Source organism: Streptomyces sp. APSN-46.1 (assembly GCF_022815725.1).
Classification (GTDB): domain Bacteria; phylum Actinomycetota; class Actinomycetes; order Streptomycetales; family Streptomycetaceae; genus Streptomyces.
The window spans coordinates 170,914-284,465 of the sequence record NZ_JALGRF010000002.1 but is presented as its reverse complement, the minus strand read 5'-3'; the positions used below and the strand labels follow the sequence as shown (position 1 = coordinate 284,465).

The following is a 113,552-nucleotide window of genomic DNA, read 5'->3' as shown; positions in this document are numbered from 1 at the left end:
CCGGCGGGGGCCGTATGCGTCAAGCAGGCTCCCCCGTATGTGCGGGCGGCCGGACCGAGCTGGCCGCTGACGCCGCAACGGGTCATGTTCGAGCATCGCGCGCTGGTCGAGCACCGGCGCCACGCCGCCCCGTACCTGCCGGAGCCGCTGCACGTCGACGCCGCCGAACATCTCCTCACCGTGGAGTACTTGGAAGGGCACACGGTCATGCGGACCGGGCTGACGGCCGGTGCCTGTTACCCGCACTTCGCCGAGCATGCCGCCCGCTACCTGGCCCACACGCTCTTCTTCACATCGGACCTCGCCCTGCCGGCCGGGCGCAAGCGGGAGTTGACGTCGTACTTCGAGGCCAACACAGCCATGTGCCAGATCATGGAAGACATGGTCTTCACCGAGATCCTCCTGCCGCATCCTCGCAACCGGTGGACCAGCCCGGAGCTCGATGCGGACGTGAGGGAACTCCAGCAGGACATCGAGCTGAAACTCGCCGTGTCCCGGCTGAAGTCGCGCTACCTCACCTCCCGCGAGGCACTCCTGCACGGAGACCTGCACACTGGTTCGATCATGGTGTCCGAGTCCGGGACCGAGCCGTCCATCGGCGTGATCGACCAGGAGTTCGCCTGTTACGGGCCCATGGGCTTCGACATCGGCACTCTCCTGGCCCACCTCCTCATCGGGTACTTCGCAGCCGGCGCGCACGAACCCAACCGGTCGGAGCAACGAAACTGGCTGCTGTCCAGCGTGGAACAGCTCTGGGACGGGTTCCGAACACACTTCACCCGGCTGTGGCGCGACCACGCAGACGGGGACGCCTATCCTCCCGCCCTCTTCGCCGGGGAAGCGGCAACAGCACTGGAGGCCGAACGGCAGCGCTACCTCGGCGAGTTGTTCACGGAGACGCTGGGCTTCTGCGGCGCGGAGATCATCCGGCGGATCGTCGGCTTCGCCCGCCCCGCCGACTTCACCACCATCACCGACGCCACCGTTCGCGCCGAAGCGGAACGTCGAGCCCTGGCACTGGCCCGTTCCCTGGTGACAGCCCCGACCGGTTACCGCACCGCCGCTGACCTCACGGCGGCTGCCCGGAACGGTTGACGTGCAGCGCCGTGTCCGGCGCTGCACGCGCTCGCCGGAATCCGCGGGCGGCCGGACACGGCGAGCCGCCAGTGCCGTCGGCGGCGCGCATGCCGTAGCGGCGGCGTAAGCCCCTGCCCGGCCTTGGCGGGCGGGACTCCGATTCAGCCAAGGCTCTGCGCCTTCGTCCGGCTCGGCGCCCCGGATACATCAGCTGATTAGATGATTCTCGGTAGTTATTTCCGGTTTGCTCCCTGCGTATGACATCGGAAACGATCAGCATGGCGACTCGCCACGCGCCCGGTTCTTGCGGCTGGGCGCTCTTCCTCTGTCCCTGGATGTCCGCCCATGGCCACGTTATGCCGACCCGCTGTAGCCGTGCCCGAGCACGTGATCAGCCTTGAGCAGACCCTCGATCTCGTGCGCACCGTCCATCCGGACCACCCCCAGCTGCCGCTGGCGCTCCGGCTGATCACCAACACCGGCGTCAGGAAGCGACACCTGGTCCAGCCGCTCGAGGAGACTCTGCGGCATCCGGGCTTCGAGGCCCGCAACCGCGTCTACGAGGCTGAGGCCAAGGCCCGGGTGCCGGACGTCGTCCAACGGGCCCTGCACAACGCCCGGCTGGCCGCGAGTGAGATCGACCTGATCGTCTACGTCTCCTGCACCGGCTTCATGATGCCCTCGCTGACGGCCTGGATGATCAACAAGCTGGGGTTCCGGTCCGACACCCGGCAACTCCCCATCGCCCAGCTCGGCTGCGCCGCCGGCGGCAGCGCGATCAACCGGGCGCACGACTTCTGCACCGCCTACCCGGAGGCCAACGCGCTCGTCGTCGCCTGCGAGTTCTGCTCGCTGAGCTATCAGCCCGACGATCTCGGCGTGGGCACTCTGCTCTCCAACGGACTCTTCGGTGACGCCGTGGCCGCCGCGGTCGTGCGCGGCTCCGGCGGAACCGGAGTCCTGATCGAGCGCAACGGCTCGCACCTGATCCCGGACACCGAGGACTGGATCGCGTACAGCGTCCGTTCCACCGGCTTCCACTTCCTGCTGGACCGGCGGGTTCCGGGCACGATGGAACCGCTCGCGCCCGTCCTCGCCGACCTGGCCGGACAGCACGGGTGGGACGCGTCCGCGCTCGACTTCTACATCGTCCACGCGGGCGGCCCGCGCATCCTGGACGATCTCTCCACCCACCTCAAGGTCCCCTCGGAAGCCTTCCGTTTCAGCCGGGCCACGCTCACCGAGTACGGGAACATCGCCAGCGCCGTCGTCCTGGACGCCCTCCGCCGCCTGTTCGACGAGGGCGGAGTCGCCGATCAGGCCCGTGGGCTGATCGCCGGTTTCGGCCCCGGGATCAGCGCGGAGATCGCCCTCGGGCGGTGGACCACCACCGGCAGGATCGGCCGCCAGCGCGCCTCCGGTGCGAGCAGCACGGCGCTGTCGGCCGACCGCCCTCTCAGCCACGCGGGCCGCTGACGCCCGCGGCGTCGGCGCGCCAGCGCCGGCGCCGGCGCTCCCCCGCCTCCCGCCCCTCCTCTCGATCTAGGATTCGCCGCCCGTGACTGTCGCGCCCCACGCCCCGGTCCACTTCTGGGCCCCGCCGGACCTCCCCGGCCTCGACTACGACCCCATGCTGGCCCGCCTGCTCCACGAGGAGCCCGTCGCGCGCATCCGACTGCCCCACGGGGAGGGGCACGCCTGGGTGGTGACCCGGTACGAGGACGTCAAGTTCGTCTCGGTCGACCCCAGGTTCAGTCGGCGTGCGGTCCCGGGGCGGCCCCTCACCCGGCTCGTCCCGCACTTCATCCCGCTGGCCGGCGCCGTCGGGTTCGCCGACCCGCCGGAGCACACCAGGATCAGGCGGGTGGTCGCCGCCGCGTTCACCGCCCGCAGCATGCGCCGCCTGCGCGACCGTGCCCAGGCGGTCATGGACGGCCTCCTGGCCGAGATGGAGCGGCACGGTCCGCCACTCGATCTGGTGGCCCACCTCAACCGCCCGTTCCCGCTGGCCGTGGTCTCCGAACTGGTCGGCGTACCGGCAGCGGACCGCGACCGGATGGGGCACTGGTCGGACACCATCATTTCCGCCGCGGCCGGCCGTGAGGCCAGCGAAGCGGCCAAGACCGAGCTGGGCGACTACTTCTCCGCCCTGCTGACCCGCCGCCGGGGCCCGGGCGGCGAGGGGCTCGCCGCAGTCCTGGCCGACGCCGTCGGAAGCGGTGCCCTCGATGAGGCGGAGGCCGTCAGTCTCGCGGCCCTGGTCCAGATCAGCGGCGCTCACGCGGTACGCAACAACAGCGCCAACATGGTCTTCGCCCTGCTCACCCGGCCCGCACACCTGGCCCGGCTGCGCGCCGAGCCCGAGCTGATCCCGCAGGCCGTCGACGAACTGCTGCGCTACATCCCCCACCGCAACGCCGTGGGCCTGGCGCGGATCACCCTGGAGGACGTCGAGGTCGGCGGCGTGCCGATCCCGGCCGGCGAAGCCGTGTACGTGTCCTACCTGAGCGCCAACCGCGACCCGTCGGTCTTCGCCGACCCGGAGCGGCTCGACTTCGACCGCGTCGCCAACCCGCACCTGGCCTTCGGCCACGGCCCGCACTACTGCCCCGGGGCGGCGATGGCCCGCATGGAGTCCGAGATCATCCTCGGGTCCCTCTGGGACCGGTTCCCGCGGCTCCGCCTGGCCGTCCCCGAGGGGGAGCTGCACTGGCGGCGGGGCGCGCTGATCCGCGGCCCCGAAACGCTCCCCGTCCTGTGGTGACGGAGCACCGGCGCGCGGGCGGCGAGAACCCACCCGCGGAAGCCCTGAAAACGCGAGAGAGAGGAGCGAAGGACGTGCCCCAGTCCCATCCGTCCGACGGCCTGGTGGTCCCCCCGGGCGGCGGACGCACCATCAGCACCGCCGCCCAGCAGGTGACGTTCAAGGTGACCGGCGCGTCCTCACGGACCGCTTCCACCTTCGAGGTGGTGGTGCCGCCCGGCTTCGATGTCGGGGCGCACACCCACGACCGGAGCGAGGAGCTGTTCTACGTGATCGAAGGCGAGCTGGAGGTGATGGCCTTCGAGCCGAGGGTCCGCACCCGCGACGACTGGCGCGGGTGGGAGTCGCTCTCCGGCCAACGGCCCGTCCGGGCGACCGCCGGCACGCTGATCCTCGTACCGCCCGGCTGCCCGCACGCCTTCACCAACCCGACCGGAGCGCCGGCCAGGATGCTGTTCCAGGCGTCTCCGCCGCCGGACCACGAGCGCTACTTCGAGGAACTCTTGGAACTGCTGAACTCCGACGCCGGTCCCGACGCCGGTCCCGACGCCGCGGCCGTCGAGGAGCTGCGGCGACGCTACGACATCGAACAGCTCACACCTCTGCGACACGCCCCCCTGCCGTCCGGCACCCGGGCCGGAGCGGGCCGATGACCGAGACCTGCCCCGCGCACGCCACAGTGCACCACTGGGCGGTGGAACCCCTGGACGCTCTCCGCTTCGACCCGCTGCTGCACCGGCTGCTGCGCGAGGAGCCGATCGCCCGTGTGCGGATGCGCTTCGGTGAGGGCGACGCCTGGCTCGCGACCCGGTACGAGGACGTCAAAACCATCACGTCCGACCAGCGCTTCAGCCGCGCGCTGACCGTCGGCCGACCGGTGACGAGCATGACGCCGCACACCGTCGCGCCGGTGGGCGGCATCGGGCGTACCGACCATCCCGACCACACCCGGCTGCGCCGCCTCGTGGCCCACGCCTTCAACCGCCGGCGGGCCTGCGCCCTGCGGATCCTGGCCCAGGAGGCCACCGACCGGATGGTGGCGGCGATGGCCGCCCAAGGCCCGCCCGCCGAGTTGACGGAGGCGCTGACTGGGCCGCTGCCGGAACAGGTGATCGGCCACCTCCTGGGCGTCCCGGCGGGCGACTTCGGCCGCCTGCAGGGCTGGCGTGCCGTCATCCTCTCCAGTGACGCCTCACCGGCGCGGAGCAGCGCCGTCAAGGCCGAGATCGCCGGCTACTTCCGGAACCTGGCGGACCACCGGGCCCTCGATCCGGGCGACGACCTGTTCAGTGAGCTGGTCAGCGCCCAGCGGGAGGGCGCGCTCAGCCGTCCCGAACTGATCTCCCTGTCGGTGATGACCGTGCTGAACGCCCTCGACCAGGTACGCAATCAGACCTCGACCATGGTGTACGCGCTGCTCACCCATCCCGAGCAGCTGGCCCTGCTGCGGGCCGAGCCCGCCCTGCTGCCGCGAGCCGTCGAGGAACTGCTGCGCTTCATCCCCCAACGCAACGGCGTCGGCCTTCCCCGGATCGCCACCGAGGACGTCGTGATCGGCGACACGCTGATCCGGGCCGGCGAGGCTGTCTACGTGTCGTATCTCGCCGCCAACCGCGACCCGGACGTGTTCACCGATCCCGACCGGCTGGACCTGACCCGCGACGAGGCACCCCACCTCGCCTTCGGCCACGGCGCGCACTACTGCCTGGGCGCCGCGCTCACGCGGATGCAGTCGGAAGTGGTCCTCTCCACGCTGCTGCGGGAACTTCCGGAACTCCGTCTGGCCGTCGGACCGGACCAGGTTCGCTGGCGCCGCCACACCGTCAACCGGGGCCCGGAGACCCTGCCGGTCGCCTGGTGACGGGCAGATCGGCGGCCCGGTGACGGTCCGGTGGCGTGCGACGGGGCGGCGGCGGACGGCAGGGGTGGGTCAGGCGGCGGTGGGGGTGTCTTGCGCCGAGACGCCGAGCGCCCTTACGGCCTGGTAGTAGGTCCACGCCGTGCCGGTGCAGGACGTCTTCTTCGCGCCGGAGTACTGCGCGCAGACCCGCTTGAGGTCGGCGTAGAAGGCGTCGTCCAGGCGGGACTTGTTGGCGGAGAAGGAGCCGGCCGCCTTGTAGTTGCGGTATCCGAAGTCGTGGCGGGCACAGGACATCTGGAAGGGGAAGCCGAACGGGTTGTCCGGGGAGGTGGTGCAGTAGTCGGTCGACCAGTCGAAGCCGTACGCGGACCACTGGCCCTGGTTCCCGCGCGCCGCGGCCCACGCGTTGTAGCTCGCCGCGCTGGTCTGCGTCCAGCCGCCGAGGACCTGGGGCTTGTCGGCAGGGGCGGCGGACGCCGGGGTGGCCAGGACCAGGACGGCAGCCAGGGCGGTGGCGGTAGCGGCAGCTCTGGCGCTAGCGGCGGCGGCGGATAAGGCGGCGGGCACGAGACGACGGCTCACGGGAGTCCTCCGGGAGTTGACGGTCCGCCGCCCGGACTTCCGGGCGGCGGCTGGGGATCGCTCTCGGAGAAGGCATACCGGCGGCCCCTATGGCCGGGCTATTTTTCTCGGGTTCACCGCCGGAACGGAGTACGTCCGCGAGGCCGCGGCCGCTGCGGGCGGGATGGATTCGCCCTCTGACGGAAGGCGGACCCACTCGCCCGCCCCGGACTCAGGTATGGGGACGCGGCCCGGCCCGGGACTCAGGTATGACGGTGTGTGCTACTTCCGGCAGGGATTCGGTTCGTCCTACGGAGGGACGCGCGGAGTGGGGTCCGTGGCGAACACTTGTTTCCATGAACCGCCGTCGCCCGCTCGTCTTCGCAGCAGCCGCCGTGGGAGCCCTCGCCGCCGCGGCCTTCGCGCTGCCCAACCTCCCGCCCAATCCACTCACCGATGCCGTCAACGACCGCATTTTCCAGGAGCGGCAGAAGCGGTTCGCGACGGCCGCCGAGGCTCCGACGCGCGGGGAGCCGGCGTTCGTGCTGCCGTCCTGGATACCGAAGGACGCCACCGATGTACGGATACGGGCGCGTGCCGGCGGCGAGGCCCGGCTGATCCGGTTCACGCTCGGCTCCGCCCCGCTGGACGGCCCGCAGTGCGGCGCCGGGAAGCCGAAGCGGCTGGCCGGGCCCGGGCTCGGGGCGAAGGCGAAGTGGTGGCCGCGTGACACCCGGGCCGAGGAGCGGCCCGAATGCCGGGACGTCCACCAGTACCAGGTCGCGGTGCGCGGCAAGCATGTCTACGCCTGGACCGACGGAACACCCTCCCCGGGCGCCCGAATACACGACCAGGCCCAGGCCCCGGCCGACGCCGCGCGGCGTTAGCTCCGCTCGTCGCGGGCGAGGGCGGTCGCCGTGGCGCGGGCGAAGGCCTCGGGGTTGTCCAGCATGATGTTGTGCCCGCAGTCCGGGACGGGGACGACGGCCACTCCGGCCGCCTCCAGCGCCTCGGCCCCGGCGAGCGGCCCGTCCGCCTCCGGGAGGAGGTAGCTGCGCGGGATCTTCAGCTCCAGCAGGAGCTCCCGCATGGTGGGCGTGGTGCCGGCGGCGAGGTGGACCGCGGTGCGGTACAGGGCCGTGCGGCCGGCCAGTCGCATGGTGGACCACCAGTGCGCGCCGACCCGGTCGCGGACCTCGGCCCAGCCGCCGGCCAGGAACTCCTCCTCGGTGTAGGAGGCGATCCCGCTGCCGCCGGTGGTGGGGACGGGGGGTGCGGGGTCCAGGTTGGCGTCCACCAGCACCAGGCGGGAGACCAGCCGGGGATGCCGGTGGGCCAGCACGATGGCCACCGCTCCGCCCATGCTGTGCGCGATGACCTCGGCGCCGTCGACTCCGGCCGTGTCGAGCGCGGCTGCCAGGGCGTCGGCGTGCGCCTCCAAGGTGTAGGAGAACTCTTCGGGGCGGTCGCTGTGCCCGTGCCCCAGCAGGTCGACCAGCAGCGAGCGCCGCCCGGCCAGCAGCGGATGTACCGCGCTCGCCGCGAAGTAGGCGGGCGCGGTCGAGCCCAGCCCGTGCAGGTACACGCGGGCGGGCTCGGCTCCGGGCAGTTCGACCCAGCGGATGCGGTCGCCTTTCGGTGTCACGACGGCACTGTGCACGGTGTGGTTCCCCCTGGGCTGCTGTGGTGGCCTGGAACGAGTGGAAGGATCAGAAGATCTGAGCGTAACCAGAGCGCCGACCGCCTCGTCTACCCTCATCGGGTGAGCGAGTACGTGAACCAACTCAGCGGCGGCGCACCCCTGATAGGCGCGCTGCCCCCGGGCAGTGCGACCGCGGCGGTGTGGTCCCTGGACACCACGCTGGACGCGGTCGGCGGGTTCCGGATCGACGATGCGCTGCCGCTCCTGGACGCGGCCGAACGGGACCGGGCCGGGCGGCTGTTGCGGGACGGCGACCGCCAGCGGTACCTCGCCTCGCACGTGGGGCTGCGGGTGCTGCTCGGCGGGTACCTGGGGCTGGCCCCGGAGAAGGTCTCGCTGATGCGGGAGGACTGCCTGTGCTGCGGCGCCCCGCACGGCCGCCCGGCGGTGGCGGACGGCGGGTTGCACTTCTCGCTGTCGCACAGCGGGGACCTGGCGTACTTCGCGTTCGCGGCGGTGCCGGTGGGGATCGACGTGGAGGGGATCCCGGACGCGGCGGCGGTGGCGGACGTACTGACCGCCCTGCATCCGGCGGAAGCGGCCGAGGTGACCGCCCTGCCCGAGGCGGACCGGCGGGTGGCGCTGGCGCGGGTGTGGTCCCGCAAGGAGGCCTACCTCAAAGGGACGGGCGCCGGCCTGTCCCTCGGTCTGGCCGACCCGTACATCGGGGCGGCACCGGCCCCGGCCGAGGTACCGGGCTGGACCCTGACGGACCTTCCGGCCCCGCTGGAGTACGCCGCCGCCCTCGCCCTCCGGGCCTGACGAGGACCCCGCCGAGCCGTCCCAACCCCACCCGGGCCGCACCCTGCGCCTCCGCCCCGGCCCCTCTCCGACTGCCGATCCGCCGCCCTTACCCTCCGGGCCTGACGAGGACCCCGCCGAGCCGTCCCAACCCCACCCGGGCCGCACCCTGCCCCTGCGCCTCCGCCCCGGCCCCTCTCCGACTGCCGGTCCACCGCCCTTACCCTCCGGGCCGTCGCGGCCACGACCCGGGACACGCCCCTGCCCCTGGCCTCCGCCGGCCGCCGCACCCCGCCGCCTCTTACCGGCCTGGGCCAGCGGGGTGCCCCTCAGCAGCCCGCAGCCCCGGCCCCTTACCCTCCCGACCCCGGCCCCGGCCCCGGCCCCGGCCGTGGCCCCCTCACCCTCCCGGCCCTAGCCCCGGCCCTGGCCCCGGTCCCAGCCCTGGCCTCAGCCCCGGCCCGGTCCCGCCCGCGGCGCGCCCGGCGGGCTGGCCTTGGCGCCTCGTTGCGGCCCGGGTAGGGCACCGCCCCGGCCGCGTCCGTCAGGGCCGCCCCACCGTCAGGCCCCCGCGGCCGGCGCCTCGTAGGCCGGCACGAGAGCCCTGCGTAGCGCCTCGGGCGCCGCCCGCCACGCCGTGGCGAAATCAGGGTCTTCGCTCGTCACCCGCCCATTATCGTGACCGCCATGGACATCCGCCCCGCCCGTACCGTCGCCGAATTCCAGGCCGCGGAGGGGCTCTTCGACGGCCCCGCCCGCCTGGACTGGTCCGAGCGCTTCCTCTCCGCGCAGGGACACCTGATGCTCATCGCCTACGTCGACGGCATCCCCGCCGGCATGGTCTCCGGCGTCGAGATGACCCACCCCGACAAGGGCACCGAGATGTGCCTGTACGAGATCTCCGTGGACGAGGGCTACCGCCGCCGCGGCATCGGCCGCGCCCTGACCCTGGCCCTCGCCGACGAGGCCCGGGCGCGCGGCTGTTACGGCATGTGGGTGGGGGTGGACACCGACAACGAGGCCGCCCTCGCCACCTACGACTCCGCCGGCGCCCGGGACGAGGGCCTTTTCGCGATGCGCGGCTGGGCCGTCTCGCCGGAACCCGGGCCACGGCCGAACCCGAGGTAGGGAGTGTTTCCCGGATCTCCGCGGCGCCGCGGAGATCCGAGAAACACCCCCTACCTCCCCCGGCGGCGTGTCGTGCGCCCACTCGGCGCACCCTCCGCGCGCCCGCGCCGCGCCTCGCCGAGCATCAGCCGCATGACCGCATTCACCGCGCTGCTCCCGGCCGCCACCCTGCTGGCGGCGGCCACCGTCCTGCCGCCACCCGCCGCCGCCCAAGCCGACTCCGACGCCCCCCAAGGCCCCGTCGCCCCCTACGTCGTGGTCCTCAGGGACACCACCACCCACCGGGCACCGCTGCGCGCCCTCGCCGCCGAGGCGGCGGAGTCGGGCGACGAGGTCGGGGCCGTCTACGACACGGCCGTCACCGGATTCGCCGTCCGCACCACGGCCGCCCGCGCCGCGGCCCTCGCCGCGGACCCCAGGGTGGCCTCCGTGGAGCCGGACGCGGAGTTCCGTACGAGCGACACGCAGACACCGGCGCCCTGGTCGCTGGACCGGATCGACCAGCGTGAGCTGCCGCTCGACGGCTCGTACGCGTACGGGACGAAGGCGCGGGGTGTCACCGCCTACATCGTGGACACCGGGATCAACACCCGCCACCAGGAGTTCGGCGGCCGCGCCCGGCGCGGCCACAACGCCGTCTTCCTCGAAACCTCCTCCGACTGCAACGGCCACGGCACGCACGTCGCGGGGACCGTCGGCGGGGCGACGTACGGGGTCGCGAAGGGGGTCTCCCTCGTCGCGGTGAAGGTGGCCGACTGCCGGGGCGCCGGGCGCCTGTCGGACATCCTGAGCGGCCTCAATTGGATGGTGAAGGACGCCGCCAAGTCGCCCGGCACCCCGGCCGTCGCGAACATGAGCATGGGCGGGACCCCCAGCTTCGCCCTGGACGCGGCGGTGAAGCGGGCGGTGCTCGCCGGGATCACCTTCACCGTGGCCGCCGGGAACGAGAACGCGAACGCCTGCGCCGGGTCGCCGGCCCGTGTCCGCGAGGCCATCACCGTCGGCGCGACCGACGCCGAGGACCGGCGGGCCCCCTTCTCCAACCACGGCCCCTGTGTGGACGTCTCGGCGCCCGGCGTGGCCGTGACCTCGGCCTGGAAAGGCTCGACCACCGCCCTCGCCCGGGCCACCGGGACCTCCATGGCGGCCCCGCACGTGACGGGCGTCGCCGCGCTGATCCTCGCGGCCGGCACGGCGAAGACCCCGGCGCAGGTGTCCGAGGCCCTCCTGCGCGGCGCCCTGCCGGACCACATCACCGCCCTCCCGACGGGCACCCCGAACCTGCTGCTGCACAGCCCGGCCGGCCGCTGAGCGGTCCCCGGGACCCTTCAGGACCCGATGTGCCATCAGACCGGTTCTGATGGCACATCAATTTCTGTGTCCTTCCACGCCCTCCACCCGAAGGGAAGTCATTGACTTCTCATCACCGCGACGCGTCAATGTCGGCCACCGCACCGGCTCGGCCTCCTCCACACAGCGGGTGGGGGGAGGGTTCGTCTGACGAAGGAGTCGCGACCCAGTGAGTACAACGTTCCGACGAAGAGTTCTGGCCGGGGCGGGCGCGTTGTCCCTGGCCCTGACGGGTGGCGTCGTGGGTCTGACGGGGACGGCGCAGGCCGCGACCAAGACCACAGCGGTGTTCGTGGAGTGCGACGCCCCGGCGCCGCAGGCCGACGGTTCCGGCAACCAGAACTTCACGGTCACCGTGCCGGACGGTGCCAAGGCCGGGGATGTCGTCCCGATCTCGATCGACCCGGGCGCCAGCCCGCTGATCCCCCAGTTCGCGGTGACCACCAAGAACACGACCAAGGTCGCGCTGCTCGTGAACGGCGCCCCGCAGACGGTCACCGGCCAGCCCGAGACGGTCACCGTCACCCCGGGCGTGCCCCTGGACCCGGGCCCGGTCACGGGCACCATCAAGATCCCGGACGGCACCGAGGGCATGACGATCGACGTCAAGCTCGACCAGATGGTCACCGACGCCGACCTCGGCGGCACGGTCTTCACCACCGTCTGCACCCCGAAGCCGCGCCCCAGCGCCGCGATCGGCTCGATCGCGGTCGAGGCCCTGCCCAAGGACCCGGTCACCACGAAGCTGACGCCCAACAGCGGCAAGGCGGGCACCGCCGTCGTCGCCTCCGGCGCCAACTTCCCGGCCGGGGCGGTGACCTGCTCCGCCCTGCTCGCCGGTGCGGCCACCGGTGACACGGGCACCGGCTCGGCGGACGCGTCCGGCATCGCCACCTGCACCGTCACCGTCACCAAGAAGGCCGACGCCATCAAGATCGACGGCTCGGTCACCCCGTACAAGTCGTTCGTGTTCCTGGAGGACCAGGCGGGTGTGAAGAACCCGGTCGACGTCGAGGTGCTGCCCGGGCCGCTGGCCCTCGGCCCGAAGGACGGCCAGCCGGCCGTCAGCTTCGGCTCGGTCACCATCAACGGCAAGGCCCAGTCGGTGGTCGGCGTCTTCAACGCCGCGACCGTCCAGGACTTCCGCGGCGGCTCGCTCGGCTGGGATGTGACGGCGACCCGTACGCCGTTCCTGAACCAGACCACCGGCCACTCGATGGCGAAGGCGCAGATCGGCATCCAGCCCTCCTGCACCGTGACCAACCCGGACAGCCCGAGCACCTGCACCGCGGGCACGCCCGGGGCGATCTCCGACACCCCGATGAAGGTGGCCTCCCAGGCCGCCGGCGGGGAGGAGCTGACCGGCGGTGAGTTCGCCGTCGGCGGCGCCGGGATGATCCAGCTCCCGCCGTTCATGTTCGCGGACACCTACCAGACGGTCGTGACCTTCTCGATCGCCTGACCGGCACAGCTCGGCTCCAGGGTGGTGCGGCGCTCCGGCCCCGCACCACCTTTCCCGCATCCCGTGCGCCACCCCCTCTGGAGACCCGCCCATGCGCACCCGCACCTCCCTGTACGGTCTGCTCCTCGGCCTGCTCCTCCTGGGCTCGGGGCTGCTCCCCGCCGCCACCGCGACGGCCGCGGACAACGGCACCTGGGGGGTCTTCCCGACGCCCCCGGCCGGAGCGGCGATGACGGACCGCGCGTACTTCTTCCACCAGGGCGCCGCCGGGACCACCGTCACCGACAGCGCGACGATCCTGAACTCCTCCGACACGGAGCTGACGTTCCAGGTCTTCGCGACCGACGCCGTCAACACCCGGGCGGGCGGCGCCTTCGCGCTGCTCCCCGTCGAGACGAAGCCCAAGGACGCCGGCGCGTGGATCACGCTGGTCCCGGAGGCCGCGGAGGCCGCGGAGGCCGCGAGCACCGTCACCGTGCCGCCCAAGGGCCGCAAGGACATCTCCTTCACGGTGAAGGTCCCCGAGGACGCGACCCCGGGCGACCACGTCGGCGGCATCGTCGCGCTCAACACCGTCGTGGAGGGCGTCCAGAAGGACGGCAAGGTCCAGGTCGGGGTCAAGCGCCAGGTCGGCGCCCGGCTGTACTTCCGGGTGCCGGGGCCGCTGACCCCCGGGCTGAGCGTGGAGGACGTGAAGGTCAGCCGGAGCGCACCGCTGGTGCCCTGGGTCAAGGACGCCCACGCCACCATCTCGTACACCCTGGTCAACCGGGGCAACGTGGTCGTCGACCCGAAAGTGGCGGTGTCCGCCGAGGGACTGTTCGGGCGGGAGGTGCTGGACCGGCCGGCGCGCGAACTGAAGCTGACGCTGCTGCCCGGGCAGCGGATCGAGCTGACCGAGCCGTGGCCGGACGCACCGCAGTTGGACCGGGTGACCGTCAACGTGGCGGCGGGCTCGGCCACGTACCCGGACCTGGCCTCGGAATCGGAGGCAGCCTTCATCGCCGTACCCTGGCCGGCCGCGGGCGCCGCACTCCTGCTGACCGGCGCCGGGATCGCCGTCCGGGTGCTGCGGCGCCGACGCCACTCGCCCCCCGCATGAGGGCGCGAGGGGCGAGTGGTGCGGCGGGCCGGCCGCCGGAATACCGGGGCCGGTCCGTCAGTGGTTGCGCGGGAACCCGAGGTCCACGCCCGCCGGGGCGTCCGAGGGGTCCGGCCAGCGGGTCGTGACGACCTTGCCGCGGGTGTAGAAGTGGATGCCGTCGTTCCCGTAGATGTGGAGGTCGCCGAAGAGCGAGTCCTTCCAGCCACCGAAGGAGTGGTAGCCCACCGGCACCGGGATCGGCACGTTGACGCCGACCATGCCCGCCTGGATCTCCAGCTGGAAGCGGCGGGCCGCGCCGCCGTCGCGGGTGAAGATCGCGGTGCCGTTGCCGAACGGCGAGGCGTTGATGAGCGCCACGCCCTCCTCGTAGGTCTCGGTGCGCAGTACGCACAGCACCGGGCCGAAGATCTCGTCGCGGTAGGCGTCGGAGTCGGTCTTCACGTTGTCCAGCAGCGACAGGCCGATCCAGTGGCCGTTCTCGAAGCCGTCGACCGTGTAACCCGTACCGTCCAGGACGACGTCCGCGCCCTGGTCGGCCGCGCCCTTCACGTACGAGGCGACCTTGTCGCGGTGGGCGGCGGTGATCAGCGGGCCCATCTCGGAGGTCGGGTCGTTGCCGGGGCCGATCTTGATCTTCTCGGCGCGCTCGCGGATCTTCTCCACCAGCGTGTCGGCGATGGAGCCGACGGCCACGACGGCGGAGATCGCCATGCAGCGCTCACCGGCCGAGCCGTAGGCGGCCGAGACCGCCGCGTCGGCGGCCGCGTCCAGGTCGGCGTCCGGCAGCACCAGCATGTGGTTCTTGGCGCCGCCCAGCGCCTGGACGCGCTTGCCGTTGGCGGAGGCGGTGGTGTGGATGTGGCGGGCGATCGGGGTGGAGCCGACGAACGACACGGCGGCGATGTCGGGGTGCGCGAGCAGCGCGTCCACGGCCACCTTGTCGCCGTGGACGACGTTCAGCACGCCCGCCGGCAGACCGGCCTCGCTCGCCAGCTCGGCGAGCTTGACGGAGGCCGACGGGTCCTTCTCGCTCGGCTTGAGGATGAAGGTGTTTCCGCAGGCCACGGCCAGCGGGAACATCCACATCGGGACCATCGCCGGGAAGTTGAACGGGGTGATGCCCGCGACCACGCCGATGGGCTGGCGGATGGCGGCGACGTCCACGCGGCTGGACACGGACGTGGACAGCTCGCCCTTGAGCTGCGCGGTGATGCCGCAGGCCAGCTCGACGATCTCCAGCCCGCGCGCGACCTCGCCCAGCGCGTCCGAGTGCACCTTGCCGTGCTCGGCGGTGATCAGTTCGGCGATGGCGTCGCGGTTGGCGTCCAGCAGGGCGCGGTAGGCGAACAGCACCTTGGTGCGGGCGGCCAGCGAGGACTGGCCCCAGCTCTCGAACGCCTCCTTCGCGACCTGTACCGCCGCGTCGACCTCCTCGGCCGAGGCGAGGGCGACCTGCGTGGTGACCTCACCGGTCGCCGGGTCGGTGACCGGGCCGTAGTTGCCCGACGCGCCCTCGACGGTCTTGCCACCGATCCAGTGGTTGACGGTCTTCATTTGCCTTGCTCCTTCACAGATGGCGACGTCGCTGCGCGGCTTGCCGGTCGTACTCTTCGCGGGCCTTGACCGCCGCCGCACGGGTCGCGGTCTCGGCCACGGGAACATCCCACCACGCCTGTGCCGGAGGCGGGCCCGACACAGTGTCGGGTGTTCGGGTCTGTGCGTAGACACATGTGGGACGGTCCGCCGCCCGCGCTTCCGCGAGGGCTTTCCGCAGGTCACCGATGGTGCGGGTACGCATCACGGCCATCCCGAGGGAGGCGGCGTTGGCCGCGAGGTCCAAGGGCAGCGGGTCGCCGCTGTACAGGCCGTCCACCCCCCGGAAGCGGTACGCCGTCCCGAATCCCTCGCCGCCCACCGCCCCGGAGAGTCCGCCGATCGAGGCGTAGCCGTGGTTGTCGAGGATGACCACGTTGACGGGGATGCCCTCCTGCACGGCGGTGACGATCTCGGTCGGGTTCATCAGGTACGTCCCGTCGCCGACCAGCGCCCACACCGGGCGGCCGGGCGCGGCGAGGGCCGTACCGATGGCGGCCGGAATCTCGTAGCCCATGCAGGAGTACCCGTACTCCACGTGGTACTGGTCGGCGGACCGGGCCCGCCAGAGCTTGTGCAGGTCGCCGGGGAGCGATCCGGCCGCGTTGATCAGGATGTCGTCGCCGTCCACGAGCGCGTCGAGCAGCCCGAGCACCTGGGCCTGGGTGGGGACGCCGTCCTCGTCGGGAGCGGCGTAGGCCCGGTCGACGCGCTGTTCCCAGAGCCGTTTCCTTTCTTTGTACGCCGACTCGTACCCGGAATCCACGCGGTGGCCGGCGACCGCCCGCCGGAGCCCCTCCAGTCCTTCGCGGGCGTCGCTCACGAGGGGCCGGGCGGCGAGCTTGTGGGCGTCGTACGGGTCGAGGTTGAGGCCGATGAACCGGACGGCGGGATGGTGGAACAGGGTCGCGGAGGCGGTGGTGAAATCCGTCAGCCGGGTCCCGGCGGCGATCACCAGATCGGCCTCCCGGGCCAGTTCGTCGGCGGTCCCGGTCCCCGTGTGCCCGACCCCGCCCACCTCGGCGGGATGGTCGTGGGGGAGGGCGCCCTTGCCGGCCTGGGTGCTGGCCACGGGGATCCCGGTGGCCTCGGCGAACTCCGCCAGGGCGGCCTGGGCCGCGCTGTGCCGGATCCCGCCGCCGGCGATGAGCAGCGGGCGCGCGGAGCCCCGTACGAGCTCGGCGGCCCCGGCGAGCTCCGCCCGGTCGGGGCGGGGCCGCCGCACGCCCCACACCCGTTCGCGGAAGAACGCGTCGGGCCAGTCCCAGGCCTCGGCCTGGACGTCCTGCGGCAGGGCGAGGGTGACGGCCCCGGTCGTTACCGGGTCGGTGAGCACCCGCATGGCCTGGAGGGCGGCCGGGATCAGGGCCTCGGGGCGGGTGACGCGGTCGAAGTAGCGGGAGACGGGCCGCAGCGTGTCGTTGACGGAGATGTCGCCGGCGGAGGGGACTTCGAGCTGCTGGAGCACCGGATCGGCGGGCCGGGTGGCGAAGCTGTCGCCGGGCAGCAGGAGCACCGGGATCCGGTTGATGGTGGCGAGGGCCGCACCGGTCACGAGGTTCGTCGCCCCGGGGCCGATGGAGGTGGTGACGGCGTGCGCGGAGAGCCGGCCGGACTGGCGGGCGTACCCGACGGCGGCGTGCACCATGGCCTGCTCGTTGCGGCCCTGGAGGAACGGCATGTCCTGCCGACCGGTCTCCAGGAGCGCCTGGCCGATGCCGGCGACGTTGCCGTGGCCGAAGATCCCCCAGGTGGCGGCGATGAGCCGGTGGCGGCGGCCGTCGCGCTCGGTGTACTGGCGGGCCAGGAACCGTACGAGGGCCTGTGCCACGGTCAGCCTCGTCATGCGCCGTCCTCCGCTCGGTCTCGGTCGTGTTCTCGGTCTCGTTCTTGGTCTCGGTCTCGTTCTTGGTCGCGTTCTCGTTCCCGCGGCGAACCGGAGAACGGCAGTCTGGGGTCGATGTCCTGGTCGGCCCAGGTCCCGCGGATCCAGCCGTGGTCGGGGTGGTCGCAGATCAGCCACTCCCGCGTCGATCCGGGCCCGGCCATCACGTTGAGGTAGTACATGTCGTGCCCGGGCACGGCGATGGACGGCCCGTGCCAGCCGTCCGGAATCAGTACCGCGTCCCCGCTCCTCACCTCGGCGAGGATGTCGGTCTTCCCTGCCGGGGAGGGGGTGACACGCTGATACCCGAGCCCGGGTGTGTCCCCGTGCGGGGCGATCTCGAAGTAGTAGATCTCCTCCAGCCGGGACTCCTCCCCCGGCCGGTACTCGTCGTGCTTGTGCGGCGGGTACGAGGACCAGTTGCCGCCGGGGGTGAGCACCTCGACGGCGATGAGCCGGTCGCACGCGAAGGTGTCGGCGGCGGCGAAGTTGTTGACCTGGCGGGAACACCGCCCGGCCCCGCGCAGCTCGACCGGTACCCCGGCCGCAGGACCGTACCGGGCGGGCAGCACGTTCTCGCACCGCGCCCCGACCAGCGCGAACCGCCCTCCGGCGGCCGACACGATCTCCGCGTGCGCGTCCCGGGGCACGTACGCGAAGTCGGTGGGGCCGTGGAACACCCCTTCTCGCCCGCGCAGTTCGAAGACCTGCGGTCCGCTGCCGGGGCTCCGCCCCAGACCCCGCGCCTCAAACGCCGGCGAGGCTGGACTCGGCAGGCAGCGGACCTCGCACCCGCCCGAGAGCGGGAGCACGATCCACTCGCACTCCCCCGACTCGAACCCGTACGCCTCCCCCGGCTCAAGGTCCAGCACCCGCAGCCGCGTCCATTCCATCCCCGTCTCAGACAGCACCGGCACGGCCCAGCACCTCCTCCACCTCGGCCGGAAACGGCATCGCCGTCGAGCACGCCAGCCGCGAGGCCACGATCGCCCCGGCCGCGTTCGCGTAGCGCATCACCCGCTCCAGGTCCCACCCGGCGAGCAGCCCGTGACACAGGGCGCCGCCGAACGCGTCGCCCGCCCCGAGCCCGTTCACGACCTGGACCGGGACCGGCGGGACCTCGACCGCGGTGCCGTCGCGGTGCACCGCGAGGACGCCCTTGGGCCCCTGTTTGACCACCGCCAGTTCCACGCCGGCCGCCAGCAGCGCACGGGCCGCCGCGCGGGGGTCCTTCTCTCCCGTCGCGATCGCGCACTCCTCGGCGTTGCCGACCGCGACCGTCGCCAGGCCCAGCGCCCGCTCGTACCAGGGCCCCGCCTCCCCCGACCACAGCATCGGCCGCCAGTCCAGGTCGAAGACGGTGATCCCGGACTTCGCCCGGGCCTCCAGCGCGGCCAGGGTCGCGGCGCGGCTCGGCTCGGCGCTCAGGCCCGTGCCCGTCATCCAGAACACCTTCGCGGCCCGCACCGCCTCCGTGTCCACCTCTCCCGGCTCGATCTCCAGGTCCGGCGCCTTCGGCAAGCGGTAGAAGTAGAGCGGGAAATGGTCCGGCGGGAAGATCTCGCAGAACGTCAGCGGTGTCGGGTACCCGGGCACCTCCGCCACCCACCGGTCATCGACGCCGAACCCCCGCAGCTCCGCCCGCAGGTACGCGCCGAAGGGATCCGCGCCGGTCCGGGTGATCACCGCGACCCGCCGCCCCAGCCGGGCCGCCGCGACGGCGACGTTCGTCGGTGATCCGCCGAGGAACTTCCCGAAGGTGTCGGCCTCCGCGAGCGGTACGCCCGTTCTCAGCGGGTAGAGATCCACCCCGATCCGCCCCATCGTGATCAGGTCGATCGCGTCGCTCGCGTCGCTCACGTCGATCGCGTTACCGTCCGCGGTGGTCACAGGCAGTCCTCCCACTCGTCCCGCACCCTAAGGTGGCCGTCATGACGTCCTCCCCACCCCCGTTGACCCGTATCCGCGTCGGTTCGGCTCCGGACTCGTGGGGTGTCTGGTTTCCGGACGATCCCCGGCAGACCCCGTGGGAGCGCTTCCTCGACGAGGTGGCCGACGCGGGGTACGAGTGGATCGAACTCGGCCCGTACGGCTACCTCCCCACCGATCCCGCCCGCCTCACCGACGAGACCGCCGGACGCGGGCTGCGCGTATCGGCCGGAACCGTCTTCACGGGACTCCATCACGGGCCCGCCGTATGGGAGGAGACCTGGGAGCACGTGTCGCGGATCGCGGCGCTCACCCAGGCCATGGGCGCCGCCCATCTCGTGGTCATCCCGTCGTTCTGGCGGGACGACAAGACCGGCAAGGTGCTGGAGGACCGCACCCTCACCCCCGGTCAGTGGCGCGAACTGACCACCCGGACGGAGCGGCTGGGCCGGGAGGTCCAGGACCGCTACGGGCTGCGGATCGTCGTCCACCCGCACGCCGACACCCATATCGACACCCCGGAGAACGTGGCCCGTTTCCTGGACGCCACCGACCCGGAGCTGGTCTCCCTCTGCCTGGACACCGGGCACTACGCCTACTGCGGCGGCGACAGCGTCCAGGCCATCGAGGCCTTCGGAGAGCGGATCGGCTACCTCCACCTCAAGCAGGTGGACCCCGCGATCCTCGCCGAAGTGGTGTCGGGCCAGGTGCCGTTCGGGCCGGCCGTGGCCCGCGGGGTGATGTGCGAACCGCCGTCGGGGGTGCCCGCGCTGGAGCCCGTCCTGGCCGCCGCGCAGCGGCTCGGCGTGGACCTCTTCGCCATCGTGGAGCAGGACATGTACCCCTGCCCGCCCGAGAAGCCGCTGCCGATCGCCCGTCGTACCCGCTCCTACCTGCGCTCCTGCGGCGCACGCTGACCCTCGCATCGGGAAGGACCCTGACCATGAGCAGCACGCTCGGCATCGCCGTCATCGGCACCGGGAAGATGGGCGCCGACCATGTCCGCCGGATCGGCCGGACGGTCGGCAGGGCCCGGGTGGTGGCCGTGGCCGACCCGGACGGGGACCGGGTCAAGGAGGTCGCCCGTGACCTGGAGGGCGCGAGCGCCCACATCGACCCGGCGGCCGCCATAGCCGCGCCCGGGGTGCGGGCCGTACTGATCGCCTCCCCCGGGCCCGCCCATGAGGAAGCGATCCTGCACGCCCTGGAGCGGGAGCTGCCGGTGCTGTGCGAGAAGCCGCTGACCCCGGAGCCGGCGGGGGCCCTGCGGATCATGGAGGCGGAGCAGCGGCTGGGCCGCAGGCTCGTCCAGGTGGGCTTCATGCGGCGCTACGACACCGAGTACGAGCGGCTGAAGCAGCTGCTGGACGCGGGCGGGATCGGGCGGCCGCTCTTCCTGCACTGCCGACACCGCAACGCCGCCTCGCCCTCCTTCTTCACCAGCGACATGCTGATCAGCGACTCGGTGGTGCACGAGGTGGACGCCGCCCGCTGGCTGCTGGGCCAGGAGATCACCGCCGTGTCGGTGCTCTCGCCCACGCCCTCCTCGGCGGCCCCCGAAGGGCTGCGCGACCCCCGGCTGGTCCTGCTGGAGACCTCGGGCGGGGCGATCGTGGACGTGGAGATCTTCGTCAACTGCGGCTTCGGCTACCAGGTGCGGTGCGAGGCGGTCGGCGAGACGGGCAGCGCCCGGATCGGCGACGGCCACGCGATGGTGGTCCAGTCCGCCGGCCGGTGGGGCGGGGAGATCGCCCAGGACTTCACCGTGCGCTTCGCCGACGCCTACGACCGCCAGTTGCGGGGCTGGGTGGCCCAGGCCGCCCGGGGGCGGGTCGAGGGCCCCACGGCCTGGGACGGCTACGCCGCGGCCGCCGTCTCCGAGGCGGGTCTCACCGCCGCGCGCACCGGCGTACGGACCGTGGTGGAGCTGGCGGACCGGCCACCCCTCTACGGCTGACCGCCGCCCCCGGGCCCCTCCTCCCGGCTTCGCCCCGGGTTACCCCAAGTGCCGTATCTGTCACAGGTGTCGCCCTTGTGTCACACATATCCGCATCACGCGGGTCTTCCGTCACAGGCGATCAACAGCCGCTCCCCAGCCTTCACCCTGTGTCGTTGTCCGGGCAGAACCCGAGTGATCGTCACTGTCCACGTGCCGGCTCCCCCGACGGCCTCCCGGCCGGCCCCGCGGCGTGGACAAGGAGGTGTCGTTGATGAGCGACCGACAGCTGTGGTCGTACAAGGAGATCGCCGCCCACATCCGGGTCCAGCCGGACACCGTGCGCTCCTACCGCAAGCACGGGCTGCTCCCTTCACCTGACCACGTGGAGGGCGGCAAGCCCTACTGGTACGCCGACACCATCCGGGTCTGGGTGGCCCGCCGCCCCGGCAACCGGAGCCGCCGCGAGGACTGACCCGACCGGCCGGGGCCCGGATCCAGGACCGGGCCGGAAAGAACCCGGGAGGATGCTCGCTTCATACCCCCTAGGGGTATAGTCTCGAAGTGTCGGGAGGACGGTGGAGAGATACGCCGTACCTTCCGGCGACCGGACACGCACGCCCCCGAAGAGGAGAACGACATGACCGCCGAGACGGAAACCCAGCAGTCGGCCGGTTCCTGCTGCTCCACCACCGGCTCTTGTGGCGACACCGCGGCCGACGTCCAGATCGGCTCCGTCACCACGGTCTACCGGGTGACGGGCATGACCTGCGGCCACTGCGAAGGCGCCGTGACCGCCGAGCTCAGCGCCCTGCCCGGCGTCAGCTCGGTCAAGGCCGTCGCCGCGACCGGCGAGGTCACGGTGGTCTCCGCCGCCCCGCTCGCCGAGGACGACGTACGCGCCGCCGTGGACGAGGCCGGGTACGAGTTCGCGGGCCTCGGCGGCACCTCCCGACCGTAGCCGGGGAGCCTTCTCCGCACCGCCGCACCGCCGCACGCGCAGCGCACAGCAGACGCACCACACGCAGCACCGCGCCGGGCCGTACCGGCCAGCTCATACTGGTCCCGTACGGCCCGGCCCTCCCCCTGGAGCCGGACATGAGCAGCAGCACAGTGCACGACGGACCCATAGCGCAGGCCGACACGGCCGAGGTCGAGCTGACCATCGGCGGGATGACCTGCGCCTCCTGCGCCGCCCGCATCGAGAAGAAGCTGAACCGGATGGACGGGGTCACCGCCACGGTGAACTACGCCACCGAGAAGGCCCGGGTCTCGTACGCCGGTGACGTAGGCGTCGCCGACCTGATCGCGACCGTCGTGAAGACCGGGTACACCGCCGAGGAACCCCCGCCACCGGCACCGGAACCCGCAGCGGAACCCACGGCGGAGGCGGGAGCCGCGGCGACAGCGGCCGCGCCGGAGGTACGCGATCCCGAGCTGGCCGCGCTGCGCCAACGGCTGCTGGTTTCCGCGGTGCTCGCCCTCCCCGTCGTGCTGCTCTCCATGATCCCGGCCCTCCAGTTCGACAACTGGCAGTGGCTCTCGCTCACCCTCGCCGCCCCCGTGGTCGTCTGGGGCGCCCTCCCCTTCCACAAGGCCGCCTGGACCAACGCCCGGCACGGCGCCGCGACCATGGACACCCTGGTCTCGGTCGGCACGCTCGCCGCCTTCGCCTGGTCCCTGTGGGCCCTGTTCTTCGGCCACGCCGGAATGCCCGGCATGCGGCACGGCTTCGCCCTCACCATCGCGCGCACCGACGGTTCCTCCGCCATCTACCTGGAGGTCGCGGCCGGCGTCGTCGGCTTCATCCTGCTCGGCCGCTACCTGGAGGCCCGCTCCAAGCGGAAGGCTGGCGCCGCGCTCAGGGCCATGCTGGAGCTGGGCGCCAAGGACGTCGTCGTCCTGCGCGCGGGCACGGAGGTACGGATCCCGGTGGCGCGGCTCGCGGTCGGGGACCGGTTCGTCGTCCGCCCGGGCGAGAAGATCGCCACCGACGGCACGGTCGTCGAGGGCAGCTCCGCCGTGGACGCCTCCATGCTGACCGGCGAGTCCGTCCCGGTCGAGGTCGCGGTCGGCGACTCCGTCACCGGCGCCACCGTCAACGCCTCCGGCCGGCTCGTCGTCGAGGCCACCCGGGTCGGCGCGGACACCCAGCTCGCCCGGATGGCCAAGCTGGTCGAGGACGCACAGAGCGGCAAGGCCGAGGTGCAGCGCCTCGCCGACCGGATCTCCGGCGTCTTCGTGCCGGTCGTGCTGCTGCTCGCGCTCGGCACCTGGGTGACCTGGCTGCTGATCACCGGCGACCCGACCGCCGCCTTCACCGCCGCCGTGGCCGTCCTGATCATCGCCTGCCCCTGCGCCCTCGGGCTGGCCACCCCGACCGCGCTGATGGTCGGCACCGGCCGGGGAGCGCAGCTCGGCATCCTGATCAAGGGCCCCGAGGTGCTGGAGTCCACGCGCCGCGTGGACACCGTCGTCCTGGACAAGACCGGAACCGTGACCACCGGACGGATGACCCTGGTCGGCGTCCACCCCGCCGAAGGCGTCGACGAGAAGCAGCTGCTCCGTCTCGCGGGCGCCCTGGAGCACGCCTCGGAGCACCCGATCGCCCGGGCCATCGCCGCCGGCGCGGCCGCGAGGGCGGGGGCCCTGCCCCACGCGGGCTTCGAGAGCTTCGAGGCCCCGTCTCCCTCCAAGGCCCCGTCTCCCTTCGACGCCCCTTCGTCCTTCGACAACGTGCCCGGCCTCGGCGTCCAGGGCGTGGTGGACGGGCACGCCGTCCTGGTCGGCCGGGAGAAGCTGCTGGCCGACTGGTCGATCACCCTGCCGGCCGGGCTCGCCGAGGCCAAGGCGGCCGCCGAGGCGGCGGGCGCCACCGCGGTCCTGGTGGCCTGGGACGGGGCGGCCCGCGGCGTCCTGACCGTGGCCGACGCGGTCAAGGAGACCAGCGCGGAGGCGGTGTCCCGGCTGCGGGCGCTGGGCCTCACCCCGGTCCTGCTGACCGGCGACAACAAGGCCGTGGCCGAGACGGTGGCCCGCGAGGTGGGCATCGACGAGGTGATCGCCGAGGTGCTCCCGCAGGACAAGGTGGATGTCGTACGACGCCTCCAGGCGCAGGGCCGTACGGTCGCGATGGTGGGCGACGGGGTGAATGACGCCGCCGCCCTCGCCCAGGCCGATCTGGGCCTGGCCATGGGCACCGGAACCGACGCCGCGATCGAGGCGGGCGACCTGACCCTCGTACGGGGCGATCTGCGGGTCGCGGCGGACGCGATCCGGCTCTCCCGCCGAACCCTCGCCACCATCAAGGGCAACCTGTTTTGGGCCTTCGGCTACAACGTGGCGGCGCTTCCGCTCGCGGCCGCCGGACTGCTCAACCCGATGATTGCAGGGGCCGCGATGGCGTTCTCCTCCGTTTTCGTGGTGAGCAACAGCCTCCGGTTGCGATCCTTCCGATAGTGACCCACCTCCTTCACTCGGACACCGTTTCTTCACAAGAGACGCAAATCACAGTGATGAGAGCGTAACCATCCGGGGATCGGGTGGGTCTAATGGGGCGATGCCAAGAACGTCTTGGGGGACGTTCATGGGGGTCTTGGGGGACGTCCAGGGCATCAGCCGGCCGGGACGCGTGCTCACCGGAGAGCTTTGAGCGGCCCTCCCGACTCGTGCGGGTCCCGGCAAAAACCCATGGGAGCGCGCCTTGTGCGCGCTCCTCTCCGACGCCCCGGCTCGGGTCCCGTGGGGGGAATCCGTTCCGGGGAAAGGAAAGCGCCCCGATCCGTCGACCCGTGGGGGGATCGACGGCGGGGCGCTTTTCGCTGCCTTGGCGGGCCTTCAGCCCTTTACGGGCCTCAGGGCCTGAGCGGTCTCAGCGGGCCTCGACCGGGACGAAGTCACGCAGGACCTCGCCGGTGTAGATCTGGCGCGGGCGGCCGATGCGGGAGCCCGGCTCCTTGATCATCTCGTGCCACTGGGCGATCCAGCCGGGAAGGCGGCCGAGCGCGAAGAGCACGGTGAACATCTCGGTCGGGAAGCCCATGGCCCGGTAGATCAGGCCGGTGTAGAAGTCCACGTTCGGGTAGAGGTTGCGCTCGACGAAGTACTCGTCGGCCAGCGCGTGCTCTTCCAGCTTGAGCGCGATGTCGAGCAGCTCGTCGTCCTTGCCGAGCGACGAGAGGACATCGTGCGCCGCCGCCTTGATGATCTTCGCCCGGGGGTCGAAGCTCTTGTAGACGCGGTGCCCGAAGCCCATGAGGCGGACGCCGTCTTCCTTGTTCTTCACCTTGCGGATGAAGGCGTCGACGTCGCCGCCGTCGGCCTTGATGCCTTCCAGCATCTCCAGCACCGACTGGTTGGCGCCACCGTGCAGCGGGCCCCACAGGGCCGAGATGCCGGCCGAGATCGAGGCGAACATGTTCGCCTGCGAGGAGCCGACCAGACGCACGGTGGAGGTCGAGCAGTTCTGCTCGTGGTCCGCGTGCAGGATCAGCAGCTTGTCGAGCGCCGCGACCACGACCGGGTCCAGGTCGTACTCCTGGGCCGGCACGGAGAACGTCATGCGCAGGAAGTTCTCGACGTAGCCGAGGTCGTTGCGCGGGTAGACCACCGGGTGGCCGACCGACTTCTTGTACGCGTAGGCCGCGATCGTCGGAAGCTTGGCCAGCAGCCGGATCGTCGAGAGGTTCCGCTGCTTCTCGTCGAACGGGTTGTGGCTGTCCTGGTAGAAGGTGGACAGCGCGCTGACGACGGACGACAGCATCGCCATCGGGTGCGCGTCACGCGGGAAGCCGTCGTAGAAGCGCTTGACGTCCTCGTGCAGCAGCGTGTGCTGGGTGATTTCGTTGCGGAACGACGCGAGCTGGTCGACGGTCGGCAGCTCACCGTTGATCAGCAGGTACGCGACCTCGATGAAGGTCGAACGCTCGGCCAGCTGCTCGATCGGGTAACCGCGGTAACGCAGGATTCCCTGCTCACCGTCGAGGTAGGTAATCGCGGACTTGTAGGCGGCCGTGTTTCCGTAGCCACTGTCCAGAGTGACGAGCCCGGTCTGGGCCCGCAGCTTCGAGATGTCGAAGCCCTGGTCACCGACGGTGCTCTCGACCACCGGGTAGGTGTATTCACCGTCCGCGTACCGGAGTACTACAGAGTTGTCGCTCACGTCATCCCTCACCGACGTAGTGCCTCTTCTTCGAGGTGCCCTGACTGCCTCTACCTTCCCCCATTTGGCGCAGGTGAGTGCACTCGGGGTCGGCCTTTGGTTCTTTTGACGGCACTGAGTGCCTTCAACCTGCTCATCCTGCCCCCTCGGTACCAGTGCTGTAACCCCAAATGATCGATCATCTAGGTGATGTTTCCCACCGGTACGCGACCGGACAGCCTCGGAGCGACCGCGGTGTACCTCCTGCCTGCGGAAACGGTACGCACCGCCTGAGCCAGGGCTTTGCGGGACCCGACGAGGACGACCAATTTCTTCGCTCTGGTCACGGCCGTATAGAGCAGATTGCGCTGGAGCATCATCCAAGCCCCGGTGGTGACCGGGATCACCACCGCTGGATATTCACTCCCCTGGGAGCGGTGGATGGTGACGGCGTACGCGTGGGCCAGTTCATCGAGTTCGGAGAACTCGTACGCGACCTCCTCGTCCTCCTCCGTCCGGATGGTCAGGCGCTGTTCGTCCAGGTCGAGGCCGGTGACCACGCCGACCGTGCCGTTGAACACGCCGTTGGCCCCCTTCTCGTAGTTGTTCCGGATCTGGGTGACCTTGTCGCCCACCCGGAAGACCCGGCCGCCGAACCGCTTCTCGGGCAGGTCCGGCCGGGCGGGGGTGACCGCCTGCTGGAGCAGTCCGTTGAGGTTGCCCGCGCCGGCCGGGCCCCGGTGCATGGGCGCCAGCACCTGGATGTCGCGGCGCGGGTCGAGGCCGAATCTGGCCGGAATCCGCCGGGCGGCCACGTCCACGGTGAGCCGGCCGGCCTCCTCGGTGTCCTCCTCGGGGAAGAGGAAGAAGTCCGGGAGCCCGTCGGTGATCGGCGGCAATCCGGTGTTGATCCGGTGGGCGTTGGTGACCACGCCCGACTGCTGGGCCTGCCGGAAGATCCGGGTCAGCCGCACCGCCGGCACCGGGCCGCCCTCGGCCAGCAGGTCCCGCAGCACCTCCCCCGCGCCGACCGACGGCAACTGGTCCACATCCCCCACCAGCAGCAGATGGGCACCCGGTGCCACGGCCTTGACCAGCTTGTTCGCGAGCAGCAGATCCAGCATCGAGGCCTCGTCGACCACGACCAGGTCCGCGTCCAGCGGCCGTTCCCGGTTGTACGCCGCGTCCCCGCCGGGCTTGAGCTCCAGCAGCCGGTGCACGGTGGAGGCGTCGGCCCCGGTGAGCTCCGAGAGCCGTTTCGCGGCCCGGCCGGTGGGCGCGGCGAGCACCACCTTGGCCTTCTTGGCCCGGGCCAGCTCCACGATCGAGCGGACAGTGAAGGACTTTCCGCACCCCGGGCCGCCGGTGAGGACGGCGACCCGGCGGGTGAGCGCCAGCCGCACCGCCTCCCGCTGCTCGGCAGCCAGCTTGGCCCCCGTACGCCCCGCCAGCCAGTCCAGGGCCTTGGCCCAGTCCACGTCCTGGAAGCCCGGCATCCGGTCCTCCTCGGCGTTCAGGAGCCGTCGTACCTGCCCGACCAGCGACAGCTCGGCCCGGTGGAAGGGCACCAGGTACACGGCGGTCAGCGGGTCCGGCCCGCCCTGCGGATCCGGCACGCGTTCCCGTACGACACCCTCCGGGTCGGCGGCGAGCTCGGCCAGGCAGTCGATGACCAGCCCGGTGTCCACCTGGAGCAGCTTCACCCCGTCGGCGATCAGCCGCTCCTCGGGCAGGAAGCAGTGCCCTTGGTCGGTGGATTGGGACAGGGCGTACTGGAGCCCGGCCTTGACCCGCTCCGGGCTGTCGTGCGGGATGCCGACGGCCTGGGCGATGCGGTCGGCGGTGAGGAAGCCGATGCCCCACACGTCGGCGGCGAGCCGGTAGGGCTGGTTCTTCACGACCGAGATGGAGGCGTCGCCGTACTTCTTGTAGATCCGGACCGCGATGGAGGTGGAGACTCCGACGCCCTGGAGGAAGACCATGACCTCCTTGATGGCCTTCTGTTCCTCCCAGGCGGCGCCGATCAGCTTGGTCCGCTTGGGGCCGAGGCCGGGGACCTCGATCAGCCGCTTCGGCTCGCCCTCGATGACGTCCAGGGTGTCGAGGCCGAAGTGCTCCACGATCCGGTCGGCGATCTTCGGGCCGATGCCCTTGATCAGCCCGGAGCCCAGGTAGCGGCGGATGCCCTGGATGGTCGCGGGGAGGAGGGTGGAGTAGTTCTCGACCGTGAACTGGCGGCCGTACTGCGGATGGGAGCCCCAGCGGCCCTCCATGCGCAGCGATTCGCCCGGCTGGGCCCCGAGGAGGGAGCCGACGACGGTGAGCAGGTCTCCGGCGCCGCGGCCGGTGTCGACCCGCGCGACCGTGTACCCGCTCTCCTCGTTGGCGTAGGTGATGCGCTCCAGCACCCCCTCGACCACCGCCTGCCGCACCACCCCGTCGGTTGTCATGACACGAAACTACCGCCAGGCGCCGACAGCCCGCCCGGCCTGTGGACAACTCGGGGAACGGGGAGGCCGGAGAACCGAGAAGGGGGTCCGGCCTCGCGGCCGGACCCCCTCACGGTTACCCCTCCCCGTCGGACTTCCCGATCCCCCCAGATCCCCTCCCGGAAGTACCGACGCACCATATGACCCTCGATCCGCCCGGACGGTTGCACGCGGAGCCGAAGATTTATATTTGGCTCCATGGAGCACCCTGGTGACACCTCCGCCACACCGGTCCGGCTGCGGGATCCGCAGGCCGGCGAACTCGGCTGGATCGTCCAGCGGCACGGCGCGCTCTACGCCGCCGAGTACGGCTGGAACCAGGAGTTCGAGGGCCTGGTGGCCCGGATCGTCGCGGACTTCGCCGAGGACCACGACCCCCACCTGGAGCGCGTCTGGATCACCGAGCTGGACGGAGTGCCGGTCGGCTCGGTGATGTGCGTACGGGAGGACGGCGCGCCCGGGACCGCCCGGCTGCGGCTGCTCCTGGTGGAGCCGGCCGGCCGCGGCCACGGCATCGGCACCCTGCTGGTCGACACCGTCGTCGCGTTCGCCCGTTCGGCCGGCTACCGCGAACTGGTGCTCTGGACCAACGACGTACTGCGCGAGGCCCGTTCCCTGTACGAGCGCGCCGGCTTCACCCTGGTCGCCGAGCGCCCGCACCGCTCGTACGGCGTCACCCTCACGGGGCAGGACTGGCGGCTGCCGCTGCGGGAGAACTCCCCGCGCTGACCCCGGCGGTACGGACAGCGGGGGTACGGACAGCGGGGGTACGGACAACCGCCCGGGCCGGGGCCAGCGAGGTGAGCGCCACCCCGCCGACCAGCAGCACCGCCGCCACCCAGCGCGGCCCCGAGATCCCCTCCCCCAGGACCAGCGCGGCCGAGGACATCCCGAACACCGGCACCAGTAGCGAGAACGGCGCGACCGAGGAGGCCGGGTAGCGGCGCATCAGGTAGCTCCAGGCGCCGAAGCCGAACACGGTGGACACCCACGCCACGTACCCGATGACGGCCGCTCCGGACCAGTCCAGGCCGCGCAGCGCGGCCAGGTCCCGCTCGGGCCCCTCCAGCAGCAGCGAGAGCGCGAGCAGCGGCAGCACCGGGACCGTGCAGACCCACACCATGAAGTTCATCGCGTCGGGCGGCGACGCCTTGCGGGTCAGTACGTTGGACACGCCCCAGCAGGCGGCGGCCGCGACGACCAGCGTGAAGCCGAGCACCGGCCCGGAGGTCCCGCCGTCCCAGGCGGCGACGGCGATCCCGGCGAGCGCCACGCCCATGCCGAGCAGCCGCACCCGACCGGGCCGTTCGCGCAGCACGACGGAGGCGAGGACTGCGGTGAAGACGGCCTGGATCTGGAGCACGAGCGAGGACAGCCCGGCCGGCATCCCCGCGTCCATCCCGGTGAAGAGCAGGCCGAACTTGGCGATGCCGAGGGCCGCTCCGACCCCGAGGATCCACTTCCAGGCCACCGTGGGCCGCCCGACGAAGAACACGGCGGGCACGGCGGCGACGAGGAAGCGCAGGGCGGACAGCAGCAGCGGCGGGAAGTGGCCGAGGCCGATCTCGATGACGACGAAGTTGAACCCCCAGACAGCGGCGATAAGTACGGCGAGTGCGGTGTGTACGGGACGCATGCTCCGAGCATCGGCGCCCGGACCATGTAGCACCAGCACAGATCTCTTCCGGAATGGATGAAGCATCACTTACGGGTGCCGGGTGCGGCGGAGCTGCCTACGATGGGCCGCATGCTCGACCTCTCCCGGCTGCGCGCCCTGCACGCCGTCTCCGTCCACGGTTCGGTCGCGGGCGCGGCGGCCGCCCTCGGCTACACCCCCTCGGCCGTCTCCCAGCAGATCGCCAAGCTGGAGCGGGAGACCCGGACCACGCTGCTGGAGCGGCGCGGGCGCGGGGTCGCGCTCACCGAGGAGGCCCGCCATCTGGCCGACACGGCACAGGAGTTGCTGGCGATCGTAGAGCGGGCCGAAACCACCCTGGAGGAGCGGCGCGGACAGCCGAGCGGGCTGCTGAGGGTGGCCGCCTTCGCCTCGGCCGCGCGCGGGCTGCTGCCGGGGGTGCTGGCGGACCTGGCCCGTCGGCATCCCGCGCTGGACGTACGCCTCACGGAGGTGGACCCCCACCTCTCGGTGGACCTGGTGGCCCGGGGCGTCACCGATCTGGCGGTGGCGCACGACTGGGACATCGCCCCGCTGCCGGCCCCCGAGGGCGTCGAGCAGGCGGTGATCGGGGACGACCGCTGCGAGCTCGTCGTACCCGGGAGCCACCCGTTCACCACCCGCCGGGTGATCCGCCGGGCGGACCTCGGCGGCCAGCGATGGGTGTGCCAGCCGCCCGGCCGCGTCTGCCACGACTGGCTGATGCGCACCCTGCGCACCGCCGGGTTCGAGCCCGACATCGCGCATGTCGCCGAGGAGAACCACACCATCGTGGCGCTGGTCGCGGCCGGGCTCGGGGTGGCCGTCGTACCGCGGCTCGGCACCGGGCCGCTGCCGCCCGGGGCGGTGGCCGTACCGCTCGAACCGGCCCCCGTACGCAGGTTGTACGCCCTGTGGCGGGCCGGGGCCGCGCGGCGGCCGGCGATCACGGAGGCCGTCCGGACGCTTCGGGAGCACTGGCCGTCCGTAAGCGGTCTCGGGGAGGTGGGGCACGCCTCCCCGCCGCCCGGCACGGCACCTCGCCGAGACCGCCTAGCCCATGAGGCCCCACTTCCGGGCGATCCGGCGAGTGTCCCCCGCCCCGCGGGCCCGGCGCCGCAGTAGGGTCCGGCGCGTGCCCTCTCACGCCTCCCGCCGGACCCTGATCACCGCCGCCGCCATCGCCGCCGTCACCGCCGGCGGGGCCGCCGTCGCCCTGGGCTCCCGGGCGGCGCCCGACGACGGGCGCCCCGGGGACCGCGCGCGCGACCGGACCCCGGCCCGGCTGCTGGGCCGGATGAGCCTGGAGGAGAAGGTCGGGCAGCTCTTCGTATCCCGGGCGTACGGGCATTCGGCGACCGATCCCGATCCGGAGGACGCCGAGAAGAACCTGGCCCAGTTCGGGGTCCGCACGGCCGCCGAGGTGGTCTCCCGCTACCGCCTCGGCGGGGTCATCTACTTCGGCTGGGCCCACAACACCCGCACCCCGCACCAGATCGCCGAGCTGTCGAACGGGCTCCAGCGGGCGGCCGCCGACACCGGCTCCGGCATCCCGCTGCTGCTCTCCACCGACCAGGAGCACGGAATCATCGCCCGGATCGGGAAGCCGGCGACCCTGCTTCCGGGCGCGATGGCGCTGGGTGCGCGGGGTTCCACCGACGACGCCCGCCGGGCCGCGCGCATCGCGGGCGGCGAGCTGGCCGCGATGGGCATCCGGCAGGACTACGCGCCGGTGGCCGACGTGAACGTGAACCCGGCCAATCCGGTGATCGGCGTACGGTCCTTCGGCTCCGACCCGCGCGCGGTGGCGGGGCTGGTCGCCGCCCAGGTCGGCGGCTACCAGGGCGCCGGGGTGGCCGCCACCGCCAAACACTTCCCCGGCCACGGGGACACCGAGACCGACAGCCATGTGGGGCTGCCGGTGATGCGGCACAGCCGCGAGCGGTGGGAGGAGCTGGACGAACCGCCGTTCCGCGCGGCCGTCGAGGCGGGCGTGGACGCGGTGATGACGGCGCACATCGTCTTCCCCGCGCTCGACCCGTCGGGGGACCCGGCGACCCTCTCGCGGCCGATCGTGACCGGGATCCTGCGCGAACGCCTCGGCTTCCGGGGGGTGGTGGTCACCGACGCGCTCGACATGGCCGGGGTACGCCAGAAGTACGGGGACGACCGGGTCCCGGTGCTGGCCCTGAAGGCCGGCTGCGACCAGCTGCTGAACGCGCCGGACCTGGCGCTGGCGCAGCGCGCCGTGCTGGCCGCCGTCGAGGCGGGCGAGCTGTCGGAGGCCCGGATCGACGAGTCGGTGCTGCGCATCCTGGAACTCAAGGCCCGCCGGGGCCTGTTCCTCGACCCGTACACGACGGCGGAGCGGGTGGACGCGACGGCGGGCACGGCCGCCCATCTGGCGGCCGCCGACGAGATCGCGGCCGGTACGACGACCCTGCTGGCCAATCCGGCGCGGCTGCTGCCGCTGGATCCGAAGGCCGCGCCCAAGCTGCTGGTCACCGGGACCGACCCGGCGTCCCCCAGCGGTACGACGGGACCCCCTACGGCGGTACTGGCGCGGGAGCTGACCGCCCTGGGCTGCCGGGCGACGGCCGTACCGCCCGCGCGGGCGGTGGCGGCGGCTCCCGGCAACGCGGCGGTGCTGGTGTGCACGTACAACGTCCCGGAGGGGGACAGTCCGCAGCGCACTCTGGTCGCGGAGCTGCTGGCCACCGGGGTGCCGGTGGTCGCGGTGGCGATCCGCAACCCGTACGACTGCGCCCGGCTGCCGCGGTGCGCGGCGGAGCTGGCGACGTACTCGTGGACGGATGTGGAGATGCGGGCGGCGGCCCGGGTCCTCACGGGGGCGGCCCGGCCGGCCGGCCACCTCCCGGTCCCGGTGCCGGGCCGCTACCCGCTGGGCCACGGGCTGGCGTACGACTGACGGGGCGGTACCCCGCGTACGACAACCCGTGGGCCCTGGCCTGCGCCTGACCTACGTGCTACGGCCGCAGCTGCGGCTCGCGCTCCAGGTCGCGCTGGTCGAGCTGGGCGTCCGGCGTGGCCAGCGGCGCCGCCGCCTTGGCCTCGCCGGTGAGCGCGGCGGCCGGGGCCACTCCCGCCCACTGGAGGATCTTGGCGGTGGCCAGCTCGCGCTCGCCGTCCAGCAGCTTGGCGACGTTGGCCCCGTGGTTGGCGCCGGGGGCGGTCATCACGTAGCTGTCGCGCGTCCCGTAGCCGAGGTGGAACGGTTCGGCACCCCACGGGTCGTTCTGCCCGTACACGAACAGCATCTGGTTGGCGTTGTCGCGGACCCAGTTGTCCACGCTCGCCATGACCTTCGGCTGGAAGGTCATCGGGATGTCGCGGGGCACGAAGTTGCGCGGCGGCTGGTAGCCGTAGCGGCTCAGATTGCCCAGGTGCGGCATCTTGATGTCGGGCGAGCCGAGCTGCGTGCCCGCCTGGTAGTAGTACGGCGTGTACGTCTCAAGGCCCTGGTCGGCGTAGGCGGAGAAGCCGGAGATCGCGTCGATCGAGTCCCAGATCTCCTGGTCGCTCGCGGTGGCGGCCGTCGGGACGGCGGCGCAGTCGGCGAGCAGGCTGTACTGCCAGAAGGCCCACACGTAGTCGAGGACGACGGCCTCGTAGGCCTTGTCGAGGTTGCCGACCGTGGTGAAGGTCCAGCCGTTCTCGGCGGCGGCGGCCGCGTACTTGACCTCCAGCGCGTCGCGGCGCACGAGCGCCTCGCGCTGCACGGCGTTCAGCTTGTCGCGGCACTCCTTGGTGCCGACCTTGGTGAAGAACCGGTCGTAGGCCGAGTCCTCGTTGTTGACGACGTCGTTGGGCGCGACGTACGCGACGACACCGTCCATGTCACGCGGGTAGAAGCGCTCGAAGTAGGTGGCCGTCATGCCGCCCTTGCTGCCGCCCGTGGCGAGCCAGTTCTTGGTGTAGATCTTCTTCAGGGCGGTGAAGATGCGGTGCTGGTCACTGGCGGCCTGCCAGATGTCCAGGTTCGCCCAGTTGGCCGGATCGGGCCGGGAGGGCGTGAAGAATCGATACTCCATCGACACCTGGTTGCCGTCGACGATGGTCGTCGGCTCACTGCGGCGCGGGTTGGTGTTGACGTTGTAGCCGGACGTGAAGAACACCGTGGGGCGGGACGTGTCCTTGTGCAGCAGCGTCAGGCGCTGCTTGAAGGTGCCCTTCCAGGGGTTCTTGTGGTCCACGGGCTGTACGTAGTTCAGGACGAAGAAGCGGTACCCCGGGTACGGCTTCTCCTCGACCAGACTCATCCCCGGAACGGCGAGAATCTGATCCTTGATGTCCGCGCCGGCCTCAGGCCCGGCGGCGGTGGCCGCCTGAGCCGTGAATCCGGCCGCACCCATGGTGCCGATGAGCACCACGAGCGACAGCAGCCATCCGAGCGACTTGCGCATTGACCCTCCCCTTCAGTTCACTGCGGTGCGCGTGAACCTAGCGGGATCAACACATAAATGGCCAGACCCAGTTGGGCCGCCGGGACCTGCCTTTCAGGCCAGACGGGACAGACGGGGCAGACTGGATCGGGATCGGGATCGGCCGGAAGGACGGGCCGCACTCAGCACAGGATCCAGCCGGAATCGACCGATCCGGCGCCCACGCTCCCCTTGACGTACACGCAGCGGTTGATGGCACCGACGGCGACAGGTCCGGCATACCGGGTGAATTGCCCGGAATCGCGGACGGGCACTCCGCCCCGGGGCTGGATGCTCACCGACATGTGGCGGCGCTGGCCGGGCCGGTTGGCGACGGTCATGGCGCAGGCCTGCGTGCGGCTCTTGTAGACGCGCACCTCACCTGTGGAGAACGGCAGCGAGCTCACCAGCCGCCCCGGGCAGGCCCCGCTCGCGGCCTGCGCGGGAGACGCCATCACCAGCCCGCCGACGCAGAACCACAGAGCCGACCCGAACACGCCCAGAACTACGGCCCGTCGGCCGATCCTCTTGCCTCCGTACAGCACCCTGCCCCCCGATCAGTCGCACGCGATACGGGCGTACGTACGCCCGTACGACGCGTGGACCCCCCGGATGGTTGCACGCGGCAAACGTCGGCTGGTTGATACCGAGGGCCCGCGCGGCCCGCGCCCGGGGGAAGGCGCGGGCCCGGGGCTCAGGCGGCGGCCCGCTCGTCCTCCCCGATGAAGGTTCGCCACAATTCGGCGTACCGGCCGCCGCGGGCCAGGAGTTCGGCGTGCGAGCCGTCCTCCACGACCAGGCCGCGGTCCATCACCACGACCCGGTCGGCGCGGGCGGCGGTGGTCAGCCGGTGTGCCACGACCAGGGTGGTGCGCTTGCCCGCGAGCCGGTCGGTGGCCTGGTTGACCTGGGCCTCGGTGGCCAGGTCGAGCGCGGCGGTGGCCTCGTCGAGCAGCAGCACGTCCGGGTCCACGAGTTCGGCGCGGGCCAGCGCGATCAGCTGCCGCTGGCCGGCCGAGAGGTTGCGGCCGCGCTCGGCGACGGAGTGCAGGTAGCCGCCGTCCAGGGTCGCGATCATGTCGTGGGCGCCGACCGCGCGGGCCGCCGCCTCCACCTCGGCGTCGCTCGCCTCGTGCCGCCCGTAGGCGATGGCGTCGCGGACCGTCCCCGGGAAGAGGTACGGCTCCTGCGGGACGACTCCGAGCCGGTGGCGGTACGCCGTCAGGTCCAGCTCCCGCAGATCGGCGCCATCGGCGGTGACCCGGCCGGAGGTCGGGTCGTAGAACCGGGCCACGAGCTTGACCAGCGTGGACTTGCCCGCGCCGGTCTCGCCGACGAAGGCGACGGTCTGGCCGGCGGGTATCCGCAGGCTGATTCCGGCCAGTGCCTCGCCCTTCTCGCCCCGCTCCTCGGCGGTGCCGTAGGCGAAGCGGACGTTCTCGAAGGCGATCTCGCCGCTCAGCTCCCCCACCTCGCGCGGCTCGGCCGGCCGGGGGGTGGTGGTGGGCTCGCGCAGCAGGTCCTGGATGCGGCCGAGGGAGACGGTGGCCTGCTGGTAGCCGTCGAAGACCTGGGAGAGCTGTTGGACGGGGGCGAAGAACAGGTCGATGTAGAGCAGGTACGCCACCAGCGCGCCGGTGGTGAGGGTGCCGGCCTCCACCCGCCCGGCGCCGACGATCAGCACGACGGCAGCGGCGCCCGAGGACAGCAGCTGGACGAACGGGAAGTAGACGGATATCAGCCACTGCCCGCGCACCCGGGCCTCGCGGTACGAGTCGCTGCGCTCGGCGAACCGGGCGGCACCGGAGCCCTGCCGGCGGAAGGCCTGGACGATGCGCAGCCCGGAGACGGACTCCTGGAGGTCGGCGTTGACATGGCTGACCCGGTCGCGGGCGAGCTCGTACGCGGCGACCGACTTGCGGCGGAACACGATCGTGCCGATGACCAGCACGGGGAGGGTGGCGAAGACGATCAGCGCGAGCTCGACGTCGAGGACGAGCAGGGCGATCAGGATCCCGAAGAAGGTGAAGACGGAGACCACGGCGGTGACGAGCCCGGTCTGGAGGAAGGTGGAGAGGGCGTCCACGTCGGTGGTCATCCGGGTCATGATCTTGCCGGTCAGCTCGCGCTCGTAGTAGTCGAGGCCGAGGCGCTGGAGCTGGGCGAAGATCTTGACGCGGAGCGCGTACAGCACGCGCTCGCCGGTACGGCCGGTCATCCGGGTTTCGGCGAACTGCGCGGCCCACTGCCCCACGACGACGGCGAGGGCGAGCCCGGCGGCCACCCAGACGGCGCCGAGGGCGGCCTGCTCGACGCCCTGGTCGATGCCGTGCCGGATCAGGATGGGCAGGAGCAGCCCGGCGCCCGCGTCCACGGCGACGAGGCCGAGGCTGATGGCGAGCGGCGCCCAGAAGCCGCGGAGCAGGCGGCGCAGGCCGTAGCTCTCCTCGGCGGCCGCGGCGCGGGTCTCGTCCACGTCCGGGGCGTCCTCGGCGGGCGGCAGCGCGGCCACCTGCGCGAGCAGCTCGGGCGTCGCCGGCATTCCGGCGACGGCGCCGGCCATGGAATGCCCTGCTCCGGGGGCTACGGGGGCTCCGGCTACGGGGGCTCCTGGGGCTCCGGCTCCTGGGGCTCCGGTCGCGGCTGCTCCGGGGGCTCCCGTCGCGGCCGCTCCGGTCGTCCCGGCGGCGGTGGGGGCGCCGGCGCCGTCGCGCTCCTCCTGGCGGCGCCAGAGCTCGGGGGTCACCCCGTCGGCGACGCGGCGCTTCGCGTTCACCGGCTCGGAGTCGATCTCGGCCTCAAGCTCGATGTCCCGCTCCAGGTCGCGCTCGAACTCCGCCATCGCCGGGGCCTCGGGGGTCCGCGGCGAGCCGGCACCGAGCGCTTCGGGATCGGTCAGCAGCCTGCGGTACAGGGGCGAGCGGCGCTCCAGCTCCTCGTGCGTGCCGATGTCGGAGAGCCGCCCGCGGTCGAGTACGGCGATCCGGTCGGCCAGCGCGAGCGTGGAGCGGCGGTGGGCGATCAGCAGGGTGGTGCGGCCGGCCATGACGGCGCGCAGTGCCTGGTGGATCTCGTGCTCGACGCGGGCGTCCACGGCGGAGGTGGCGTCGTCGAGGAGCAGCAGCCGGGGGTCGGTGAGGATGGCCCGGGCGAGGGCGATGCGCTGGCGCTGGCCGCCGGAGAGGGTGAGCCCCTGCTCGCCGACCTTGGTGTCGTACCCGGCGGGCAGGGCCTGGATGAAGCCCTCCGCCTGGGCGGCGCGGGCGGCGGCCTCGATCTGCTCGTCGGTGGCGCCGGGGTGCCCGTAGGCGATGTTGGCGCGGAGGGTGTCGGAGAAGAGGAACGAATCCTCGGGGACCAGTCCTATCGCGCCGCGCAGCGAGTCGTAGGTCAGTTCGCGCACGTCGCGGCCGCCGACGCGGACGGTGCCGCGGTCGGCGTCGTAGAAGCGCGGCAGGAGGAGCGAGACGGTGGACTTGCCGGAGCCGGAGGAGCCGACGAGGGCGACGGTCTCCCCCTCCCGGATCGACAGGGAGAACCCGTCGAGGACGGGCCGCCCGGCGTCGTAACCGAAGCGGACGTCCTCGAACTCCACGGTGGCGGGCGCGTCGGCGGGCAGCTCGTGCGCGCCCTCCTGGATGACGGGTTCGGTGTCGATGAGCTCGAAGACGCGCTCGACGCCGGCGCGGGCCTGCTGGCCGACGGTGAGCACCATGGCGAGCATGCGGACGGGGCCGACGAGCTGGGCGAGGTAGGTGGAGAAGGCGACGAAGGTACCGAGGGTCACCTGGCCCCTGGTGGCCATCCAGCCGCCGAGGGCCAGCATGGCGACCTGCCCGAGGGCGGGCACGGCCTGGAGGGCGGGGGTGTAGCGCGAGTTCAGGCGGATGGTCCGCATCCGCCCGGCGAACAGCCGGCGCCCGGCCTGGCGGAGCTTGCCGGTCTCCTGCTCCTCCTGCCCGAAGCCCTTGACGACGCGGACGCCGGTCACGGCACCGTCGACGACGGTGGCGACGGCGGCGGCCTGGCCCTGGGCCCACCAGGTGGCGGGGAAGAGCTTCTTGCGGCTGCGCTTGGCGATAAACCAGAGGGCGGGGGCCATGAGCAGCGCGACGAGCGTCAGCAGCGGCGACAGCGACAGCATGATGCCGAGGGATATGCCGAAGAGCAGGAAGTTCCCGATGGTCATCGGGAGCATGAACAGCAGGCCCTGGATCAGCTGGAGGTCGCTGGTGGCCCGCCCGACGACCTGACCGGTGGACAGCTCGTCCTGCCGCCGCCCGTCGAGGCGGGCGATGGTGTCGTACATGTCGGTGCGCAGGTCGTGCTGGACGTCCAGGGCGAGGCGCCCGCCGTAGTACCGGCGTATGTAGGTGAGCACGTACACGAGCAGGGCGGCGCCTATGAGCATTGCCGCCCAGGGCCCCATGGGCTTGCTCTGATCCCCGATGACGTCGTCGATGATCACCTTGGTGACCAGCGGAACGAGCGCCATGACGGCCATCCCGGCCAGCGAGGACCCGAGCGCGAGCAGCACGTTGAGCTTGTACCGCCAGGTGTAGGCCGCCAGCCTCCTGCCCCAGCCCTGTTTCTCCCCCGCCGCCGTCTCTGCCGCCGTCACGTGTGGCCTCCCCGTTGGTCCTGTCCTGCCGGAAGCGCCAACGCCCCGACCGGCGGATTTCATCCCGCCGCCACAATCGAACGGGGTTACGGAGCCGGGTGCGAGCCCGCCGAGGCCGTCCGGATGACGGCGCCGACGGGACTCGCCCCCGCTACGCGGCGCCCGGCGGCGCCACCCACTTCGTGAGCTGACCTGTCACGCGGGCGATGGTCTCGAAGTCGGCGTCGTAGTGGAGCAGAGTCAGCCCCGAGAGCTCGGCCGTCGCCGCGAGGAGAAGATCGACCGGGCCCGCGCTGCGATGCTCGCCCCGGTCCGTGAGCAGCCGCTGCACGGCGCGGGCCCTGGTGTAGACGCCGTCCGGTGTGGGGGCCCACTTCAAGAGCTCTCCCACCAGCGCCTCCTTTTCCAGGCGGTCGGCAAGCGAGCGGGCCGAGAAGAGGAACTCCAGCTCCGTGATGTCGCAGATGCCGAGCACGCCTTCGGTCAGATGGTCGCTCCAGGCCTTCCGGACCTCTGCATTCGTCAGGACGCGCGTCAGGGCAGAGGTGTCGATGAGGTGCGTGATGGGGCTCATCGGCGGTAGTTGGCCTTGTCCTGGAGAATGTCGAAGTCGCCGCGCTCGCCCATCTCGACGAGCCGCTCCAGGGCCTTCAGCCGCTTGTGGCGCCGCGCGACTTCCTGAAGCGCGGCGTTGACGGTGTCCTTTTTCGACTTGGTGCCCAGTATCGAAGCCGCGTCCGCAAGCGCCTCGTCATCGACTTCCACATAGAGGTTCGACATCACATATACCTCATAGGTCGGCTACATATGAAGCATATCGCCGTGTGTGGAGGCATGCGGTGCTACGGCACGTCGAACTCGTACTCCAGGACGTAGGCGGAGGCGTCGAGCACCATCTCGTTGACCTCCACCACGCGGCCGTCGGCGGCGAAGGCGGTACGGACGACCAGCACGACCGGCGTCCCGGCGGCCAGCCCGAGCCGCGCGGCCTCATCGGGGCTCGGCATCCGCGAGCGGATCTCCTCCCGGAACCGGGCGGGCCCGACGCCGAGCTCGGCGAGGCGGGCGTAGATACCGCCGGGGCCGGTGTCGGGCTCGGTGATGGGCGTCCCGGCCACGAGGACGGCATCGAGGTACGAGGTGGCGACCATGACGGGCTTCCCGTCCAGCAGGAACCTCCGGCGGCGAACGCAGGCGGTTGCGCCGGCCGCCAGTCCGAGCACGGCACCGACGGCATCGGGGAGCGTTTCCTCGCTGACGCCGATGAACTCGACCTCGGGGTCCCGGTCCTCGGTGTCCGCAGCCCAGATGGAACGTCCCTCGCCCCACACCTCAGCCGCGAGCCGCTGAACGCCACGACGCCGGATGAGCCGGAACTCCCGGACGAAGACCCCGGCGCCCTTGCGCGCTTCGGTCAATCCCTCGGCCTGGAGCACACCGAGTGCCTGCCGTGCGGTCATCCGGGCGACGCCATAGGTGGCCATGAGGTCGTTCTCGCCGGGCAACCGGTCGCCGGGGCCGTACTCGCCTGCCTCGATGGCGGCCTTCAGTGCGGCAGCGATGCGCTGGTACTTGGGCTGCCGTGCGGCGCCGTTCCTCGGCATGCGGTCCTCCCTGATCATCTCTAGTCATCCTAGGCACCCCATCGCGCCGAAGCGGTAGCACGCACGTCCAGTAGGCGACAGCAGGCGCTATCTCTAGAGAACCTCTTGACCGCACACCGAGCCGGGCGCTTCACTTGGGGGACTATCTCTAGAGAGGTACCTCTTCATGGTGATGCCCCAGAGCGACGAGATCTACTGGCTCATTCCGCGCAGCCGCCGAGCCCCCGGACGGGCCCGCACCCTCGTGCGCGAGCAGCTGACCTCCTGGGAGGTGAACGAAGACCAGGCCGACACCGCCGAGCTGCTGCTCTCCGAGCTGGTCACCAACGCCGTACGGCACGCCCGCGCCCCGCAGGGGCGGGATATCGGGGTCCGGCTCGCGCGGTACGACGGGGTGCTGCGGGTGGAGGTGGCGGACGCCGGCCCCGCCGTCAAGCTCACGCCCCAGGTCGTGGCGGACTGGGACGAGCGGGGGCGCGGGCTCGCGATCGTGGCGGCCCTGGCCGAGCGGTGGGGCTGCTGTCCCCGCCGCCACGGCATCGGGAAGGCCGTATGGGCCGAGGTGTCACAGGACGGAGCGTCGTAATGGACAGCCACGCACGGTGGAAGCCCACCCGTGACAAGAGCCCGGAGACCGCCAGGTGCCGGGAGGAGATCCGGTTCGCGTTCCAGCTCGGGCAGGCCGTGTACGACCGGCGGACCGAGCTCGGGATTTCGCAGACCGAGCTCGCGCGGCGGGCCGGGATGACGCAGCCGCAGGTGTCCAAGCTGGAGCTCGGGGGGACCGTGCCGACGGTGCCGCTGCTGGCGCGGCTGGCGCGGGCCATGGAGTCCGAGCTGAACCTCAAGCTCGTCGGCGAGACGTCCGTCGTCGTCTTTACCGCGCAGGAGCACGAGGCGGCCTGACCACGCCACAGGCCATTGGCGGGTCGGGCCGGCCGGCTCGCCTCACGGGCTGGGCAGGGGCTTCACCACGGGGGCCTGCTCCAGCGGCTTGTTCTCGCAGCCGAGGGCCTCGGTGATACGACGGGCCATGAGGTAGGTGAGGGTCATACGCTGGTCTCTGGTCGCCTGGTTCACGTCCGGCCGGGACGGGCTGAACCTGTACGTGGTGTCCGCTGTGAGCCACACCTTCTGCGACTGCGCCCCGAGCTCACCAGGCAGGTCGCACGGGACGAGCAGCGTCGAGCTGCCGCTTCGCGCTACACCGCGCGCACCGTTCAATTCGTAGGACACGTCGTTGGGGAAAGAGGGCAGTTCGGAGGTCCGAAGAAACCACCCGGCCAGGAAGGTCACACCGGAGTCACCCTGTTCTCCACCCACGCTGTATCCACATGCGTTCGTGTAGAACATGTCCCTCTTGGGCATCTTCGGCAGCGCGCGCTCCATCTTGTCCACCAAGACGCTCGTGCTGCCGTAGGCCTTCGTCGCGAAGTCCTCTTTCCCAAGGACCTCGCGCACCAGCGATTCCTCCTCCGAGGACGGGCTGATCCCGCAGGGGTCCGCGGACTTCGACGCGGAATCGTCCGAGGTGCACGATGCCAGGGTCACTACGCAGAGGAGCGCGAGCGCCGACCCTGCAAAAGCCTTCCGCATGTCAGGGCCGGAGGTGCGCACGGGCAGCCTCCCGCCCGCTCGTGTAGGCCTCGCCCGCTTCGTTCTGAGCGTGTTTGGCCTCCGGGTCCTTACCGTCCATCTGCCGCTGGTCCCTCCATGCGTCGAACAGCTTGTTGGTCCCGTCCATGCCCGCCGAGTAGTTGTCGCTGGACTCCTTCTTGCTCAGTTCCTCGGCTGCGTCCTTGACACCCTCGACCCAGTCGTACTTGGCCGCGTCCATCAGCGAGCCACCAATCGTGCCCACCACCGGGATCTCGCCGATGAGCCCGTTCACGCTCGCGGCCGTGTACTCGGCCGTACCCTCGGCCCACTTGACCTTGTCTTCTTCCTTGTCCTTGTAGACGTCGGCCCCGATGCCGTTGAGGGCCCCGGACGCCGCGCCGATGTCGTGCGCACGGTTGTCCCAGTCGATACTGGCCTCGTGCGGAGATCCGGCCTTGAACGGCACGGCAGTCGCGAGCTGTTCCGCCGAATAGGCCCGCTCCGCCTGGACCATCAGGCCGTAGGACGGGCCGTCGTCCGCGATGCCGCGCATCACACGGATCAGACTGCCCTGTCCGACCGCGATCTGGGCCTTGTCACCCGAACCATAGATGGAGTCGCTACCCGCGTGACCGCCCAGATCGGTGTTCTTACCCCCGAGGATCTCGTGGGTGTCGGCCACGTAGTCCACTAGCGCCCTCGCCATCGGCTCGCGCAGGCCCTCCAGGTCCTCCTTGAACTCGTCGCCCTTCATCTCGCCGTCGAGCAGCCGGATCGCGTTGTGCATCACCCGCGCCTGGCCCTCGGTGTGCGGTCCGGGCGGGCCGAGCTTCTCGCCGTCCGTGTGGCCGGTCGCCGCCGCTTGGATGGCCGCGCCCAGGCCGGCCGTCTTGTCGCCGTGCATCTCCATCGGGGGACCGACGCCGGTCGAGATCCAGGGGTCCGGCATGTCGCGGTCGTCGAGCAGGTATTTCAGGTGCTCGTTCTTGTTGCCGGGCGCTTCGGGGTCGAGGAAGTACGTCGCCGAGTCCGGGTCCTTGGCCATGATGCCGAGCAGGCCGTCCAGCGGGTCGGAGACCAGGTTCGGGCGCTGGGAGTCGTAGGCGTGGGAGTACATGTGCGGCTTCGACTTCTCGGCCTCGATCATGCCGTCGCCGATGTCGTTGAGGAACTGCTTCCCGTAGCCGTCGCCGTTCGACATGAGGGTGACCAGCGCCTGGTAGCCGTACGTCGGCCGCAGGCCCTTGGCGACCAGCTCGGGGCCCTGCTCCTTGAGCCCGTTGACGAAGGGCTTGTAGGCGTAGCTGTCCGGGTCCTTGGTGCCGGAGGCGATCGTCCCCGCGAGGCCGGAATTGATCGACTCGTAGAGCTTCTTGTCGGCCGCCGACGCACCGCGGTCGTTGGACGCCAGGTTCATCTGGTCGGCCAGCAGCAGGGTGTCCTTCGCGCCCAGCGAGTGCAGGTACGCCTCGCTGAAGTGCTTGTCCCCGGAGTTCTGCTTGAGGAGGTCGTTGTAATGCTTCAGCTCCTCCGGCGAGGCGTCGCCGGAACGGATCTTCGACGTGAGCGCGAGCGCCTCCACGGCCTCCACGTCGTTGACGGCCTTGGAGTTGAAGCCGAACATCGAGGTGCCGTCCGCCCCCGACGCGTTCAGCAGGGCCGTTTTGACGTCCTCGTCGAATTCCGTGACCGCCTTGACCGTGTCCGCGATCCGGCGGGTCCAGGAGCGCTCGATCTCCGGGAGGTCGGGATCGTGGCGAATCGCCTTCGCGGAGGCCGGGTCGGCCTTGCTGAAGTCGTAGCTCGCGATGCCGGCGTCCGAGACCTTCATGCCGGCGTGGACGGCGTCCGCGACGGCGGACGTTACCCGGCCCTTGAGGTCCGTGAACCGGGCGAACGCGTCACGGAGCAGCGACTCCATGGCCAGCGCCTCCGTCTGCGCCGCGTCGAACTCGTTGCGGGTCATGGAGGAGTTGGTGCTCGCCGTCTGCGCACTGCTGCCCATCCAGCCGTTTCCCGCGGAAACGCTCTGGACTTCCTGCTCGTACACGTCCTCAAGCGTCTTGAACTGCTTCGCCATGGACTTCCAGCCGTCGGCGGCCGTGGTGAGCGCGGAAAGGTCCGTCTGCATGATCTCGTGATAGCTCGGCATGTCTTCCCCCGGAGTCCCTAGAGTCCCGCAACCTTGGACTGCGGCGGCTGGATCGGCTGGATCGACCGGAAGCCATTCCCCGTCAGCTGGTCGTTTCCGGTGAACAGGTTCGACGCCCCGCGCAGTGCCGTCTTCTCCGAGTTCAGCCGCCCCATCAGGCGCTTGACCTGGTCATCCCAGTGAGTATGTGCCTTTGTCAGGCCCACCGCCGTCTCCCAGCCGCTGAAGGCCTTGATCGCACCGTTCGTCGGTGCGTCGGCGGCGTCCGCGGCCTTCGTCGTGCCGGGCTGCAGGACGGTCTCGATGGTGTTGGCCGCCTTCTTCTTCGCCGGAGGGGCCGTCGCCAGAACTCCCGACCCGCCGCCCTGGTCGGCGGGGAGCTGGTTCAGTCGCATCTGCGGCGACGGATCCGCGGCCGTGGCCTGCTTCTGCTGGGCCCACTCCTGCTCGAACGACACTGCTCCCCCTCGGACTCCGCCCCGGATGACCTGATCGGCGCCAACCCTAGCGAGCAGCGTTCATGTCCCTATACGTGGGTCGGGGTGAACATCCGGAGGTTGGCCGGAAGCACCAGCACCGAGGGGCCGGACTCGGCCAGGGACTTGGCGAGGTCCTCGCGGAGGGTCGCCGGGGTGGTGAGGGCCGCCGGGACGCCGAAGGATTCCGCCAGGGCTACGAAGTCCGGTCGGACGAGGTCCGTACCGGTTTGGCAGCCGTACTCGCGCAGGATGCCGTAGCCGCCGTCGTCCACGATCAGCCAGGTGACGTCGAGGTCGTGCTGCTTCGCGGTGGCCAAGTCCGCGAGGGAGTACATCGCGCCGCCGTCGCCGGAGACGGCCAGGACCGGGGTGCCCGGTTCCGCGACGCAGGCGCCGAGGGCCGCCGGGAATGCGTAGCCGAGGCCGCCCGCGCCCTGGGCCGAGTGCATGGTGTTGGGGTGCTTCGCGTCGAAGGCCGACCAGGCCCAGTAGGACAGGATCGTCATGTCCCAGAACGACGGGGAGCGGGCCGGGAGGGCCGCGCGGACGGAGGTCAGGAGGTCCCGTTCCAGGGTGACGTCCTGGGTGGACAGGCGGGCCTCGATGGCGGAGAGGAGCAGGCGGACCCGGTCGGGGGCCGTGGGGTCCTCGCGTGCGGGGACGGTTTCCAGGAGGGCCTGGAGGGCGAGGCGGGCGTCCGCGTGGATCCCGAGGCCCGCGTGGTTGGACTCCAGCTTGCCGAGGTCCGCCTCGATCTGGATGACCCGGCCCGTGGGGAAGAACGTGTGGTAGTTCGAGGAGAGTTCCCCGAGGCCCGACCCGACGACCAGCAGGACGTCCGCGTCCTCCAGGAAGTCCGTCATGTGGCGGTCCTCCAGCCAGGACTGGAGGGAGAGCGGGTGGTTCCACGGGAAGGCGCCCTTGCCGCCGAAGGTGGTGACCACCGGGGCGTTGACGCGCTCCGCGAGCTGCTTGAGCTTGCCCGCGGCGTCCGCGCGGACGACCCCGCCGCCCGCGATGATCACCGGGCGGGAGGCCCGCGACAGCCAGTGGGCCGCCACCGCGGTCAGCTCCGGGCGCGGCGCCAGCTCGTGCGGGGTCGCGTCCACGCCCGTGACCTGCGGAACGAGGGTCTCGGCGCGCAGTACGTCCTCGGGGATCTCGACCCACACCGGGCCGGGCGGAGCCGTCAGCGCCGATTCCCAGGCCTGCGCGATCACCGACGGGATCTGCGAGGGGGCCCGGGCCACGTGGACCGACTTCACCACGTCCCGGAACGACGCCGACTGGTCCCGCAGCTCGTGCAGGTACCCGCGCCGGCCGCCGCCCAGGCCCGCGGTCGGGACCTGCGAGGAGATGGCCAGGACCGGCGCCGACGCGGCCGCCGCCTCCGCCAGGGCGGGCAGCGCCATCAGCGCGCCCGGGCCCGTGGACAGCAGCAGCGGCACCGCCTCGCCGGTGATCCGGGCGTACGCGTCGGCGGCGAAGCCCGCGTTGTTCTCCGTCCGCAGCCCGATCAGCCGCAGGTCGGAGCGGCCGACCGCGTCGAACAGGGCGAGCGCGTGCTGCCCGGGCAGCCCGAACACGGTGGTGGCGCCGAGGGAGCGCAGCGTTTCCACGACCAGGTCCCCGCCCGTCCGCCCCGGCGGCGGCGCGAGCGCGGCCGCCGTCTGGGCTTCGGTGGGACGGAGTACCAGGTCGTGGTCGTGCGTCACGGTGCTTACTCGCCCTTCGGGTTCGCCTTCGCCGCAGCGATCTGTCGGCTCATGATCGTGGTGAGCTCGTACGCGGTGTGCGAGGCCGCGACCGAGGTGATCTCCGCGTGATCGTACGCCGGGGCGACCTCGACGACGTCCGCCGAGACCAGGTTGCAGGAGGAGAGGCCGCGGATGATCTCCAGCAGCTCGCGGGAGGTCATGCCGCCCGCCTCGGGCGTGCCGGTGCCGGGCGCGTGCGCCGGGTCCAGCACGTCGATGTCGATGGAGATGTACAGCGGACGGTCGCCGATGCGCTGGCGCAGCTGGTCGGCGATCTCGTCGGCGCCGCGCCGGTAGACGTCGGCCGAGGTGACGATGCCGAAGCCCATCTTGGCGTCGTCGTCCAAGTCCTGCTTGCCGTACAGCGGGCCGCGGGTGCCGACGTGCGACAGCGCCTCGGTGTCGAGGATGCCCTCCTCGACGGCGCGGCGGAACGGCGTGCCGTGCGTGTACTCGGCGCCGAAGTAGGTGTCCCAGGTGTCCAGGTGCGCGTCGAAGTGGAGCAGGGCGACCGGGCCGTGCTTCTTCGCCACCGAGCGCAGCAGGGGCAGGGCGATGGTGTGGTCGCCGCCGAGGGTCATCAGGCGGGAGCCGGAGGAGAGCAGCTCGTCGGCGGCGGCCTCGACCGTCTCGACGGCCTCGTTGATGTTGAACGGGTTCACGGCGATGTCGCCGGCGTCCGCGACCTGCGCGAGCGCGAACGGGGAGGCGTCCTGGGCCGGGTTGTACGGGCGCAGCAGGCGCGAGGCCTCGCGGATGGCGTTGCCGCCGAAGCGGGCGCCGGGGCGGTAGGAGACGCCCGAGTCGAAGGGCACGCCGACGACGGCGACGTCCGCGGTGCCGACCTCGTCCAGTCGGGGCAGCCGGGCGAAGGTCGCGGGGCCCGCGTAGCGCGGGATGCGGGAGGAGTCGACGGGGCCGCGCGGCTGCGTGCTCATGGGGGGTGCCCTTCTGGAGTCCAACGGGTGGTGCGGTCCTTCGAGCGTAAGGGGCCACCGGGAGGGCGCGAAGTGTACGTTTTATCCATCGGCCTTCCCCGTTGTGTACGGAGCATCCATGACTGCCGCCTCCCCCGCCGCCGACGGCCCGGCGGCGCCGCCCGTACCCCCCGTGCCGCCCGTACCCCCCGTACCGCTGGCCGCGCTGCTCGGCGACCGGGAGCTCGGCCTGCGTCACCTCGCCGGACCCGCCGAGGCCGGGGTGCACGGGGTGCACGCCTCCGAGATGCCGGACCCCTCCCCCTACCTGCTCGGCGGCGAGCTCCTGCTCACCGCCGGGGCCGGACCGGGCTCCGACCCCGACCGGTACGTGGCCCGGCTCGCCGCCGCCGGAGCCGCCGCCCTCGGCTTCGGCGTGGCCCCCGTCCACGAGGAGGTCCCGCCCGCCCTGGCGGCCGCCTGCGCCCGGCACGGGCTGCCGCTGCTGGAGGTCCCGCCGCGCACCCCGTTCACGGCGGTCGCGCGCGCCGTGTGGCGGCTGATGGCGGAGGCCCGGACCCGCGAGCTGCGCCGGGTCACCGAGGTCCAGCAGGCCCTCGCGGCGGCCGCCGCCCGCCCCGATCCGGTCCCGGCGGTGCTGTCGCGCCTGGCGGCCGGCCTCGGGGGCCATGTCACGCTCTGGCCCGACGGCCGGTCCGCCGGGAGCCCGCCGCCGCCGGAGGCCGCCGCGGCGCTACGGGCGCTGCTGGCCCGGGTGGGCCGGGCCGGCGGCCCCTCGACGGCGACGGACCAGGCCGCCGGCCGGCACCTGGCCGCCTACGCCCTCGGCCGCGCCGCCCCGGGGGCTGGGCCGTCGGGGGCGGGGTCACCGGCGGCGGGTTCGTCGGCGGCGGGGTCGTCGGGCGCGGGGTCACCGGCGGCGGGGTCGTCGGGCGCGGTCGCCGCGCTGGGGACCGCGACTCCCGACCGGGCACCCGGGGACCACACCCTCGCCTCGGTCGCCGCAGTCCTGCTGGCCCTGCTCACCGCCGAGCGGCCCGCCGGGACCGAGGCCGCCGCGCTGGCCCGGCTGCTGCTCGGCGGCTCCCCCGGCGAGGCGCTGGGCCCCGGGCCCTGGTACGCCGTCCACGCCCGGGGCGCCGGTGACCCGCGGGCCCTCGCCGCCGCGCTGGGCACCGTACTGCTGGACCCGCGCGGGCCGGCCGTACGGCTGCTCACCGACCGGGAGCCCGCAGCGCAGCCCGGCTGGCGGCTGGGGGTGAGCGCCCCGGCCGCGCCCGAGGCGCTGCCCACCGCCGACGCGCAGGCCGGGCGGGCCCTGGAGCGGGCGGAGGCGGCTCGCACCCCGCTGGCCCGGCACGCCGACCCCGGCTTCGCGGGCCTGGTCGGCGAAGCCGAGGCCCGCGCCCACGCGGAGGCCCTGCTCGGCCCCCTCTCCCCCGACCTGCGCGACACCCTGCGCGCCTGGCTGGCCCACCACGGCAGCTGGGACCGCAGCGCCGCCGCCCTGGGCGTCCACCGCAACACGGTCCGCCAGCGCATCGCCCGCTGCACGACCCTGCTCGGCCGCGACCTGGACGACGCGGACACCCGCATGGAGCTGTGGTTCGCCCTGCGCCGGCAGGTCACGCCCCCGTAGGAGGGCCCACTGCCGGTCAGCCGCCCGTCAGCCGGCCGCGCGGCGTCGGCGCACGCCGAGTGGCGTACGGCACTCCTCTGGACACGCAGGACAACTCGTCGGTAACTTAATCTGAGCAAGCGCTTAGACCTCAGCCATCAGGTGAGGAACCACGACGGCGCGCAACCACCTCCGCGAGAGCGGCGGAGGTTGAGCCGCAAAGAGGGGAGTCCGGCCGTGCGCCGTACCGTTTTCAACGAGGACCACGAGGCGTTCCGCGAGACCATCCGCGCCTTCATCGAGGCCGAGGTCGTTCCGGTCTACGACGAGTGGTTCGCCGCCGGTCAGGCGCCGCGCGAGTTCTACTACAAGCTCGGCGAGCTGGGCATCTTCGGGATCAACGTCCCCGAGGAGTTCGGCGGCGCGGGCCTGGACACCCACAAGTTCGAGGCCGTCCTCTACGAGGAGACCTCGCGCGCGGGCGTGAACTTCGGCGGCTCCGGCGTGCACGTGCTGCTCGCCCTGCCCTACATCAAGATGCTCGCCGACGACGAGCAGAAGAAGCGCTTCCTGCCGAAGTTCGTCTCCGGCGAGGAGATGTGGGCGCTGGCGATGACCGAGCCGGGCACCGGCTCCGACGTCGCGGGCATGAAGACCACCGCCAAGCTCTCCGAGGACGGCACCCACTACGTCCTCAACGGCGCCAAGACCTTCATCACCGGCGGCGTGCACGCCGACCGCGTGATCGTCTGCGCCCGCACCTCCGCCCCGCGCGAGGACGACCGCCGCTTCGGCATCTCCCTGTTCGCCGTGGACACCAAGTCCGAGGGCTACTCCGTCGGCCGCAAGCTCGACAAGCTCGGCCTGCGCACCTCCGACACCGCCGAGCTGGCGTTCGTCGACGTGAAGGTCCCGGTCGAGGACCTCCTCGGCGAGGAGAACAAGGGCTTCTACTACCTCGGCGCGAACCTGCCCTCCGAGCGCTGGGGCATCGCCTTCGGCGCGTACGCGCAGGCCAAGGCCGCCATCCGGTTCGCCCAGCAGTACGTGCAGGAGCGCACCGTCTTCGGCAAGCCGGTCGCGCACTTCCAGAACACCAAGTTCGAGCTGGCCGCCTGCCAGGCCGAGGTGGACGCCGCCGAGGCCGTCGCCGACCGCGCCCTGGAGGCCCTGGACGCCGGTGAGCTGACCGCCGCCGAGGCCGCGTCCGCGAAGCTCTTCAACACCGAGGTCGCGCACCGCGTCATCGACAAGTGCCTCCAGCTGCACGGCGGCTACGGCTACATGAACGAGTACCCGATCGCCCGCCTGTACGCCGACAACCGCGTGAACCGCATCTACGGCGGCACCAGCGAGGTCATGAAGTCCATCATCGCCAAGTCGATGGGTCTGTAAGGGCCAAAGGGAAAGAGACAGACCCTTCTCCCCCATGAACGAGGCACTGACGACGCTCGTCGATCTGCTCGACCTTGAGCAGATCGAGGAGAACATCTTCCGCGGCACCAGCCGTCCTTCCCTGGTGCCGCGCGTCTTCGGCGGTCAGGTCGCGGCCCAGGCACTGGTCGCGGCCGGCCGCACCGTGCCCGGGGACCGCACCGCGCACTCGCTGCACTCCTACTTCCTGCGCGCCGGGGACGTGGGCGCGCCCATCGTGTACTCGGTGGACCGGATCCGCGACGGGCGCTCCTTCACCACGCGCCGGGTCGTCGCCGTCCAGCACGGCCAGCCGATCTTCCACCTCTCCGCGTCGTTCCAGACGTACGAGGAGGGCCTCGACCACCAGGCCGCGATGCCGGCCGCCCCGGATCCGGAGACCCTGCCGACCGCGGCCGAGTCCCTGCCCGCGTACCGGGAGATCTTCCGCGACCCGGGCACGGTGGAGCGGCTGATCGAGGCGCGCGGCGCGGTGGACCTGCGGTACGCGACGACCCCGCCGTGGGGCAGCGTCGGCGAGCCGGTGGAGCCGCGTACGCAGGTGTGGTTCCGTACGGCCGACAAGCTGGAGCGCGATGACGCCCTGCTGCACACCTGCCTGGCCACGTACGTCTCGGACATGACCCTGCTGGACTCGGTGCTGCTCGCGCACGGGCGGGGCGGGTGGGCGGTCGGCGACGTGGTCGGCGCCTCGCTGGACCATGCGATGTGGTTCCACCGGCCGTTCCGCGCGGACGAATGGCTGCTGTACGACCAGGAGTCCCCCTCGGCGTCCGCCGGCCGGGGGCTGGGACAGGCCCGCATCTGGACGCGGGACGGCCGGCTGGCCGTCACCGTCATCCAGGAGGGTGTCGTACGCGTCCCGCGCTGACGAGCGGACATACCGTCACGTCATGGCGGAAGAGTCCGAAAGCGTCGGTACGGTCGTCGTCGCGGTGGTGACCTCTCTCGGGATCGCCGCCGCCAAGGCGGTCGGCGGCGTCGTCAGCGGGTCCAGCGCCATGCTGTCGGAGGCCGCGCACTCGGTGGCCGACGCGGTGGCCGAGGTGCTGTCGCCGGCCTCGCCGAAGCGGAGCGCGAAGCCCGCGGACGAGGCGCATCCGCTGGGATACGGGCCGGAGCGGTACGTCCGGGCACTGCTGGCCTCGGTCGCGACGTTCGTCGGCGCCGCGGTGTTCGCGGTGTACGACGGGATCCACACGCTGGTGCGCGGGGAGGAGCCCGGGGACCCGGCCGTCTCGTACGTCGTCCTGGCCGTGGCCTTCGTACGGGAGGGCTACGCGCTCCTCGTGGCGGGCCGGCGGACGAAGGGCGAGGCGCCGCGGACGGCCGCGCCGCCGGGGCGGTACGTGAAGGCGGTACCGCTGGGGAACGTGGCGGCCCTGATCGGGCTCTCGCTGGCGGCGGGCGGGCTGCTCGGGGCGCGGCTGACGGGGTCGAGGGTGTACGACGGGGTGGCGTCGCTGCTGATCGGGCTGCTGTTGGCCGGGGTGGCGTGGGAGCTGGGGCGCTCGAACGCCGGGTACCTGATCGGCCGGCCGTTGCCGGCGGCGATGCGGGCGGAGGTGCGCGAGGAGCTGCTGTCCGTGCCGCACATCGAAGGCGTACTGGAGCTGACGACGCTGGTGCAGGGGCCGGCGGAGGTACTGATCGCGGCGAAGATCGACTTTCACGACCTGGCGTCGGCGCGGCAGGTGGAGGCGGCGTGCGAGGACGCGGAGGACCAGCTGCGGGAGCGGTTCCCGGCGATCCGCCGCGTCTATCTGAACCCGACGCCGACGCCGACACCCCCGCCGACGCCGACTCCGACGCCGTCCCCGGCAGCTTTTTGACCCCCCTTTGGAGACCTCCATGACCCCCGTGACCCCCGTGGCCCCCAGTTCCGGCACGAAGACCGTCCTCATCACCGGCACGTCCTCGGGAATCGGCCTCGAAGCGGCGGTGGCCGCCGCCCGGGCCGGCTGGCACACCGTCGCCACCATGCGGGACACCGGGCGGGCCGACGCCCTGCGCCAGGCCGCCGCCGGAGCCGGCGTCGCCGATCTCGTACAGGTCAAGCGGCTGGACGTGACCGACGCCGACTCCGTGGCCGGATGCGTGGCGGAGGTCGTCGCCGAGCACGGGCGGCTCGACGCGGTCGTGAACAACGCGGGCGCCGGGTTCGTCGGCACCGTCGAGCAGCACGGGATGGAGCCGGTCCGGGCCGCCATGGAGGTCAACTACTTCGGCGTCGTGGAACTCACCCGGGCCGCGCTCCCCCACCTGCGCGCCTCGGGCGGCCGGGTCATCACGGTGACGAGCGTCGGCGGCGTGATCGGCCAGCCCTTCAACGAGGCCTACTGCGCGGCCAAGTTCGCCGTCGAGGGCTTCATGGAGTCCCTCGCCCCGGTGGCCGCGAGCACCGGCGTACAGGTGGCCGTCGTCGAACCGGGCGCCGTCTCCAGCGAGTTCGTCACCAGCCAGGGCATCGACATCCCGGCCCTGCTCACCGCGGCGGGCCCGTACGCGCCCGCGCTGCGGGCCTACATCGACCGCACGCTGAAGAGCTTCGGGAACGCCCAGACCTCGGCCGAGGCCGCGGCCCCGGTCATCGCGGCGCTGACCGCCGAGCGGATGCCGTTCCGGGTCCAGACCTCCGACTGGGCACGGGAGTTCGTCGCCGCCAAGCTCGCCGACCTCGACGGCTCGGCCGTCCAGAACCTCACCGGCGACTGGCTCCGCTGACCCACCGCCCCGAGGCCCGGGGGCCCGGGACGGCTTACAGCAGGCCCGCCGCCGAGAGGAGGTAGGCCACCATCGGGTCGTAGAAGCGCGGGTCGCGGACGTGGTCGTCCAGCGGGACCGCCACCTGGAGGGTGCCCTCGGCCTCGCCGAGGAACAGGGCCGGGTCGTTGCAGTCCGCGTAGCCCACCGCGTCCAGGCCGCGCTGCGCCGCGCACCCCGCCCAGCCGTGGTCGGCGACGACGAGGTCCGGCTGCGGGCGCCCGGCGGCGGCCAGGCCGTCCAGGATCGCCGCCATCGGCGCCGGGGAGTGGGTGTGCCACAGCGTCGCGCCCCGCTCCAGCACCGCGACGTCCGCGAACTGCCACACCGAGCCCTCGTCCGCGATCAGCCCGGACGGGATCACGACGATCTCGCATCCGGCGGCGCGCAGGGCGGCCGCCGTCGCCCGGTGGACGTCCAGCAGGCCCCCCGGGTGTCCGGTGGCGAGCAGTACGCTCTGCCGGTCCAGCGCCGCCTTCCGCAGCCGCGCCGCCAGCCGGTCCAGGCCGGCCACCGTCAGTTCCGGGTCGATGGTGTCCTGCCCGTGCCGGTGCTCCGGGTCGTCCACGACCCCGCACCGCTCCGCCATCACCGCGAGGACGTCCTGCTCGTCCGCCCAGCGGTCGCCCAGCTCCAGACCGAACCAGTAGTGCCGATCCCCGTTGGCGAGCTTGCGGTAGTGGGAGAGGTTGTTCTCACGTGGCGTCGCGACGTCCCCGGCGATCCGGGTACGCACCAGGTGGTCGATGAGTTCGGCGCGGCTCGGCGGTTCAACAGACTGGGCGGGCGTCTCTATCGGCATCGGCATACGCCCATTCTGCCGTCGCCCGGGCGGAGCCGTCCCGTCCGTCCCGCCCAGCGGACGCGCCGGGTCACCCGGAGAGCGCCCCGAACGCCCCGTTCGCGAGCCGCCGCAGCAGCGACTCCGTCGCCTCCCGGCCCAGCGCCGCCAGGTGCGGGGTCGAGTTGAGCAGGCCGAACACCGCGTGCACGGACACCCGTACCTCCGCCTCCGCCACCTCGGGGTGCAGCTCGCGTACGACGGCCACCCACAGCTCCACGTACTGGCGCTGCAACTGCCGTACGAGCTTGCGGTCGGCCTCCCGCAGCCGGTCCAGCTCCCGGTCGTGCACGGTGATCAGTGCCCGGTCGTCGAGCGCGAAGTCGATGTGGCCGTCGATGAGGGAGGCCAGTACGCCCTCGGGATCGCCCGCGGCCGCGGCCACCCGGTGGCGCCCGCCCGTCAGCAGCCGCTCGCTGATCCCGACCAGCAGCTCGGCGAGCATGGCGTCCTTGCCCGCGAAGTGCCGGTACAGCCCTGGTCCGCTGATGCCCACCGCGGCGCCTATCTCGTCCACGCCCACGCCGTGGAATCCACGCTCGGCGAAGAGGCGCGCGGCCTCACTGAGGATCTGCTCGCGACGGGTCGGGGCGGCGGCACTGGTGCTCATGGGAATCCATTCTAGACAGGGCCGTTAGCGCTCGTTAACCTAGGCGTCATAAGTGTTAACGCTCATTAACAGCGTGGACCGGGCAAGACCGAGCAAGACCGAGCAAGGGAGCTCGACCGATGCAGCAGGCACCAGTGCTGACGAGCGCCGCGGACCCGGCGTCCGAGGCCTGGCGGACCAATGAGGCCGCCCACCGCGAGCTCACCGAGGGCCTGCGCGCCCGGCTCGACGCGGCCCGGCTCGGCGGCGGCGAGAAGGCCCGCGCCCGCCACACCGCGCGCGGGAAACTGCTTCCCCGCGAGCGCGTGGACACCCTCCTCGACCCCGGATCCCCCTTCCTGGAGCTGGCCCCGCTGGCCGCCGAGGGCATGTACGGGGGCGCGGCCCCGGCCGCCGGGGTCATCGCGGGCATCGGCCGGGTCAGCGGCCACGAGTGCGTCATCGTCGCGAACGACGCCACCGTCAAGGGCGGCACGTACTACCCGATGACCGTCAAGAAGCACCTGCGCGCCCAGGAGGTGGCGCTGGAGAATCGTCTCCCCTGCCTCTACCTGGTGGACTCGGGCGGCGCCTTCCTCCCCATGCAGGACGAGGTCTTCCCCGACCGGGAGCACTTCGGCCGCATCTTCTACAACCAGGCGCGCATGTCCGGCGCCGGCATCCCGCAGATCGCCGCCGTCCTCGGCTCCTGCACGGCCGGCGGGGCGTACGTCCCGGCGATGAGCGACGAGGCCGTCATCGTCCGCGGCCAGGGCACGATCTTCCTCGGCGGCCCGCCGCTGGTGAAGGCGGCCACCGGCGAGGTCGTCACAGCGGAGGAGCTGGGCGGCGGCGAGGTCCACTCCCGGGTCTCCGGCGTCACCGACCACCTCGCGGAGGACGACGCGCACGCGCTGCGCATCGTACGGAACATCGTGGCGACCCTGCCCGCGCGCGGAGCCCTGCCCTGGTCGGTCCAGGCGCCGGAGGAGCCGAAGGTGGACCCGTACGGCCTGTACGGCGCGGTCCCGGTCGACTCCCGCACCCCGTACGACGCCCGCGAGATCATCGCCCGGATCGTGGACGGGTCCCGCTTCCAGGAGTTCAAGGCGGAGTACGGGCAGACCCTGGTCACCGGTTTCGCCCGGATCCACGGCCACCCGGTCGGGATCGTCGCCAACAACGGCATCCTGTTCTCCGAATCCGCCCAGAAGGGCGCGCACTTCATCGAGCTGTGCGACCAGCGCGGGATCCCTCTCCTCTTCCTCCAGAACATCTCGGGCTTCATGGTCGGCCGCGACTACGAGGCCGGCGGCATCGCCAAGCACGGCGCCAAGATGGTCACGGCGGTGGCCTGCACCCGGGTCCCCAAGCTGACGGTGGTGGTCGGCGGCTCGTACGGCGCGGGCAACTACTCGATGTGCGGCCGGGCGTACTCACCGCGCTTCATGTGGATGTGGCCCAACGCCAAGATCTCCGTCATGGGCGGCGAGCAGGCGGCCTCGGTCCTGGCGACGGTCAAGCGCGACCAGATCGAGGGCGCGGGCCAGGAATGGCCGGCCGAGGACGAGGAGGCCTTCAAGGCCCCGGTCCGGGCGCAGTACGAGGAGCAGGGCAACGCCTACTACGCCACCGCGCGGCTGTGGGACGACGGGGTCATCGACCCGATGGAAACCCGGCAGGTGCTGGGACTGGCCCTGACCGCGTGCGCGAACGCCCCCCTGGGCGATCGCGGCTTCGGCATCTTCCGTATGTGACGTGAGGACCTCACTGATGTTCAGCACTGTCCTTGTAGCCAACCGGGGCGAGATCGCGGTCCGGGTCATCCGCACGCTGCGGGAGCTCGGGGTCCGGTCGGTGGCCGTCTTCAGCGACGCCGACGCGGACGCCCGCCATGTACGGGAGGCCGACACGGCCGTCCGGATCGGCCCGGCGGCGGCAGCCGAGAGCTATCTGTCGGTGGAGCGGCTGCTCGACGCGGCCCGCCGCACCGGGGCCGAGGCCGTCCACCCGGGGTACGGCTTCCTCGCGGAGAACGCGGCCTTCGCGCAGGCCTGCGCGGACGCCGGACTGGCCTTCATCGGGCCGCCCGCGAGCGCGATCTCCCTGATGGGCGACAAGATCCGGGCCAAGGAGACGGTGAAGGCGGCGGGCGTGCCCGTCGTCCCGGGTTCCTCCGGCAGCGGCCTGACGGACGCCGAACTGGCCGCCGCGGCAGCCGAGATCGGCATGCCGGTGCTGCTCAAGCCCTCGGCGGGCGGCGGCGGCAAGGGCATGCGCCTGGTGCGGGACGCGGCCGTGCTGGCCGAGGAGATCGCGGCCGCGCGGCGCGAGGCGAAGTCCTCGTTCGGCGACGACACGCTGCTCGTGGAGCGGTGGGTGGACCGGCCCCGGCACATCGAGATCCAGGTCCTGGCGGACGGCCACGGCAACGTGGTCCACCTGGGCGAGCGCGAGTGCTCGCTGCAGCGGCGCCACCAGAAGGTGATCGAGGAGGCGCCGTCCGTCCTGCTGGACGAGAAGACCCGCGCGGCGATGGGCGAGGCCGCGGTGAACGCCGCCCGCGCGTGCGGGTACGTCGGCGCGGGCACGGTGGAGTTCATCGTTCCGGGCGGGGATCCGTCCTCGTACTACTTCATGGAGATGAACACCCGGCTCCAGGTCGAGCACCCGGTGACGGAGCTCGTCACGGGCCTGGACCTGGTGGAGCAGCAGCTGCGGGTGGCGGCCGGGGCCGAGCTGGGCTTCGCGCAGGCCGACATCACCCTGACGGGCCACGCGATCGAGGCCCGTGTCTGCGCGGAGGACCCGGCGCGGGGCTTCCTGCCGTCCGGCGGTACCGTCCTGGCCCTGTCCGAGCCCTCGGGCGGCGCGGTCCGTACGGACTCCGGCCTGACGGCGGGCGTGCCGGTGGGCTCGACGTACGACCCGATGCTGTCGAAGGTCATCGTCCACGGCCCCGACCGCGCCACCGCCCTGCGCACGCTGCGCGCCGCACTCGCCGACACCGTGATCCTGGGTGTCCAGACCAACGCCGGTTTCCTGCGGAGGCTGCTGGCGCACCCGGACGTGGTGTCGGGTGACCTGGACACGGGCCTGGTGGAGCGCGACCTGCCGTCCCTCCTCCCTGACGGGGTACCGGACGAGGTGTACGTCACGGCAGCCCTGCTGGCGCAGGGACCCCGGGCTCTGCCCGGACCCGCGCCTCAAACGCCGGCGGGGCTGGAGGGGCTGGAGGGGTGGCTCGATCCGTTCGACGCCGCCACCGGCTGGCGCATGGGCGGCACCCCGGCCTGGACGGTCCACCACTTCCGCCTCCCGGGCCAGGACCCGGTACAGATCGAAACCCGGGCGACAAATTCAGCCTCGCGTGGGGGTCCCCCCGGACGAAGTCTGGGGGAGTTTGAGGCGCGGGGTCTGGGGCAGAGCCCCAGCGCACCGGCGCGAGCCCGGATCGTGGCCCGCACTCCGGACCACCTCACCATCGAGCTCGACGGCGTCACGCACCGCTTCGCGTACGCCCCCTCCCCGGAGGGGACCTGGCTCGGCCGCGACGCGGACAGCTGGCACGTCCAGCACCACGACCCCGTCGCCGCGAGCCTCAGCGGCGGCGGCCGGACCGGCGCCGACACCCTGGCCGCCCCCATGCCCGGCACCGTCACCGTCGTCAAAGTCGCGGTCGGCGACAAGGTGATCGCCGGGCAGAGCCTCCTCGTCGTCGAGGCCATGAAGATGGAGCACGTCATCTCGGCCCCGCACGCCGGCACCGTCACCGAGCTCGACGTCTCCCCCGGCACCACCGTCGCCATGGACCAGGTCCTGGCCGTCGTCACCCCCGAGGCCGACGAGGAGGAGGTCGCGTGAACGGGCTGCCCATGACCCTGCCGGTCCCCGGGCTGCCGGCCCGCGTGCGCATCCACGAGGTGGGCGCGCGCGACGGGCTGCAGAACGAGAAGTCCGCCGTCCCCACCGCCGTGAAGGCCGAGTTCATCCACCGGCTGGCGGCGGCCGGGCTCACCACCATCGAGGCGACCAGCTTCGTACACCCCAAGTGGGTGCCCCAGCTCGCGGATGCCGAGGAACTGTTCCCGCAGCTCCAGGACCTGTCCGGCGTACACCTGCCCGTGCTCGTCCCCAACGAGCGCGGACTCGACCGGGCCCTCGCCCTCGGTGCCACCCGGATCGCGGTCTTCGGCTCGGCCACCGAGACCTTCGCCTCCCGCAATCTCAACCGCACCATCGACGAGTCCCTCGCCATGTTCGAGCCCGTCGTGGCCCGTGCCAAGCAGGGCGGGGCGCATGTGCGCGGCTATCTGTCCATGTGCTTCGGCGATCCCTGGGAGGGGCCCGTCCCGGTCCACCAGGTGGTCCGCGTCGCCAAGGCCCTCCTCGACCTCGGGTGCGACGAGCTCAGCCTCGGCGACACCATCGGCGTCGCCACTCCGGGGCATGTCCGGGCGCTGCTCGGCGAGCTCAACGGGGAAGGCGTCGGCACCGACCGGATCGGCGTGCACTTCCACGACACCTACGGCCAGGCCCTCTCCAACACCCTCGCCGCGCTCCAGCACGGCGTGACCACCGTCGACGCCTCCGCCGGCGGCCTCGGCGGCTGCCCGTACGCGAAGAGCGCCACCGGCAACCTCGCCACCGAGGACCTGGTGTGGATGCTCGACGGCCTCGGCATCGAGACCGGTGTCGATCTGGCCGCCCTCACCGCCACGAGCGTGTGGATGGCCGAACAGCTGGGCCGACCCAGCCCCTCCCGTACCGTCCGCGCCCTCTCCCACAAGGAGTAACGAAGATCATGTCCCTCGACCACCGGCTCACCCCCGAGCACGAGGAACTCCGCCGCACCGTCGAGGAGTTCGCGCACGACGTCGTCGCGCCCAAGATCGGCGACCTGTACGAGCGGCACGAGTTCCCGTACGAGATCGTCCGCGAGATGGGCCGCATGGGCCTGTTCGGCCTGCCCTTCCCGGAGGAGTACGGCGGCATGGGCGGCGACTACCTCGCCCTCGGCATCGCCCTGGAGGAGCTGGCCCGCGTCGACTCCTCCGTCGCGATCACGCTGGAGGCGGGCGTCTCCCTCGGCGCCATGCCCATCTACCTGTTCGGTACCGAGGAGCAGAAGCGGCAGTGGCTGCCGAAGATGTGCTCCGGCGAGATCCTCGGGGCCTTCGGCCTGACCGAGCCGGACGGCGGCTCCGACGCAGGCGGCACCCGCACCACCGCCGTCAAGGACGGCGACGAGTGGGTGATCAACGGCTCCAAGTGCTTCATCACCAACTCCGGTACGGACATCACCGGGCTGGTCACCGTCACCGCCGTCACCGGGCGCAAGGCCGACGGCCGCCCCGAGATCTCCTCGATCATCGTCCCGTCGGGCACCCCCGGCTTCACGGTGGCCGCCCCGTACTCCAAGGTCGGCTGGAACTCGTCGGACACCCGCGAGCTGGCCTTCGCCGACGTACGGGTCCCCCTCGCCAACCTGGTCGGCGAAGAGGGGCGCGGCTACGCCCAGTTCCTCCGCATCCTCGACGAGGGCCGGATCGCCATCTCGGCGCTCGCGACCGGGCTCGCGCAGGGCTGCGTGGACGAGTCGGTGAAGTACGCGAAGGAGCGCAAGGCCTTCGGCCGCCCGATCGGCGACAACCAGGCCATCCAGTTCAAGCTGGCCGACATGGAGATGCGCGCCCACATGGCCCGCGTCGGCTGGCGCGACGCCGCCTCCCGGCTGGTGGCCGGGGAGCCGTTCAAGAAGGAGGCGGCGATCGCCAAGCTGTACTCCTCCACGGTCGCCGTCGACAACGCCCGCGACGCCACGCAGATCCACGGCGGCTACGGGTTCATGAACGAGTACCCGGTGGCCCGCATGTGGCGCGACTCCAAGATCCTGGAGATCGGCGAGGGCACCAGCGAGGTCCAGCGCATGCTCATCGCCCGCGAACTGGGCTTCTCCGCCTAAGAACGTCGCATCACCGAGGGGGCCCTGAAAACTTAGGGCCCCCTTACTGCTTTCAGGCAAGGTTAGGCTAACCTTCCCTCCGAACGGCCCAGTGGCCGACCGGCACGCACGAAAGCGGACATCGACATGCCCAAGTCCCGTACCTCCTACCTCTCCCGCCGCGGTCTCATCGCGGCCGGCGGCGCCCTCGGCCTCGTCGCGGCGCTCACCGCGTGCGGCGGCTCCGACTCCGCGAAGGGCGAGACGGGCGGCAAGGACGGCAAGGCCGCCGCGGCCTCGGGTCCCTGGACCTTCAAGGACGACCTCGGCAAGGACATCAGCCTCAAGGCCGCCCCGAAGAACATCGTGGCCTTCACCGGCACCGCCGCCGCCCTCTACGACTACGGCATCCAGGTCAAGGGCGTGTTCGGCCCGACCAAGACCGCCGACGGCAAGCCCGACGTCCAGGCCGGCTCGATGGACATCTCCAAGGTCGAGATCCTCGGCAACGTCTACGACGAGTTCAACGTCGAGAAGTACGCGGCCCTCCAGCCCGAGCTGCTGGTCACCAACACCTGGGAGCCCGACAAGTACTGGTACGTGCCGGAGGCCTCCAAGGACAAGATCCTGAAGCTGGCCCCGGCAGCCGCGATCGGCGTGGGCGGCGACGCCTCCCTCGACAAGGCCCTGGAGCGCACGGCCGACCTGGCCAAGTCCCTGGGCGCCGACCTGAGCGCGAAGAAGAACGCCGACTCCAAGGCGCGCTTCGAGGCGGCCGCCGCCAAGGTGCGCGAGGCCACCAAGGCCAACCCGGGCATCAAGGTGCTCGTCGGCTCCGGCTCCGCCGACCTGTTCTACGTCTCCACCCCGAAGACCTCGGCCGACCTGAAGTACTTCGAGACCCTCGGCGTCGAGTTCGTCGCCCCGGAGCAGGACAAGCTGGACGCGGGCGGCTTCTTCGAGAGCCTCAGCTGGGAGAACGCCGGCAAGTACAAGGCCGACCTGGTCCTGCTCGACAACCGCACCGGCACGCTCCAGCAGGAGCAGCTGAAGGACAAGCCGACCTGGGCCGGGCTGCCCGCCGTCAAGGCCGGCCAGGTCGCCCCGCGCGTGACCGAGCCGATCTACTCGTACGAGAAGTGCGCCCAGATCCTGGAAGACCTCGCGAAGGCCGTCCAGAACGCCAAGAAGGTCAGCTGACCTCACCTTCACTCCGACTGAATCCCAGGGGGGACTCTCCGTATGACCGACACCGCGCCCGACGCGGCCCCGGCCGTCGCCCACTTCCGGTTCTTCGAACTCGAAGTGCTCCGTACGCGCCGCCTCGGGCACTCGTTCCTGCGGGTCACGTTCGGCGGTGAGTCCCTCGCGGACTTCCGCTCGGGCGGCTACGACCAGAGCCTCTCGCTCTTCCTGCCGCCCTCGCACCAGGAGCACACGGTGCTCCCGTCCACCGACGAGGACACCTGGTTCGGCGCCTGGCGCGCGATGCCCGACGCCGACCGCCCGGTGATGCGCTCGTACACCGTGCGCGAGCAGCGCCGTACGCCCGAGGGCGTGGACGAGGTGGACATCGACTTCGTCCTGCACGGAGACGGTTCCCCCGCCGCGTCCTGGGCCGGGCGGGCCGTCACCGGCCGCCGGATCATGGCGATCGGCCCGGCCGTCGCGGAGAACAAGTCCGTCCGGTTCCAGCCGCCGGCCGCCACCGACGCGCTGCTGATATACGCGGACGAGACGGCGCTCCCCGCGGCCGCCGCGATCCTGGACCGGCTCGCCGCCGGCACCCGCGTCTCGGCCTGGTTCGAGGTCCCGCACGAGGACGACCGGATCGCCCTGGACACGCTCGCCGACGCGGACATCACCTGGATCGTCCGCGAGCACAGCGCGGGCAAGGAACGCGCCGACCGCGTGCTGGACGTACTGCGCGCAACCGAACCGCCCGCCGCGCAGGCCCCGTACGTCTGGCTCGCGGGCGAGGCCGGCACCATTCGGGCGGTCCGCCGGCACTTCGTGCAGGAACGATCCATCGACCGGCGCGCGGTGCGCTTCACCGGCTACTGGCGGCTCGGCGCGAGCGAGGAGGAACTCCTCGCCGAGGCATACGCCGGCAAGGCGGCCAGCGAGGACCCCGCCTCCGAGCTCTAGGCGGTCTCGCCAGGGGCCGTTTCGCGGCAACTCCTTTCACACACACCACATTTCAGGGATGGGCTCCGGCTTCGGCCGGGGCCCATCCCCATTTGGCTTGAGAGTTAGGTTAGGCTAACCTAAGTTCCACACCACAGCCCCACCCCCCGCTCCCTGCCCGGAGGAAAGTTGATGCGTTCGCATCTGCTGAACGAGACGACCGCGGACCTCTACCGGCGCGCCGTCACCGAGGGCGTCGAGCGCGTCGCCGCCAAGCTCGCGACCACGGAACGGCCCCACACGGGCATATCCGTGGACGAACTCGCCCCGGTCATCGACGGGATCGACCTGGACCGGCCGCTCGTAGACCCGGCCGCCGTCCTCGACGAACTGGAGGAGGTCTACCTGCGCGACGCGGTGTACTTCCACCACCCGCGCTACCTCGGCCACCTCAACTGCCCCGTCGTCATCCCCGCCGTACTGGGCGAGGCCGTCCTGTCGGCCGTCAACTCCTCCCTGGACACCTGGGACCAGTCCATCGGCGGCACGCTCATCGAGCGCCGCCTCATCGACTGGACCGCCCGGCGCGTCGGCCTCGGCGAAGGCGCGGACGGCGTCTTCACCTCCGGCGGCAGCCAGTCCAACTTCCACGCACTGCTGCTGGCCCGCGACGAGGCCTGCCGGATCGTCATGAAGCACGCCCTGGACGAGGGACGGGCGCTCCCGAAGTCCGAGGTGCTCCCGACGCTCCGCATCTTCACCTCCGAGGCCAGCCACTTCAGCGTCAAGAAGTCGGCCGCCATGCTCGGGCTCGGCTACGAGGCCGTCGTCTCCGTCCCCGTAGACCGCAACCGCCGCATGGACACCTCGATGCTCGCCCTGGAGCTGGAGAACTGCCGTCGCGACGGCCTCTTCCCCATGGCCGTCGTCGCCACCGCCGGCACCACCGACTTCGGGTCCATCGACCCCCTCCCCGAGATCGCCCGCCTGGCCTCCGAGCACGCCGCGTGGATGCACGTGGACGCCGCGTACGGCTGCGGACTGCTGGTCTCACCCACCCGCCGCCACCTCCTCGACGGCATCGAGCACGCCGACTCGGTCACGGTCGACTACCACAAGTCCTTCTTCCAGCCTGTCAGTTCCAGCGCCGTGCTGGTCCGCGACCGGGACACCCTCAAGCACGCCACGTACCACGCGGACTACCTCAACCCGCGCCGCATGGCGGAGGAGCGGATCCCGAACCAGGTCGACAAATCCATCCAGACCACGCGCCGCTTCGACGCGCTCAAGCTCTGGATGACCCTGCGCACCATGGGCGCCGACGGCCTCGGCTCGCTCTTCGACGAGGTCATCGACCTGGCCGCCGCCGGCTGGGAGATCATCGACGCCGACCCGCGCTTCGAGGTCGTCGTCAGGCCGCAGATCTCCACCCTGGTCTTCCGCTACTCCCCCAGCTACCGCTGGGAGGGGCCCCCACCCGAAGGCGAGGTGCGCGCGGACCTGGTGGACGAGGCCAACCTGCACGCCCGCAAGGCGCTGTTCGCCTCCGGTGAGGCCGTCGTCGCCGGCACCAAAGTGGACGGCAGGCAGTACCTGAAGTTCACCCTCCTCAACCCGCAGACCACGACGGCCGACATCGCGGCCGTCCTCGACCTTCTCGCCGCACACGCCGAGCAGTTCCTGGGAGAATCCCTTGCCCTCCACTCGTGAGCCCCGTGACTTCATCGGAATCGGTCTTGGTCCCTTCAACCTGGGACTCGCCTGCCTGACCGCGCCGATCGACGAGCTCGACGGCCTCTTCATCGAGTCGAAGCCGCACTTCGAGTGGCACGCCGGGATGTTCCTCGACAGCGCTCACCTGCAGACGCCGTTCATGTCGGACCTCGTCACCCTCGCCGACCCGACCTCGCCCTTCTCCTTCCTGAACTACCTGAAGGACAAGGACCGGCTGTTCTCCTTCTACATCCGGGAGAACTTCTACCCGCTGCGGGCCGAGTACAACGACTACTGCCGCTGGGCCGCCGACCGGCTCGACAACGTCCTGTACTCCACCTCCGTCACCGAGATCGGCTACGACGAGCGGGCTGGGCTCTACGAGGTCCACACCGACGGCGGCGAGACCCACCTGGCCCGCCGCCTGGTCCTGGGCACCGGCACCCCGCCCTTCGTGCCCGGGGCCTGTGCGAACCTGGGCGGCGACTTCCTCCACAACTCCTCCTACATGCAGAACAAGGCGGAGCTCCAGAAGAAGAAGTCGATCACCCTGGTCGGCTCGGGCCAGAGCGCGGCCGAGATCTACTACGACCTCCTCGCCGAGATCGACTCCTACGGATACCAGCTCAACTGGGTCACCCGCTCCCCGCGGTTCTTCCCGCTCGAATACACGAAGCTGACGCTGGAGATGACCTCACCGGAGTACGTGGACTACTTCCACGCCCTCCCCGAGGAGACCCGCTACCGGCTGGAGACCCAGCAGAAGAACCTCTTCAAAGGCATCGACGGGGAGCTGATCAACGCGATCTTCGACCTGCTCTACCAGAAGAAGATCACCATGCCCGGCCCGGTCCCCACCACCCTGCTGACCAACACCTCGCTCAACAGCACCGCGTACGACACCACGAGCGGTTCGTACACCCTGGGACTGCGCCAGGAGGAGCAGGAGCGGGACTTCTCCCTCACCACCGAGGGTCTGGTCCTGGCCACCGGCTACAAGTACACCGTCCCGGAATTCCTGGCGCCCGTGCGGGGCCGCCTGAACTTCGACGGCCACGGCCGCCTGGACGCCGCGCGCAACTACAGCGTGGACACCACCGGCCGCGGGGTCTTCCTCCAGAACGGCACGACCCACAACCACTCCCTCACCTCGCCCGACCTGGGCATGGCCGCGTACCGCAACGCGTACATCATCGGTGAGCTGCTCGGCCGCGAGTACTACAAGGTCGAGAAGTCCATCGCGTTCCAGCAGTTCGCGGCCCCGGAAGGCATGCACGCATGAGCACCACCGAAACCCCCGAAACTCCCGAATCCCCCGAAACCCTCTACACCCGCACCGACGCGACGCTCGGCGCCTTCGCCGTCCGCCCTCTGGACCCCTTCAACGACGCGGAGCTGCTCCACGGCTGGGTCACCCACCCGAAGGCCGCGTTCTGGATGATGCAGGACGCGACGCTGCCGGACGTCGAGCGCGAGTACATGAAGATCGCGGCGGCCGAGCACCACGAGGCCTTCATCGGCCTCCACGAGGGCCGCCCGGTCTTCCTGATGGAGACGTACGACCCGAGCAGGCTGGAGCTGGTCGGCCTGTACGAGGCCCAGCCGGGCGATGTCGGCATGCACTTCCTCGTCGCGCCGAGCGACAGCCCCGTCAGCGGCTTCACCCGCGCGGTGATCACGACGGTGATGTCCTGCCTCTTCGCCGACCCGGCGACCGAGCGCGTCGTGGTGGAGCCGGACATCCGCAACACCGCCGTCCACGCGCTCAACGAGGCGGTCGGCTTCGTCCCCGACGGTCCGGTCCGGAAGCCGGAGAAGGAAGCCCTCCTCAGCTTCTGCACCCGAGCCCAGTTCGAGGCCACCCAAGCGGTGTCGATATGAGCCGTGTCGATATGAGCCGTGGTGATATGAGCCCGGCCGACGCCATCTCCCACCTCTCCCCCGAGCTGTGGGCCCGCGCGAACCGCGCCCTGGTCCGCAAGGCCCTGGCGGAGTTCTCCCACGAGCGCCTACTGACGCCGAAGCTCCTGGACTCAGGTCTGTACTCCGTCCTGAGCGACGACACCACGGTCGAGTACCGCTTCAAGGCGACCCTCCACGCTCTGGACCACTGGGCGGTGGACGAGTCCTCGATCACCCGCCACCACGACGGCGCCGAGCTCCCGCTGGACGCCCTCGACTTCCACATCGAGCTCCAGCGGTCCCTGGGGCTGAGCGCCGAGGTCCTCCCCGTCTACCTGGAGGAGATCTCCTCCACCCTCGCGGGCACGGGCTTCAAGTACACGAAGCCGCAGATCTCCTCGGCCGTCCTCGCCAAGTCCTCGTTCCAGGACATCGAAACGGGCATGACCGAGGGCCACCCCTGCTTCGTCGCAAACAACGGCCGCCTCGGCTTCGGCGTGCACGAGTACCTCTCGTACGCCCCGGAGACCGCGAGCCCGGTCCACCTGGTGTGGGTCGCGGCCCGCAAGGACGTGTCTACCTTCACGGCGGGCGCGGGCCTGGACCACGACGCGTTCATGCGCGCGGAGCTGGGCGAGGTGGCCATCGCGGGCTTTGCCGCGAAACTGGCGGCCCTGGGCCTGGACCTGGCCGACTACCACCTCCTGCCCGTCCACCCCTGGCAGTGGTGGAACAAGACGACGGTCACCTTCGCCGCCGAGATCGCCAACCGCCGCCTGGTCCTGCTGGGCGAGGGCGAGGACGCGTACCTCGCCCAGCAGTCGATCCGTACGTTCTTCAACACCACCACCCCCACGAAGCACTACGTGAAGACCGCCATCTCGGTCCTCAACATGGGCTTCATGCGCGGCCTCTCCGCCGCGTACATGGAGGCCACCCCGGCCATCAACGACTGGCTGCACCAGCTGATCGAGTCGGACGAGGTCCTCCGGTCGGTGGACTTCTCGATCATCCGCGAGCGCGCGGCGATCGGCTACCACCACCGCCAGTACGAGCGCGCGACGGACCGCTACTCGCCGTACCGCAAGATGCTGGCGGCCCTGTGGCGCGAGTCGCCGGTCCCCTCGCTCGGCGACGGCGAACGCCTGGCGACGATGGCCTCCCTCCTCCACGTGGACGCGGGGGGCAAGTCCTTCGTAGGCGCCCTGATCGCCGAATCCGGCCTGACCCCTGCGCAATGGCTGAAGCCGTACCTGCGCGCCTACCTCCTCCCCCTCCTGCACTGCTTCTACCAGTACGACCTCGCGTACATGCCGCACGGCGAGAACACGATCCTCGTCATCAAGGACGGTGTCGTGCGGCGGGCGATCTTCAAGGACATCGCCGAAGAGATCGTCATCATGGACCCGGACGCCGTCCTGCCGCCGGCCGTCGAGCGCATCAAGGCCGACATCCCGGAGGACATGAAGCTCCTGTCGGTCTTCACGGACGTCTTCGACTGCTTCTTCCGCTTCCTGGGCTCGATCCTGGCCTCGGAAGGCATCTGCGAAGAGTCCGTGTTCTGGCGCGCGGTCGCGGATTGCGCCCACGAGTACCAGGACTCGGTCCCGGCCCTCGCCGAGCGCTTCGCCCGCTACGACCTCTTCGCCGACGAATTCCAGCTGTCCTGCCTGAACCGCCTGCAACTGCGCAACAACAAGCAGATGGTCGACCTCGCCGACCCGGCGGCGGCCCTCCAGCTGATCGGCACCCTCAAGAACCCCGTCGCGGCTTTCGCCCGGCGGTAAACCGGGCCGGGTGCGGCGTCGATACGGTCCCTCGACGCCGCACCCGGCCTGTCACCAGTTGGTGAGGTCCACCAGATACCGGCAGTGCGGGTCGTCCACGCCGTCGGACGTCCGCCACTCCTCGGCGAGCAGTGAGGGCAGCGCCGCCAAGAGGGCGGTCAGCGCACCCCCCGGTCGTACGTCGGCGGCGATCACGCCGGAGACTTCGTCACTGTCTATGTACAGGCGGAGCAAGCGTCTCAAATCAGCTTAGTGATCCTGTGCCAGACAGAGCATCTGGTTCGGGGATGTGTTCCCACCGTGGTGGGGTGGCGTGGACGTGGTGGTGGAATCCCGCGCCTCGTGCTGCCCCTCGTGGCTGGTGCCGGGTGGTGGGTGTGCTGATCGTCGTCACGTCCTGGTGCCGGTGGGCTGCGCGGGGCAGCCGTGGCCGGTCCGTGTGAGCGTGTCCCTCCGGACGCTTGCCCGCCGGACCCGTGGGTCTGGCGGGGGAGGGTGTCCGGCGTCGCCTGGGCGTCGGACGTGTTGCCTGGTGCCGGGTGGGTCCGGTCTTGGACCGGTCCCGTCGGCTGGTCTTCGGCGCGGCTTCGGTGATGACCGCGCCCGCTTCGAGTCGGTCCACGACCGTGCGGATGGCCATGGCGCCGGTCGTCCGGTCGCACGCGGTCTTCGCCTGGTGGGCCAGGCCGCGGGCTGCGATGCGCTGCCAGGCGCCCCGGTCGCGGTCGCCCTGCCAGCCGCAGCTGGGATTGGGGCAGGTGGCCCATTTCCAGCCGGGGACGGTGGGCCGGTCGGGGGCCTTGCGGTGCCGCAGCGGGGTGAGGCACCGGGGGCAGTGCCTGGAGGTGTCGCGTGCCGGGACGGTGACGACGGCGATGCCCGTCTCGGACGCGAGGTGCCGCATCCGCTCCACGATCTGCCCGCGTACCTGCTGGGAGAGACGGGTGTTCATGGTGCGGCCCATGCCACGGGCCTCCATGGAGCGAAGGTCCTCGACATAGATGACGCTCGCCCCGGCCGCGATGGCCTGATCCACCGCCCAGCGGGCGGCGGCCCAGGACAGTGCGTCGTTCAGGTTCGACCGGCGCGCGGACACGTACGCGATCTCATCGCTCAGAATGGTGTGCTTGGCGGCCAGGGCATGCTGTTCGTCCCCGGCCGTCAGCCGCTGGTAGTGATCTGCCTTGGCATGCAAGTACTCGGACAGGCGGCGCAGCCGGTGCTGTTTGGCGAGGACCCCGGCCGTCCGGAACATGCCCCCGGATCCGAGGGCGGTGATCTGCCCGTCGTCGTGCAGCCGGGCCGCCCCGGCGGATAGCAGGGTGTTCAGGCCCCAGTCCACCCCGAGCGCGACCGTGTGCCCGGTCCGCTGGGCCTTCGCAACGGCGTGGGTGTAGGCGAGGTCGGCGCGGACGCGGCCCTGGTGCGGGCGCAAGGTGGGCAGGTGCAGCACCGCGCCCGCCGGGACCGTCGGCGGCAGCCTGAGCGGGCAGGCCACCCACGTCCAGTCCCGATAGGACCGCGGGTCCGGGCGGGTGGGTAACTGCAAGCGCAACAGCGCACGACCCGGCTCGGTCTCGTGACGTTCGATGGTGGCCTGCTGGCCGTCACACGCCGACAGCAACAGCATCCGAGCCGTCTTGGGCGCGCTCTCCACCTCGAACACATCGACCGGCAGCCGCCCGTGCTTCCTGGCGAACGCGCTGATCTGCCGGGTCCGGGACGTGATGACGCTGGACGGCAGATGCTCTCCACCCGGCACCACCGCGCGCACCGCATCCCACTCCTCCGGCGTGCGCTTGGCGGGATCGGCCGGCCAGGCCGCGAGCACCCCGGCGGTCAGGTCGGCCCGCCAGCGTGCCGAGCGCAGCAACCGCCCGGCCTGCTCCTGCGCCATGCGAACGATCCGGTCATTGACCCGAACACCCTCAGGCGGCGCGACGCTCCAGCCCAGACGCCGCAAAGCCATCCACGCGCTCGACGGCAACTTCCGCCCACCCGCGTCCACCCCGGAGGCCAGCACATTCACATCGGCGGCGTTCCAGCGGTCGGCCAGCAGCTCCGTGACCATGGCGGCCACCAGACCGGCCGCCCAGCCGACCCGCTCCGCCAGCACAGAGCCGGACACCAGTACACCGGTCTCCTCATCCACACCCGACCGCAACAGACCACGGGCACAAGCGGTCCGGGCGGTCTGACCCACGGCGAGCGCCACCTTCCGGCCCATCCCCCCATCCCTCCCCTGCCACCGGTGCTGTCATCCGACCAACGACACCACGCCCGAAAGGTCACCCATTCGACCCACGAACCCACATCCGGCACCGGGTACCGGGCACCGGGTACTACGAATCCCTAGGGAACTACGTGAGATGGGCCAGGCACCGCAGGAGGCTGGAAGCCCAGTCGTCCGCGGTGAAGGGGGCTTGCTTCACGTGCGCTGGATCGACCAGGTACAGGTCCATACCCATGACGGAAGTGACCCTGTTGGCAGGGTAGATGTGGGTTCCGGTGTGCACCGCGCGGAGCAGGGCGACGACGTCGTGCGAGGTACGGAGTTCCTCGCCCGCCCCGAGGGGAATCTCGTACGCCGTCAGCCGGGCCAGCGCGCACTCGTCCCTGTCTCCGAGGACGACCCGGACAGCCGGGGCCCCCGACGGGGCGGGCATGACTCCCCGTACGTGCTGGTCCTCCAGTAGCGGCGCGTAGACGTGATCCAATAGGAGGCTGGCTACTTCCACCTGAAGGCCTTCGATCTCGCCGTACTCCTCGCTCACCACGTCACGTGACGGCGCGGCCGCGAAGCCCTGACTGGCCCTCTTCGCGGCCACGTCTCGCGTGCTTCAGTCCGCCGCCAGCTCCCGCTGGAAGTCGGTCACGATCCGGCGGTACCCGGTGTGGTGCGTCTGCCGTGCGTGCCGCAGGGCCCACACGGCGGGCCCGTCGTCGTCATCGGCGGGCCCCGACCCGGCGAGGCAAGAGGTGCACTCGACCTCGAAGATCGCCTCACTGCCCGTCCGGTCGCGGGTCAGCAACCAGACACTCACTGCACCTTCACGGACAGCTCTGCCCACACCCGTTTCCCGGGCCCGACCCGCTCCCCTACGGCCCACCGATCGGCGAGCGCCGCCACCAGGTACAGCCCGCGCCCGCCGTCATCGCCCCGGTCCGACTCCCCGACCACGGGCATCGCGGGACTGACGTCGTGGACCTCGACCCGTACGCCGTTGCCGAGCCGCACATACCGGGTCTCGATCTCCCGGTCGCGGGGCGCGACGGCATGCCGCACGGCATTGGTCACCAGCTCGGAGGCCACCAGCAGCGCGTCCCCCTCCAGCTCCGAGAGCCCCCAGTCGGCCAGGGCCTTACGCAGTTCGGCCCGCGCGAGCGGCACACACCGCGCCTCCCGCCGCCACCGCCGGACCACTTGTTCGCATTCACTCACCGGGCCACCGCCCGCCCGTGGATGACCCCGATAAAATGCAGCACGTTGACGCTCCTTAGTAAGCGTTGGCCACGCCCCCGGACTGTTAGCGCAGTCGCGGGGGTCTCTCCGCTTGTGAACCAGCCACGCTGTGCGCTGACTACCCCACAGAACGTGACAACCATCACCGTAGGACCGCACACACAGCCACCGCAAGCAGAATGAAACGCAAATTTGCGATTCACGCGATCGGATGGCGATTCTGGCGGTGCGTTACCCCAAGACGGCAGAGTGGTGCGGATGTTGAGAGGAGTTGCCATGCCCCCAGGTGGTAAGCCGACAGTCCGGAGCCGGAGGCTCGGGGCGGCTTTGAAGCGGCACCGCGAGGCTGCAGGTATCGATCAGGCGTCAGCCGCTGAGGCGATCTTGAAGTCCGTGTCGAAGGTCAGTCGCCTGGAAGGTGGCCTGACATCCGCCTCGGCGCTGGAAGTACGTACCCTCCTGGACCGCTACAGCGTTGACGACCCCAAAGAGCGGGCACGCTTGGAGGGATGGGCGAAGACTGGAAACCAGCGGGGCTGGTGGCTCGACTTCCAAGAGACGGTCACGCCGGACTACGCCGATCACATCACGCTGGAGAACGACGCGACCCACATCCGGTCCTGGCAAACGGCCCTGATCCCGGGCCTGTTGCAGACACCCGAGTACGCCGAGTCCGTTATCTCCGCAGGGCCCTGCTTCCTCACGCCGGAGCGGATCAAGGGACTGATGCAGGTCCGCCAGGAGCGTCAGAAGCGCATCGAAGAAGGCGGCGTGCAGTTCGCCGCGGTCATCTGGGAGCCAGCGATCACGTCCCTCGCGTCCCACCCCGCTCTCGCCGTCCCGCAGTGGCAACGGCTTCTTGACGCATCGCAGCGCCACAACGTGACCGTCCAGATGCTGCCGATCTCGGCGAGCCGGGCGGCGGGCGCGGCCGGACCCTTCGTCAGCTTCTCTTTCGGGGACGAGCCGATCGTCGAGGCCGTGGCGGTCGAGAACCTGCCCAACACTTCGGTCATCGAAGCTCCGGACGATCTGGCCCTCTACGTCAATGCGTTCGACGGGCTACGCTCTTCAGCACTGTCCCCAGAGGAGACCGCAGACCGCATCCTCCAGCTTCTGAAGGGCACCCCGTGTTCCACGGAAGAGAGACCATGACCGCAGAGATAGTCGGCGACTACCGGAAGTCGTCTTACTCGGGGCAAATGGGCGACTGCGTCGAGGTGGCGGGGACCACCGACGGCGGGCTAGCCGTCCGGGACAGCAAGGACACCGGGCTCCCCGGGCTCCACTGCGCGGCCTCCGCCTGGTCCGCCTTCATCCGCGGTCTGAAGGAAGACCCGCGCGTCTGACCGCCACAGAAAGATCAGGCGCGCGTCAGTCCCTTGGCGGGAGCCACCTTGCCGAACCAGCCGGCGGCCTCCTCCGCGCCGAGCACCCGCTCCAGCACGAGGTCGCCGTGCATGCCGGGGAAGAACCGACCGGCGGGCCAGCCCCGCCGGTACGGCGGCGGGTCGAGGACGAGCAGCCGGACGCCGTCGACGACGCCGATGTCGGTCGGGTTTCCCTCGTTGAAGATCCAGCATCCGTCTGCGCCGACCAGGTTGAAGGCTCCGGTCGTCGGAACCTGTCCCTCCGCGTCCCGGCACACGGCGATCTCCCGCTCCGGCGGCGCCTCGCCCGGCACGTGCGTCCCACCGATGAGCACGCCCGCGAGCAGGGTGTGCAGCTGGAAGTTGTCACCGATTCCGCTCATGCGCAGGGCGTATCCGGTCCCGCTCTCGCGGTGCAGGACGACGAGCGGTTCGTCGTCCAGCACCCGCAGTGCGTACGTCAGGCACTTGAACTCGTCGCCGGAGGCCTCGGCCACCCGTTCGACGAGCGCGAGCAGCTCCGCCTTGTCCTCCGCGGTTCGGCGCACGGCCGGGGCGTTGAGCATGGCGACACTCGCCATCTCCCACTGCGGCAGAGTGAACCAGCCGACGGCCGACTCGTAGCCCGCCCTCTCGATGATCTCGTCGGTGAGTTCGTCGTCGAGGTCGGGGAGTTCTCCGCCCCCTGTTTCCGCCCAGCGCGCGCAGAAGTCGGCGGCCGCCGCGAACGCCTCCCGCGCCCCGGCGAAGATCCCCGGCGCGCACGCCTGCGCGTCCGCGCCCCGCTCGACGCACGCCCCGACGACCACCGCGACCGTGGCCCGCGGCCCGTGCGGCAGTTCCGGAAGCAGCGCCCCCAGCCGCGGCCCCGCCGCCGCGTACTCACCGTCACCGGCGTTCCCGCTCGTCCGCTGGAGCTGCGCGAACGCCCGTTCCGCCCCCAGTGCGTCCTGTGCGCGTACGGCCTCCTCGAAGTCGCCCACGGCGCCCAGGAACTTCTTTCTCCCGAATATCACCCGCACATCCTGCATGACTACTGCCAGGGGACGTCCGGCGCGCGGTAGTACGCGATGTGCTGGGCGTTCAGGCGGGGGGCCTGGGAGGCGAGGCGTTGGCGGTAGGTGGACCAGTTCCGCGGGGTCGGGCTCCAGCCGAGTTCGGCCAGGCTGAGGACCCTGGGGAAGGCCATGAACTCCAGGTCGTGGCGGGTGGCGATGGTCTCCGTCCACAGCGGGGCCTCCACGCCCAGGACCGCGGACTCGGCGACGCCGGACAGGTACGTACCCGGGTTCCAGTCGTACGACCGGCGCACCGGGACGTAGCCGGCCCACACCAGGCCCGGCTTCGTCGTGACGTCGTATTTCATGTCCAGGTACAGCCGGTCCGCGGGGGAAAGGATCACCTGGTGGCCCGCCTTCGCCGCCGCGGCCACCGCCGCCTTGTCCGCCGCCGGAGTGCGGTCGTGGCCCCAGTACTGGAGCACCGCGCCCCGTGCCGGACGCGCCGACGCCAGCTGGTGCCAGGCCACCACCGTCTTGCCGTGGCGGGCCACCACCTGCTGCGCCCGGTCCATGAACGCCGCGTAGTCCGCCGCCGGCGTCGAATGCGCCTCGTCGCCGCCGATGTGGAGGTAGCGGCCCGGCGTCAGCTCCGCCAGCTCGCCGAGCACGTCGTCGATGAACTCGTACGTCCGCTCCTTGCCGACGCACAGGGAACTGAAGCCGACCTTGATCCCCGTGTAGCGGTCCGGCGCCTTCCCGTCGCAGTTCAGCTCCGCGTACGAGGCCTGCGCCGCGTTCACGTGCCCCGGCATGTCGATCTCCGGGACCACGTCCACGTACCGCTGTCCCGCGTACGCCACCAGTTCCCGGTAGTCGTCCTTCGTCCAGTACCCGCCCGGGCCGCCGCCGACCTCGCTGCCGCCCCCGTACTCCGCCAGCCGCGGCCAGCCGTCGATGGCGATGCGCCAGCCCTGGTCGTCGGTGAGGTGCAGGTGCAGCGTGTTGACCTTGTACTCGGCGAGCTGATCGACGTACCGCTTCACCTGCTCCACCGTGAAGAAGTGGCGCGCGATGTCGAGCATCGCACCCCGGTACGCGAAGCGCGGCGCGTCGGTGACCGTCCCGCCCGGCACCGTCCCCGGTCCGGCCACCGGCAGCAGCTGCCGTAGGGTCTGTCCCGCGTGGAACAGGCCGGCCGGCGTCCGGGCGGTCAGCGTGACCCCGGAAGCCGAGGTCTCCAGCCGGTAGCCCTCGGCCCCCAGCCCGGCGGCCCCCTCGTCGAGGCGCAGCCGGACGCCGTCGCCCGCCGCTCCGTCGACCACGGGCAGCGGCAGCCCGCTGGGGCCGCGCAGCTGCTCGGCGAGGAGTTCGCCGACCCGGCGGACCTCCTCGTCGCCCTCGTCGCCGTCGGCGCGGCCGGTACGGATGACCGTGCCCTCCCCGAAGGCGTAGCCGGGGCCGCCGGCCCGTACGAAGGCGGGGGCCGGCAGGAGCTGTTCGTAGGGGGCCAGGGCAGCGGGGCGGTCGCCCCCGGGCTTGGCGTCGTCACCGTGGGCCGCGGTACAGGAGACGGAGGCACCGAGGACCCCGAGGACGAGGAGGGTGCCGAGCGTGCGTCGCAGGACTCTCATGTGCCCAGGTATAGGCCAACTCCCGTCCAGAGGTGGGTGCGAGAATCACAAGATGGCGGAAATCATCCAGAAGGACGGCACATGGACCTTCGACGGGGACGCGGTGCGCATCGTGCCCGGGCGCGACAAGGAGGTCGGCCCGCTGCGCCAGACGCTCGGCGAGCTGACCGTACCGCTGCGCGCGATCGCCGGGATCTCCTACGAACCCGGCCGCAAATCGGGCCGGTTGCGGCTCAGGCTGCGTGACGGGGCCGATCCCCTGCTCCAGGTGACCGGCGGGCGGCTGCCGGAGACCTCCGACCCGTACAAGCTCGCCGTCGAGCAGGACCGGACCGGGTCGCGGAGTACTTCGTCGACGAGGTGCGCAATGCGCTGCTGCTGGAGCAGGTGGACCCGGGCCCGACGGACGCGTACCTGCTGCCCGGGCCCGCGGTGCCGATCACGGCGGGCGGCGGCGACGGGACGGTGGCCTTCGACGGGGACCGGGTGTCCCTGGAGTGGAACTGGACGGCGGAGGACTCCAAGCAGTCCGGCGGGCCCAGCCGGTTCCGGGTGGCGGATGTGCGCGCGGTGGACTGGCTCCCGGCGAAGGGGCTGACGAACGGCTGGCTCCGGTTCTCCCTGGCCTCCTCCCTGACCTCCCTGGACTCCCTGGCCGGCGCGCCGAAGGCCCCGGCGCCCAAGTACGACCCGTACACCGTGGAGCTCTTCGGCTTCGGCAAGAAGGAGCTGGTGACGGCGCTGGTCGCGGCGGCCGTGGTGGTACGGATGCCCCACCCGGCCGCCCCTCCCGAGCCCCCGGCGCAGCCCGCGCCCACCGCCCCGGCGCTCGGCGGCAGCGGCAGCGGCAGCGGCAGCGGCAGCAGCAGCAGCGGCGGCGCCGCTCCCCCCGAGGATCACGACGCCCTGCTGCGCAGGCTCGCGGAGCTGGGTGAGCTGCACAAGGCGGGGGTCCTCACCGAGGAGGAGTTCGCGGCGACGAAGGCGTTGATACTGCGGCGCTTCTGACCGGCATCAAATCGAAGGCGACCCTCCGCTTGGTCCAGACCAGCAGGATCCTGCCCGATTCCGGGCAGGATTTTTGCATTCCGCTCCGTTGGCCGTCAGTATCTACGGATGCTCGACCGCCGCCCGTCGCACGACGATCTCGTCGACCACCTGGTCCGCAGCACCGCGCTCCAGCGCGGTGAGGCCGCCCGGGTGGTGCTGGACGTGCTCGCGTACTTCGACGAGACGACGGAGGAATACGTCCGCCGCCGCCACCGTGAGCTCCAATCCGGTGGCGCGGTGAACGTGGAGATCTTCGAGCGGATCGCGGCGGAACTGCCGCACCGCGCCGTGGCGCCCCCGGAGCTCTCGCTCCGGCAGTTGCGCCGCATCGTCTACGGCTGAACCACGGGAGCCACGGCAGGCACAGCCGACGTGGCAAGCGCCGCGGCCACGACAGGGGCGGCAGCGGCAAGAGCGGCACGAGCGAACGAACTTCAGGAGGGGTAACACCGTATGTGCGGAATCGTGGGTTACATCGGCAAGCGTGACGTGGCACCGCTGCTGCTGGAGGGTCTCCAGCGCCTTGAGTACCGCGGCTACGACTCGGCGGGCATCGTCGTCAACAGCCCGAAGGCCGCGGCCCTGAAGGTCGTCAAGGCCAAGGGCCGGGTCCGCGAGCTGGAGTCCCGGGTCCCCAAGCGCTTCGCCGGCACCACCGGTATCGCCCACACCCGCTGGGCCACCCACGGCGCCCCCAGCGACATCAACTCCCACCCGCACCTGGATGCCGACCACAAGGTCGCGGTCGTCCACAACGGCATCGTCGACAACGCGGCCGAGCTGCGCGCCAAGCTGGAGGCGGACGGCGTCGTCTTCCTCTCGGAGACCGACACCGAGGTGATCGTCCACCTCGTCGCCCGCTCCCAGGCCGACACCCTGGAGGAGAAGGTCCGCGAGGCCGTCAAGGCGATCGAGGGCACCTACGGCATCGCCGTCATGGACGCCGACTTCCCCGACCGCATCGTCGTCGCCCGCAACGGCTCCCCGGTCGTCCTCGGCATCGGCGAGAAGGAGATGTTCGTCGCCTCGGACGTCGCCGCGCTGGTCGCCCACACCCGCCAGATCGTCACCCTCGACGACGGCGAGATGGCCACGCTGAAGGCCGACGACTTCCGCACCTACACCACCAGCGGTGCCAGCACCACCGCCACCCCGGAGACCGTGGAGTGGGAGGCCGCCTCCTACGACATGGGCGGCCACGACACCTACATGCACAAGGAGATCTCCGAGCAGGCCGACGCCGTCGACCGCGTGCTGCGCGGCCGGATCGACGACCGCTTCAACACCGTCCACCTGGGCGGCCTGAACCTGGACCCGCGCGAGGCGCGCGGCATCCGCCGGGTCAAGATCCTCGGCTGCGGCACCTCGTACCACGCGGGCATGATCGGCGCCGGCCTCATCGAGAGCCTGGCCCGGATCCCCGCCGACGCCGAGCCGGCCTCCGAGTTCCGCTACCGCAACCCGGTCGTGGACCCCGACACCCTCTACATCGCGGTCTCCCAGTCCGGTGAGACGTACGACGTGCTGGCCGCCGTCCAGGAGCTCAAGCGCAAGGGCGCCCGCGTCCTCGGCGTGGTCAACGTGGTCGGCTCCGCGATCGCCCGCGAGGCCGACGGCGGCGTGTACGTGCACGCCGGCCCGGAGGTCTGCGTCGTCTCCACCAAGTGCTTCACCAACACGGTCGTGGCGTTCGCGCTGCTCGCCGTGCACCTGGGCCGGATCCGCGACCTGTCGGTCACCGACGGCAAGCGGATCATCGAGGGCCTGCGCAAGCTGCCCGCGCAGATCCAGGAGATCCTGGAGACCGAAGAGGACATCAAGAAGCTGGCGGCCGAGTACGCCGAGGCCAAGTCGATGATGTTCATCGGCCGGGTCCGCGGCTACCCGGTGGCCCTGGAGGCCTCCCTGAAGCTGAAGGAGATCTCCTACATCCACGCCGAGGCCTACCCGGCCTCCGAGCTCAAGCACGGTCCGCTCGCGCTCATCGAGCCGGCGATGCCGACGGTCGCGATCGTCCCGGACGACGACCTGCTGGAGAAGAACCGCGCGGCGCTGGAGGAGATCAAGGCCCGCAGCGGCCGCATCCTCGCGGTGGCCCACCGCGAGCAGGAGAAGGCCGACCACACCATCCTCGTACCCAAGAACGAGGACGAGCTGGACCCGATCCTGATGGGCATCCCGCTCCAGCTGCTGGCGTACCACACCGCCCTGGCCCTGGGCCGGGACATCGACAAGCCGCGCAACCTGGCGAAGTCGGTCACGGTCGAGTAGTCGATATACGACACAGCCCCCACACATGAGCCGACCCCCGTGCGCCCTGCGCACGGGGGTCGGCTCATATGGTGCTCAGTTCGCGGCGACCGCGCCGCTGCCCGCCTTGCCGAGGGCCATCGGCCAGTGCGCCAGGGCCGCGGTGGCCCCGTACCAGGCCAGCAGTCCGGACACGGCGGCGACCCAGCCGCCGGCCTTGGCGAGCCCGCCGCTGTCCGCGAACGCGCCTATCGCCAGCAGGACGAGGGACAGGGTCAGCAGGGCGTAGAGGCCCTGGCTGAACAGACCGCCCGCCGCGGCGACCGTGAGGGTCAGCGCGAGCAGCGCGAAGAGGACAAGAAACGTTCCGGCGGCTTCTTCGGAGACCGAGGCTCCCGCGCCCTTGGCCCACGTGAACCAGAAGATGCCGAGTCCCGCGAACGCGGTGCCGTTGAACCCGTTGCCGCCGCGGTACTCCAGAAGCCCGAGGAGGAAGAGGGCGACGCCGCCGACGTACATGGCGAGCGAAACGGAGTTGGCCGCGCTCACGCCGTCGATGACACCGGTGTGGCCGATACCGAACGCGAGAAGGGTAAGACCCAGGGCGATGTTCCCGAGGGTCGAAGTCGAGGCGGTGCTTCCCGCAGAGACACCATTGTCCACGGCGGGCTCCCTTCGATCTGCAGTTGTTTGCTGTGTCCCAGCAGCACTTATCTACCCTTTACAAGGGGGTTCACAACCGCACTATCGACGTACAACCGGTTACGGAATGACAACAACCGGTCGCTGCGCGCGCTTTGCCAGCCGGCCGGCCACCGAGCCGAAGATCCGGCCGACGATCCCGTGGGTCGATCCGACCACGATGGCGTCGGCCGAATACTCCCGGCCGACCTCCTCCAGCTCATGGCAGATGTCCCCACCCCGCTCGACCAGGATCCATGGCACTTCCGACAGATAGTCGGCGCAGGCGAGTTCCAGCCCCAGCACCTCGGTGCGGTGATCCGGAACGTCCACGAAGACGGGCGGCTCGCAGCCGGCCCACACGGTGGTGGGCAGCCGGTTGGCCACATGGACGATGATCAGACCGGATCCGGAGCGCCGGGCCATTCCGATCGCGTACGCGAGGGCCCGCTCACTGGACATCGAGCCGTCGAATCCCACCACGACGCCGTGCCGGAAGGCCGGGTCGCAGGGATGACGTGACTGTTCCGCCGCGCGCAGGTCGCTCGACGCGTGGTCGGCGACGGGCTTGCGCTTGCGGTCCGCGGGTTCGGAGAATTCGTGTCCGGCCATGGGTGTCTCGGCGGGAGGTCCTTGGGGGAAGCGACAGGGGCGTTTTCGGCGACACAGTTCTTAGCGACACATGTTTTTGACGACACGCGTTTTTGACGACGCAGTGTGACGGAGCTCTGTCCGGGAAGCATCTTCCCAAGCCCATACCCACCAGGGTACGGCGACACTCCCGTCCTGCACAGGGCATGCCGCCCTTGGAGAGCGTCCCAGGGAGCATGCCGGAGCCGACGCCCCTTGGCAATGGCCGCTGGCCCCTACAGCCAGTGACGAGCCACCCGTGCGCGCAGTGACCGAGCCCGGCCGCGGGGCGTTGGACAGGCGTCCGACCGTCCAGGAAGAGCCGCAGGGAGTACGCCGTGCCCGGCCATCCGGTTCACCCCGTCCAGCCCGCTCAGCCGACGCAGTCCGTCCACACGCCGCATCCTTTCCCGTCCTCCCCCCTTCACTCGTCCGTGCCACTGCGCAGCCGCCGTGATGACGACCCCGCGGGTGACGTCGTGCGCTGGGCCGCCTTCAGTTGCCTGCTCGTCCCCGTGGTCCTCGTCGTCTATGGAACCTCCTTCGGCGGGGCGGCGGTGGCGACCCTGGGCCTGGCCGCCGTCACCGCCGCCTGCCGGGTGCTGTTGCGGCAGTCCGAGAAGACCCGGCGGGCAACCGCCGCCCGGATCCCCGCGGAAGGCCGCACGCGCGCGGAGGCGCCGCCCGCCCACCGTGGCCGGCACTCGCGCGGCGCGACCGGATCCGCTCGCGGCTGTCACGCCTCCGGGGGAATCTCGGGCGGGATGCGGGGAGGGATGCCGGGAGGCGCCCCGGGAGGCGTGCCCCCTCAGGGCTGACCGGTTCGCACGCACACACCCGCATGTTTTCAGCCAACTTCCCGGTAGGGTGCCCCCCTTGCCGGAATGTCCCCCCAACCCCCCTACCACCAGCGACGACAGAGCTCGGGGGCGCCCAAGACCCTATGGGTACTGGCCATGGCCGGGCGGCGCGCTTCCCACCCCGGTAGCGGAATGGAACGCTTCCTGATCGAATGCTTTTCGCCAAGTTGCCAAGTCGACATAGCGCTGCGTGCTGAACTTGTCACGCCGACACCACGGGACGCAGTAGATTCGATCATGTATTTACGGCGGGGGATCCACGTGCAAGGCCGAGGGGAAACGTGCAGGTGCGACCAGACCAAGGAGTCGCGACACCCAAGGGGGGCTTAGCGCCATGAGCCAGGATTCCACCGTCGTCGTGGACGCGGGCAGGAAGCTCGCGGGGCGTCGCCGCAGGGAGATCGTCGCGGTGCTGCTGTTCAGCGGCGGACCGATCTTCGAGAGTTCCATTCCACTTTCCGTGTTCGGCATCGACCGGCAGGACGCGGGAGTTCCACGCTATCGACTACTCGTGTGCGCCGGGGAGGACGGTCCGCTGCGGACCACCGGCGGACTCGAACTGACCGCGCCGTACGGGTTGGAGGCGATCGCCCGGGCAGGCACGGTCGTCGTTCCGGCCTGGCGCTCCATCACCTCACCGCCGCCGCCGGAGGCGCTCGACGCGCTGCGCCAGGCGCACGAGGAGGGGGCCCGGATCGTCGGACTGTGCACGGGGGCCTTCGTGCTCGCCGCCGCCGGTCTGCTGGACGGGCGGCCCGCGACGACGCACTGGATGTACGCGCCGACGCTGGCCAAGCGGTATCCGTCCGTCCATGTCGATCCGCGCGAGCTGTTCGTCGACGACGGCGACGTGCTGACGTCCGCGGGCACCGCGGCCGGAATCGACCTGTGCCTCCACATCGTGCGCACGGACCACGGCAGCGAGGCGGCCGGGGCCCTGGCCCGCCGGCTCGTCGTACCGCCGCGCCGCACGGGCGGCCAGGAGCGCTACCTCGACCGGTCGCTGCCGGAGGAGATCGGCGCCGACCCGCTGGCCGAGGTCGTCGCCTGGGCCCTGGAACACCTCCACGAGCAGTTCGACGTGGAGACGCTGGCGGCGCGCGCCTACATGAGCAGGCGCACGTTCGACCGGCGGTTCCGCTCGCTGACCGGCAGCGCGCCGCTCCAGTGGCTGATCACCCAGCGGGTGCTCCAGGCGCAGCGGCTGCTGGAGACCTCCGACTACTCGGTCGACGAGGTCGCCGGGCGCTGCGGGTTCCGTTCGCCCGTCGCGCTGCGCGGACACTTCCGGCGGCAGCTGGGGTCCTCTCCGGCCGCCTACCGCTCCGCGTACCGGGCGCGCCGGCCGCAGGCCGACGCGGCGCAGGTCTCCGACATCTCGTCGGGTCCGCTGCCGCACCAGCGCACTCCGCAGCCCCAGCGGGCAGCGGCGGCCCTGGCCGCCGCCGGCCCCACGGTGACGGAGCTGTACGCCCCGGGACGGGTCCTGCGCGAGCACGCGTAACACCCGTCACGGGCACCGCATGACGGAGGTCCCCTCACCGGTCGTCACCGGCGAGGGGGCCTTCCGCGTGTGCGGGGCTCCTCCGAGGGATCCGGCGGCCGGATCCGGCCGCCGGCCACCGGCCCGCCACGATCCGGAAGGGGACCGCATAAGGTGGGACGCATGAACGATCGCATGGTGTGGATCGACTGCGAGATGACCGGGCTCTCGTTGACGGACGACGCACTTATCGAGGTGGCCGCACTGGTCACCGACTCGGAGCTCAACGTGCTCGGCGAAGGCGTGGACATCGTGATCCGCCCGCCGGCCACGGCCCTGGAAACCATGCCCGACGTGGTGCGCGCGATGCACACCGCCTCCGGACTGCTCGACGAGCTGGCCGGCGGGACCACCCTCGCGGATGCCGAGGAGCAGGTCCTGGCGTACGTACGGGAGCACGTGAAGGAGCCCGGCAAGGCACCGCTGTGCGGAAACTCGGTCGGCACCGACCGCGGCTTCCTGCTGCGTGACATGTCCGCGCTGGAGAGCTACCTGCACTACCGGATCGTGGACGTGTCCTCGGTCAAGGAGCTGGCCCGCCGCTGGTACCCGCGGGCGTACTTCAACAGCCCGCCGAAGAACGGCAACCACCGGGCGCTCGCGGACATCAAGGACTCCATCACCGAACTGCGCTACTACCGGGAGGCGGTCTTCGTCCCGCAGCCCGGGCCCGACTCGGAAACCGCGCGGAAGATCGCCGCGAAGTACGCGGTGCCCGCCGAGTAGGCCCCCTCCGGCGGCGCGGGGACGGGCGCGGGGAAAGGGGGGAGCGAGCACCCTCCCGGACCCTGTACCCTTTTCTTCGGCCGGTCGGTTTTCCGACCGGACATGGTGGGTGTAGCTCAGTTGGTAGAGCACCTGGTTGTGGTCCAGGTGGCCGCGGGTTCAAGTCCCGTCACTCACCCTGCGAGAAGGCCCCGGCCCGCGAAAGCGGACCGGGGCCTTCTGCCATGCCCGGGCTTCCGCGCTTCTGCCGTGCCCGGGCTTCCGCGTGCCCGGCTTCCGCGTCCCGGGCCCGCGTCGCTACGAGGACTCCCGGACCACCAGCTCGGTCGGGAGCACGATGGCGTGCTCCGGGGACTCCCCCGCGCCGCTCTGTCTCACCGATATGAGCTCCAGCAGCACCCGCGCCATGGTGCGGCCCATCTCCTCGATCGGCTGGCGCACGCTGGTCAGCGGCGGGTCCATGTGCCGGGCCACCACCGAGTCGTCGAAGCCGATCAGCGCCACGTCGTCCGGTGTCCGCCGGCCGGCCGCGCGCAGCTCGCGGCGGGCGCCCGCCGCCATCACGTCGGAGGCGGCGAAGACCGCGTCGAGCCCGGGGCGGCGGGCCAGCAGCTCGCGCATGGCGCGGCGGCCGCCCTCCTCGGTGAAATCCCCGAGCGCGATCAGTGACTCGTCCGCCGGCTGCCCCGCGTCGGCGAGGGCCTGCCGGTAGCCGTCCAGCCGGCACTGGGCCCCGTACACGTCCAGCGGGCCGGTGATCGTGGCGATCGCGCGGCGGCCTCGGCCGAGGAGGTGGCGTACGGCCTCGGCCGCGCCCGCCAGGTTGTCGGAGTCCACGCAGGGCAGCGTCTCGTCGGCCGAGCGGCGGCCGCTGATCACGGCCGGGATGCCCAGCTCGGCCAGCAGCTCGGGCAGCGGGTCCCCGGCGTGCACGGAGGCCAGCATGACGCCGTCGACGCGGTGCCCGGATAGGTACTGGGCGAGCCGGCGGCGCTCCCGGTCGCTGCCCGCCAGGGTGAGGACCAGCTGGACGTCGGTCTCGGCGAGGGTGGCGCCGACCCCGCGGACCACGTCCGAGAAGTAGGGCTCGGCGAAGAAGCGCGCCTCGGGCTCGGGGATGACGAGGGCGATGGCGTCGGTGCGGTTGGCCGCGAGAGCGCGGGCGGCGCGGTTGGGCACGTAGCCGAGTTCGGCGACGGCGGCCTCGACGGCCGCCCTGGTGCGCTCGCTGACCTTGGACGAACCGTTGATCACCCGGGAGACGGTGCCGCGCCCGACCCCCGCCCGGACCGCCACCTCTTCCAGCGTCGGCCGTCCCCCACTGCGCCCATGCCCGTTCATGGTTTCCTCCCGGGTGTGAATCTACCTCTTGACGACGATGGGAGCGCTCCCAGATTGTGTCACACGACACCCGGCACGTTCCGTCCTTCAGGGAGGATGCACATGCGAGCCAGCGCCCGAGCTCAGGCGAAAGTCCGAAGAACCCTTCTCAGCGCCGGGGCCGCGACGGCCGCCGCGGCCCTGCTGCTCACGGGATGCTCGCAGGACCCGGCCGAGACCGCGAAGCAGGGCGGGCAGTCCGGGGACAGCAACCGGACCACCCTGACCGTCGGCGTCTTCGGGGCCTTCGGACTCCAGGAGGCCGGCCTCTACGACGAGTACATGGCGCAGAACCCCGGCATCCGGGTCGAGCAGACCTCCATCGAGCGGAACGAGAACTACTACCCGCAGCTCCTCACCCACCTGGGCACCGGCAGCGGACTGGCCGACATACAGGCCGTCGAGGTCAACAACATCGCGGAGATCACCGCCACCCAGGCGGACAAGCTGGTCGACCTGGCCAAGGCTCCGGGCGTGGACAAGGCGGCGTACCTGCCGTGGAAGTGGGCCCAGGGCACGGCGAGCCCGGCCAAGGGAGGCGCGACGGTCGCCCTCGGCACCGACATAGGCCCGCAGGGGATCTGCTACCGCAAGGACCTGTTCGAGGCGGCGGGGCTGCCCACCGACCGGGCGGCGGTCGGGGCGCTGTGGGCGGGCGACTGGAACAAGTACCTGGAGGCGGGCAAGGCCTACAAGGCGAAGGCCGGCGAGGGGAAGGCCTTCGTGGACTCCGCCTCGGGCGTGATGGCGGCCGTCACGGGCAGCAGCGCGCAGCGGTTCTACGACGAGCAGGGCCAGGTCGCCTACAAGACCAACCCGGCGGTGCGCGGCGCCTTCGACCTGGCGGCCTCCTTCGCCACCGAGGGGCTGAGCGCCAAACTCCAGCAGTTCACCCCGGCCTGGGACCAGGGCTTCGCCAACGGAACGTTCGCCACCGTGTCCTGCCCCGCCTGGATGCTCGGCTACATCCAGGACAAGGCGGGCCCGGCGGGCAAGGACAAGTGGGACGTGGCCGCGGCGCCGAAGCCGAGCAACTGGGGCGGCTCCTTCCTGGTGGTGCCCAAGGCGGGCAAGCACGCCGAGGAGGCGGCGAAGCTCGCGGCCTGGCTGACGGCCCCGGCGCAGCAGGCGAAGCTCTTCGAGAAGCGCGGGAGTTTCCCGAGCGCGAGCGCCGCCTACAAGCTGCCGTCGGTGTCGGGTGCGCAGCACGCGTACTTCGGCGGCGCCCCGATCGGGGAGATCTTCGCCCGGGCGGCCGAGGGAGTGCCGGTGACGGTGCTCGGGCCGAAGGACCTGGTGATCGCGCAGAACCTGGCGGACATCGGGATGCTCCAGGTCGACCAGAAGGGCCGTACGCCGCAGGAGGGCTGGGAGGCCGCGGTGAAGGCCATCGACAACGCCCTGGACCAGTGAGGGCCGGTGCTCGCGGATGACTGACGAGACGGCGGTCCTGTCCCCCTCGCCCACCCGCCCGGTGCGGGAGGGCGAGGGGGGCGGCCGGGGCCAGGTGTGGCGCTCGCGCCGCTACCGGTGGGACCTGCGCTGGAGTCCGTACGCCCTGGTGGCGCCGTTCTTCCTGTTCTTCGCCGCCTTCGGGCTGTTCCCGCTGCTGTACACGGGCTGGGCGGCGCTGCACCAGGTGGAGCTGACCGATCCGGACAGCATGACGTGGGTGGGGCTGAAGAACTTCACCCGGCTGTGGGACGACGAGTTCTTCTGGAACGCGCTGCGCAACACCGTCACCATCGGGCTGCTGTCCACGGTGCCGCAGCTGCTGATCGCGCTGGGGCTGGCGCATCTGCTCAACTACCGGCTGCGGGCCTCGGCCTTCTTCCGGGTCGCGGTGCTCACCCCGTACGCGACCTCGGTGGCGGCGGCCACGCTCGTCTTCGTGCTGCTCTTCGGCCGGGACTACGGGATGGTCAACTGGGCGCTGTCGGCCGTCGGAGTCGGGCCGGTGGACTGGCAGAACGGTCCGCTCGCCTCGCAGTTGGCGGTGTCCACGATCGTGGTGTGGCGGTGGACGGGCTACAACGCGCTGATCTATCTGGCGGCCATGCAGGCCGTGCCCGGCGAGCTGTACGAGTCCGCCGAGCTGGACGGGGCCTCGCGCTGGCGGCAGTTCATCCATGTGACGGTGCCCTCGCTGCGGCCGACGATCTTCTTCACCTGTGTGGTCTCGACGATCGGGGCGACCCAGCTGTTCGGCGAACCGCTGCTGTTCAACGGCGGCGGGGGCGCGACGGGCGGCTCGGACCACCAGTTCCAGACGCTCGGGCTGTACCTGTACGAGCAGGGCTGGGTGAACCTGCACCTGGGCCGGGCCTCGGCGATCGCGTGGGCCATGTTCCTGATCCTGCTGCTGATCGCGGGCGTCGCGCGGCTGGTGCTGGGGCGGGGGGAGGCGCGATGAGGTCACTGCGCGCGGGCAGGCTCACGTACATCATCCTCGGGATCTTCACCCTCGTGTCGCTCTTCCCGCTGGTGTGGACGGCGATCGCGGCGTCGCGGAACAACACGCGGCTCGCCCAGACCCCGCCGCCGTTCTGGTTCGGCGGGAACCTGGGGCGCAACCTGTCGATCGCCTGGACCGACGCCAACATGGGCACGGCCCTGCTGAACACGGTGATCGTGGCGGGTACGGTCGCGGCCGGCACGGTGGTGTTCTCGACGCTGGCCGGTTTCGCCTTCGCCCGGCTCCGCTTCCGGGGCAGCCGGCTGCTGCTGACACTGGTGGTCGGGACGATGCTGATCCCGCCGCAGCTGAGCGTGGTGCCGCTGTACATGCTGATCGCGGAGCTGTCGTGGACGGACCGGCTCCAGGCGGTCGTCCTTCCGGCCCTGGTCTCGGCCTTCGGGGTGTTCTTCATGCGGCAGTACCTGGCGCAGGCCCTGCCTATGGAACTGGTGGAGGCGGCGCGCACGGACGGGGCGAGTTCGCTGCGGATCGTGTGGCACGTCGTCTTCCCGGCGGCCCGGCCCGCGATGGCGGTGCTCGGGATGCTGACCTTCGTGATGGCCTGGAACGACTTCTTCTGGCCGATCGTCGCGCTGACCCAGAACGGCAGCCCGACGGTTCAGGTGGCCCTGACGGGCCTGGGCCGGGGCTATATCCCCGACCAGTCGGTGATCATGGCCGGCGCGCTGCTGGGCACGCTCCCGCTGCTGCTGGTGTTCCTTCTGTTCGGCCGTCAGATCGTGGGCGGCATCATGCAGGGAGCGGTCAAAGGGTGACGGAGGCCACCCTCACGGGTTCAGCGTGCAATGAGCGTCGGTCAGGCCGCGATCGGCTCAGGTCGCGATCAGGCCGTCGCGCCGAAGTCGGCGGCGTGGTCCGCCACCCAGGTCTCGAAGGGCCGGGCGGGGTGGCCGGTGAGCTGCTCGACGGTGTCGGTGACCTCGACCGGGAGGCCCTCGGTGGCGGCCCAGTAGTCCAGGAGGGCATCCGCGTACGGTCCGGGTATGTAGCCCTCCACCTCGGACTTCCACTGCTCGGCGGAGACCGCCTCGAAGGGCACCGGCCGGCCCAGCACCCGGCGAGTATCGCGAGCTGGGTCTCGAAGCTGAGCGAGTGCGGCCCGGTCAGGGTGTAGGCGCGGCCGCCGAGTCCGGGGTCGGTGAGGACGGCGAAGGCGGCCTCGACGATGTCGGCCTCGTGGATGGGGTCGCAGTGGGAGCCCGGGTAGGGCAGGTGGACCGGGCGTCCGGACTTCAGGGACCAGGCCCAGCCGCGGGCATTGCTCGCGAACGCACCCGGCCGCAGCACGGTGGTGCGCAGCGGGGAGGCGAGCAGGGCCTCCTCGACGGCGAGGTGCGCGGCGGACAGCGGGCTGTCGGCGGCGTCGGGGCCGAGCACCGACGAGGAGGACAGGAGCACGACATGCTCGACTCCGGCGGTGACGGCCTCCTTCACGAAGGCGTCGATGCCGGCGGCCTCGGCATAGAGGAAGACCGAGCGGACACCGGCGAGCGCGCCGGGGAAGGTGCTCGGGTCGGTCAGGTCGCAGTGGACGGTGTCGGGGGTGTCCGGGGTGTCTGGGGTGTCCGGCACGCGGGAGGCGAGGCGGTACGGGATTTCGTGGGCGCTGAGCAGGGCGCCGAGGCCTCGGGCGACGGCGCCGCGGCCGCCGGTGACGAGGATCGAAGGAGTTGACATGGCGTTTCCTGCTTCCTGGATCGAGGTCGGTGCGCCGCGACCCCGCTAGGATGGGTACGTGACACAGATTCTGTGCGACGCATTTCCTGCGTCACACAGATAAATTTGACCCATGGAGAAGCCGATGTCAACCGATTCCCCTCGTTCGGGTGAGGAGTGGAGCCGCGCCGAGCTGCTGGCGCGCATCGTCACCGAGAGCCAGCGGCATTACGCCGACTACTCGATCTTCAACCAGGCCATGGCCGACCACGTCGGCCTGCACCCCACCGACATGCAGTGCGTGGCCCTCCTCGACATGGAGCCGGGCCCGGTCAGCACCGGCGACATCGCCCGCCTCACCGGCCTGACCTCCGGCTCCGCCACCCGCCTCGTCGACCGCCTCGTCAAGGCGGGGATCGTCGAGCGGCACGCCGACCCGCACGACCGCCGCCGTTCCCTCGTCTCGCTCGCCCCCGAGGCCCGCGAGCGGATCGGCGCGGCCTGGGAGACCCCCGGCCGGGCCTTCGGCGCGGTGCTCGACGGCTACTCCGACGCCGAACTCGCGGTCATCGCCGACTACCTGCACCGCGCCGCCGAGGTCGGCCGCGCCCAGGCCCAGCGGCTCAACTCCGGCGCCCCGGACTGACGTACTACCGGGCAGCGGCCTCGTCGTCGGCCCGGACGTGCCCTTCGGAACCCCGTCTAACCAGAGGACTCCATCGCGGCCAGACCCCGCGTCAGATCCTCCGCGTTCATGACCGGCCCGACCTCCAGTTCGGCGTTGAACTGGAGGAACAGGTCCTCCATCAGCGGCGGCATCTGCGCGCTGTCCTGGAGGTCGAAGACGATCCAACAGGAACGCACGCCCTCGTGAAGGCCGAAGTAGGCCGCCTCCGGCTTGACCTTGTCCATCAGCTTCTTGATGGACTGGGGCAGGGCCCCGGTCTTGATGCCCTCGTTGGTGGCGGCCGTGTCCAAGTGCGCCCTGAGCATGACTCTCATGCGTGACTCCTTCCGTCACGCTCACACTCGGCTCGGCCCGGGGACGCGGCAACATTTGCGCCCCCGTCCGAGCGGGCCCCAGGGCGCGCCCCTCAGACCAGTGCCGTCAGGCGTCAGGCGCCCTGGATGTGGAAGTGGATCGGTCGCCGTCAGGCGCCGCGCCGCTTGCGCCGCCCGCGCCGCCCCCGCGCACCCTCGGAGCCGGCCCGCGCGCGGCCGTCCAGGGCGATCCACACCCGCACCTCCGTCCCGCCGAGCACCGAGCGCCCGAGCCGCACGTCCCCGCCCGTCGACTCCGCGACCCGTCGGACGATGTCCAGGCCGAGCCCCGTCGAGCCGTCCCGGCCGCCGTCGTTGCCGCGCCGCAGGGCGGCGTCCGGGTCGGCGATCCCGGGGCCCGCGTCCGAGACGAGGACGATGACCGCGTCCCCCGCGTCGTGCACGTCCACCGCGAAGGGCGTGGCCTCGGGGGTGTGCCGGAAGACGTTGCCGAGCATCGCGTCGAGGGCGGCGGCGAGCTCCGGCCGGGCCACGGGTATCCGTACCGGACGGTCCACTCCCGCGAGCCGCACCTCGCGGCCCTCGTCCTCCGCGAGCGCCGACCAGAAGGCCATCCGGTCCCGGATCACCTCGGAGGCGTCGCACCCGGCCACGCCCGCGGCGACGGCGGGGGCGCGCTGTTCACGGGCGGTACGGATGATCGTGTCGACCTCCCGCTCCAGCTGCTCCACCGCCGCCCGGGTCTGTTCGGCGGCCGGTCCGTCCCCGAGCGAGGCCGCGTTGAGCCGCAGCACCGTCAGCGGCGTCCGCAGCCGGTGCGACAGGTCGGCGGCCAGCTCCCGCTCATTGGCCAGGAGTTCCACCACCTGGTCCGCCATCGAGTTGAACGCGACCGCCGCCGACCGGAGTTCCTTGGGCCCGGCCTCCGGTACGCGCGCGCCGAGCCGCCCCTCGCCCAACTGGTGCGCGGCGTCCGCGAGCCGCTCGGCCGGCCGTACCAGACGGGCGCCGAGCCGGTCGGCCACCGCCACCGAGCCCACGATCAGGGCCAGGCCGACACCCGCGAGGACCACCCAGGCGGTCGCGACTCCGTTGCTGACCTCGCTCTCCGGTACGTAGATCTCGATCACCGCGATGTCCCCGGAGCCGAGCGCGGTGGGCTGGAGCAGCGCCGAACCCCCGCCCGCCACCGAGGCGGTGGTGGCCCGCCCGATCCTGCGGGTCTCGGCCACCGCGTGCTCACCGGCCCAGCCCTTGCCGATGTCCACGGGCGCGCTGTCGCCCACGGCCGGGACATGGACGGCCATCCGCCGGGCGGCGCCCATCTGCGTGGACTCCACCGCCTTGCGCAGCTGTACGGGGTCGGTGGTGATGGACAGGGTCGGCCCCATGGTGGCGGCCTGCCGTTCGGCGTTGGAGAAGGCCCGGTCGCTGGCCATCTCCTGGACCACCAGCCCGAGCGGTACGGCGAAGGCCACGACCACCATGGCGGTGACCGCGAGGCACACCTTGACCAGCGCCCACCTCATCGCGGCCTCACGCGGGCGGCTCCAGCTTGACCCCGACCCCCCGCAGCGTGTGCAGATAACGGGGGTTGGCGGCGGTCTCGCCGAGCTTGCGCCGCAGCCATGACAGGTGGACGTCGATGGTCTGGTCGTCCCCGTACGACTGCTGCCAGACCTCGGCGAGCAGCTCGCGCCGGGCCACGACCACCCCGGGCCGCCCGGCGAGGAAGGCCAGCAGGTCGAACTCCCGCCGCGTGAGGTCGAGGACGGCCCCGTCCAGCTCGGCCTGGCGGCGCAGCGGGTCGATGGCCAGCCCGCCGACGCGCAGCACCCGCGAGGGCGGCTCGGCCCCGACCGAGGCGCGGGCGCGGCGCAGTACGGCGGCCATCCGGGCAGAGAGGTGCTCCACGGAGAAGGGTTTAGTCAGGTAGTCGTCGGCGCCGTCGTTGAGCAGCCGGACGATCTCGGCCTCGTCGTCGCGGGCGGTCGCGATGATCACGGGTACGTCGGTGATGCCGCGCAGCATCTTCAGGGCCTCGGACCCGTCGAGGTCGGGCAGTCCGAGGTCGAGGATGACGACGTCGAAGCGGTGGTGGGCGACTTCGCGGAGGGCCTCCAGGGCCGTGCCGACGCTGCGCACGGTGTGGGAGGCCTCGGTCAGGTGCCGGATCAGGGCGGAACGTACGAACTGGTCGTCCTCGACCACGAGCACACTTGCCATGGCGGCACCGTAGTCCATTCGGGGGACCGCGCGGGGTGTCGGTCCACCTGTGGGACGGGTGGTGCAGTATGTCCCCCGATGCGAAGAGGACTTCTCCATGCCATGGCCTGGACACTGGCGACCTCGGCGGCGGTGACGCTGTCGTGGTGGGGTGTGCACACCGTCATGTCCGGTACCGCCTACGATCCTCCGCTCGCGGTTCCGCTGACGACGCGGACTCTGTCGACGGCGGAGGCCTCGACGCAGCGGTCGGATCCGCCGGATTCCCCTTCGCCCTCCGCTTCCCCTTCGGAGTCGGCTCCGGCCTCCCCTTCCGCCGACCCCGCCTCCTCCTCTTCCGCGAAGCCCTCGCCGAAGGCGCCCACGGGAGACCCGGCCACCGGCCCGGCCTCCAGTCCGCGCCCCAGCCGTCAGCCGGACGGGGAAGACCCGGCCGACGTGAAGGGCTACACGGTCTCGGGCGGCCGGGTCGTCTTCGACCTCGGGACGTCCTCGGCAGAACTGGTCTCCGCGACCCCGGCGGCCGGCTGGCGGATGCAGGTGTGGAAGCAGGACTTCTGGATCCGCGTCACCTTCACCCTCGACAGCCGCGAGGTGTCGGTGTTCTGCACCTGGCACGACCACCCGCCACTTGTCCAAGTTGATGAAAGATAGCGACCTGACCTGCGAGGATGCCACTTCAAGGTGAGTGACCGAGCCCTCTCTGGCAGTCGGGGGTGGCGCCCTGATCATCGCCGGGATCGGTTTCGGCGGGTCCTACTCGGCCGTCGTGGACCTGGCCCGCAGGAAGGGCTTCGGGGACTTCGCCATGGTCTTCCCCGTCGGCATCGACGCGGGCATTGCGGTACTCCTCGCACTCGACCTGCTGTTGTCATGGATCCGGATTCCCTTCCCCGTCCTGCGGCACATCGCATGGATGCTGACGGCCGCCACGATCGCCTTCAACGGTGCAGCGGCTTGGCCTGACCCGCTCGCCGTCGGGATGCACTCGGTGATGCCGGTCCTCTTCGTCGTGGTCGTCGAAGCCGTCCGCCACGCCGTCGGGCGCCTCGCGGACATCACCGCGGATCAGCACATGGACTCGGTCCGGGTCTGGCGCTGGTCCTCTCGCCATTGCCCACCGCGAAGCTGTGGCGGCGGATGAAGCTGTGGGAGCTGCGCAGCTACGAGCAGGTAGTGGGACTAGAACAGGACTGCCTGATCTACCAGGCCCGACTCCAGGCCCGGTACGGCCGCGCTTGGGGCCGCATGGCCCCGGTGGAGGCGCTGCTGCCCTTGCGGCTCGCGAAGATCGGCGTACCGCTGACGGACACCGCGCCCGCTGGCCTGGCCGCAGCGGGAATCGAGATCGAGTGGCGGCCGGCGCCCGCCCCCGAAGTGCTCCCCGCCTTCGAGGAGCACGCCCTGGAGGCCGTGGCAGTCGTCGGGCAGCCCGTTATCCCGTACGCGGACACGCCGACCCTGCCCCCCGCCTCCTTCCGTTCCGAGGACGCCGAGGAGTTCGCTTCTCTGCGCGCTCTGCTCCCCGCCCGGCCGCCCGCGTTCGCGGCGGAGGACAAGCCGCGGAAGACCCGCGAGGAGGTCACCGCCCGCATCCCGGCAGACCGCCTCCTGGAGGAGGACATGCCGGAGTACGAGGACAGCGGACAGGCCGACGAGGGGCAGGCCTATGAACCGTCGTCCGCTCCTGCACCCGAGGGTGCGACCAAGCAGGTGACCGGGCCTGACGATGAGTCGACAAAGGTGCAGGTCCCTCCCGTCAGTCCGGAGGAGGCAACCCGCTGACCGAGCGGAACGCGCGTGCTGCCGAGGAAGGGGCCAAGCGCCGCGTGACCTACACCCTGGGCTGGCAACAGGTGCAGCAGGACAAGCCGAAGACGACTCAGACCGAGTACGCCAAGCATCTCGGCATCTCCACCCGGACACTCCGCCGGGCGATCCATGAGAACACCCCCGCCTGACCGGCCGCACACGTCCCGCTCGAACCGTACGTCGGATCGAGCGGGAGTCGCGGGCCAGCCGGCCCGCACACAAGAAGCGCCGGACCCTCGCAGCCCGCCCCCGCCCCCGCCCCCGGAGCGATCCGGATCAGGCTCTACTGCTGGTAGGCGAGAGTCTGAAGTACTGCGAAGGCCTCTGCGTATCCGGGGCGCCCCTGCGTACCGCTGACCCGCACCGCGCGCTGATCCCTCAGGCTGCCGCAGCAACAAGACCCGCCACGACGCCCCCGCCCCGGAAGCAGATAGGACCTGGCGGGGGCCTTCGGCATGCCTGTCTCAAAGCGCGTACTCCCAAGTAGCGATCTTCAACATTTTGTGTATCTTGAGCGCTGCTCTAACAGGATGACATAACGTGCCAGGAAGGCGGATCGTGCAGAACTTCGACAAGCAGCAGAACCATCAGGTTCAGCAGCAGGGGCAGCCCTACCAGGGGATGCCGCCGATCGTCATCAACAACTCCGCGGCGTCTTCAGCGTCAGCGGCTGCGTACGGCGGCCCGGGTTACCGACGCCGTCGCCAGTCGGTCGGCGTCCACGTGGTCCTTTTCCTCTTCACGATGGGCATCGGCAACATCATCTATGCCGCGTCCGTCAGCTCATGGAACCGCCGCCACGGCTTCTGACCAACGACAGAGAGCAACCGAGCCCCCTCCCAGGCGAATTAGGAGGGGGCTCGCGCTTCACCGTACGCCAACCACCCACAAGCACCTGGAGGTCCTCTCGTGACGGACGCCAGCCCGTTCGCGTCCCCCAGTTCCCCGACGCCCGCCGGCTACGGCTACCCTCCCCAGCCCTACGGCCAGCTGCCCCCGCCCCCGTATGCGCCCCCTTCCCGCCCCGGGTCGAAAGCCACAGGGTGGAGGGTCGCCACCTTTGTGCTCGGCTTCCTCTTCCTCGCGTCCTGCGCCGCCCATCTCGGCGACGGGACGGGCGACAGCGACAAGACCGCCAGCAAGAACCAGGTGCAGCGGGAGGAAGACCGCGTGAAGAAGGCGTGCAAGGTTCCTGACGACATCACCGTCAGCGCCGACGCCCCCACGGCCTCCGACGTCACCGCCACCGGCACGACCACACGCGACGGCTACCGCGTGACGTACTGCATCACCAACCACAGTCCCGAGCGTTCCGACTACCGCATCCGCTTCGAATTCCTGGACGCCTCCGGCTACGTCCTCGACTCCGCCCCGCTCAAGGTGGAGTCGATCCCGTCCGGGCGGACCCTGCTCGGCGACTTCACCCCCATCGACGCGGACGCCCGCATCCTGCGCGACATCAGTTCCATCCGCGTCCGAAGCGCGGAACGCGACCCCCTCGGCCGCTGACAGCGGCCCGAGCACCGAAACCCACAGGAGACCCGTGTACCCGCCGCCCCATCCGTACCCGCCCGCGCCCGCCCGGCGCTGGTGGCAGCACCCCGCCCTCGTCATCGCGGCCCTGATCATCCTGCCGCCGGTCGGCATAGCCCTGGCGTGGACGAGCCAGTGGAGTAAGGGCAAGAAGATCGTCGCCACGGTGCTCGCCGGCCTCTGGTTCCTCGCCCCCTTCATGACAGACCCGCCGAAGAAGACCGAGGCCGACGCCAAACCGAAGGCCGCGGCCACTCCGACCGCCACCGCAACGCCGACGCCGTCCGCGTCCGCTTCGCCCGTGAACACCGTCCCGCCACCGCTGACCATGCCGCACATGGTCGGCGACACGGTCGAGTCGATGCCCTCCGTAGTGAGTGCCCGTCACACCGTCAAGGTTCACAGCGTCTACAGCGACGACACGCCGCCCTCGCAGGCCGCCGATCAGCAGGTGTGCTTCCAGAGTGTGGCGGTGAACACTCCGCTCCCGGAGGGTTCGACCATCGACCTCTACGTGATCACCAAGGGCGGCACCTGCCCGGCACAGTACGGCCAGCCGAAGCCGATGCCGAAGCCCACCGAGAAGCCCAAGCCCGCACCTGCCCCGACCGAGGACGACTCCAGCTCCTCCAGCACCTCGACCGGAGGCGGCTCCAGCATCGGAGGCTCCTCATCCACCGGCGGGGGCGGCAGCGCCTACTACAAAAACTGCGCGGCAGCACGAGCAGCGGGCGCCGCCCCTGTGCACCGCGGTGACCCAGGCTACGGCCGCCACCTCGACCGCGACGGCGACGGCGTCGGCTGCGAATAACACCAGGCAAAACCGATCAAGGAGTTTCGTTGAGCGAGATACCTCTGCCGCCCGCCCGGCCTGCCTACAACCACCCGGCACAGCCGCCCGCACCCAAGTCCGTCACCATCACGTTCCCCGTCATCCGGGGGAAGCTGGCCGCTTTCCTGTACCTGGCCACCCTGGTCCTGGCCGGCGTCATCGCGTGGGCGCAGGTCGACCAGGCCCTGACACTCCGCGACGAATACAAGCACTTCCGGCACCAGATGTGCGCCGGCACTGTATACGGCGCGGATGAGTACGATTCCGGCGACCGAGCCGAGTACGAGGAGCTGTGCGGGCACACGCCCCGTTCCGACGACAAGTAACCACGAGAGCCCCCGCACCGAGCCGGCCAGCGGGGGCTTTGCCACACCGCGAAAGGATCCTGATGACTGTCTGGCTGATCATGGCCGGAGGAAGCGACGACGCCTACCTCGACGCCTTCCACGAAGAGAAGGGGGCCGTCTTTTCCTTCAAGGAGGGCGGTGACATCCGCGGCCTCGACAAGAAGGCCATCATCGAGCGCTTCGAGAACAAGGAGTACATCGACGGACCCCGCAAGGGAAAGGTCATCTCCCACCACAACGCGGTCCGCTACGCGTCCCAGATCCTCAAGATTCGCGACGAAGTCAAGCGCGGCGACTACCTCTACACCTCCCTCAAGGACGGCGCCGAGTTCCTCATCGGCCGCGTCAAGAAGGACCCCTACGAGTACCGGCCCGACAATCACCAGGACCACCGTCACATCCTGCGCACCAAGTGGGGCGCCCCCACCAACACCGCGGCGATCCCCGCCCACCTGCTGTGCGAGCTGGGCCCCTACCGGCACACCATCCGCACCCCCAGGCAGCAGGAAGAACTCGCCGCGTACGCTGGCCGTCTCTTCGCCTGACCCTCCGTACACGTCGTTCTTGTTGAGTAGCCCCCGCCCCGGCACGGTCCGGATCCGGCGGGGGCTTCGTGCTACCCGCCCCGCTTGTATACGTCGTCGGAGCCGACCCCGTCGAACGTAAGCGTGTCCTTGGCCGTGTCGTGCGGTACGGACTGGGTCTGTCCCGCACACACGTGAAGTCGTAGAGGTCGGGAGCCGCAGCCTGGACCTTGCCCCTGCACTGGTTGCCCTTGTTGTCGCTCGTGACCAGGGCGCCGTTCTCTTCGACGGTGAGCTGTCCGCCGCCGGCCTTCCAGTCGCCGACGATCGCCAGGCCGCCAGTGCTGCGGAAGTTGAACCGGCCATTCCTGCTGTTGTCGTTGACGTCTCCCGCGGCGGCGTGGCCACCACGTCCCCCGCCGCTGCCACCTCCGCCGCGTATGGAGCGCTGGTACTTCGTGTTGTCGTCCTCGGGCCGCTTCGCCCATCGCTGCTCCTGACTATTAGTCAACTGCGTGGACGGCGAACCATACTGCGGGCGCGCGCAACTTGGCAGAGCCCAGCCTCCCGAAGCCTCCGGGCTGGTGGGGCTACGGGAGGCCCAGCGGCCAGCGGATCATCCGAGCAGTGGTCCGACCTTCTCAAGCGCCACGGCTTCACTGACCTTCACGCCGAGGTGATCCCGGCACCGGACGGAAAGCTCGGCACGCTGCTAGTCACCGCCACGGCACCGGCCTAGCAAGTCCAGCGTCACCAGTGCCCCGCCCCCAGCACCATCGGGAGCGGGGCATCCTGCTGTCACGCCGGGGCCGTGGTGCCCTCCAGGACGCTGGACGGGGTGCTCTCCCCCTCCGTGTTCACCGCCCGCACGGTGAGCTTGTAGGTGCTCGAAGGTGTGTAGCCCGGAACCACCGCCGTCTGGGTTGGGGCCTGGACGGCCATCTTGAATCCGCTCGACTCCTCGTAAATCCGGTACTCCCGGACCGGCGGCGAAACGGGGCTGCCCATGTTCCAGGTGACGGGAACCGTGGTCGACGTCGCCGAAGGGGAAAGCCGGAGGGGCGGAGGCACGACCACCCGCCGACGGTGGAACTCGTCGATCCGTAAAAGTCCTATCGGAACACCGACGGCGGGGGCTGCGGGGACGGCACCGCCGAGGCGTCTGCGACCGGGGGCGCGCCCCCCGCGAAGTCCGCGAGGGCGCGGCCGTGCTCGACGCGGCCGGGGTGCGGGTCGCTCGCCACCCGACGGGTGAACTCCGCGACCGGAAGCTCCCGGTCGGCCGCCACCAGGACCGCGTTGCCGAACCGTTTCCCCCGCCACACCACCGGGTCGGCGGCCACCGCCAGGTACGCGAACCGCGACGCGACCGTGGCGATCTGGCCCCGCAGGTGCGTGAGCGGCGGACCGTCCGTGAGGTTGGCCACGTACCACCCGGTGGGCGCGAGGGCACGGCGTACGTCGTCCAGGAACTCGGTGCTCGTCAGGTGCGCCGGGGTCCGCGCGCCGCTGAACACGTCCGCGATGACCAGGTCCGCCCAGCCGTCCGGGACCTTGGCCAGGCCCGCCCGCGCGTCCACCGCCCGGACCCGGACCCGCGCCTGCGGGTCCAGCGGCAGGTGTTCCCGTACGAAGGCCACCAGACCGGCGTCGATCTCCACCACCTGCTGGGTGGAGCGGGGCCGGGCGGCGGCGGTGTAGCGCGCGAGGGTGAAGGCGCCGCCACCCAGGTGCACCACGTTCAGGGGCTGCCGGGCGGGCGCGACGAGGTCGATCAGGTGGCCGATCCGGCGCTGGTAGGCGAAGTCCAGGTACCCGGGATCGTTCAGATCGACATGCGACTGCGGAGCCCCGTCGATCAGCAGGGTCCAGGCGCCCGCGCGCTCCCGGTCGGGCTCCAGCTCGGCCCGGCCGCCGTCAACCTGCCCGACGACCGTCTCCGCCGGACCGCGTGCGCGCTGCCCGTCGTCCTTGCCTCTGCCTCTGCCTTTGCCCTTGCCTGCCACCACACCATTGTGCCTGGTCAGCGCGGCTCGGTCCGGTCAGCGGCAGTTGTCCGCCGCCTCGATCAGGCGGGCCGCCTCGCCGAGCGCCGCGCGCAGCACCTCCGGGTCGGTGACCGGCCCGACGGCCTCCGGCGGGAGCAGCCAGCCGGTGGCCCCTGCCGCGGGCGAGGCGGTGTCCACGTCGCCGAAGCGCATCCCGCGCCCGTTGGTCTGCGTACAGGCGCTGCCCGGCAGGTCCCAGGCGTCCGCCGTGCCGGGCGGAACGAGGAAGCCGAGGGTGCCGCCGGAGCCGTCGTGCAGCACCGGGCCGACTCCGACGCCGGCGCCCGCGGTGGCGTGGCCGGCGGTACGGCGGATGATGTCCACCGCCTCCAGCCCCTGACGGGCGGGGACGGTGACCAGGTCCGGCGCCTCCAGCAACAGCGGGGGGGCCACACCCGGCTCGGGCGCGGTGTTCGTTCCAGTGCTCTCCATGCCGCCCTCCACCAAGGGAATCTCTCCTCGATCCGCATACGAGTGCGGGAGTCTGCGCCGGAGACCGCACGTAGGACTGAGAGGCGCCTCCCACTCCGCATGAGTTCAACGCACGGGAACGTCAACGGGTGCGGCGGAACGATGCCGCAAAGGATGGCAGTTCATGGCGGATCGCGGGTGAGATATCCGTTTTGTAGGCAAACACCGCATGTGTGGACTGGCACTGGCGGTACGTTCATGCGCGCCGGGCACCCCCCATCACACGTCACATGACCGGTAGCGCATTCCTTGCCAGAGAGGTCACGTCCATGGCGGCGTCCACCCACTCACCCAACTCCCCGTTCCGGCGGCTGCGCGGACAGCGCTCCCCGGCCGAGTTCGCGGCCATGGTGCGCCGGGCGGCGAGGGAAATCGGCGAAACGGTTTCCTGCGACGCCCGCTACATCGGCCGGGTCGAGTCCGGCGAGATCCGCTGCCCCAACTACGCGTACGAGCGGGTCTTCCTGCACATGTTCCCCGGCCGGACCCTGGCCGACCTGGGTTTCTCCCCGCGCGAGGCGGTCCGCGGCCGCTCCGCGCAGCGCACCCCCCTCACCCACAAGGAGAGCGACGTGCTGCGTCGCGCGTTCATGGCGGGCGGCTCCGCGACCGTGGCGGTCGCGACGCTGGGCCTCACCCTGCTCGGCGCGGAGCGAGCCCCCCTCCCCTCCCGCGCCGGCGAGTCCGAGGCCGCCGCCGTCGAGGAGGCCGTACGCCAGATCCGGCTGCTGGACGACCGGCACGGCGCCGACGCCCTCTACCGGCGGGCCGCCGAACCCCTGCGCACCGCCTACGCGTTGCTCGACGCGGGGGCCACCCGGCAGTCCACCGAGGACCGGCTGCACGCGGGCGCCGGTGAACTGGCGGTATCCGTCGGCTGGCTGGCCCACGACTCGGGCCGCTTCGACGACGCCCGCTCGCACTACGCCGAGGCGCTGGCGACGGCCCGGGTCGCGGGGGACGCGGGCCTGGAGGCGCACGCCTTCAGCAACATGGCGTTCCTGGCCCGGGACTGCGGGCGCTCCCGCGAGGCCGTACGCGCGGCCCAGGCCGGCCGGCGCGCGGCCCGCTCGCTGGGTTCCCCGAAGCTGCTGTCCCTCCTCGCGCTACGGGAGGCGGGCGGCTGGGCGGGGCTGGCCGACCGCAAGGCCTGCGAGGAGGCGCTGGCCCGGGCGCACACGGAGTTCTCCCGGGGCGCGGCGGGCGCGGACCCCGAGTGGATGTCCTTCTTCGGCGAGGCCGAACTGGAGTACCTGGAGGCCCGGTGCTGGGCAGTACTCGGGGAGCACGCCCGCGCGGCCCGGCACGCCCGGCGCGCGGCCGACCTGCAGGACCCGCACTTCGCCCGGAACGTGGCGCTCTACACCGCCGAGCTGGCCGACGACCTGGCCCATGCGGGCGCCCCCGACGAGGCCGCGTGGGCGGGGGGCCGTGTGCTGGACCTGCTGGCCGAGGTCCACTCCACCCGGATCCGGTCGATGCTCTCGGAGACGGCCCGCGCCCTGGTCCCCCACCAGCGCTCGCCCCGCGTGGGCGCGTTCCTGGCCCGGCACGCCGCCGTTTGATTGGGGCCGGGCGTCGGGGTCAACCGCGGCGCCGCTGCTGGGGCTCCGCCCCAGACCCCGCGCCTCAAACGCCGGCGGGGCTGATTTTGCCGCTGCGCGGCAATCCAGCCCGCCGGGCAGTACGCCCGCCCGTGGCGAACCCCTACGTGTCCAGGTGCCCCGTGTCGTTCCAGCGCTCCAGCGCGGGGGCCCCGTATGCCCAGCCCAGTACCGACAGTGAGGTCGGCTCCAGACGGATCCGGGCGCCGAAGGAGACGTCGAAGCCGAGCCAACGGGCGGCCAGGGTGCGCAGGATGTGGCCGTGGGCGAAGACGAGGACGTCGTGGTCGGCCGCGCGGGCCCAGCTCACCACCTCGTCCGCGCGGGCCCCGATGTCGGCGACGGACTCCCCGCCGGGGACCCCGTCGCGCCAGATCAGCCAGCCGGGGCGGATCGCCTGGATCTCGGCCGGGGTCATGCCCTCGTACGCGCCGTAGTCCCACTCCATCAGCGCGTCCCACGGCTCCGCCCGCACGCCGAAGCCGGCCAGGTCGCAGCTCTCGCTCGCGCGGACCAGCGGGCTGGTGCGGACCTCCACCCCGGGCAGCCCCTTCCACGGGTCGCGGGCCAGCCGCTCGCCGAGCAGCTTCGCGCCCTGCTTGCCCTCCTCCAGCAGGGGCACGTCGGTGCGTCCGGTGTGCTTGCCGAGCTGGGACCACGCCGTCTGGCCGTGGCGGGCCAGCAGGATGCGGGGGGCCATGTGAATTTCTCCCGGTCCATATGGATGTGCACGGATTCGTTCGGTTTCGCTGCGATTCCGTCGTCCATCCATCATCCAACACACGAACACCAGGCAACTCCTCCCGGCCCACGAGCGTCATACACCGTATGACCAATCGGCAGCGGCCTACTCGATGGTGGGCAGAACTGCTGCTCCTGGGACTCGTCTACGGCGCGTACTCGGGCGGCAGACTCCTCGTTCGGGGCGACGTGGCGCTCGCCACGGAACACGGGCTCGCGATCCTGCGCGTCGAGGGGCCGCTGGGCATCGACTTCGAACGGCCGCTCAACCGGCTCTTCTCGGAGACGGACTGGCTCGGCATACCCGCCGACTTCATATATGCCTCACTGCACTACCTCTTCACCCCCGCCGTACTGCTCTGGATGTACTACCGGCGGCCCCGTCACTACATCGCCGCCCGCACCTGGCTGGTGGCCTCCACCCTCCTCGGGCTCGTCGGCTTCAGCCTGATGCCCACCTGCCCGCCCCGGCTGCTCGACGCCGCGCACGGCTTCACGGACACCATGGCCCAGTACAGCGCGTACGGCTGGTGGGGCGCCGAGGCCAGTGCCCCGCGCGGGCTCGGAGCCCTCACCAACCAGTACGCGGCGATGCCGAGCCTGCACGTCGGCTGGGCCCTGTGGTGCGGAGTCCTGCTGTGGACGCACGGACGGCGGCCGCTGCTGAAGGCGCTCGGCATCGCGTATCCCGCGGTCACCACGCTGGTGGTAATGGGCACGGCCAACCACTACTTCCTCGACGCCGCCGCCGGGGCCGCCGTGATGGGCGCCGGCTTCCTGGCCACGCGCACCCTCCTCACGCGCACGCTCCTGACCCGCGGATTCGGCACGGGAGCTGCCGGTTTCCGGCGTAAGTCCACGATTGTCAGTGGCGGATGGGACACTTCCGCCCGTGAGCTCCTACCCGCCCAGCGGCCCTCCGCAGACGACGACACTGCGGCAGCGGCTCGCTGACCTGCGCGGCCCCGCCGTGCCGCCCCGCCCGCTCGACGCCCGGGCGCTGGCGGCCCTCGCCGCCAACCCCGGCTGCGGCAGACGCGCGCTGCTCGACGGCGCCGGCGTGGACAAGACCGCGCTCGCCGCGGCCCTGGGGTCGCCCGCCTCCTTCGGGCAGTCGCAGTTCGCCATCGTCCGCGGCAACTCCTTCGAGGCCAAGGTCAAGGGCGACGGCGGCGCCGAGCTGCTCCGGCTGGTCCACGAGCGCCTCGGCGCCGGTGCCGAGGCGCCCGGGCCGGATGCCCGCGTCCCGGATCTGACCGCCGCCGGGCCCGAGGGGCGCGCCGCCCGCACCGCGCTGGCGTTGCGCGAGGCGACCGCCGCCGGGGAGGCGGCCGGGGTCTGGACCCTGCTGGACCATCCGATGCTGGCCCTGGAGGTGGCGGGCTCCCCCGCCTACCTGGAGCCGGACGCCGTCGTGGTCCATCCCGACGGCCGCTGGACCGTCGTGGAGATCAAATCGTTCCCGATGATCGACGGGTCCGCCGACGCCGCGAAGGTGGGCGCCGCCGCCCGGCAGGCCGCCGTGTACGTACTGGCCCTGGAGAGGACCGCCGAGAAGCTGGCGGGCGCCACCGTCGGCCACCAGGTGCTGCTGGTCTGCCCCAAGGACTTCTCCAACCTGCCCACCGCCGCCGTGGTCGACGTCCGCCGCGAGCGCGCGGTGACCCGGCGCCAGCTGGACCGGCTGACCCGGGTCGAGGAGCTGGCCCGGGCCCTGCCCGAGGGGCTCAGCTTCGACCCGGCGCGGCCCGCCGAGGAGCTGACCGAGGCGGTGTCCGCGGTCTCCGCCGCGTACGCCCCCGAGTGCCTGGCCGCCTGCGAGCTGGCCTTCCACTGCCGTGACCGGGCCCGCACCGCCGGCGAGGTGACCGCGCTGGGCCGTTCCGTACGGGGCGAGCTGGGCGCGCTGACCACCGTCGAGGCGGCGCTCGCGGCGGCGGCCGGGTGCGGTTCCCCCGAGGACCCGACCTCGGCCGCGCTGCACCGGGCGGCACGGCTGCGCGCCGAGGCGCTGAGCGGTCTCGGGGCCCGGATCCACCGGGAGGCGGCGGAATGTCCCTGCTGAACACCCTGGCCCGGCTGGAGGCCGTCCGCTCGGGGCGGGCGCGGCCGCTGGCGACCGTACGGCACCGGCATCTGAGCGAGAACCCGCTGGTCTTCGTCCCCCTGACGACGGCGGGTGAGGCCGGGGCCCCGCTCGGGGCGATGGTCGGCACCGACCGGCACGACCCCCGGATCCTCGTCATACCGCAGCCGCGAGACCGGGACCTGCGCTGGGAGTTCCTGGCGGAGCTGGCGGAGCGCGTGATGCCGTACATCGACGGGTACGCGGATGCCGTCGAGCCGGCCGAGCGGACCGAGACCGACCCGGAGACGGGAAAGCGGGTCAAGGTGGCGGCCGAGCTGTGCCTGGACGCGCCGCAGCTGATCGTGCCGAGCCGGGCGGGCATCGAGTACGTCCGGCTGCTGGGGCGGTCGATGCGGTTCCGGCGGACCGCGGAGGAGGACCCGGACAACCCCTACCCGGCGCCCACCCAGGTGCCGCTGCTGGGACGCTGGTTCACGCACCTCGGCGAGCGCTCCCGGGTACCGGGGTCCTCGATGCTGCTGTCGGCGACGGACCTGCTGTCCCGGCACTGGGCGACCGGCCAGAGCAACCTGGAGGACCAGCACCTGGGGGCGCTGCTGGCGTGGATCGACCCGCCGGAGGGCGCGTCCGGCGCCGAGCGGGCGCTGCGCGCGGAGCTCGGGCGGGACGCGGGCGGCCAGCTACTCGTCCCGCCGGCCGGTCCGGCCACCGATCCGGCGTTCGACAACAAGCTGCTGGGCCCGGCGATCGCGAGGTTCGACGCGGCGCGGGCGGCCGAACGCCGGGACGGGGAGGACGGGAACGCGGACGGGGACGCGCTGCGGCTCGCCGAGCAGGCGGTCCGGCGGCTGGTCATGGACCAGATGCGGAGCACCTGGTCGGCGGTGTGGCACGCGCTGGACCTGCTGCGCGCGCTGCCGCCCGGGGAGCGGGCCGAGGAGCGCTGGACCCGCGACCGCTGGTCGTACACGGGCCACCGCGACCGGGTCCGCGCGGGCGAGCCCCCGCAGCCGCGCCGCGACGACGCGGTGACGGCGGCGCAGAAGCTGGCGACGCGGGAGACCGAGCAGGTGCGGCTGGACGCCCAGGAGGCGCTGGACGATCCGCTGGTGATGGCGGGCCGGCGCCTCGCGGGCGAGGCCTTCGCCGGCGAGGTCACCGAGGTGGTCATGGAGTGGACGCAGTCCAAGCGGCCGAGCCCGCGCCCGCTGGTGACGGTGGCGACGGAGGACCGGCCGCAGCTCGCGGACGGAGGCGGGGGCGGAGGCGGGGGCCGCGGGAAGGTGTTCCGTTCGCTCGACGGGCGCCCGCAGGCCGCCGAATTCGTACGCTCGGAGGAGGACGGGCAGCTGGTGCTGCGACTGCTGGACAAGATGGGCCGCAGCAGGGAACCGGAGCCCGGATCGGTGCCGGAGAAGGGCGACCGGGTGTGCTGGACGCTGTTCGAGCACGACGCGCGCGGCGGCCCGAAACTGCCCGCCCCGGAGCAGACCCCGTGGACGCACGGCGGCCCGCCCGGACATCTGACCGCCCCCGCGCTGCCCGACCCCGTGACCGCCGAGGACGTGCTGTGAACTCCTTCGACCCGGGGGCCGCGGCCTCCCAGGCGACCGCCGCGATCCTGCACGACACCCTGCACGGGACCGAGCGGGGCGTGGTCGTCGACTCCCCGCCCGGGGCCGGCAAGTCCACGCTGGTGGTCCGGGCGGCCCGGGAGCTCGCCGCCTCCGGGCGCCGGCTGATGGTGGTCGCGCAGACCAACGCCCAGGTGGACGACCTGGTGCTGCGGCTCGCCGGCAAGGACCCGGAGCTGAAGGTCGGCCGGCTGCACAGCAGCGACGGGGACGCCTACGACCCGGCCCTGCGCGAGCTGCCCTCGGTCACCCTCTCGGCCAAGCCGGGGGACCTCGCCGAACTGCCGATCACGATCTCCACGGCGGCGAAGTGGGCCTACGTCAAGGACGTGGAGCCCTGGGAGCACGCCATCGTGGACGAGGCGTACCAGATGCGCTCGGACGCGCTGCTGGCCGTGGCCGGGCTGTTCGAGCGGGCGCTGTTCGTGGGCGACCCGGGGCAGCTGGACCCGTTCAGCGTGGTCGGCGCGGAGCAGTGGGCGGGCCTGTCCTACGACCCCTCGGCCTCGGCGGTGTCCACCCTGCTGGCGCACAATCCGCAGCTGCCGCAGCACCGGCTGCCGGTGTCCTGGCGGCTCCCGGCGACGGCCGCGCCGCTGGTCTCGCGGGCGTTCTACCCGTACACGCAGTTCCGCAGCGGTACGGGTCCGGGCGAGCGGCGGCTGTCGTACGGCGTCGCGGGCGACGGCTCGGGCCCCGACCGGGTGCTGGACGAGGCGGCCGAGTCGGGCTGGGGGCTGCTGGAGCTCCCCGCCCGGCACACCCCGCGCACGGACCCGGAGGCGGTCCGGGCGGTGGCGCTGGTGGTGCGGCGGGCCCTGGACCGGGGCGCGGTGACCGCCGACGAGCAGGCGCCGGGGCCGGTCCCGCTGACGGCCGACCGGATCGCCGTCGGCACCGCCCACCGCGACCAGGCGGCGGCGATCCGCGCGGCGCTGGCGGAACTCGGGGTCGGCGGGGTCACGGTGGACACCGCGAACCGGCTCCAGGGGCGCGAGTACGACCTCACGGTGGTGCTGCACCCGCTGTCTGGCCGCCCCGACGCGACGGCGTTCCACCTGGAGACGGGCCGCCTGTGCGTCCTGGCCTCCCGGCACCGGCACGCCTGCGTGGTGGTGGCCCGGGCGGGCATCGCGGAGCTGCTGGACGACCACCCGTCGACGGAGCCGGTGCAGCTGGGCGTCACGATGAAGTTCCCCGACGGCTGGGAGGCCAACCACTCGGTGCTCGCGCACCTGGCGGAACACCGCACGAGCTGGAAGCCGTAGCCAGGCCCGCGGTCCCGCCGGGACACCCCCACCGCCGGACGGAGTCCGGCACGCCGCCGGAGGCGGCAAACAGATACAGCCCCGACGGCTGGGAGGCCAACCACTCGGTGCTCGCACACCTGGCGGAACACCGCACGAGCTGGAAACCGTAGCCGCCGGGCCCGTCGCGCTCTTGCGCGGCGTTGGACAATGGACGGTGGCCCGGAAGGTTTCCGTACGCGACAGCTGGCCGCAGGCAGCAGGAGGACACGCATGGCAGAGCCCGAGCGGAGGATGCGGCCCGCCCCGCTGCTCTTCGAGCCGTCGGAGGTGGCCAAGGACCCGGAGCACTTCTTCGACCTGGAGTCGATCGAGGACCCGGGCGAGCTGCTGGCGCGTGCGACGGAGCTGGCGCTCGCGTTCCGGGCCGCGGAGGACCGGGCCGTGGAGTACCAGGCTCTGGCGGCGGCGCAGCTGGCGGATCCGCGGCGGTTCGACCGGCTGTCTCCGGCGGCGATCGCCGAGCGGGCGGAATGGACCGAGGACTACGCGCGCCGGATGATCGAATTCGGCGAAGACCTCCAGCGCGGCCCCAGCCCGGAGGCCACGGCCTGAGCCGACGGCCGGAACAGCCGGAACAGCCGGGGCGGGCGGGGCGGGGCGCGACAGACGGGGCGGGCCGGGACAGGCGGGACGTTTCTGCGGCATATGCGGAACGCAAGATAGCCCACCAAGCGGAGCCCTGTCCGGGTTTTCGGTAACTGCTAGGAGTGGTGGCACTACGGGCGGTAGACCTGGTACATGACGACCCTGACCCGGTGCCCCGCCCTCGACGTCCGGCCCGCCGCCCCCGCGACGGAGGTCACCCCGCCCGGCGCCGCCTGGCTCGCCTCCGCGTCCGCGGACCCCCGCAGCACCCTCACGCTCTGGGAGTCCCGCCCCACCGCGCCCGCCGTGCTGCCCTGCGGGACCGCCTTCGACGTCGTCAACGTCCCGCTCGTCCTCGGGCGCCGCATGCTCGACCTGCTCTGGTCCGAGGGGCCCGGTTCCGGTCCGGCCGCCGTGCACCGCGGCCGGCTCCTGCTCTTCGCCGCCCCCGGCGCGGCCCACCGGCTGCCCGCCCTGCTGGCTTGGATGGGGGACCCCCCGACGAAGTCGGGCGCGGAGGGGACGACTCCGGTCGCGGTCCCGCTCTGCCACGGGCTCGGCGACGCCGTCACCGTGCCGCCGCTGGCGGCCGGGCCCGGCCCGTCCCGCTGGCTGGTGGCCCCCGACGCCCGGACGCCCTGGCTCCCGGGGGCCGAGGCTCTGCTCTGGGCCTACACGCGCGCCGCCCGAGCTGCGGATATCGATTTTTCCTTCCGCCGGTCCTGATGCTAATGTCTTCCTCGTCAGCAAGCGCCGCTAGCTCAGTTGGTTAGAGCAGCTGACTCTTAATCAGCGGGTCCGGGGTTCGAGTCCCTGGCGGCGCACAGACGGAGGAGGCCCCCCGCAGCGAAAGCTGCGGGGGGCTTCTTCGTTCCACGGGCCGCCTGACGGCTAGGTCGTGATCTTGACCGTGTACGCGCCGGACGGCGTCCGGTCGGCCACCTCGACCCTGATCCGCTCACCCGGCACCGTGAACGCCTCCCCCACCTCCAGCGGCGCGTCCGCCAGCGGCGGGTACACCGAGTGCTCCCAGCAGGCCTCCGAGTCCGGATGGGCGTCCAGCACCTCGATCGGTCCGCCGCCCGAGGCCGCCTCGTTGCGGACCCGGTAGACCAGGACGCCCTCCGTACAGGTGTCCCCGTCGTTGCCGGCCGATCCCCGCGCCTCGACGACGATGGCGCTACCGGGGCCCGTACGGACCACCGCGAGCCGGGTCCCGCCCGTGCCGCCCGGCAGCGGGGCCTCGGCGAGCGGCTGGAGGGTGTGCAGCGAGGAACCCGACTGCACGCAGTCCACCTGCGACGCGTCCAGCCATCCCAGCTTCCACTTGTTCCAGGCGAACAGGTCCGGGGACATCCCGAACTGACTGCCCATGACGTCCCAGTCCCCGACGTACGTGTCCCAGTCGCCCTTGCCGTCCGTGGGCCGGTGGTAGAGGTCGGGCAGGTCGAAGACGTGCCCGGTCTCGTGGGCCAGCACATTGCGGTCCGGCGGGTGCTGCTCGAAGACGGTGACGATCCGCCGCAGCTCCGCGCCGTCGGCACGGATGGGCCGGTCGAAGTTGACGACCTTCGTGGCGTCGGAGTCCACCCCGGGGGCGTCCGGGTCGGCGACGAAGTACACGACGTCGTACCGGGCGAAGTCCACCTCCCGGTCGGCGCTCGCGACCGCGTCCCGGAGGTAGGCCGCGCGGTCCTCGGGGGCCCAGTCGCGCTGTATCCCGTACGCGGTGGACGGCTTGGGCATCCGGACCCACCGCTTCTGCGGGTGCGGGACCAGGTGGAAGCGCCCGTACGAGGCCCGCTCCAAGAAGTCGCTGGTCGCGGGGAAGTAGTCGGCGGTCAGCTGCTGGGGCGTGAGCGCGGTCGGGTGGTCGGGGAAGTCGAGGAACACCATGACGGCGTCGAGGGTGCGCTCGGGCTTGGGGTAGGCGGCGTTCCAGGTGTCCACGCCCAGGGAGTGGTGGGCGGCCGTACGGGTCAGCGCGCAGGGGCCGGCCCCGGAATCGGCCACCGCGGGTCCCGCGACGAGTGACATGGCAGCGAGCGCCGCCAGGGAGGTGAGCCCGGCCGCCGCACTCCGCAGGCGGGAGCAGTCCACTCCCCCGGGTGTCTGCTGTCGCGGCACATCGACCTCCGGTGATGGATTTCGTCCCTTTCCATCCACCTTGAGGCGATTGTCTTACTAATGCCCTGTTCCGCTGCCCCACACGAGTGAGCGATACGTCAAGTCGGTGACCCCCGCGGTTCACGAGACGCCTACAGAACGTCACGACCGATCACGCGAGATCAGCCAGAGCCTCCGCATGCTCACAGCCGCGCAGAAACGATCGCCCCGGATCGGGGCCGCGAAGCGTCATCACACCGGAAGTGCCGCGCCCCACACGGCGACGCCGCTGGATAGGGCCGTCCGGTGCCTCTATGATCGGCACACTTTCCTGCACGGACACTCACGAGCACTGCGGGAGCCAACGGTGAGCGGAACCTCAGAGGGAACCGGTTCGGCGGCCGACCGCATCCGATCGGCCATTACGGAGCGTCACCCCGCAGTGCCGGCAACGGCAACTCCGTCACGGGCGGAGTCCGAACTGCGCGACTACCGGGCCGCCTTCAACGCGGCCCATCTCGCGATGGCCGTCGTCGACCGGGGCGGCTACGTCGTCGCCGCCAACCAGGCCCTCGCCGAACTGCTCGGCACCGAGCCGCACGCGCTCGTCGAGCAGTACGCCGCCGATCTGGTGGACCTGGCCGCGGAGGCCCGTACCTGGCAGGCCTACCAGGAGGTGCTGCGCGGCCGGCAGGCCCGGCTGCGCTGCACCCGCCGGCTCAAACACCCCGACGGGCACTCGCTGTGGACCGAGGTCACGCTGGGGCCCGTGCCGGGGACGGGCGACGTCCTGATGTCCGTCGCCGACATCAGCGACCGGCGCGACCTCCAGGCCCGGCTGCGCCACCTCCAGATGCACGACCCGGTGACCCGGCTGCCCAACCGGGCCCTGTTCTTCGAGCGTCTCTCCGCCGCCCTGGAGCACTCCTCGTACGAACAGGGCGGCACCGGCCGGATCGGGCTGTGCTACCTGGACCTCGACGGCTTCAAGGCCGTCAACGACACCCTGGGCCACCGGGTGGGCGACCGGCTGCTGACGGCCGTCGCGGCCCGGCTGACCCAGTGCGCCGACCAGTCCGGGTACGGGCGTACGGGCGGGCACCTGGTGGCGCGGCTCGGCGGCGACGAATTCGCCCTGCTGGTCGAGGACTCCACGGGCACCGAACAGCTCGCGGAACTGGCCCGGAGCGTACTGGCCGCCGTCCAGGAGCCGTTCGAGCTGGCCGGGCAGCGGCTGTCGGTCTCCGCGTCGATCGGCGTGGTGGAGCGGGCCACCGAGGACACCTCGGCGACCGCGCTGATGCAGGCAGCGGACACCACCCTGTACTGGGCGAAGGCGGACGGAAAGGCCCGCTGGACCCTCTTCGACCCCGAGCGCAACGCGCACCGCATGACGCGGCAGGCGCTCAGTTCGACGCTGCGTCCGGCGGTGGAGCGGGGGGAGTTCGCGCTGGAGTACCAGCCGCTGGTGGACCTGGAGAGCGGGACGGTGCGCGGGGTGGAGGCGCTGGTCCGCTGGAACCACCCCCAGTTCGGCACACTGACGCCGAATCGGTTCATCGGAATTGCGGAAGAGGACGGGTCCATCGTCCAGTTGGGCCGCTGGGTGCTCCAGACCGCCTGCCGCCAGGCCCGGCGCTGGCAGATCGAGCAGCCCAGCGACTCCCCGGTCTTCGTGTCCGTGAACGTCGCGGTACGGCAGGTGTGGGACTCCGACCTGGTCGGCGACGTGGCGGAGATCCTGGCCGACGCCGGGCTCGCGCCGCAGCTGCTCCAGCTGGAGCTGACGGAATCGGCGGTGATGGGCTCGGCGGGCCGGCCGCTCCAGGCGCTCCAGGCGCTGAGCGACATGGGGGTGCGGATCGCCATCGACGACTTCGGCACCGGGTACTCGAACCTGGCCTACCTGAGCCGGCTGCCGGTCTCGGTGCTGAAGCTGGACGGCTCCTTCGTACACGGCTTCCGCTACGAGGAGGGCACGCACCCGAACCCGGCCGACGAGACCATCGTCGAGGCCATGGTCCAGCTCGCCCACCGGCTGGGCCTGACGGTGACGGCGGAGTGCGTGGAGACCGCCGGCCAGGCCGCCCGGCTGCGCCGCGTCGGCTGCGACACGGGCCAGGGCTGGCTCTACTCCCGCGCGGTGGCGCCGGAGGTGATCGCCGGAATGATCGGCCGCCAGGCCGCGGCGGCCGCCGCTTCCGCTTCCGCCGCACAGCCCGACGGGCCTGCCTGACCGACTGCGGCAGCCCCCGCCGAGGGGGCTGCCGCTTCGGCGTACGGTCAGAGGCTCCGGACGAACACGCCGAACGCCTCCGGGGCCACGGTGAAGGCGGGGCCTTCGGGGTTCTTGGAGTCCCGGATGCCCACCAGGCAGGGCTGGGGGGCGACTTCGACGCACTCGCCGCCGGTGTTACCGCTGTACGAGGCCTTACGCCAGGCGGCGGCGCCGAGCGGGGCGCACTCGACGCAGTTGCCGCCGGTGTCGCCGCTGAACGAGGCCTTACGCCAAATCGCGCCCGTCAGGTACTGGTTGGTGCCCATAACGCTCCTCCATTACGCGGGCGATCAGCGCCGCTGAGTCCTCCACGGAGAGCGCGGCGGCCCTGAGGCGATCGTAACGGAGATGCCCCTCCCGGAGAGCCTGAGGATTGGCCGTCATGTGCCCCTGGACGAAGTCCTCGGTATAGACAAGGTCGGGGTCGTCGTCGAACCGAAGGATCGTGAACGAGCCCATCAGGCCGGGATGGGCGCCCGCCTCGAAGGGCAGGATCTGCACCTGCACCCAATCCCGCTCCTGCATGCCCAACAGGTGGGCAAGTTGGTTTCGCATGACCTGCCTGCCACCGATCTCCTGGTGCAGCACGGCCTCGCTCAGCACCACCCAGCTCAATGGCGGGTTCTCGCGGTCCAGTATGATCTGCCGCTCCATTCGGGCTGCCACCTTCGCGTCCAGCCCCTTCTTGCCCCTCACACCAAGCACTGCCCGGGCATACGCCTCCGTCTGCAGAAGGCCGTACACCAACTGCGCCTCATACGCGGAGATGTATGCCGCCCGCGCCTCCATCTCCGCGTACGCCTGGAACCACGTCGGCAACACGCTGCGCAGGACCAGCCCCACCAGCCGGGAGAAGTACCCGTCCGTGCCCAGCGCCGCGTCCACCCGTTCCGAGAAGTCCCGGGTGGGCACCCGCGCCGTACACTCCACCTGGCCGATCAGCGAGCCCGTGCAGAAGATGATGTCGCCCAACCCCGCCTGTTTCAGCCCTGCGGCCTCTCTC

General features: G+C 71.6%; 103 protein-coding genes, 2 tRNA genes and 4 pseudogenes (2 of these 109 only partly in view). 66 read left to right on the top strand and 43 right to left on the bottom strand.

The window, feature by feature from the left end; genetic code table 11:
- The 5 genes from mtnK to MTF65_RS07895 all read left to right on the top strand — a co-directional run.
- Positions 1-1,095, top strand: partial view of an S-methyl-5-thioribose kinase gene (gene mtnK / locus MTF65_RS07915; protein ID WP_243627594.1) — the 3' portion only. 162 nt of this gene lie to the left of the window's left edge; the window shows 1,095 of its 1,257 coding nt (coding positions 163-1,257); its start codon lies beyond the left edge, outside the window; it ends in the stop codon at positions 1,093-1,095.
- A 327-nt stretch (positions 1,096-1,422) separates the two neighbouring features.
- Positions 1,423-2,553, top strand: a complete 1,131-nt coding sequence (locus MTF65_RS07910; RefSeq protein WP_243627593.1) for a type III polyketide synthase — start codon at positions 1,423-1,425, stop codon at positions 2,551-2,553.
- Between the two features lie 82 nt (positions 2,554-2,635).
- On the top strand, positions 2,636-3,841 hold the full coding sequence (locus MTF65_RS07905; RefSeq protein WP_243627592.1) for a cytochrome P450: 1,206 nt from the start codon (positions 2,636-2,638) through the stop codon (positions 3,839-3,841).
- 74 nt (positions 3,842-3,915) lie between these two features.
- Positions 3,916-4,494: a cupin domain-containing protein gene (locus MTF65_RS07900; RefSeq protein WP_243627591.1), complete on the top strand. Its 579-nt coding sequence runs from the start codon at positions 3,916-3,918 to the stop codon at positions 4,492-4,494.
- Positions 4,491-5,702 (top strand): cytochrome P450, encoded by a 1,212-nt coding sequence (locus MTF65_RS07895; RefSeq protein ID WP_243627590.1) that lies wholly within the window; start codon positions 4,491-4,493, stop codon positions 5,700-5,702. Before MTF65_RS07900 ends, MTF65_RS07895 begins: the two co-directional genes overlap by 4 nt.
- 69 nt (positions 5,703-5,771) lie before the next feature.
- On the opposite strand, the gene MTF65_RS07890 is transcribed toward MTF65_RS07895, so the two are convergent.
- The gene (locus MTF65_RS07890; protein ID WP_243628612.1) at positions 5,772-6,209 is read right to left on the bottom strand and encodes a phospholipase; all 438 of its coding nucleotides are present in this window, start codon (positions 6,207-6,209) and stop codon (positions 5,772-5,774) included.
- Positions 6,210-6,619: 410 nt separating this feature from the next.
- Between MTF65_RS07890 and MTF65_RS07885 the strand changes: the two genes are divergently transcribed.
- On the top strand, positions 6,620-7,150 hold the full coding sequence (locus MTF65_RS07885) for a hypothetical protein (protein ID WP_243627589.1): 531 nt from the start codon (positions 6,620-6,622) through the stop codon (positions 7,148-7,150).
- Here MTF65_RS07885 and MTF65_RS07880 read toward each other — a convergent pair.
- Positions 7,147-7,923 carry an alpha/beta fold hydrolase gene (locus MTF65_RS07880; RefSeq protein WP_243627588.1) on the bottom strand — a complete coding sequence of 259 codons (777 nt, stop codon included), beginning with the start codon at positions 7,921-7,923 and terminating at the stop codon, positions 7,147-7,149. The genes MTF65_RS07885 and MTF65_RS07880 overlap by 4 nt on opposite strands.
- A gap of 102 nt (positions 7,924-8,025) precedes the next feature.
- Between MTF65_RS07880 and MTF65_RS07875 the strand changes: the two genes are divergently transcribed.
- From MTF65_RS07875 to MTF65_RS07855, 5 genes are all read left to right on the top strand, one after another.
- Entirely contained in the window at positions 8,026-8,727 is a 702-nt protein-coding gene (locus MTF65_RS07875) for a 4'-phosphopantetheinyl transferase superfamily protein (protein ID WP_243627587.1), read from the top strand.
- A gap of 666 nt (positions 8,728-9,393) precedes the next feature.
- Entirely contained in the window at positions 9,394-9,834 is a 441-nt protein-coding gene (locus tag MTF65_RS07870; protein WP_243627586.1) for a GNAT family N-acetyltransferase, read from the top strand.
- A gap of 132 nt (positions 9,835-9,966) precedes the next feature.
- Positions 9,967-11,145 (top strand): S8 family peptidase, encoded by a 1,179-nt coding sequence (locus tag MTF65_RS07865; protein WP_243627584.1) that lies wholly within the window; start codon positions 9,967-9,969, stop codon positions 11,143-11,145.
- A gap of 208 nt (positions 11,146-11,353) precedes the next feature.
- A complete protein-coding gene (locus tag MTF65_RS07860; RefSeq protein WP_243627581.1) occupies positions 11,354-12,646 on the top strand; it encodes a hypothetical protein in 1,293 nt (430 codons plus the stop codon).
- Between the two features lie 91 nt (positions 12,647-12,737).
- A complete protein-coding gene (locus MTF65_RS07855) occupies positions 12,738-13,748 on the top strand; it encodes a WxL protein peptidoglycan domain-containing protein (protein WP_243627578.1) in 1,011 nt (336 codons plus the stop codon).
- Between the two features lie 57 nt (positions 13,749-13,805).
- Here the strand turns inward: MTF65_RS07855 and MTF65_RS07850 are convergent, their stop codons facing one another.
- From MTF65_RS07850 to iolC, 4 genes are read right to left on the bottom strand one after another with little or no spacing between them, the layout of a single operon-like run.
- Positions 13,806-15,305, bottom strand: coding sequence for a CoA-acylating methylmalonate-semialdehyde dehydrogenase (locus tag MTF65_RS07850; protein ID WP_243627576.1), 1,500 nt, complete (start codon positions 15,303-15,305; stop codon positions 13,806-13,808).
- A 13-nt stretch (positions 15,306-15,318) separates the two neighbouring features.
- On the bottom strand, positions 15,319-17,190 hold the full coding sequence (iolD, locus tag MTF65_RS07845) for a 3D-(3,5/4)-trihydroxycyclohexane-1,2-dione acylhydrolase (decyclizing) (protein ID WP_243627575.1): 1,872 nt from the start codon (positions 17,188-17,190) through the stop codon (positions 15,319-15,321).
- Positions 17,187-18,122 (bottom strand): 5-deoxy-glucuronate isomerase, encoded by a 936-nt coding sequence (iolB, locus tag MTF65_RS07840; RefSeq protein ID WP_243628611.1) that lies wholly within the window; start codon positions 18,120-18,122, stop codon positions 17,187-17,189. The genes iolD and iolB overlap by 4 nt, the downstream gene beginning before the upstream one ends.
- Before the next feature lie 7 nt (positions 18,123-18,129).
- Positions 18,130-19,053: a 5-dehydro-2-deoxygluconokinase gene (gene iolC / locus MTF65_RS07835; RefSeq protein ID WP_243628610.1), complete on the bottom strand. Its 924-nt coding sequence runs from the start codon at positions 19,051-19,053 to the stop codon at positions 18,130-18,132.
- A gap of 107 nt (positions 19,054-19,160) precedes the next feature.
- Between iolC and MTF65_RS07830 the strand changes: the two genes are divergently transcribed.
- From MTF65_RS07830 to MTF65_RS07810, 5 genes are all read left to right on the top strand, one after another.
- Positions 19,161-20,075 carry a sugar phosphate isomerase/epimerase gene (locus MTF65_RS07830; RefSeq protein ID WP_243627573.1) on the top strand — a complete coding sequence of 305 codons (915 nt, stop codon included), beginning with the start codon at positions 19,161-19,163 and terminating at the stop codon, positions 20,073-20,075.
- Between the two features lie 26 nt (positions 20,076-20,101).
- The gene (locus tag MTF65_RS07825; RefSeq protein WP_243627571.1) at positions 20,102-21,115 is read left to right on the top strand and encodes a Gfo/Idh/MocA family protein; all 1,014 of its coding nucleotides are present in this window, start codon (positions 20,102-20,104) and stop codon (positions 21,113-21,115) included.
- Positions 21,116-21,368: 253 nt separating this feature from the next.
- Positions 21,369-21,569, top strand: a complete 201-nt coding sequence (locus tag MTF65_RS07820) for an AlpA family transcriptional regulator (RefSeq protein ID WP_243627570.1) — start codon at positions 21,369-21,371, stop codon at positions 21,567-21,569.
- Between the two features lie 165 nt (positions 21,570-21,734).
- Positions 21,735-22,055 (top strand): heavy-metal-associated domain-containing protein, encoded by a 321-nt coding sequence (locus tag MTF65_RS07815; RefSeq protein WP_243627569.1) that lies wholly within the window; start codon positions 21,735-21,737, stop codon positions 22,053-22,055.
- A 137-nt stretch (positions 22,056-22,192) separates the two neighbouring features.
- The gene (locus MTF65_RS07810; RefSeq protein ID WP_243627568.1) at positions 22,193-24,553 is read left to right on the top strand and encodes a cation-translocating P-type ATPase; all 2,361 of its coding nucleotides are present in this window, start codon (positions 22,193-22,195) and stop codon (positions 24,551-24,553) included.
- A gap of 412 nt (positions 24,554-24,965) precedes the next feature.
- Here MTF65_RS07810 and MTF65_RS07805 read toward each other — a convergent pair whose 3' ends face one another.
- Positions 24,966-26,255: a citrate synthase gene (locus tag MTF65_RS07805; RefSeq protein ID WP_243627567.1), complete on the bottom strand. Its 1,290-nt coding sequence runs from the start codon at positions 26,253-26,255 to the stop codon at positions 24,966-24,968.
- Positions 26,256-26,437: 182 nt separating this feature from the next.
- Entirely contained in the window at positions 26,438-28,684 is a 2,247-nt protein-coding gene (locus MTF65_RS07800; RefSeq protein ID WP_279398783.1) for an ATP-dependent RecD-like DNA helicase, read from the bottom strand.
- A gap of 270 nt (positions 28,685-28,954) precedes the next feature.
- Between MTF65_RS07800 and MTF65_RS07795 the strand changes: the two are divergent.
- Positions 28,955-29,452, top strand: a pseudogene (locus MTF65_RS07795) (GNAT family N-acetyltransferase); the annotation flags it as partial.
- On the opposite strand, the gene MTF65_RS07790 reads toward MTF65_RS07795, so the two are convergent.
- Positions 29,403-30,359, bottom strand: coding sequence for an EamA family transporter (locus MTF65_RS07790; protein ID WP_243627566.1), 957 nt, complete (start codon positions 30,357-30,359; stop codon positions 29,403-29,405). The pseudogene MTF65_RS07795 and the gene MTF65_RS07790 sit on opposite strands and share 50 nt — an antisense overlap.
- Positions 30,360-30,470: 111 nt before the next feature.
- On the opposite strand from MTF65_RS07790, the gene MTF65_RS07785 reads away from it, so the two are divergent.
- Both MTF65_RS07785 and MTF65_RS07780 read left to right on the top strand, forming a co-directional pair.
- Positions 30,471-31,502: a LysR family transcriptional regulator gene (locus MTF65_RS07785; RefSeq protein WP_243627565.1), complete on the top strand. Its 1,032-nt coding sequence runs from the start codon at positions 30,471-30,473 to the stop codon at positions 31,500-31,502.
- Positions 31,503-31,512: 10 nt separating this feature from the next.
- Positions 31,513-33,306, top strand: coding sequence for a glycoside hydrolase family 3 protein (locus MTF65_RS07780; RefSeq protein ID WP_243627564.1), 1,794 nt, complete (start codon positions 31,513-31,515; stop codon positions 33,304-33,306).
- Between the two features lie 58 nt (positions 33,307-33,364).
- Here the strand turns inward: MTF65_RS07780 and MTF65_RS07775 are convergent, their stop codons facing one another.
- The 6 genes from MTF65_RS07775 to MTF65_RS07750 form a co-directional block, all read right to left on the bottom strand.
- A complete protein-coding gene (locus tag MTF65_RS07775) occupies positions 33,365-34,801 on the bottom strand; it encodes a S28 family serine protease (protein ID WP_243627563.1) in 1,437 nt (478 codons plus the stop codon).
- Positions 34,802-34,962: 161 nt separating this feature from the next.
- On the bottom strand, positions 34,963-35,316 hold the full coding sequence (locus tag MTF65_RS07770; RefSeq protein WP_308407124.1) for a hypothetical protein: 354 nt from the start codon (positions 35,314-35,316) through the stop codon (positions 34,963-34,965).
- Positions 35,317-35,513: 197 nt separating this feature from the next.
- Complete coding sequence (locus tag MTF65_RS07765; RefSeq protein ID WP_243627561.1) at positions 35,514-39,440, bottom strand: ABC transporter ATP-binding protein; 3,927 nt, start codon at positions 39,438-39,440, stop codon at positions 35,514-35,516.
- 151 nt (positions 39,441-39,591) lie between these two features.
- Positions 39,592-40,014: a PIN domain nuclease gene (locus tag MTF65_RS07760; protein WP_243627560.1), complete on the bottom strand. Its 423-nt coding sequence runs from the start codon at positions 40,012-40,014 to the stop codon at positions 39,592-39,594.
- A complete protein-coding gene (locus MTF65_RS07755) occupies positions 40,011-40,220 on the bottom strand; it encodes a type II toxin-antitoxin system VapB family antitoxin (RefSeq protein WP_243627559.1) in 210 nt (69 codons plus the stop codon). Before MTF65_RS07755 ends, MTF65_RS07760 begins: the two co-directional genes overlap by 4 nt.
- Before the next feature lie 62 nt (positions 40,221-40,282).
- The gene (locus tag MTF65_RS07750) at positions 40,283-41,044 is read right to left on the bottom strand and encodes a GntR family transcriptional regulator (RefSeq protein ID WP_243627558.1); all 762 of its coding nucleotides are present in this window, start codon (positions 41,042-41,044) and stop codon (positions 40,283-40,285) included.
- Between the two features lie 166 nt (positions 41,045-41,210).
- Between MTF65_RS07750 and MTF65_RS07745 the strand changes: the two genes are divergently transcribed.
- Entirely contained in the window at positions 41,211-41,630 is a 420-nt protein-coding gene (locus MTF65_RS07745) for an ATP-binding protein (protein ID WP_243627557.1), read from the top strand.
- Positions 41,630-41,950 (top strand): helix-turn-helix domain-containing protein, encoded by a 321-nt coding sequence (locus MTF65_RS07740; protein WP_243627556.1) that lies wholly within the window; start codon positions 41,630-41,632, stop codon positions 41,948-41,950. The genes MTF65_RS07745 and MTF65_RS07740 overlap by 1 nt, the downstream gene beginning before the upstream one ends.
- Positions 41,951-41,992: 42 nt before the next feature.
- Here MTF65_RS07740 and MTF65_RS07735 read toward each other — a convergent pair whose 3' ends face one another.
- The 5 genes from MTF65_RS07735 to speB all read right to left on the bottom strand — a co-directional run bounded on the left by MTF65_RS07735 (position 41,993) and on the right by speB (position 47,969).
- A complete protein-coding gene (locus tag MTF65_RS07735; RefSeq protein ID WP_243627555.1) occupies positions 41,993-42,661 on the bottom strand; it encodes a hypothetical protein in 669 nt (222 codons plus the stop codon).
- On the bottom strand, positions 42,642-44,774 hold the full coding sequence (locus MTF65_RS07730) for a DUF6571 family protein (protein WP_243627554.1): 2,133 nt from the start codon (positions 44,772-44,774) through the stop codon (positions 42,642-42,644). Before MTF65_RS07730 ends, MTF65_RS07735 begins: the two co-directional genes overlap by 20 nt.
- Positions 44,775-44,812: 38 nt before the next feature.
- Positions 44,813-45,253: a hypothetical protein gene (locus MTF65_RS07725; protein ID WP_243627553.1), complete on the bottom strand. Its 441-nt coding sequence runs from the start codon at positions 45,251-45,253 to the stop codon at positions 44,813-44,815.
- Between the two features lie 68 nt (positions 45,254-45,321).
- Positions 45,322-46,989 carry a thiamine pyrophosphate-binding protein gene (locus MTF65_RS07720; RefSeq protein ID WP_243627552.1) on the bottom strand — a complete coding sequence of 556 codons (1,668 nt, stop codon included), beginning with the start codon at positions 46,987-46,989 and terminating at the stop codon, positions 45,322-45,324.
- Positions 46,990-46,994: 5 nt separating this feature from the next.
- Positions 46,995-47,969 (bottom strand): agmatinase, encoded by a 975-nt coding sequence (gene speB / locus MTF65_RS07715; RefSeq protein WP_243627551.1) that lies wholly within the window; start codon positions 47,967-47,969, stop codon positions 46,995-46,997.
- 118 nt (positions 47,970-48,087) lie between these two features.
- Between speB and MTF65_RS07710 the strand changes: the two genes are divergently transcribed.
- The 5 genes from MTF65_RS07710 (at position 48,088) to MTF65_RS07690 (ending at position 53,745) form a co-directional block, all read left to right on the top strand.
- On the top strand, positions 48,088-49,608 hold the full coding sequence (locus MTF65_RS07710) for a PucR family transcriptional regulator (RefSeq protein ID WP_243627550.1): 1,521 nt from the start codon (positions 48,088-48,090) through the stop codon (positions 49,606-49,608).
- A 216-nt stretch (positions 49,609-49,824) separates the two neighbouring features.
- Positions 49,825-50,982, top strand: coding sequence for an acyl-CoA dehydrogenase family protein (locus MTF65_RS07705; protein ID WP_243627549.1), 1,158 nt, complete (start codon positions 49,825-49,827; stop codon positions 50,980-50,982).
- 34 nt (positions 50,983-51,016) lie between these two features.
- Positions 51,017-51,892, top strand: coding sequence for an acyl-CoA thioesterase II (locus MTF65_RS07700; protein ID WP_243627548.1), 876 nt, complete (start codon positions 51,017-51,019; stop codon positions 51,890-51,892).
- Between the two features lie 22 nt (positions 51,893-51,914).
- The gene (locus MTF65_RS07695) at positions 51,915-52,853 is read left to right on the top strand and encodes a cation diffusion facilitator family transporter (RefSeq protein WP_243627547.1); all 939 of its coding nucleotides are present in this window, start codon (positions 51,915-51,917) and stop codon (positions 52,851-52,853) included.
- A 19-nt stretch (positions 52,854-52,872) separates the two neighbouring features.
- A complete protein-coding gene (locus MTF65_RS07690; protein ID WP_243627546.1) occupies positions 52,873-53,745 on the top strand; it encodes an SDR family NAD(P)-dependent oxidoreductase in 873 nt (290 codons plus the stop codon).
- Positions 53,746-53,779: 34 nt separating this feature from the next.
- On the opposite strand, the gene MTF65_RS07685 is transcribed toward MTF65_RS07690, so the two are convergent.
- Complete coding sequence (locus tag MTF65_RS07685) at positions 53,780-54,592, bottom strand: phosphatase (RefSeq protein WP_374207181.1); 813 nt, start codon at positions 54,590-54,592, stop codon at positions 53,780-53,782.
- A gap of 64 nt (positions 54,593-54,656) precedes the next feature.
- Positions 54,657-55,235, bottom strand: coding sequence for a TetR/AcrR family transcriptional regulator (locus tag MTF65_RS07680; protein ID WP_243627545.1), 579 nt, complete (start codon positions 55,233-55,235; stop codon positions 54,657-54,659).
- A 119-nt stretch (positions 55,236-55,354) separates the two neighbouring features.
- Between MTF65_RS07680 and MTF65_RS07675 the strand changes: the two genes are divergently transcribed.
- The 10 genes from MTF65_RS07675 to MTF65_RS07630 all read left to right on the top strand — a co-directional run bounded on the left by MTF65_RS07675 (position 55,355) and on the right by MTF65_RS07630 (position 68,687).
- The gene (locus MTF65_RS07675; protein ID WP_243627544.1) at positions 55,355-56,971 is read left to right on the top strand and encodes a carboxyl transferase domain-containing protein; all 1,617 of its coding nucleotides are present in this window, start codon (positions 55,355-55,357) and stop codon (positions 56,969-56,971) included.
- A gap of 16 nt (positions 56,972-56,987) precedes the next feature.
- The gene (locus MTF65_RS07670) at positions 56,988-59,078 is read left to right on the top strand and encodes an acetyl-CoA carboxylase biotin carboxylase subunit (RefSeq protein ID WP_243627543.1); all 2,091 of its coding nucleotides are present in this window, start codon (positions 56,988-56,990) and stop codon (positions 59,076-59,078) included.
- An 11-nt stretch (positions 59,079-59,089) separates the two neighbouring features.
- A complete protein-coding gene (locus MTF65_RS07665) occupies positions 59,090-60,010 on the top strand; it encodes a hydroxymethylglutaryl-CoA lyase (RefSeq protein WP_243628607.1) in 921 nt (306 codons plus the stop codon).
- An 8-nt stretch (positions 60,011-60,018) separates the two neighbouring features.
- On the top strand, positions 60,019-61,179 hold the full coding sequence (locus tag MTF65_RS07660) for an acyl-CoA dehydrogenase family protein (protein WP_243627542.1): 1,161 nt from the start codon (positions 60,019-60,021) through the stop codon (positions 61,177-61,179).
- Positions 61,180-61,305: 126 nt separating this feature from the next.
- Positions 61,306-62,358: an ABC transporter substrate-binding protein gene (locus MTF65_RS07655; protein WP_243627541.1), complete on the top strand. Its 1,053-nt coding sequence runs from the start codon at positions 61,306-61,308 to the stop codon at positions 62,356-62,358.
- A gap of 42 nt (positions 62,359-62,400) precedes the next feature.
- Positions 62,401-63,306 (top strand): siderophore-interacting protein, encoded by a 906-nt coding sequence (locus tag MTF65_RS07650; protein WP_243627540.1) that lies wholly within the window; start codon positions 62,401-62,403, stop codon positions 63,304-63,306.
- Between the two features lie 171 nt (positions 63,307-63,477).
- Positions 63,478-64,995, top strand: coding sequence for an aspartate aminotransferase family protein (locus tag MTF65_RS07645; protein WP_243627539.1), 1,518 nt, complete (start codon positions 63,478-63,480; stop codon positions 64,993-64,995).
- Positions 64,979-66,280, top strand: a complete 1,302-nt coding sequence (locus MTF65_RS07640; RefSeq protein ID WP_243627538.1) for a lysine N(6)-hydroxylase/L-ornithine N(5)-oxygenase family protein — start codon at positions 64,979-64,981, stop codon at positions 66,278-66,280. Before MTF65_RS07645 ends, MTF65_RS07640 begins: the two co-directional genes overlap by 17 nt.
- Entirely contained in the window at positions 66,277-66,879 is a 603-nt protein-coding gene (locus tag MTF65_RS07635) for a GNAT family N-acetyltransferase (protein ID WP_243627537.1), read from the top strand. The genes MTF65_RS07640 and MTF65_RS07635 overlap by 4 nt, the downstream gene beginning before the upstream one ends.
- Positions 66,880-66,905: 26 nt before the next feature.
- A complete protein-coding gene (locus MTF65_RS07630; protein WP_243628606.1) occupies positions 66,906-68,687 on the top strand; it encodes an IucA/IucC family siderophore biosynthesis protein in 1,782 nt (593 codons plus the stop codon).
- Positions 68,688-68,738: 51 nt separating this feature from the next.
- Here the strand turns inward: MTF65_RS07630 and MTF65_RS07625 are convergent, their stop codons facing one another.
- From MTF65_RS07625 to MTF65_RS30455, 5 genes are all read right to left on the bottom strand, one after another.
- Positions 68,739-68,930: a hypothetical protein gene (locus MTF65_RS07625; protein ID WP_243627536.1), complete on the bottom strand. Its 192-nt coding sequence runs from the start codon at positions 68,928-68,930 to the stop codon at positions 68,739-68,741.
- A gap of 1 nt (position 68,931) precedes the next feature.
- The gene (locus MTF65_RS07620; protein ID WP_243627535.1) at positions 68,932-70,815 is read right to left on the bottom strand and encodes a zinc ribbon domain-containing protein; all 1,884 of its coding nucleotides are present in this window, start codon (positions 70,813-70,815) and stop codon (positions 68,932-68,934) included.
- A 232-nt stretch (positions 70,816-71,047) separates the two neighbouring features.
- A complete protein-coding gene (locus MTF65_RS07615) occupies positions 71,048-71,515 on the bottom strand; it encodes a hypothetical protein (protein WP_243627534.1) in 468 nt (155 codons plus the stop codon).
- A 12-nt stretch (positions 71,516-71,527) separates the two neighbouring features.
- Positions 71,528-71,731: a hypothetical protein gene (locus tag MTF65_RS07610; protein ID WP_243627533.1), complete on the bottom strand. Its 204-nt coding sequence runs from the start codon at positions 71,729-71,731 to the stop codon at positions 71,528-71,530.
- A complete protein-coding gene (locus MTF65_RS30455) occupies positions 71,728-72,111 on the bottom strand; it encodes an ATP-binding protein (RefSeq protein WP_308407153.1) in 384 nt (127 codons plus the stop codon). Before MTF65_RS30455 ends, MTF65_RS07610 begins: the two co-directional genes overlap by 4 nt.
- Positions 72,112-72,408: 297 nt before the next feature.
- Between MTF65_RS30455 and MTF65_RS07600 the strand changes: the two genes are divergently transcribed.
- Together MTF65_RS07600 and MTF65_RS07595 are read left to right on the top strand one after the other, a co-directional pair.
- On the top strand, positions 72,409-73,305 hold the full coding sequence (locus MTF65_RS07600) for a helix-turn-helix transcriptional regulator (RefSeq protein ID WP_308407123.1): 897 nt from the start codon (positions 72,409-72,411) through the stop codon (positions 73,303-73,305).
- Positions 73,302-73,499 (top strand): DUF397 domain-containing protein, encoded by a 198-nt coding sequence (locus MTF65_RS07595; protein ID WP_243627530.1) that lies wholly within the window; start codon positions 73,302-73,304, stop codon positions 73,497-73,499. Before MTF65_RS07600 ends, MTF65_RS07595 begins: the two co-directional genes overlap by 4 nt.
- Positions 73,500-73,513: 14 nt before the next feature.
- Here the strand turns inward: MTF65_RS07595 and MTF65_RS07590 are convergent, their stop codons facing one another.
- Both MTF65_RS07590 and MTF65_RS07585 read right to left on the bottom strand, forming a co-directional pair.
- Complete coding sequence (locus tag MTF65_RS07590; protein WP_243627529.1) at positions 73,514-74,536, bottom strand: hypothetical protein; 1,023 nt, start codon at positions 74,534-74,536, stop codon at positions 73,514-73,516.
- Positions 74,537-74,553: 17 nt separating this feature from the next.
- The gene (locus MTF65_RS07585) at positions 74,554-76,152 is read right to left on the bottom strand and encodes a beta-N-acetylhexosaminidase (RefSeq protein ID WP_243627528.1); all 1,599 of its coding nucleotides are present in this window, start codon (positions 76,150-76,152) and stop codon (positions 74,554-74,556) included.
- A gap of 52 nt (positions 76,153-76,204) precedes the next feature.
- Here MTF65_RS07585 and MTF65_RS07580 point away from each other — a divergent pair.
- The 3 genes and pseudogenes from MTF65_RS07580 to glmS all read left to right on the top strand — a co-directional run bounded on the left by MTF65_RS07580 (position 76,205) and on the right by glmS (position 79,473).
- Positions 76,205-77,160: pseudogene (locus MTF65_RS07580) on the top strand (DUF4429 domain-containing protein).
- 108 nt (positions 77,161-77,268) lie between these two features.
- On the top strand, positions 77,269-77,544 hold the full coding sequence (locus MTF65_RS07575) for a hypothetical protein (RefSeq protein ID WP_243627527.1): 276 nt from the start codon (positions 77,269-77,271) through the stop codon (positions 77,542-77,544).
- A gap of 111 nt (positions 77,545-77,655) precedes the next feature.
- Positions 77,656-79,473, top strand: coding sequence for a glutamine--fructose-6-phosphate transaminase (isomerizing) (gene glmS / locus MTF65_RS07570; RefSeq protein ID WP_243627526.1), 1,818 nt, complete (start codon positions 77,656-77,658; stop codon positions 79,471-79,473).
- A 75-nt stretch (positions 79,474-79,548) separates the two neighbouring features.
- On the opposite strand, the gene MTF65_RS07565 is transcribed toward glmS, so the two are convergent.
- Positions 79,549-80,115 carry an acetate uptake transporter gene (locus tag MTF65_RS07565; protein WP_243627525.1) on the bottom strand — a complete coding sequence of 189 codons (567 nt, stop codon included), beginning with the start codon at positions 80,113-80,115 and terminating at the stop codon, positions 79,549-79,551.
- A gap of 99 nt (positions 80,116-80,214) precedes the next feature.
- Complete coding sequence (locus tag MTF65_RS07560; RefSeq protein WP_243627524.1) at positions 80,215-80,745, bottom strand: universal stress protein; 531 nt, start codon at positions 80,743-80,745, stop codon at positions 80,215-80,217.
- 452 nt (positions 80,746-81,197) lie between these two features.
- On the opposite strand from MTF65_RS07560, the gene MTF65_RS07555 reads away from it, so the two are divergent.
- The 4 genes from MTF65_RS07555 to MTF65_RS07540 all read left to right on the top strand — a co-directional run bounded on the left by MTF65_RS07555 (position 81,198) and on the right by MTF65_RS07540 (position 84,070).
- Positions 81,198-81,581: a hypothetical protein gene (locus tag MTF65_RS07555; protein ID WP_243627523.1), complete on the top strand. Its 384-nt coding sequence runs from the start codon at positions 81,198-81,200 to the stop codon at positions 81,579-81,581.
- A gap of 376 nt (positions 81,582-81,957) precedes the next feature.
- A complete protein-coding gene (locus MTF65_RS07550) occupies positions 81,958-83,127 on the top strand; it encodes a helix-turn-helix domain-containing protein (RefSeq protein ID WP_243627522.1) in 1,170 nt (389 codons plus the stop codon).
- Positions 83,128-83,289: 162 nt separating this feature from the next.
- Positions 83,290-83,892 (top strand): oligoribonuclease, encoded by a 603-nt coding sequence (orn, locus tag MTF65_RS07545; protein WP_243627521.1) that lies wholly within the window; start codon positions 83,290-83,292, stop codon positions 83,890-83,892.
- 105 nt (positions 83,893-83,997) lie between these two features.
- A tRNA-His gene (locus MTF65_RS07540) sits at positions 83,998-84,070 on the top strand.
- 119 nt (positions 84,071-84,189) lie between these two features.
- Here MTF65_RS07540 and MTF65_RS07535 read toward each other — a convergent pair.
- Positions 84,190-85,233, bottom strand: a complete 1,044-nt coding sequence (locus MTF65_RS07535; protein ID WP_243627520.1) for a LacI family DNA-binding transcriptional regulator — start codon at positions 85,231-85,233, stop codon at positions 84,190-84,192.
- 102 nt (positions 85,234-85,335) lie between these two features.
- On the opposite strand from MTF65_RS07535, the gene MTF65_RS07530 reads away from it, so the two are divergent.
- The 3 genes from MTF65_RS07530 to MTF65_RS07520 are packed head-to-tail and all read left to right on the top strand — an operon-like array spanning position 85,336 to position 88,506.
- A complete protein-coding gene (locus tag MTF65_RS07530; protein ID WP_243627519.1) occupies positions 85,336-86,685 on the top strand; it encodes an ABC transporter substrate-binding protein in 1,350 nt (449 codons plus the stop codon).
- A 16-nt stretch (positions 86,686-86,701) separates the two neighbouring features.
- A complete protein-coding gene (locus MTF65_RS07525; protein WP_243627518.1) occupies positions 86,702-87,685 on the top strand; it encodes a carbohydrate ABC transporter permease in 984 nt (327 codons plus the stop codon).
- Positions 87,682-88,506 (top strand): carbohydrate ABC transporter permease, encoded by an 825-nt coding sequence (locus tag MTF65_RS07520; protein ID WP_243627517.1) that lies wholly within the window; start codon positions 87,682-87,684, stop codon positions 88,504-88,506. The genes MTF65_RS07525 and MTF65_RS07520 overlap by 4 nt, the downstream gene beginning before the upstream one ends.
- On the opposite strand, the gene MTF65_RS07515 is transcribed toward MTF65_RS07520, so the two are convergent.
- Complete coding sequence (locus tag MTF65_RS07515) at positions 88,496-89,428, bottom strand: NAD(P)H-binding protein (protein ID WP_308407122.1); 933 nt, start codon at positions 89,426-89,428, stop codon at positions 88,496-88,498. The two genes, MTF65_RS07520 and MTF65_RS07515, sit on opposite strands and share 11 nt — an antisense overlap.
- Positions 89,429-89,552: 124 nt before the next feature.
- Here MTF65_RS07515 and MTF65_RS07510 point away from each other — a divergent pair, with 124 nt between their 5' ends.
- Positions 89,553-90,053, top strand: coding sequence for a MarR family winged helix-turn-helix transcriptional regulator (locus MTF65_RS07510; RefSeq protein ID WP_243627516.1), 501 nt, complete (start codon positions 89,553-89,555; stop codon positions 90,051-90,053).
- Positions 90,054-90,109: 56 nt separating this feature from the next.
- On the opposite strand, the gene MTF65_RS07505 is transcribed toward MTF65_RS07510, so the two are convergent.
- The 3 genes from MTF65_RS07505 to MTF65_RS07495 all read right to left on the bottom strand — a co-directional run bounded on the left by MTF65_RS07505 (position 90,110) and on the right by MTF65_RS07495 (position 92,635).
- Complete coding sequence (locus MTF65_RS07505; RefSeq protein ID WP_243627515.1) at positions 90,110-90,409, bottom strand: hypothetical protein; 300 nt, start codon at positions 90,407-90,409, stop codon at positions 90,110-90,112.
- Positions 90,410-90,558: 149 nt separating this feature from the next.
- A complete protein-coding gene (locus MTF65_RS07500; RefSeq protein WP_243627514.1) occupies positions 90,559-91,938 on the bottom strand; it encodes a HAMP domain-containing sensor histidine kinase in 1,380 nt (459 codons plus the stop codon).
- 7 nt (positions 91,939-91,945) lie between these two features.
- Positions 91,946-92,635, bottom strand: a complete 690-nt coding sequence (locus MTF65_RS07495) for a response regulator transcription factor (protein WP_243627513.1) — start codon at positions 92,633-92,635, stop codon at positions 91,946-91,948.
- A 78-nt stretch (positions 92,636-92,713) separates the two neighbouring features.
- Between MTF65_RS07495 and MTF65_RS07490 the strand changes: the two genes are divergently transcribed.
- The 8 genes and pseudogenes from MTF65_RS07490 to MTF65_RS07455 all read left to right on the top strand — a co-directional run bounded on the left by MTF65_RS07490 (position 92,714) and on the right by MTF65_RS07455 (position 97,704).
- A complete protein-coding gene (locus MTF65_RS07490) occupies positions 92,714-93,289 on the top strand; it encodes a hypothetical protein (RefSeq protein ID WP_243627512.1) in 576 nt (191 codons plus the stop codon).
- A gap of 34 nt (positions 93,290-93,323) precedes the next feature.
- A pseudogene (locus tag MTF65_RS07485) lies at positions 93,324-94,019 on the top strand (DUF2637 domain-containing protein); the annotation flags it as partial.
- A 445-nt stretch (positions 94,020-94,464) separates the two neighbouring features.
- Positions 94,465-94,596: a helix-turn-helix domain-containing protein gene (locus MTF65_RS07480; protein WP_243627511.1), complete on the top strand. Its 132-nt coding sequence runs from the start codon at positions 94,465-94,467 to the stop codon at positions 94,594-94,596.
- A gap of 409 nt (positions 94,597-95,005) precedes the next feature.
- Complete coding sequence (locus tag MTF65_RS07475) at positions 95,006-95,257, top strand: hypothetical protein (protein ID WP_243627510.1); 252 nt, start codon at positions 95,006-95,008, stop codon at positions 95,255-95,257.
- Between the two features lie 252 nt (positions 95,258-95,509).
- Positions 95,510-95,956, top strand: coding sequence for a hypothetical protein (locus MTF65_RS07470; protein WP_243627509.1), 447 nt, complete (start codon positions 95,510-95,512; stop codon positions 95,954-95,956).
- Positions 95,957-95,990: 34 nt separating this feature from the next.
- The gene (locus MTF65_RS07465; protein ID WP_243627508.1) at positions 95,991-96,791 is read left to right on the top strand and encodes an excalibur calcium-binding domain-containing protein; all 801 of its coding nucleotides are present in this window, start codon (positions 95,991-95,993) and stop codon (positions 96,789-96,791) included.
- 29 nt (positions 96,792-96,820) lie between these two features.
- Positions 96,821-97,138, top strand: a complete 318-nt coding sequence (locus MTF65_RS07460) for a hypothetical protein (RefSeq protein WP_243627507.1) — start codon at positions 96,821-96,823, stop codon at positions 97,136-97,138.
- A 62-nt stretch (positions 97,139-97,200) separates the two neighbouring features.
- On the top strand, positions 97,201-97,704 hold the full coding sequence (locus tag MTF65_RS07455) for a hypothetical protein (RefSeq protein WP_243627506.1): 504 nt from the start codon (positions 97,201-97,203) through the stop codon (positions 97,702-97,704).
- A gap of 777 nt (positions 97,705-98,481) precedes the next feature.
- Here MTF65_RS07455 and MTF65_RS07450 read toward each other — a convergent pair.
- From MTF65_RS07450 to MTF65_RS07440, 3 genes are read right to left on the bottom strand one after another with little or no spacing between them, the layout of a single operon-like run.
- Positions 98,482-98,754, bottom strand: a complete 273-nt coding sequence (locus MTF65_RS07450) for a fibronectin type III domain-containing protein (protein WP_308407152.1) — start codon at positions 98,752-98,754, stop codon at positions 98,482-98,484.
- A 41-nt stretch (positions 98,755-98,795) separates the two neighbouring features.
- Positions 98,796-99,689, bottom strand: a complete 894-nt coding sequence (locus MTF65_RS07445) for a spermidine synthase (RefSeq protein ID WP_243627504.1) — start codon at positions 99,687-99,689, stop codon at positions 98,796-98,798.
- A gap of 36 nt (positions 99,690-99,725) precedes the next feature.
- The gene (locus tag MTF65_RS07440) at positions 99,726-100,163 is read right to left on the bottom strand and encodes a hypothetical protein (protein WP_243627503.1); all 438 of its coding nucleotides are present in this window, start codon (positions 100,161-100,163) and stop codon (positions 99,726-99,728) included.
- A gap of 308 nt (positions 100,164-100,471) precedes the next feature.
- Between MTF65_RS07440 and MTF65_RS07435 the strand changes: the two genes are divergently transcribed.
- Entirely contained in the window at positions 100,472-101,767 is a 1,296-nt protein-coding gene (locus MTF65_RS07435; RefSeq protein WP_243628605.1) for a tetratricopeptide repeat protein, read from the top strand.
- A gap of 142 nt (positions 101,768-101,909) precedes the next feature.
- On the opposite strand, the gene MTF65_RS07430 is transcribed toward MTF65_RS07435, so the two are convergent.
- The gene (locus tag MTF65_RS07430) at positions 101,910-102,506 is read right to left on the bottom strand and encodes a histidine phosphatase family protein (protein ID WP_243627502.1); all 597 of its coding nucleotides are present in this window, start codon (positions 102,504-102,506) and stop codon (positions 101,910-101,912) included.
- A 128-nt stretch (positions 102,507-102,634) separates the two neighbouring features.
- Here MTF65_RS07430 and MTF65_RS07425 point away from each other — a divergent pair, with 128 nt between their 5' ends.
- The 7 genes and pseudogenes from MTF65_RS07425 (at position 102,635) to MTF65_RS07395 (ending at position 108,989) form a co-directional block, all read left to right on the top strand.
- Positions 102,635-103,501 carry a phosphatase PAP2 family protein gene (locus MTF65_RS07425; RefSeq protein WP_243627501.1) on the top strand — a complete coding sequence of 289 codons (867 nt, stop codon included), beginning with the start codon at positions 102,635-102,637 and terminating at the stop codon, positions 103,499-103,501.
- Complete coding sequence (locus MTF65_RS07420) at positions 103,440-104,612, top strand: hypothetical protein (protein ID WP_243627500.1); 1,173 nt, start codon at positions 103,440-103,442, stop codon at positions 104,610-104,612. Before MTF65_RS07425 ends, MTF65_RS07420 begins: the two co-directional genes overlap by 62 nt.
- Positions 104,600-106,210, top strand: coding sequence for a hypothetical protein (locus MTF65_RS07415; protein WP_243627499.1), 1,611 nt, complete (start codon positions 104,600-104,602; stop codon positions 106,208-106,210). Before MTF65_RS07420 ends, MTF65_RS07415 begins: the two co-directional genes overlap by 13 nt.
- Positions 106,207-107,538 carry an AAA domain-containing protein gene (locus MTF65_RS07410; protein ID WP_243627498.1) on the top strand — a complete coding sequence of 444 codons (1,332 nt, stop codon included), beginning with the start codon at positions 106,207-106,209 and terminating at the stop codon, positions 107,536-107,538. Before MTF65_RS07415 ends, MTF65_RS07410 begins: the two co-directional genes overlap by 4 nt.
- Before the next feature lie 252 nt (positions 107,539-107,790).
- Positions 107,791-108,132, top strand: coding sequence for a hypothetical protein (locus MTF65_RS07405; protein ID WP_243627497.1), 342 nt, complete (start codon positions 107,791-107,793; stop codon positions 108,130-108,132).
- A gap of 186 nt (positions 108,133-108,318) precedes the next feature.
- Positions 108,319-108,925 (top strand): annotated as a pseudogene (locus tag MTF65_RS07400) (bifunctional DNA primase/polymerase).
- Positions 108,916-108,989: transfer RNA gene (locus MTF65_RS07395), tRNA-Lys, on the top strand. Before MTF65_RS07400 ends, MTF65_RS07395 begins: the two are co-directional and overlap by 10 nt.
- A 67-nt stretch (positions 108,990-109,056) precedes the next feature.
- Here the strand turns inward: MTF65_RS07395 and MTF65_RS07390 are convergent.
- Positions 109,057-110,292, bottom strand: coding sequence for a M6 family metalloprotease domain-containing protein (locus tag MTF65_RS07390; protein ID WP_243627496.1), 1,236 nt, complete (start codon positions 110,290-110,292; stop codon positions 109,057-109,059).
- Positions 110,293-110,638: 346 nt separating this feature from the next.
- Here MTF65_RS07390 and MTF65_RS07385 point away from each other — a divergent pair, with 346 nt between their 5' ends.
- A complete protein-coding gene (locus MTF65_RS07385; RefSeq protein WP_243627495.1) occupies positions 110,639-112,507 on the top strand; it encodes an EAL domain-containing protein in 1,869 nt (622 codons plus the stop codon).
- 47 nt (positions 112,508-112,554) lie between these two features.
- On the opposite strand, the gene MTF65_RS07380 is transcribed toward MTF65_RS07385, so the two are convergent.
- Together MTF65_RS07380 and MTF65_RS07375 are read right to left on the bottom strand one after the other, a co-directional pair.
- Positions 112,555-112,815 (bottom strand): DUF397 domain-containing protein, encoded by a 261-nt coding sequence (locus MTF65_RS07380; protein WP_243627494.1) that lies wholly within the window; start codon positions 112,813-112,815, stop codon positions 112,555-112,557.
- A protein-coding gene (locus MTF65_RS07375; protein WP_243627493.1) for a helix-turn-helix transcriptional regulator crosses the window boundary here: on the bottom strand, positions 112,775-113,552 show its 3' portion. Its footprint extends 71 nt past the window's final position; only the last 778 of its 849 coding nucleotides appear in the window; the start codon falls outside the window, past its right edge; the stop codon is at positions 112,775-112,777. The genes MTF65_RS07380 and MTF65_RS07375 overlap by 41 nt, the downstream gene beginning before the upstream one ends.

Bases quoted from the DNA above. Each gene is read 5' to 3' on its own strand.
- MTF65_RS07910 (WP_243627593.1), top strand. From the start codon at position 1,423: ATGGCCACGTTATGCCGACCCGCTGTAGCCGTGCCCGAGCACGTGATC.
- MTF65_RS07895 (WP_243627590.1), top strand. From the start codon at position 4,491: ATGACCGAGACCTGCCCCGCGCACGCCACAGTGCACCACTGGGCGGTG.
- MTF65_RS07885 (WP_243627589.1), top strand. From the start codon at position 6,620: ATGAACCGCCGTCGCCCGCTCGTCTTCGCAGCAGCCGCCGTGGGAGCC.
- MTF65_RS07870 (WP_243627586.1), top strand. From the start codon at position 9,394: ATGGACATCCGCCCCGCCCGTACCGTCGCCGAATTCCAGGCCGCGGAG.
- MTF65_RS07865 (WP_243627584.1), top strand. From the start codon at position 9,967: ATGACCGCATTCACCGCGCTGCTCCCGGCCGCCACCCTGCTGGCGGCG.
- MTF65_RS07855 (WP_243627578.1), top strand. From the start codon at position 12,738: ATGCGCACCCGCACCTCCCTGTACGGTCTGCTCCTCGGCCTGCTCCTC.
- MTF65_RS07850 (WP_243627576.1), bottom strand. From the start codon at position 15,305: ATGAAGACCGTCAACCACTGGATCGGTGGCAAGACCGTCGAGGGCGCG.
- iolD (WP_243627575.1), bottom strand. From the start codon at position 17,190: ATGACGAGGCTGACCGTGGCACAGGCCCTCGTACGGTTCCTGGCCCGC.
- iolB (WP_243628611.1), bottom strand. From the start codon at position 18,122: ATGGAATGGACGCGGCTGCGGGTGCTGGACCTTGAGCCGGGGGAGGCG.
- iolC (WP_243628610.1), bottom strand. From the start codon at position 19,053: ATGGGGCGGATCGGGGTGGATCTCTACCCGCTGAGAACGGGCGTACCG.
- MTF65_RS07830 (WP_243627573.1), top strand. From the start codon at position 19,161: ATGACGTCCTCCCCACCCCCGTTGACCCGTATCCGCGTCGGTTCGGCT.
- MTF65_RS07825 (WP_243627571.1), top strand. From the start codon at position 20,102: ATGAGCAGCACGCTCGGCATCGCCGTCATCGGCACCGGGAAGATGGGC.
- MTF65_RS07820 (WP_243627570.1), top strand. From the start codon at position 21,369: ATGAGCGACCGACAGCTGTGGTCGTACAAGGAGATCGCCGCCCACATC.
- MTF65_RS07815 (WP_243627569.1), top strand. From the start codon at position 21,735: ATGACCGCCGAGACGGAAACCCAGCAGTCGGCCGGTTCCTGCTGCTCC.
- MTF65_RS07810 (WP_243627568.1), top strand. From the start codon at position 22,193: ATGAGCAGCAGCACAGTGCACGACGGACCCATAGCGCAGGCCGACACG.
- MTF65_RS07800 (WP_279398783.1), bottom strand. From the start codon at position 28,684: ATGACAACCGACGGGGTGGTGCGGCAGGCGGTGGTCGAGGGGGTGCTG.
- MTF65_RS07790 (WP_243627566.1), bottom strand. From the start codon at position 30,359: ATGCGTCCCGTACACACCGCACTCGCCGTACTTATCGCCGCTGTCTGG.
- MTF65_RS07785 (WP_243627565.1), top strand. From the start codon at position 30,471: ATGCTCGACCTCTCCCGGCTGCGCGCCCTGCACGCCGTCTCCGTCCAC.
- MTF65_RS07775 (WP_243627563.1), bottom strand. From the start codon at position 34,801: ATGCGCAAGTCGCTCGGATGGCTGCTGTCGCTCGTGGTGCTCATCGGC.
- MTF65_RS07760 (WP_243627560.1), bottom strand. From the start codon at position 40,014: ATGAGCCCCATCACGCACCTCATCGACACCTCTGCCCTGACGCGCGTC.
- MTF65_RS07755 (WP_243627559.1), bottom strand. From the start codon at position 40,220: ATGTCGAACCTCTATGTGGAAGTCGATGACGAGGCGCTTGCGGACGCG.
- MTF65_RS07750 (WP_243627558.1), bottom strand. From the start codon at position 41,044: ATGCCGAGGAACGGCGCCGCACGGCAGCCCAAGTACCAGCGCATCGCT.
- MTF65_RS07745 (WP_243627557.1), top strand. From the start codon at position 41,211: ATGGTGATGCCCCAGAGCGACGAGATCTACTGGCTCATTCCGCGCAGC.
- MTF65_RS07740 (WP_243627556.1), top strand. From the start codon at position 41,630: ATGGACAGCCACGCACGGTGGAAGCCCACCCGTGACAAGAGCCCGGAG.
- MTF65_RS07730 (WP_243627554.1), bottom strand. From the start codon at position 44,774: ATGCAGACGGACCTTTCCGCGCTCACCACGGCCGCCGACGGCTGGAAG.
- speB (WP_243627551.1), bottom strand. From the start codon at position 47,969: ATGAGCACGCAGCCGCGCGGCCCCGTCGACTCCTCCCGCATCCCGCGC.
- MTF65_RS07710 (WP_243627550.1), top strand. From the start codon at position 48,088: ATGACTGCCGCCTCCCCCGCCGCCGACGGCCCGGCGGCGCCGCCCGTA.
- MTF65_RS07700 (WP_243627548.1), top strand. From the start codon at position 51,017: ATGAACGAGGCACTGACGACGCTCGTCGATCTGCTCGACCTTGAGCAG.
- MTF65_RS07695 (WP_243627547.1), top strand. From the start codon at position 51,915: ATGGCGGAAGAGTCCGAAAGCGTCGGTACGGTCGTCGTCGCGGTGGTG.
- MTF65_RS07690 (WP_243627546.1), top strand. From the start codon at position 52,873: ATGACCCCCGTGACCCCCGTGGCCCCCAGTTCCGGCACGAAGACCGTC.
- MTF65_RS07685 (WP_374207181.1), bottom strand. From the start codon at position 54,592: ATGCCGATGCCGATAGAGACGCCCGCCCAGTCTGTTGAACCGCCGAGC.
- MTF65_RS07680 (WP_243627545.1), bottom strand. From the start codon at position 55,235: ATGAGCACCAGTGCCGCCGCCCCGACCCGTCGCGAGCAGATCCTCAGT.
- MTF65_RS07675 (WP_243627544.1), top strand. From the start codon at position 55,355: ATGCAGCAGGCACCAGTGCTGACGAGCGCCGCGGACCCGGCGTCCGAG.
- MTF65_RS07670 (WP_243627543.1), top strand. From the start codon at position 56,988: ATGTTCAGCACTGTCCTTGTAGCCAACCGGGGCGAGATCGCGGTCCGG.
- MTF65_RS07665 (WP_243628607.1), top strand. From the start codon at position 59,090: ATGACCCTGCCGGTCCCCGGGCTGCCGGCCCGCGTGCGCATCCACGAG.
- MTF65_RS07660 (WP_243627542.1), top strand. From the start codon at position 60,019: ATGTCCCTCGACCACCGGCTCACCCCCGAGCACGAGGAACTCCGCCGC.
- MTF65_RS07655 (WP_243627541.1), top strand. From the start codon at position 61,306: ATGCCCAAGTCCCGTACCTCCTACCTCTCCCGCCGCGGTCTCATCGCG.
- MTF65_RS07650 (WP_243627540.1), top strand. From the start codon at position 62,401: ATGACCGACACCGCGCCCGACGCGGCCCCGGCCGTCGCCCACTTCCGG.
- MTF65_RS07645 (WP_243627539.1), top strand. From the start codon at position 63,478: ATGCGTTCGCATCTGCTGAACGAGACGACCGCGGACCTCTACCGGCGC.
- MTF65_RS07635 (WP_243627537.1), top strand. From the start codon at position 66,277: ATGAGCACCACCGAAACCCCCGAAACTCCCGAATCCCCCGAAACCCTC.
- MTF65_RS07630 (WP_243628606.1), top strand. From the start codon at position 66,906: ATGAGCCCGGCCGACGCCATCTCCCACCTCTCCCCCGAGCTGTGGGCC.
- MTF65_RS07600 (WP_308407123.1), top strand. From the start codon at position 72,409: ATGTTGAGAGGAGTTGCCATGCCCCCAGGTGGTAAGCCGACAGTCCGG.
- MTF65_RS07595 (WP_243627530.1), top strand. From the start codon at position 73,302: ATGACCGCAGAGATAGTCGGCGACTACCGGAAGTCGTCTTACTCGGGG.
- MTF65_RS07585 (WP_243627528.1), bottom strand. From the start codon at position 76,152: ATGAGAGTCCTGCGACGCACGCTCGGCACCCTCCTCGTCCTCGGGGTC.
- MTF65_RS07575 (WP_243627527.1), top strand. From the start codon at position 77,269: ATGCTCGACCGCCGCCCGTCGCACGACGATCTCGTCGACCACCTGGTC.
- glmS (WP_243627526.1), top strand. From the start codon at position 77,656: ATGTGCGGAATCGTGGGTTACATCGGCAAGCGTGACGTGGCACCGCTG.
- MTF65_RS07560 (WP_243627524.1), bottom strand. From the start codon at position 80,745: ATGGCCGGACACGAATTCTCCGAACCCGCGGACCGCAAGCGCAAGCCC.
- MTF65_RS07550 (WP_243627522.1), top strand. From the start codon at position 81,958: ATGAGCCAGGATTCCACCGTCGTCGTGGACGCGGGCAGGAAGCTCGCG.
- orn (WP_243627521.1), top strand. From the start codon at position 83,290: ATGAACGATCGCATGGTGTGGATCGACTGCGAGATGACCGGGCTCTCG.
- MTF65_RS07535 (WP_243627520.1), bottom strand. From the start codon at position 85,233: ATGAACGGGCATGGGCGCAGTGGGGGACGGCCGACGCTGGAAGAGGTG.
- MTF65_RS07530 (WP_243627519.1), top strand. From the start codon at position 85,336: ATGCGAGCCAGCGCCCGAGCTCAGGCGAAAGTCCGAAGAACCCTTCTC.
- MTF65_RS07525 (WP_243627518.1), top strand. From the start codon at position 86,702: ATGACTGACGAGACGGCGGTCCTGTCCCCCTCGCCCACCCGCCCGGTG.
- MTF65_RS07520 (WP_243627517.1), top strand. From the start codon at position 87,682: ATGAGGTCACTGCGCGCGGGCAGGCTCACGTACATCATCCTCGGGATC.
- MTF65_RS07515 (WP_308407122.1), bottom strand. From the start codon at position 89,428: ATGTCAACTCCTTCGATCCTCGTCACCGGCGGCCGCGGCGCCGTCGCC.
- MTF65_RS07510 (WP_243627516.1), top strand. From the start codon at position 89,553: ATGTCAACCGATTCCCCTCGTTCGGGTGAGGAGTGGAGCCGCGCCGAG.
- MTF65_RS07505 (WP_243627515.1), bottom strand. From the start codon at position 90,409: ATGAGAGTCATGCTCAGGGCGCACTTGGACACGGCCGCCACCAACGAG.
- MTF65_RS07500 (WP_243627514.1), bottom strand. From the start codon at position 91,938: ATGAGGTGGGCGCTGGTCAAGGTGTGCCTCGCGGTCACCGCCATGGTG.
- MTF65_RS07495 (WP_243627513.1), bottom strand. From the start codon at position 92,635: ATGGCAAGTGTGCTCGTGGTCGAGGACGACCAGTTCGTACGTTCCGCC.
- MTF65_RS07490 (WP_243627512.1), top strand. From the start codon at position 92,714: ATGCGAAGAGGACTTCTCCATGCCATGGCCTGGACACTGGCGACCTCG.
- MTF65_RS07455 (WP_243627506.1), top strand. From the start codon at position 97,201: ATGACTGTCTGGCTGATCATGGCCGGAGGAAGCGACGACGCCTACCTC.
- MTF65_RS07440 (WP_243627503.1), bottom strand. From the start codon at position 100,163: ATGGAGAGCACTGGAACGAACACCGCGCCCGAGCCGGGTGTGGCCCCC.
- MTF65_RS07435 (WP_243628605.1), top strand. From the start codon at position 100,472: ATGGCGGCGTCCACCCACTCACCCAACTCCCCGTTCCGGCGGCTGCGC.
- MTF65_RS07430 (WP_243627502.1), bottom strand. From the start codon at position 102,506: ATGGCCCCCCGCATCCTGCTGGCCCGCCACGGCCAGACGGCGTGGTCC.
- MTF65_RS07425 (WP_243627501.1), top strand. From the start codon at position 102,635: ATGACCAATCGGCAGCGGCCTACTCGATGGTGGGCAGAACTGCTGCTC.
- MTF65_RS07415 (WP_243627499.1), top strand. From the start codon at position 104,600: ATGTCCCTGCTGAACACCCTGGCCCGGCTGGAGGCCGTCCGCTCGGGG.
- MTF65_RS07405 (WP_243627497.1), top strand. From the start codon at position 107,791: ATGGCAGAGCCCGAGCGGAGGATGCGGCCCGCCCCGCTGCTCTTCGAG.
- MTF65_RS07380 (WP_243627494.1), bottom strand. From the start codon at position 112,815: ATGGGCACCAACCAGTACCTGACGGGCGCGATTTGGCGTAAGGCCTCG.